We start from the raw sequence: 115,343 nt of genomic DNA, 5'->3' as shown, positions 1-115,343 counted from the left end.
AGCCGTTCTCTTACCGTTATCCGCTGGTTGATGGTCAGGGGAACTGGGGCGCGCCGGACGATCCGAAATCGTTCGCAGCAATGCGTTACACCGAATCCCGGTTGTCGAAATATTCCGAGCTGCTATTGAGCGAGCTGGGGCAGGGGACGGCTGACTGGGTACCAAACTTCGACGGCACTTTGCAGGAGCCGAAAATGCTACCTGCCCGTCTGCCAAACATTTTGCTTAACGGCACCACCGGTATTGCCGTCGGCATGGCGACCGATATCCCACCGCATAACCTGCGTGAAGTGGCTCAGGCGGCAATCGCATTAATCGACCAGCCGAAAACCACGCTCGACCAGCTGCTGGATATCGTGCAGGGGCCGGATTATCCGACTGAAGCGGAAATCATCACTTCGCGCGCCGAGATCCGTAAAATCTACGAGAACGGACGTGGTTCAGTGCGTATGCGCGCGGTTTGGAAGAAAGAAGATGGCGCGGTGGTTATCAGCGCATTGCCGCATCAGGTTTCAGGTGCGCGCGTACTGGAGCAAATTGCTGCGCAAATGCGCAACAAAAAGCTGCCGATGGTTGACGATCTGCGCGATGAATCTGACCACGAGAACCCGACCCGTCTGGTGATTGTGCCGCGTTCCAACCGCGTGGATATGGATCAGGTGATGAACCACCTCTTCGCAACCACCGATCTGGAAAAGAGCTATCGTATTAACCTTAATATGATCGGTCTGGATGGCCGTCCGGCGGTGAAAAACCTGCTGGAAATCCTCTCCGAATGGCTGGTGTTCCGCCGCGATACAGTGCGCCGCCGACTGAACTATCGTCTGGAGAAAGTCCTCAAGCGCCTGCATATCCTCGAAGGTTTGCTGGTGGCGTTTCTCAATATCGACGAAGTGATTGAGATCATTCGTAATGAAGATGAACCGAAACCGGCGCTGATGTCGCGGTTTGGCCTTACGGAAACCCAGGCGGAAGCGATCCTCGAACTGAAACTGCGTCATCTTGCCAAACTGGAAGAGATGAAGATTCGCGGTGAGCAGAGTGAGCTGGAAAAAGAGCGCGACCAGTTGCAGGGCATTTTGGCTTCCGAGCGTAAAATGAATAACCTGCTGAAGAAAGAACTGCAGGCAGACGCGCAAGCCTACGGTGACGAACGTCGTTCGCCGTTGCAGGAACGCGAAGAAGCGAAAGCGATGAGCGAGCACGACATGCTGCCGTCTGAACCTGTCACCATTGTGCTGTCGCAGATGGGCTGGGTACGCAGCGCTAAAGGCCATGATATCGACGCGCCGGGCCTGAATTATAAAGCGGGCGATAGCTTCAAAGCGGCGGTGAAAGGTAAGAGCAACCAACCGGTAGTGTTTGTTGATTCCACCGGTCGTAGTTATGCCATCGACCCGATTACGCTGCCGTCGGCGCGTGGTCAGGGCGAGCCGCTCACCGGCAAATTAACGTTGCCGCCTAGAGCGACCGTTGACCATATGCTGATGGAAAGCGACGATCAGAAACTGCTGATGGCTTCCGATGCGGGTTACGGTTTCGTCTGCACCTTTAACGATCTGGTGGCGCGTAACCGTGCAGGTAAGGCTTTGATCACCTTACCGGAAAATGCCCATGTTATGCCGCCGGTGGTGATTGAAGATGCTTCCGATATGCTGCTGGCAATCACTCAGGCAGGCCGTATGTTGATGTTCCCGGTAAGCGATCTGCCGCAGCTGTCGAAGGGCAAAGGCAACAAGATTATCAACATTCCATCGGCAGAAGCCGCGCGTGGAGAAGATGGTCTGGCGCAACTGTACGTTCTGCCGCCGCAAAGCACGCTGACCATTCATGTTGGGAAACGCAAAATTAAACTGCGTCCGGAAGAGCTACAGAAAGTCACTGGCGAACGTGGACGCCGCGGTACGTTGATGCGCGGTTTGCAGCGTATCGATCGTGTTGAGATCGACTCTCCTCGCCGTGCCAGCAGCGGTGATAGCGAAGAGTAATATGTCGGGGAGGGCGCTGTTTCCTCCCGCTTGCAAGGAACGCCGGATGAAACGTTAAGTCGTCATCCGGCAGCGTATTCAACCCCCGGAAACGATAAAAATTCCCTTGAAACCGTTGTTTATTCATGCGTTGCGATTAACAATACGCTTTTCCAGAGAGCGGCTTTTAACAATGCCCTAACCTGATTTCAGGTGACGTACAATGCCAGTCTCTCAGACCTTCAGAGGGTGTTATGCTATATATCTTTCGTCTTATTATTACCGTGATTTACAGCATCTTAGTCTGTGTATTCGGCTCCATTTACTGCCTTTTCAGCCCGCGTAACCCGAAACATGTGGCCACCTTTGGGCATATGTTTGGCCGTCTTGCGCCGCTGTTCGGCCTGAAAGTGGAGTGCCGCAAACCTGCAGATGCTGAAAGCTACGGCAATGCTATCTATATCGCTAACCACCAGAACAACTATGACATGGTGACAGCATCGAACATTGTGCAACCGCCGACGGTGACGGTAGGTAAAAAGAGCTTGCTGTGGATCCCCTTCTTCGGGCAGTTGTACTGGTTAACCGGCAACTTATTGATCGACAGAAACAATCGCACTAAAGCTCACGGCACTATTGCGGAAGTCGTGAATCATTTCAAAAAACGCCGTATTTCCATCTGGATGTTCCCGGAAGGTACCCGCAGCCGTGGTCGCGGCCTGCTACCGTTCAAGACCGGGGCATTTCACGCGGCAATTGCGGCGGGCGTCCCGATTATTCCCGTGTGCGTCTCTACAACTTCGAATAAGATTAATCTTAATCGACTGCACAACGGTCTGGTGATTGTCGAAATGCTGCCGCCAATTGACGTCAGTCAGTATGGCAAAGATCAGGTTCGCGAGTTGGCTGCCCATTGTCGTTCGATAATGGAACAAAAAATCGCTGAGCTCGATAAAGAAGTCGCAGAGCGCGAAGCCGCCGGAAAAGTTTAAGTCGGCAATCTGTATTTTTGCGGGGAACACTTTCCTGCACGGTATTACTTTAGCCAGTTTTACATGGAGCAAATATGTCACTCAGTCGGCGTCAGTTCATTCAGGCATCGGGGATTGCACTTTGTGCAGGCGCTGTTCCCCTGAAGGCCAGCGCAGCCGGGCAACAGCAACCGCTACCCGTTCCGCCGCTGCTTGAATCTCGCCGTGGGCAACCGCTGTTTATGACTGTACAACGTGCGCACTGGTCATTTACGCCAGGGACACGCGCGTCGGTTTGGGGAATCAATGGTCGTTACCTGGGGCCGACTATCCGCGTCTGGAAGGGCGACGATGTTAAGCTTATTTACAGCAACCGCCTGACAGAAAATGTCTCAATGACGGTGGCCGGGCTACAGGTACCAGGCCCGCTGATGGGCGGTCCGGCACGGATGATGTCGCCAAACGCTGACTGGGCACCCGTACTGCCTATTCGCCAGAACGCAGCTACTCTGTGGTATCACGCCAATACTCCCAACCGCACGGCTCAGCAGGTCTATAACGGCCTTGCCGGAATGTGGCTGGTGGAAGATGAAGTCAGCAAGTCGCTGCCTATCCCCAACCATTATGGTGTGGATGATTTTCCGGTCATTATCCAGGATAAACGGCTGGACAACTTTGGTACGCCAGAATACAACGAACCGGGAAGCGGCGGCTTTGTTGGTGACACACTGCTGGTTAACGGTGTACAAAGCCCGTACGTTGAAGTTTCGCGAGGCTGGGTGCGCTTGCGACTGCTGAACGCGTCGAACTCTCGTCGCTATCAACTGCAGATGAGCGATGGTCGCCCGTTACATGTGATTTCTGGCGATCAGGGATTCCTGCCTGCTCCTGTATCGGTGAAGCAACTTTCGCTGGCACCGGGCGAGCGCCGCGAGATTCTGGTGGATATGAGCAACGGCGATGAAGTGTCGATCACCTGTGGCGAAGCGGCGAGCATTGTTGATCGTATTCGTGGCTTCTTTGAGCCATCCAGCATTCTGGTTTCTACCCTGGTGCTAACGCTGCGCCCAACCGGCCTTCTGCCGCTGGTCACAGACAGTCTTCCGATGCGCTTGCTGCCAACTGAAAGCATGGCCGGTTCGCCGATTCGTAGTCGCGATATCAGTCTGGGTGATGACCCGGGTATTAATGGACAGCTGTGGGACGTTAACCGTATTGATGTCACCGCGCAGCAAGGAACATGGGAACGCTGGACGGTACGCGCGGACGAGCCGCAAGCGTTCCATATTGAAGGCGTGATGTTCCAGATCCGTAACGTGAATGGCGCGATGCCGTTCCCGGAAGACAGAGGCTGGAAAGATACCGTTTGGGTTGACGGACAAGTGGAGCTGCTTGTTTATTTCGGTCAGCCTTCCTGGGCGCACTTCCCGTTCTACTTCAACAGTCAGACGCTGGAAATGGCGGACCGTGGCTCGATTGGGCAACTGTTAGTCAACCCGGTACCGTAATCTTCATACTCGCCCGAGGAGGGCGAGTATGGAATACCTTTCGATTTCTCTTTCGTTCCGGCTTATAATCCCCGGCCTTTGATTATTTTTTTATCATTTCTGGAAGCAAAATGAGCTCTATCTCCCTGATCCAACCGGATCGCGACCTGTTCTCCTGGCCGCAGTACTGGGCCGCCTGTTTTGGACCGGCACCGTTTTTGCCGATGTCTCGTGAAGAGATGGATCAACTTGGCTGGGATAGCTGCGACATCATTTTGGTTACTGGCGACGCGTATGTCGATCACCCAAGCTTCGGGATGGCGATTTGCGGTCGTATGCTGGAAGCGCAGGGCTTTCGCGTCGGGATCATCGCCCAGCCGGACTGGAGCAGCAAAGACGACTTTATGCGTCTGGGTAAACCGAATCTATTTTTCGGTGTTACTGCTGGCAACATGGACTCGATGATCAACCGCTATACCGCCGATCGCCGTTTACGTCATGACGATGCCTACACGCCGGATAACGTCGCGGGTAAGCGACCGGATCGCGCCACACTGGTTTATACCCAGCGTTGTAAAGAGGCGTGGAAAGATGTGCCGGTGATCCTCGGCGGTATTGAGGCTAGTCTGCGCCGTACCGCGCACTATGATTACTGGTCGGATACCGTGCGCCGTTCCGTGCTGGTGGATTCCAAAGCCGACATGCTGATGTTCGGTAACGGTGAGCGTCCGTTGGTGGAGGTGGCGCACCGTCTGGCGATGGGCGAGCCGATTAGTGAAATCCGCGATGTGCGTAATACTGCGATTATCGTGAAAGAGGCGCTGCCTGGCTGGAGCGGCGTGGATTCCACCCGTCTTGATACCCCTGGAAAAATCGACCCAATCCCGCATCCGTATGGTGAAGATTTGCCGTGCGCGGATAACAAACCTGTTGCGCCGAAAAAGCAGGAAGCGAAAGCCGTAACCGTGCAGCCGCCGCGCCCGAAACCGTGGGAAAAAACCTACGTATTGCTGCCTTCTTTCGAGAAAGTGAAGGGCGATAAAGTGCTGTACGCCCATGCTTCGCGTATTCTGCACCACGAAACTAACCCAGGCTGCGCCCGCGCATTGATGCAAAAACATGGCGACCGCTATGTGTGGATCAACCCGCCTGCTATTCCGCTCTCTACCGAAGAGATGGACAGCGTTTTTGCGCTGCCGTACAAGCGCGTGCCGCATCCGGCCTATGGCAATGCTCGTATTCCGGCTTACGAAATGATCCGTTTCTCGGTCAACATTATGCGTGGCTGCTTTGGTGGCTGTTCTTTCTGTTCTATTACCGAGCATGAAGGGCGCATTATTCAAAGCCGTTCGGAAGATTCGATCATCAATGAGATCGAAGCGATCCGCGACACCGTTCCAGGTTTTACGGGCGTAATTTCCGATCTCGGTGGGCCAACTGCCAACATGTATATGTTGCGCTGCAAATCGCCACGCGCTGAACAGACCTGCCGCCGCTTGTCGTGTGTTTACCCGGATATTTGTCCGCATATGGACACTAACCACGAACCGACGATCAACCTCTATCGCCGTGCGCGTGATCTGAAAGGCATTAAAAAGATCCTGATCGCTTCCGGCGTACGTTATGACATCGCCGTGGAAGATCCGCGCTATATCAAAGAGCTGGCGACCCATCACGTCGGCGGTTATCTGAAGATTGCCCCGGAACATACCGAAGAAGGGCCGTTGTCGAAGATGATGAAGCCGGGCATGGGCAGCTATGACCGCTTTAAAGAGTTGTTCGATACCTACTCGAAACAGGCAGGTAAAGAGCAGTATTTGATCCCGTATTTCATCTCGGCACACCCCGGTACGCGCGATGAAGATATGGTGAATCTGGCGCTGTGGCTGAAAAAGCACCGCTTCCGCCTCGACCAGGTACAGAACTTCTACCCGTCGCCGCTGGCTAACTCGACCACTATGTATTACACCGGCAAAAACCCGCTGGCGAAGATTGGTTATAAGAGTGAAGACGTCTTTGTACCGAAGGGCGACAAGCAGCGTCGCCTGCATAAAGCGTTGTTGCGTTACCACGATCCGGCAAACTGGCCGTTAATCCGCCAGGCGCTGGAAGCGATGGGTAAAAAGCATCTGATTGGCAGCCGTCGCGATTGCTTAGTGCCTGCGCCAACCATTGAAGAGATGCGTGAGGCTCGTCGCCAGAACCGCAATACCCGTCCGGCGTTGACTAAACATACGCCGATGGCGACCCAGCGTCAGACGCCTGCTACGGCAAAAAAAGCGTCGTCTACGCAATCTCGTCCGGTGAATGCTGGTGCGAAGAAACGCCCTAAAGCGGCGGTTGGACGTTAAAAAATATCCCCGGTAACAGAATGCTGCCGGGAATTTTTTTATCATTCTGCGTACATACGCAAGCAGCGCAGGCAATCAAAATAGTCCTGTGCATCAAGACGCGTATTGGCTCTGTTAGCGTCGGATTTGGCAGCATAGATTTGTGGGCGTAATGCTTTCATATCCTGCTCAAGCCGGGCGATTTTGGCATTTAATGTTTGCACATTGCTCGCCAGCTGATTGACCTTTTGCTCATTGACGCAGCCACTGAGCAAGCAGGTTGCCAGAACAACAGCTCCCACGGTGAAAATCGTTTTCATATAGTGTTCCCTTTTATTTATTGTTCCGGCTAATTGTTATTTAATTCAGCTCATTGTTTTAATCTGGCGGCGGTTTTTGCCTCAATCTGCTTAAGTAGGCTGCCGCTGTTCGGGCGGATAAAATCAGCGATTTCCCACTTACCTTCGCGCCGCTGTAAAATCAGTTCTTGCTCTTCGTTGTTGCCATTGGTCAGCGTAAAACGAACATGAATGCGGGCGGAATCGGTGGTTTTCTCCAGGACTCGAATTTCATCAACGCGGGAAAATAACGACTCTTCGCCAAAACAGATCGGATTGTCGTAAATAAATTGCCGTTCTATTTGCATATCTTCATCGGGATTGTTGGCAGTCTTGAAGGTGGTTTTATAGAAGGCATTGACCGCCTGGCGGTAAGAGTCGGAAACCACCCACGTCCACGGCCAGCTATAATCAGCAATATGTTCAAAGAGTTCGGCAACAAAGGCTTCCGGCTGTTCTTTTTGCAACGAAGCTATAGCGGCCAGCGTTTTTTCATTCTCGCTATTAACTGCTTGTAAGACGCTGCCATGATTGCTGACAATATCGTCAATGACCCAACGACCATTTTCCGCCACCATTTTCAGTGTCTGCATGGTCTTTTCTTTATCGTCTTTAAAGATACGAAAGCGCACAACGGCATCGGCATGATCGGCGTCAGGTTGGGTTATCGCTACGCTTTCTAACACCAGATCGCCAAAATCCTGACAATCACAAACCGGATCATAATCCAGCCAGCCAATATTGCCCGGTAGTGTAAGATTGTCGTTCAGGGTAAGCGCCTGTTGAATACGCGCTGAAGTTATCGCCCGCTCTCCGGTTTCACCGAAATAAGGCGTACTGGCATCTGATTTATAGTTCTGATAAATCTGCCGGACTGTTTGTTCTACGGTCTGTGAAGGAGGCTGCGCGTGTACGGTAAAACTTGCCAGGGCTGCTAAAAACAGAAGTATTATTTTCATCTGTTTTTCACCTCTCCGTTGCGTTTATCCCGGGTGTAGATGAGTTGTTCCTTTAAGAGCTTCCGGCTCTGCATGATGATGTCCTTATATTTGGCATTCCTGAACAAGGAAGAGTAACAATGGGCAGGACGCGAGGGGAATAAATGATTTCTGAAAAGTCCGGTAGCGGAACATTACCGCCACCGGGAGAATTTGCTCGTTAGCCGCCAAACTGGTCAGGATCGGGACCGAGACGCTTGCCCTGATCGAGTTTTGCAATTTCGCCGAGTTCGTCTTTGTCGAGACGGAAATCCCAGACATCAAAGTTTTCGACAATGCGTGAAGGTGTGACCGATTTCGGGATCACCACCAGGCCGCTATCCAGATGCCAGCGGATAACAATCTGCGCCGGGGTTTTGCCGTATTTATCTGCCAGATCGCGAATGACTTTCTGATCGAAAACGCCTTTCCCTCCTTGCGCTAATGGGCTCCAGGATTCGGTCTGGATTTTGTGTGTCGCGTTCCAGGCATGTAGCTGGCGTTGTTGCATCAGCGGGTGAAGTTCGATCTGATTAATAACAGGCGTCACGCCAGTTTCATCAATCAGGCGTTGCAGGTGATGGATCTGGAAGTTGCACACGCCGATGCTTTTGATTAATCCCTCTTTTTGCAATTCGATCATGCCTTTCCATGCTTCGACATAATGGTCGATAGCGGGAACGGGCCAGTGCATTAAGTAGAGGTCGATATAATCAAGCTGGAGTTTTTTCAGGCTGTCGAGCAGGGCTTCGCGGGGGCGCTTGTGGTCGTCGTTCCACAGCTTAGTGGTGATGAACAGTTCTTCTCTGTTGACTGAGGCATTTTTCAGGGCTTTGCCGACACCTTCTTCGTTCTTATAGGCCGCGGCGGTATCAATCGAGCGATAACCCACTTCTAACGCTTTTTGAATGGCGGTGATTACTTCCTCATTACTTGCTTGCCAGACGCCCAGTCCCAGCTGGGGCATGACATTGCCATCCTGTAGCTTAATAACGGTTGGATTAGCCATACGTTCCTCCTTTATATGAACTCACCGGAGCAGGCTCCGGTGAGGTGTTGTGAACTTAAGTCTGGACGAAATGCCCGAAAACGAAAGTTTGAGGCGTAAAAAGCTTAGCGTGCGGCTTCGTATATACGGCGGCTGACATCCAGCGTAATGTCATGATTTTCGCCCAGTTGGGTCATGCCGTGCTCTTCCAGTTTTTTCAGCAAAGCCGGGATGGAGCTGCCGTCCAGACCGTAGTCGGAGAGGTGGGTCGGCACGCCTAATTGCTCAAAGAAATTGCGGGTTGCGGCAATCGCGGCGTCAATACGCTCATCGTCAGAACCTTCAGTGATGTTCCAGATGCGTTCAGCATATTGCAGCAGCTTAGCGCGCTTGGTATCGCGTTTTTCATTCCACAGTGCAGGCAGGACGATAGCCAGTGTTTGCGCGTGATCCAGACCGTGCATCGCAGTCAGTTCATGGCCCAGCATATGCGTTGCCCAGTCCTGCGGTACGCCAGCGCCAATCAAACCGTTCAGCGCCTGAGTCGCCGCCCACATGACGTTGGCGCGCACATCGTAGTTTTCTGGCTCTTTCAGGGCTTTCGGACCATCTTCGATCAGCGTCAACAAAATGCCTTCTGCGAAACGGTCCTGAATTTTGGCATCAACCGGTTTGGTAACATACTGTTCCACGGTGTGCACAAAGGCATCCACTACACCGTTAGCCACCTGACGCGGCGGCAGAGTGTAGGTATAAACCGGATCGAGCACGGCAAATACGGGTTGAACATGGGCTGAATGGAACGCCTGCTTGTCGCCTGTGGTTTTACGGGAGATCACCGCGCCTGCGTTGGATTCTGAACCGGTTGCTGGCAGCGTCAGCACACAGCCCATCGGGATGGCGCTTTTAATCTCTTTACCGCCCGTTTGCAGAATGTGCCACGGATCGATATTTTCCGGATAGTTAGCCGCTGCGGCGATAAATTTGGTGCCGTCCAGTACAGAACCGCCGCCAACCGCCAGCAGGAAAGTCACTTTTTGTTCGCGAACCAGTTTCACGGCGTTCATCAGCGTTTCATAAGCCGGGTTTGGCTCAATACCGCCAAATTCCAGCACGTCCATGCCTTTCAGGGCATCCAGAACTTGATCGAGAACGCCGGTTTTTTTCACGCTGCCGCCGCCGTAGGTAATCAATACGCGAGCATCGTGAGGAATTTGTTCGCGTAAACCAGCGATTGCGCCTTTACCAAAAAGAATGCGGGTTGGGGTGTGCAGATTAAAGTTGTTCATTACTTGCTCCCTTTGCTGGGTCAATATGAGGGCAGAGAACGATCTGCCTGATGTTTTTCATTGCCGTTTGAGTGCGAAACCTATGCCACGTCAGAGGTGCCGCTGGCAGGGTTGCGTCTCAATGTCGATATTTTGCAGTTACAGGAACTGTTGATGGACATTGGCGAAGATGAGCATTTCCAGCCGTCGATGGCAGCCAGCGGGATTAACTCTGCCACGTTATCAGAAGAGATTTTATGCGCGGCGGAGCGGTTACTCGACGTGATGGAGCGACCACTGGATGCGCGTATTCTCGGCAAACAGATCATCCGCGAAATTCTGTACTACGTGCTGACCGGACCTTGCGGCGGCGCGTTACTGGCGCTGGTCAGTCGCCAGACTCACTTCAGCCTGATTAGCCGCGTGCTGAAACGGATTGAGAATAAATACACCGAAAACCTGAGCGTCGAGCAACTAGCGGCAGAAGCCAACATGAGCGTATCGGCGTTCCACCATAATTTTAAGTCTGTCACCAGCACCTCGCCGTTGCAGTATTTGAAGAATTACCGTCTGCATAAGGCGCGGATGATGATCATCCACGACGGCATGAAAGCCAGTGCGGCAGCGATGCGCGTCGGTTACGAAAGCGCATCGCAATTTAGCCGTGAGTTTAAACGTTACTTTGGTGTGACGCCGGGGGAAGATGCGGCAAGAATGCGGGCGATGCAGGGGAATTAAATACGTTCCCGGTACAGCAACCGGGAACGGGGAAAATCGTCAGGCGTTACAGTATTTTTTTTTAATCACCACAAACAGCGTGCCTAACAAGCCAGCGGTTAACAAGGCAATTGGCAGGATCATCAGGATCGTCATTACCTGATCTTCATGGCGTTTAACGAACGGAATCATACTTAAGGCATAGCCGAAACTGGTTACCACGCTGACCCACAGCAATCCGCTTAACCAGTTGAAAAACTGGAAACGGCGGTTTGGCAAACCGGAAATTCCTGCCATGGTTGGCAGCAGCGTACGGACAAATGCAAGAAAACGTCCAGCCAGCAGCGCCAGCAGACCGTGGCGGTCAAACATGCAGGTGGCGCGCTGGTGATATTTAGCGGGAAGCTGTGCCAGCCAGCCTTTCACCGTTTTGGTATTCCCTAACCAGCGCCCCTGAATATAACTTAACCAGCAGCCCAGACTTGCTGCGGCGGTCAGAATCGCAATCGTAGGCAGAAAATCCATAACCCCCTGGGCAATCAATGCGCCAGCCAATATCAACAAGCTGTCGCCTGGCAAAAATGAGGCGGGCAGCAGGCCGTTTTCTAAAAACAGCGTGGCAAACATGACAAAGTAAACAACGCTAACAATATGAGGATCCGCCAGCGCGGCAAAGTCGTGTTGCCAGAGCGCAGCGATGATATCTTGAATAACAGCCATGGACTTTCCTGTGGAACAGCGTTTAAGCCTTTATCTGCCTATTGTACTCCTGATTCGTCCGGGACGCCTTGATCCCGGACGCAACAATTTAAGACTTTTCACAATAAAATGTCTGCAAAATTGTCCAAAAGTGGCAATGTTATACAATTCGCGCAAAACCGGCATCCAGATCGGCAATCAGATCGTTGACATCTTCCAGACCAATATGCAGGCGAATCAAGGTCCCGCTAAAATCGATCTCGCCTTGTGGGCGAATGGCGGCGATATGTTCTGGTTGATTTGCCAGGATCAACGATTCATAACCGCCCCACGAGTAGGCCATGCTGAATAAACTGAAGTTATCCAGATAGTTCGCCAGCTCTTCATCATTGAGTTTTTTCTTAAGCACAAAGGAAAATAGCCCGCTGCTACCTGTAAAGTCTCGTTTCCAGAATTCGTGGCCTTTACTGCCAGGCAGAGCAGGGTGGTTAACTCGCGCTACTTGCGGATGTTCTGCCAGCCATTCGGCCACTTTCAGACTGCTTTCATGATGTTGACGCAGGCGAACACCCAAAGTGCGCAGGCCACGGCTGGTTATATAGGCGGTATCGGCATCGACCATCTGGCCCATCAGATAGGCGTTTTCCCGTAGCTGCTCCCAGCAACGGGCATTGCACACCGCAGTGCCAATCATCGCATCTGAATGCCCAACCAGATATTTGGTGGCGGCCTGAATAGAAACATCGATGCCAAAATCCAGCGCCTTAAACAGCACACCGGCCGCCCAGGTGTTATCGATCATAATGATGGCATCTGGCACCACATTGCGCACGGCGGCAACAATCGCCGGAACGTCGTGGATTTCCATGGTGATGGAGCCTGGGGATTCCAGAAACACGATTTTAGTGTTTGGCTGCACATGTTTAACGATATCTGCGCCAATCAGCGGATCAAACCATGATGTCGTTACGCCCAGTTTGCTGAGGATTTTGCTACAGAAATCCTGACTCGGTTCATAGGCGGTGTTGGTCATCAACACATGATCGCCCTGTTCGACAAAAGCAAGAATAGAATTAGCAACCGCCGCCGCCCCGCAGGGGAACAGCACGCAGCCTGCGCCACCTTCCAGTTCGCACATCGCCTCTTGTAAGGAGAAATGGGTTAACGTTCCGCGCCGTCCATAAAACAACTCGCCATTGGCGCGATTGCGCGTCGCGTGTTTTTTGGCTTCCACACTGTCAAAGACCAGCGAAGAAGCGCGCTGAATCACGCTATTTACCGCGCCGAGAGTGTATTTTTTGCTGCGTCCTGCATTCACCAGTTGAGTATCAAGCTTTTTGTCCGCCATCTCGGGATTCCTGTTTTTATACGTCTGGATGTCTAAACTAGCATGAATATTCGCGGGCGCATCCTGAAGAATTGGCATAAAGCAGAAAATTTTCGCAAATGGCGTGCTGGTGACTTTTTTACTGCGTAAACGCAAGGAAAAGAAAGCAAAGGTACGGCAGTATGCAAATAGTAATGAGAACGACTATCAATTCGACGTCGTTTTGATATTATTATGCGCAGATTTTGTGACTTGCGTCCTGGAGATACACAGTGGGTAATAATTTAATGCAGACGGATCTTTCCGTCTGGGGTATGTATCAGCACGCCGATATTGTCGTTAAGTGCGTGATGATTGGGCTTATTTTGGCCTCCGTAGTCACCTGGGCAATCTTCTTCAGTAAGAGCGTAGAGTTCTTCACTCAGAAGCGTCGCCTTAAGCGCGAGCAGCAACTGCTGGCTGAAGCGCGTTCCTTAAACCAGGCCAACGATATCGCCGCTGATTTTGGTAGCAAAAGCTTAAGCCTGCATTTGCTCAATGAAGCGCAGAATGAGCTGGAACTGTCAGAAGGCAGCGACGATAACGAAGGTATTAAAGAACGTACCAGCTTCCGTCTGGAGCGTCGGGTCGCCGCAGTAGGTCGTCAAATGGGCCGCGGTAACGGTTATCTGGCAACCATCGGCGCGATTTCGCCGTTCGTTGGTCTGTTTGGTACGGTCTGGGGCATCATGAACAGCTTTATTGGTATCGCGCAAACGCAGACCACTAACCTGGCAGTCGTTGCGCCGGGTATTGCAGAAGCTCTGTTAGCAACGGCAATCGGCCTCGTGGCAGCGATTCCGGCGGTCGTTATCTATAACGTATTTGCACGTCAGATTGGCGGCTTTAAAGCGATGCTGGGTGATGTCGCAGCGCAGGTATTGTTGCTGCAAAGCCGTGACCTGGATCTGGAAGCTAGCGCCGCTGCGCATCCTGTTCGTGTCGCACAAAAATTACGCGCAGGATAATGTCCGATGGCAATGCATCTTAACGAAAACCTCGACGATAACGGCGAAATGCATGATATCAACGTGACGCCGTTTATCGACGTGATGTTGGTTCTGCTGATTATCTTTATGGTGGCGGCACCGTTAGCGACGGTAGATGTGAAGGTGAACTTGCCTGCTTCTACCAGCACGCCGCAGCCGCGCCCGGAAAAACCGGTTTATCTGTCGGTGAAGGCAGACAACTCGATGTTTATCGGTAACGATCCGGTCACCGATGAAACAATGATTACGGCGTTGAATGCGTTAACTGAAGGTAAGAAAGACACCACCATCTTCTTCCGAGCGGATAAAACCGTCGATTACGAGACGTTGATGAAGGTAATGGATACGCTGCATCAGGCGGGTTACCTGAAGATAGGTCTGGTCGGCGAAGAAACTGCCAAAGCGAAATAAAAATGATGCCCGGTTGCTTTTCACAACCGGGCATTTTTTTAGCCTAAATGCTCGCCGCCGCACACGCCATGCACTTCTGCGGTGACGTAGCTAGACTCCTGACTTGCCAGATAAACATATACAGGGGCCAGTTCCGCCGGTTGCCCCGCACGCTTCATCGGCGTTTTCTGACCAAACTGCGGGATCTTATCCTGCGTCTGTCCGCCGGAAATTTGCAGTGCTGTCCAGATCGGGCCTGGCGCAACAATATTCACCCGAATACCTTTCTCTGCGACCTGTTTTGCCAGGCCACGGCTGTAGTTCAGAATCGCCGCCTTTGTAGCCGCATAGTCCAGTAAATGCGGGCTTGGCTGGTATGCCTGGATTGACGAAGTGGTGATGATACTGGCACCTTTCGGTAGCAGGGGGATCGCTTCCTGGGTTAGCCAGAACAGCGCGAAAACGTTAATGGCAAAGGTCTTTTGAAACTGTTCGCTGGTGAGGTCTGCAATATCAGGAATGGCAACCTGTTTCCCGGCGACCAGCGCCATAATATCCAGCCCGCCTAACGCCTTATGCGCTTCGTGAACCAGCGAACGGGCGAATTTCTCATCGCTTAAATCGCCTGGCAGCAGGACGGCTTTGCGTCCGCATTCTTCAATGATCTTTTTCACATCCTGAGCGTCTTGTTCTTCTACGGGAAGATAACTGATCGCCACGTCAGCCCCTTCACGCGCGTAAGCAATGGCGGCAGCGCGACCGATTCCGGAATCGCCCCCTGTCACCAGTGCTTTACGATCTTTCAGGCGACCGCTACCAACATAGGTTTTCTCGCCGCAATCCGGCACCGGTGTCATTTTCGCCTGGATGCCTGGCGTCGGTTGTTTCTGTTTGGGATATTCACCAGTGTAATACTGCGTGGTCGGGTCTTTTAAATGAGACATCGTTTTTCTCCCTTCAGGTTCAACGTCCTTTAAGGGTAGACGCTCTCGATGCGTTGATAAGGGAACCAGGAAGATCCCTAAACCTCGGATTTATGCGACAAAGGTTTAACGGATATGTTGATTTGCTGTTGCGCGCTGTTTACTCAATTGCGATATACTGTTGCCCGTTTTAACTACACGACAGGAATGTATGGAACGTTTTCTTGAAAATGCAATGTATGCTTCTCGCTGGCTGCTTGCCCCCGTGTACTTTGGCCTTTCGCTGGCGTTAGTTGCCCTGGCGCTGAAGTTCTTCCAGGAGATTATTCACGTACTGCCGAATATCTTCTCGATGGCGGAATCAGATTTGATCCTCGTGTTGCTGTCGCTGGTGGATATGACGCTGGTTGGCGGTTTGCTGGTGATGGTGATGTTTTCCGGTTATGAGAATTTCGTCTCGCAGCTGGATATCTCCGAGAACAAAGAGAAGCTGAACTGGCTGGGGAAAATGGACGCAACGTCGCTGAAAAACAAAGTAGCAGCGTCGATTGTGGCAATTTCTTCCATTCACTTACTGCGCGTCTTTATGGATGCGAAAAATGTCCCTGATAACAAACTGATGTGGTACGTCATTATCCATCTGACGTTTGTGCTCTCTGCATTTGTGATGGGCTATCTTGACCGACTGACTCGTCATAATCACTGATCTGATTCGGGCGCGGTTCTCGCGCCCGTTATTAACAGGTCATTTATCGGAAGACGCCTGCCACAGATTCAGCTCGCCATCGGCGATATGCTGATCAATCTGCGCCAGCTCCTCGGCACTGAATGCCAGGTTGTTTAACGCCTGCACGTTCTCTTCCAGTTGTTCCGGTCGGCTGGCACCAATCAACACCGAGGTGACGCGTTCATCTTTCAGCAACCAGCTTAACGCCATTTGCGCCATTGATTGTCCACGCTGCTGTGCCATTTCATTCAATAACCGCAGGCTGTTGAGGTTGGCTTCGGTGAGCATTTTCGGCGTCAGACCACGGACTTTATTCCCTTCACGATGCATCCGTGAATCTTGCGGAATGCCGTTGAGATATTTTCCGGTCAGCAATCCCTGAGCCAGAGGAGTAAAGGCAATGCAGCCCACGCCGTTATTTTGCAGGGTATCCAGCAGGCCGCTTTTATCCACCCAGCGGTTCAGTAAATTGTACGAAGGTTGATGAATTAACAGCGGAATTTTCCACTCGCGCAGTAACTCGACCATTTTTTGCGTCCGCTCTGGCGAGTAAGAGGAGATCCCGACATAAAGCGCCTTACCGCTTTGTACCGCATGAGCCAGCGCAGAGGCGGTTTCTTCCATCGGCGTATTTTCATCGACGCGATGAGAGTAAAAGATATCGACATACTCAAGCCCCATACGCTTCAGGCTTTGGTCGAGGCTGGCGAGCAGGTATTTACGTGAACCGCCAGAGCCGTAAGGGCCGGGCCACATATCGTAGCCAGCCTTGGTAGAGATAATCAGTTCATCGCGATAAGCGGCAAAATCCTCCCGAAGCAGGCGACCAAAGTTCTCTTCTGCGCTTCCTGGAGGCGGCCCGTAATTGTTGGCTAAATCAAAGTGCGTAATGCCCAAATCAAAGGCTTTGCGCAGGATCGCACGTTGTGATTCCAGTGCGTTAACGTGACCGAAATTGTGCCATAAACCGAGCGATAACGCGGGCAGGCGTAAACCACTTTTTCCGCAATAGCGGTATTGCATCTGCCCGTAACGTTCGGGATTCGCTAACCAGACCATGACCTCTCCTTTCCACCATTCAATTTCGAAACAATGTTTCTAGTTTAGCGATTCGCCAGCGCGTATCCCGTAGTCTGGCTCACAGAGTGACGAAAAACTGGGCAAAAACACGCGCTTATGCTTTGATTAAAAAAACACCAGCTGAGGAGTGCAACGATGCCGCGTTTAACCGCCAAAGATTTCCCACAAGAGTTGCTGGATTACTACGACTATTACGCTCACGGGAAAATTTCGAAACGTGAGTTCCTCAATATGGCAGCGAAGTATGCGGTGGGTGGGATGACGGCATTAGCATTGTTTGATTTGCTCAGGCCAAATTACGCATGGGCGACCCAGGTGGAGTTTACCGACCCGGAAATTGTTGCTGAGTACATTACGTATCCTTCGCCAAATGGTCACGGTGACGTACGTGGTTATCTGGTGAAGCCCGCGAAGATGAGCGGCAAAACACCAGCCGTGGTGGTGGTGCATGAGAATCGTGGACTGAATCCGTATATCGAAGATGTGGCACGGCGAGTAGCGAAGGCGGGGTATATCGCCCTGGCACCTGACGGCTTAAGTTCCGTTGGAGGTTATCCGGGTAATGATGATAAAGGTCGTGAGCTGCAACAGCAGGTTGATCCAACCAAACTGATGAATGATTTCTTTGCCGCAATTGAGTTTATGCAACGCTATCCGCAAGCGACAGGCAAAGTGGGTATTACCGGATTTTGCTATGGCGGTGGCGTATCGAACGCGGCGGCTGTCGCGTATCCGGAACTGGCCTGCGCGGTGCCGTTTTATGGTCGACAGGCACCCACCGCCGATGTGGCGAAGATTGAAGCGCCTTTACTACTCCACTACGCGGAACTGGACACCCGAATCAACGAGGGATGGCCTGCTTACGAGGCGGCGTTGAAAGCCAATAATAAGGTCTATGAGGCGTATATCTATCCGGGGGTTAATCACGGATTCCATAATGATTCCACGCCCCGTTATGACAAATCTGCCGCCGATCTTGCCTGGCAAAGGACGCTGAAATGGTTCGATAAATATCTCTCCTGATAGGTTTATCTCTTACGGGATTACGTCTTAAACAAGCATGAAAAAATAGCGTGCGCAAAAGTCGTTCTTTGCCTAAAATATCGCTATATATGACAATATATAGCGAATGAGGTGAACGATGAATAACCATTTTGGTAAAGGCTTAATGGCGGGATTAAAAGCAACGCATGCCGACAGTGCGGTTAATGTGACAAAATACTGTGCCGATTATAAACGCGGTTTTGTATTAGGCTACTCACACCGGATGTACGAAAAGACCGGAGATCGCCAGCTTAGCGCCTGGGAAGCGGGTATTCTGACGCGCCGCTATGGACTGGATAAAGAGATGGTAATGGATTTCTTTCGTGAGAATAATTCCTGTTCTACGTTGCGCTTTTTTATGGCCGGTTATCGCCTCGAAAATTGATCAAACATACGTATTATCTTGCTTTAATTAATTACACTAATGCTTCTTCCCTTCGTTTTAGCGCCCCGCCGCAGTATCATGATATCGATAACCATAATAAATGTGTGGTAAATGGCGCATCGATCGCATTATTGATTTTGCGATTGAGGCAAAATATATGCCAGGTCTTCGCAACGGAATAACTATAAATGACTGGAGATAACACCCTCATCCATTCTCACGGCATTAACCGTCGTGATTTCATGAAGCTTTGTGCAGCATTAGCCGCCACCATGGGGTTAAGTAGCAAAGCCGCTGCAGAGATGGCCGAATCGGTTACTAACCCGCAGCGTCCGCCAGTTATCTGGATTGGCGCGCAGGAGTGTACCGGTTGTACGGAATCTCTGCTTCGTGCAACGCATCCAACGGTAGAAAATCTCGTGCTGGAGACTATCTCTCTGGAGTATCACGAAGTGCTTTCCGCCGCCTTCGGTCATCAGGTCGAAGAGAACAAACATAACGCTCTCGAGAAGTACAAAGGGCAGTATGTGTTAGTGGTGGATGGTTCCATCCCATTAAAAGATAATGGTATTTATTGCATGGTTGCCGGTGAGCCGATTGTGGATCACATCCGCAAAGCGGCGGAAGGCGCAGCAGCCATTATCGCTATCGGTTCCTGCTCTGCGTGGGGCGGTGTTGCCGCAGCTGGAGTTAACCCAACTGGCGCAGTCAGCCTGCAAGAAGTTCTGCCAGGCAAAACCGTTATCAATATTCCGGGCTGCCCGCCGAACCCGCACAACTTCCTCGCGACCGTTGCGCACATCATCACTTACGGCAAACCACCGAAGCTGGATGATAAAAACCGTCCGACTTTCGCCTACGGTCGTCTGATTCATGAACACTGCGAACGTCGCCCGCACTTCGATGCTGGTCGTTTTGCCAAAGAGTTCGGTGATGAAGGCCACCGCGAAGGCTGGTGCCTGTACCACCTCGGCTGTAAAGGGCCAGAAACTTACGGCAACTGCTCAACGCTGCAATTCTGTGACGTTGGCGGTGTGTGGCCGGTGGCGATTGGTCACCCGTGCTATGGCTGTAACGAAGAAGGTATCGGCTTCCATAAAGGCATCCATCAGCTTGCCAACGTCGAAAACCAGACTCCGCGTTCACAGAAACCGGATGTTAACGCTAAAGAAGGCGGCAACGTCTCTGCGGGCGCTATTGGTTTGCTCGGCGGTGTGGTTGGGCTGGTTGCCGGTGTCAGCGTGATGGCGGTGCGTGAACTGGGTCGTCAGCAAAAGAAAGATAACGCTGACTCACGGGGAGAATAACCGTGAACAGACGTAATTTTATTAAAGCAGCCTCCTGCGGGGCATTGCTGACGGGCGCACTGCCGTCTGTTAGCCATGCGGCTGCCGAAAACCGCCCGCCAATTCCGGGATCGCTGGGGATGTTGTACGACTCGACTTTGTGCGTAGGCTGCCAGGCTTGCGTCACCAAGTGTCAGGATATCAACTTCCCTGAACGTAACCCACAAGGGGAACAGACCTGGTCGAACAACGACAAACTGTCGCCGTACACCAATAACATCATTCAGGTGTGGACCAGCGGCTCGGGGGTCAACAAAGACCAGGAGGAGAACGGCTACGCGTACATTAAGAAACAGTGTATGCACTGCGTCGATCCGAATTGTGTCTCTGTGTGCCCGGTCTCTGCGCTGAAAAAAGATCCGAAAACCGGCATTGTCCATTACGACAAAGATGTGTGCACTGGCTGCCGTTACTGCATGGTCGCCTGCCCATACAACGTGCCGAAGTACGACTACAACAACCCATTTGGTGCGCTGCATAAGTGTGAACTGTGCAACCAGAAAGGTGTGGAACGTCTTGATAAAGGCGGTCTGCCTGGCTGCGTAGAAGTGTGCCCGGCGGGCGCGGTGATTTTTGGTACGCGTGAAGAGCTGATGGCTGAGGCGAAAAAACGTCTGGCGCTGAAGCCAGGCAGCGAATACCACTATCCGCGTCAGACGCTGAAATCTGGCGACACTTATCTGCATACGGTGCCGAAATATTATCCGCATCTGTACGGCGAGAAAGAGGGCGGCGGTACTCAGGTTCTGGTACTGACGGGTGTGCCTTATGAAAATCTCGACCTGCCGAAACTGGACGATCTTTCTACCGGTGCGCGTTCCGAAAATATTCAACACACCCTGTATAAAGGCATGATGCTACCACTGGCTGTGCTGGCGGGCTTAACCGTGCTGGTTCGTCGCAACACCAAAAACGACCATCACGACGGAGGAGACGATCATGAGTCATGATCCACAACCGCTGGGCGGCAAAATCATCAGTAAACCGGTCATGATTTTTGGACCGTTAATCGTCATCTGTATGCTCCTGATTGTGAAGCGTCTGGTGTTCGGTCTGGGCTCTGTCTCTGACCTGAACGGCGGCTTCCCGTGGGGCGTGTGGATCGCGTTTGACCTGCTGATTGGCACCGGCTTTGCCTGTGGCGGCTGGGCGCTGGCGTGGGCGGTATACGTCTTTAACCGTGGGCAATACCATCCGCTGGTGCGTCCGGCACTGTTGGCGAGTCTGTTTGGTTACTCACTGGGTGGCTTGTCGATCACTATCGACGTGGGTCGCTACTGGAACCTGCCGTACTTCTACATTCCGGGTCACTTCAACGTGAACTCGGTACTGTTCGAGACGGCGGTCTGTATGACCATCTACATCGGTGTGATGGCACTGGAGTTTGCTCCGGCACTGTTTGAACGTCTGGGCTGGAAGGTTTCTCTCAAGCGTCTGAACAAGGTGATGTTCTTCATCATTGCACTTGGCGCGCTGTTGCCGACCATGCACCAGTCTTCAATGGGGTCGCTGATGATCTCGGCGGGCTACAAGGTGCATCCGTTGTGGCAGAGCTATGAAATGTTGCCGCTGTTCTCGCTGCTGACGGCGTTCATCATGGGCTTCTCGATTGTCATCTTTGAAGGTTCGCTGGTGCAGGCGGGTCTGCGTGGCAACGGTCCAGATGAAAAGAGCCTGTTCGTCAAGCTGACCAACACCATCAGTGTGTTGCTGGCGATTTTCATCGTGCTGCGCTTTGGCGAGCTTATCTATCGCGACAAGCTGTCGTTAGCGTTTGCCGGTGACTTCTATTCCGTGATGTTCTGGATTGAAGTCCTGCTGATGCTCTTCCCGCTGGTCGTTCTGCGTGTGGCGAAGCTGCGTAATGATTCCCGCATGCTGTTCCTGTCAGCACTGAGCGCGCTGTTAGGTTGTGCAACCTGGCGTCTGACCTATTCGCTGGTGGCATTCAACCCGGGCGGCGGTTACGCCTACTTCCCGACCTGGGAAGAACTGTTGATTTCTATTGGTTTTGTGGCTATTGAGATTTGCGCTTACATCGTACTCATTCGTCTACTGCCGATACTTCCTCCTTTAAAACAAAACGATCATAATCGTCATGAGGCGAGCAAAGCATGAGCCAGAGAATTACTATTGATCCGGTAACCCGTATTGAGGGGCATTTACGCATCGATTGCGAAATCGAAAATGGCGTCGTTTCGAAAGCATGGGCTTCCGGTACCATGTGGCGCGGCATGGAAGAGATCGTGAAAAACCGCGATCCGCGCGATGCATGGATGATTGTGCAACGTATCTGTGGCGTATGTACAACCACTCACGCGCTGTCTTCCGTTCGTGCGGCAGAAAGTGCGCTGAATATCGACGTTCCGGTTAACGCGCAATACATCCGTAACATCATTCTGGCTGCGCACACCACGCATGACCATATTGTTCATTTCTATCAGCTTTCGGCGCTGGACTGGGTGGACATCACTTCTGCACTGCAAGCTGATCCAACCAAAGCCTCCGAAATGCTGAAAGGTGTTTCGACCTGGCATCTGAACAGCCCGGAAGAGTTCACCAAAGTTCAGAACAAGATCAAAGATCTGGTTGCCAGCGGTCAGTTGGGCATTTTCGCCAATGGCTACTGGGGTCACCCGGCAATGAAACTGCCGCCGGAAGTGAACCTGATTGCTGTAGCGCACTACCTGCAGGCGCTGGAGTGCCAGCGTGACGCTAACCGCGTTGTGGCGCTGCTGGGCGGTAAAACGCCGCATATTCAGAACCTGGCGGTAGGTGGGGTCGCGAACCCAATCAACCTCGACGGTCTGGGCGTGCTGAACCTTGAGCGCCTGATGTACATCAAGTCCTTCATCGACAAGCTGAGTGACTTTGTTGAGCAGGTTTACAAGGTTGATACCGCGGTTATCGCCGCGTTCTACCCGGAATGGCTGACGCGTGGTAAAGGTGCGGTGAACTACCTGAGCGTGCCGGAATTCCCGACCGACAGCAAAAACGGCAGCTTCCTGTTCCCGGGCGGCTACATTGAGAATGCGGATCTGTCCTCGTATCGCCCGATCACTTCCCACTCCGATGAATACCTGATTAAAGGCATTCAGGAGAGCGCGAAGCACTCCTGGTATAAAGACGAAGCGCCGCAGGCACCGTGGGAAGGTACCACCATTCCGGCTTATGATGGTTGGTCTGACGACGGTAAATATTCCTGGGTGAAATCACCGACTTTCTACGGCAAAACGGTAGAAGTGGGTCCGCTGGCTAACATGCTGGTGAAACTGGCGGCAGGACGCGAGTCTACCCAGAACAAACTGAATGAAATCGTTGCGATTTATCAGAAACTGACTGGCAATACGCTGGAAGTGGCACAGCTGCACTCCACGTTGGGCCGTATTATTGGTCGTACCGTTCACTGCTGCGAATTGCAGGATATCCTGCAAAATCAATACAGTGCACTGATCACCAATATCGGCAAAGGCGATCACACCACCTTCGTGAAACCGAACATTCCGGCAACGGGTGAGTTCAAAGGTGTTGGCTTCCTCGAAGCGCCGCGCGGTATGCTCTCTCACTGGATGGTGATCAAAGACGGTATCATCAGCAACTACCAGGCAGTTGTTCCATCAACCTGGAACTCTGGCCCGCGTAACTTCAATGATGACGTCGGTCCTTACGAGCAGTCGCTGGTGGGTACACCGGTTGCTGATCCGAATAAACCGCTGGAAGTGGTGCGTACCATTCACTCCTTCGACCCGTGCATGGCCTGTGCGGTACACGTAGTGGATGCCGACGGCAACGAAGTGGTTTCAGTGAAGGTTCTGTAATGCGTATTTTAGTCTTAGGGGTTGGCAATATTTTGCTGACCGATGAAGCCATCGGTGTGCGGATTGTCGAAGCGTTAGAGCAACGATACATTCTGCCGGATTATGTTGAGATCCTCGATGGCGGCACGGCGGGAATGGAGCTGCTTGGCGACATGGCAAATCGCGATCATCTGATTATTGCGGATGCCATTGTGTCGAAAAAGAACGCGCCGGGAACGATGATGATCCTGCGGGATGAAGAAGTTCCGGCGTTGTTTACCAACAAAATCTCTCCGCATCAGCTTGGCTTGGCCGACGTATTGTCGGCCCTGCACTTCACCGGTGAGTTTCCGAAAAAGCTGACGCTGGTCGGCGTGATCCCGGAATCGCTGGAGCCACACATCGGCTTAACGCCGACGGTCGAAGCGATGATTGAACCTGCGCTTGAGCAGGTTCTGGCTGCGCTGCGCGAATCAGGCGTGGAAGCCATCCCACGGGAGGCGACTCATGACTGAAGAGATAGCAGGTTTCCAGACCTCCCCGAAGGCGCAAGTACAGGCAGCTTTTGAAGAAATTGCCCGGCGTTCGATGCATGCTCTCTCTTTTCTGCATCCTTCAATGCCGGTGTATGTTTCTGACTTTACGCTGTTCGAAGGTCAGTGGACGGGGTGTGTGATCACCCCGTGGATGCTGAGTGCAGTTATCTTCCCCGGCCCGGATCAACTCTGGCCGCTGCGCAAAGTGAGTGAAAAAATTGGTCTGCAACTGCCGTATGGCACTATGACCTTTACCGTTGGCGAACTGGACGGTGTTTCTCAATATCTCTCCTGTTCGCTGATGTCACCGCTTTCGCACAGCATGTCGATTGAAGAGGGCCAACGCCTGACGGATGACTGCGCACGAATGATCCTTTCGCTGCCAGTCACGAATCCGGATGTACCACACGCAGGGCGTCGCGCCCTGCTGTTTGGCCGCAGGAGTGGCGAAAATGCATGAGTTGTCGCTTTGCCAGAGCGCCGTTGAAATTATCCAACGGCAGGCGGAGCAGCACGATGTTAAGCGCGTCACCGCCGTGTGGCTGGAAATTGGCGCGCTCTCCTGCGTTGAGGAGAGCGCCGTCCGTTTTAGTTTTGAAATTGTCTGCCACGGAACGGTGGCGCAAGGGTGCGATTTACATATCGTCTATAAACCCGCCCAGGCCTGGTGCTGGGATTGCAGCCAGGTGGTGGAGATTCATCAGCACGATGCGCAGTGTCCGATCTGTCATGGCGAGCGGTTGCGTGTCGATACCGGCGATTCGCTGATCGTCAAAAGTATTGAAGTTGAATAACCGGAGTTAACAATGTGTATTGGCGTTCCAGGCCAGGTGCTGGCTGTCGGTGAAGATATTCACCAGCTTGCGCAGGTTGAAGTATGTGGTATCAAGCGCGACGTGAATATCGCCCTGATTTGTGAAGGTAACCCTGCCGATCTGCTGGGCCAGTGGGTACTGGTACACGTCGGATTTGCCATGAGTATCATCGACGAAGATGAAGCCAAAGCCACATTAGACGCACTGCGCCAAATGGATTACGACATTACCAGCGCGTGATGATTAAAGCCGGATGCGGCGTAAATGCTTTATCCGGCTACATAGCGATAAGCCTGCCAATGTTGCGACTTACCCCTGACGCTTATCTTCCGTATTCGTCTCGAAATCACTGGCGTCATGGCGTTCATGCAACTGCTCGTTCAGCGGTCCGTTGATGCGGTTAACAATACGCCCACGCTTCACTGCCGGACGTTCGCCCAATTCTTTCGCCCAGCGTTGTACGTGTTTATAACTTCCCGCATCCAGAAACTCTGCGGCATCATACACGCCGCCTAACACCACGTTGCCAAACCACGGCCAAATCGCCATATCCGCAATGGTGTACTCATCGCCTGCAACAAACTTATGCTGCGCCAGTTGCTTATCCAGCACGTCGAGCAGGCGCTTGGCTTCCATGGTAAAGCGATTGATGGCGTACTCAATTTTCACCGGCGCGTAATGGTAAAAGTGACCAAAACCACCGCCGAGGAACGGTGCAGCCCCCTGTAGCCAGAACAGCCAGTTCATCGTTTCAGTACGCTTTGCCAGATCCTGCGGCAGGAAGTAGCCAAATTTCTCCGCCAGATAAAGCAGAATCGATCCAGACTCAAACACGCGGATCGGTGGATTATGAGTATGATCGCGCAATGCCGGAATCTTCGAATTCGGGTTCACTTCGACAAAGCCGCTGGAGAATTGATCGCCATCGCCTATGCGTATCAGCCAGGCATCGTACTCTGCGCCAGTAACGCCCAGCTCCAGCAGCTCCTCAAGCATAATCGTTACTTTCTGACCGTTCGGCGTTCCCAGCGAATAGAGTTGCAGCGGATGTTTGCCCACCGGCAGCGTTTTTTCATGCGTCGGACCAGAAACCGGGCGATTGATATTGGCGAACGCGCCGCCAGCGGATTTATCCCACGTCCAGACTTTCGCGGGCTGATAAGTATTGTCTGTCATAGTGAGTTGCCTTCTCAGTGGTAGTGTTGAAGCAGTGTAGCAGGTCACTTGCTGTACAGAATGTGAATTTTTTAACCCTTTGCGCCAGCCGCTGCGATGAGGTGTATGATTAGTCTGACCTCTGTCCGGTTAATGTCGCTGAGCAGGTAATCAGAGCACAACAATTACGCCAACTGCTTAGGTTGTATTGTTAAAGGTAAAGTGATGAGCAAAGGAACGACCAGCCAGGATGCCCCGTTCGGGACATTATTGGGCTACGCCCCAGGTGGGGTAGCAATCTACTCTTCAGATTACAGTTCTCTCGATCCGCAGGAATACGAAGATGACGCCGTATTCCGTAGCTATATCGACGACGAATATATGGGCCACAAATGGCAATGCGTTGAATTTGCTCGCCGTTTTCTCTTTCTGAATTACGGTGTGGTCTTTACTGACGTGGGTATGGCGTGGGAGATTTTCTCGCTGCGCTTCCTGCGTGAAGTGGTTAATGACAACATCCTGCCATTGCAGGCATTTCCTAATGGCTCGCCGCGTGCACCGGTCGCGGGTGCGCTTCTTATCTGGGATAAAGGCGGTGAATTTAAAGACACTGGCCATGTCGCCATCATTACCCAATTACATGGCAACAAAGTCCGTATTGCGGAACAGAACGTGATTCATTCCCCGTTGCCGCAAGGGCAACAGTGGACGCGCGAACTGGAGATGGTGGTCGAAAACGGCTGCTATACCCTTAAAGACACTTTTGATGACACCACCATTCTGGGCTGGATGATCCAGACGGAAGATACTGAATACAGCTTACCGCAGCCGGAAATTGCAGGCGAGCTGCTGAAAATCAGCGGAGCGCGTCTGGAAAACAAAGGCCAGTTTGACGGTAAATGGCTGGATGAAAAAGATCCGCTGCAAAACGCCTATGTGCAGGCCAACGGTCAGGTGATCAATCAGGATCCGTATCATTACTACACCATTACCGAGAGCGCCGAGCAGGAGCTGATTAAAGCCACCAACGAGCTGCACCTGATGTATCTTCACGCAACCGACAAGGTGCTGAAAGATGACAACCTGCTGGCGCTGTTCGACATTCCGAAAATCCTCTGGCCACGTTTGCGTCTCTCCTGGCAGCGTCGCCGTCACCATATGATCACCGGTCGTATGGATTTCTGCATGGATGAGCGTGGTCTGAAGGTTTACGAATACAACGCCGACTCCGCCTCCTGTCATACCGAAGCTGGCTTGATCCTCGAACGTTGGGCGGAGCATGGCTATAAAGGCAACGGCTTCAATCCGGCGGAAGGGCTGATTAACGAACTGGCTGGTGCCTGGAAACACAGTCGTGCACGTCCGTTTGTCCATATCATGCAGGACAAAGATATCGAGGAAAACTATCACGCGCAGTTTATGGAGCAGGCGCTGCACCAGGCGGGCTTTGAAACGCGTATCTTGCGCGGGCTGGATGAACTGGGCTGGGATGCTGCCGGGCAACTGATTGATGGGGAAGGGCGACTGGTTAACTGCGTGTGGAAAACCTGGGCGTGGGAAACCGCGTTTGATCAGATTCGTGAAGTTAGCGACCGTGAGTTTGCTGCGGTGCCGATCCGTACCGGTCATCCGCAAAATGAAGTGCGTCTTATCGACGTATTGCTGCGCCCGGAAGTGCTGGTCTTTGAACCTCTGTGGACAGTGATCCCCGGCAACAAAGCGATTCTGCCGATCCTCTGGTCGCTGTTCCCGCACCATCGTTACCTGCTGGATACCGATTTCACTGTTAATGATGAACTGGTAAAAACAGGTTACGCAGTGAAACCGATCGCCGGTCGCTGTGGCAGTAACATCGACCTCGTCAGCCATCATGAAGAGGTGCTGGACAAAACCAGCGGTAAATTTGCCGAGCAGAAAAACATCTATCAGCAACTGTGGTGTTTGCCGAAAGTGGACGGTAAATACATTCAGGTATGTACCTTCACCGTTGGCGGCAACTACGGTGGGACGTGTTTGCGCGGTGATGAATCACTGGTCATTAAAAAAGAGAGTGATATTGAACCGTTAATTGTGGTGAAAGAGTAATACATGTTGTAGCAACCCCGCACTGATTATGAAGAATAATCAGTGCAGGGATTAATCAAAATATTCAATATTTATATATTCCAATATTTATTCATTTCATATGTGAATGTATTAACCAGTGGAATACCTGTGTTTTGATTATTTCTAAAGGTTTTGAATGAATGCTTATTATCTGATACACAAGAAATAACACTCTTTTTATCGTTAAAAAATGATATTTCACTTTGCCCACGCCGTTAAAGTCACTGATAATGCGTCCGTTCGTAAATTCAAAATGGCGTAATCTAATATATGCTAAATTTATTTGTTGGCCTTGATATATACACAGGGCTTTTGTTATTACTTGCTCTGGCATTTGTGTTGTTCTACGAAGCAATCAATGGTTTTCATGACACGGCGAATGCGGTGGCAACCGTTATTTATACTCGTGCCATGCAGCCACAGCTTGCCGTGGTGATGGCGGCATTTTTTAACTTTTTTGGCGTATTGCTAGGCGGACTTAGCGTTGCCTATGCCATTGTCCATATGTTGCCAACCGATTTGTTGCTGAATATGGGGTCAACTCACGGCCTGGCGATGGTCTTTTCCATGCTGCTGGCGGCGATTATCTGGAACCTGGGAACGTGGTTCTTTGGTTTACCGGCCTCCAGTTCGCATACCTTGATTGGTGCGATTATCGGCATCGGTTTAACCAACGCGCTGTTAACCGGCTCATCGGTGATGGATGCGTTAAACCTGCGTGAAGTGACCAAAATTTTCTCCTCGCTGATTGTTTCCCCTATCGTCGGCCTGGTCATTGCGGGAGGCCTGATATTCCTGCTGCGCCGCTACTGGAGCGGGACGAAAAAGCGTGACCGTATTCACCGCATTCCGGAAGATCGCAAAAAGAAAAAAGGCAAACGTAAGCCACCATTCTGGACGCGTATTGCGCTGATTGTTTCCGCTGCGGGCGTGGCGTTTTCGCACGGCGCGAACGACGGGCAGAAAGGGATCGGCCTGGTGATGTTGGTACTGGTGGGGATTGCCCCTGCTGGTTTCGTCGTCAATATGAATGCGTCCGGCTATGAAATTACCCGTACTCGCGATGCCGTCACCAACTTTGAACACTATCTGCAACAGCATCCTGAACTGCCGCAGAAGTTGATTGCGATGGAACCTCCATTGCCTGCGGCATCGACTGATGGCACGCAAGTAACGGAGTTTCATTGTCATCCGGCAAATACCTTTGATGCGATTGCGCGCGTTAAAACGATGTTGCCAGGTAATATGGAAAGCTACGAGCCGTTAAGCGTGAGTCAGCGCAGCCAGCTGCGCCGCATTATGCTGTGCATCTCTGATACCTCTGCGAAGCTGGCGAAACTGCCAGGTGTCAGTAAAGAAGATCAGAACCTGCTGAAAAAATTGCGCAGCGATATGTTAAGCACCATTGAGTACGCTCCGGTGTGGATCATCATGGCGGTAGCACTGGCGCTCGGCATTGGCACCATGATTGGCTGGCGTCGTGTAGCGATGACCATCGGTGAGAAGATTGGTAAGCGCGGCATGACGTATGCGCAAGGGATGGCGGCGCAGATGACGGCGGCGGTATCTATCGGCCTTGCCAGTTATATTGGGATGCCTGTTTCCACAACACACGTCCTCTCATCTGCGGTAGCAGGGACGATGGTGGTGGACGGCGGTGGGTTACAGCGTAAAACGGTAACCAGCATCCTGATGGCGTGGGTGTTTACTTTACCAGCGGCGATTTTTCTGTCTGGTGGGTTGTACTGGATAGCATTGCAGTTGATTTAACCTTCCTGAAAATGCCCGGTCCTGGCGATCGGGCATTTCCATTTTTGGCTAGTGATAACCACGCGCGGTCATAAAATCCGTAATCGCTTTTTCTGCATCAACCAGCACCTTTTCCAGTGGCTGATTGGCATCGATATCAACCAGTTGTGCACCACCAAAGGTTAACTGTGGCGTTATTGCAATCTTCCTCGCCAGCGATTCCCGTTTATGGTCGGGTTTACGCGCGCAGGCAACTTCAAGGTCAACATTGAGTTTGATGACCAGATCAGGCTTATGGCTCGCCATCCAGTGAAATGCTTTACGTTCCTGGCTTGCCAGCCATGAGACAAACCGGCCGCCTTCAACGTTAGGTGGGAACACTGTACCATCGTAAGCGCCAGGAATTTGGTCCTGAGGATAACGGTCGGTTAGAACAATTAACCCGCGACGACGACAGGCAAGCATATGACGAAAGCGCAGTAAGCGACGGGCGACAAACGCTGTAATTACCAGCGCCGGAACAGGGCCAGGCAATTTTTTTGCTGTTTTCACCTGATTTCGTTCAATTGTTTTATGTAAGGATTTTCCCATCAACGGTAATTTTGTCACTGCACGACCGACATTTCCGGCTTGTTTTCCTAAATGAACTCTTTCGGCAGCACCATATTTTTCGACAACGGTAATGAGATGTTCACACACCGTTGACTTGCCTGAACCATCGCTACCAATAACGGCAATTAATGGAGGTGTTATTGACTGCATGAATATATCCTTTAATTTAAATATCCATTAAAAATATTTATTTGGTTAATATGTTTTTATGAAAGCGTAATTCAGGTCAATGTCACAATTAACCATTGTCACAATAAGGTTGAACGGATATTCTGAGCACGGACCACGTAATATTCAATACATTATTTGCTGCCGGGTTTTTCGTGAATCAACGTAATATGTCAATAATTAATTCCACGCCAGTGCGTGTTATTGCCATTGTAGGATGTGATGGTTCAGGTAAATCGACCCTCACGGCAAGCCTGGTAAATGAACTGGCAGCAAGAATGCCAACAGAACACATTTATCTCGGGCAATCGTCCGGGCGAATTGGCGAATGGATTTCACAGCTCCCTGTTATTGGCGCACCTTTTGGGCGTTATCTGCGAAGTAAAGCGGCACATGTGCACGAAAAGCCCTCAACACCGCCTGGCAATATTACTGCGCTGGTTATCTATCTGCTTTCCTGCTGGCGGGCGTATAAGTTTCGCAAAATGTTGTGTAAAAGCCAGCAAGGCTATCTGCTCATCACCGACCGCTACCCGCAGGTTGAAGTGCCGGGTTTTCGCTTTGATGGCCCGCAATTGGCAAAAACCACGGGCGGTAACGGTTGGATAAAAATGTTAAGGCAGCGCGAGCTGAAGCTGTACCAATGGATGGCGTCTTATTTGCCCGTATTGTTGATTCGTCTTGGCATTGATGAACAAACCGCGTTTTCGCGTAAACCTGACCACCAACTGGCAGCGTTACAGGAAAAAATCGCCGTTACGCCGCAACTGACATTCAATGGCGCAAAGATCCTTGAACTGGATGGTCGGCAACCAGCCGATGAAATTATGCAAGCGTCACTACGCGCAATTCACGCCGTGCTTTCCTGATCACCAAAATGGATAGGGGATGATTTAACGAATGGATGCACTACAAACACAAACTGTTAATAGTACAACCGTGCCGCAGCCCAACTACATTCCGGGGCTGATTGCGGTGGTCGGGTGTGATGGCACCGGTAAATCCACACTGACCACCGACCTGGTGAAATCGCTGCAACAACACTGGCAAACCGAGCGGCGCTATCTGGGGCTGCTCTCGGGCGAAGACGGCGACACAATCAAACGATTGCCGTTGGTTGGCGTCTGGCTCGAACGGCGACTGGCGGCCAAATCCTCGAAAACCCAAAGCATGAAAACCAAATCTCCAGCGCTATGGGCGGCGGTGATTATGTACTGCTTCTCGCTGCGAAGAATGGCGAATCTACGCAAGGTTCAGCGACTGGCGCAAAGTGGCGTTCTGGTGGTCAGCGATCGCTTCCCGCAGGCTGAAATTTCGGGCTTTTATTATGACGGACCGGGGATCGGCGTCGAACGTGCGACCGGGAAAATCAGCATGTTTCTGGCGCAGCGCGAACGGCGTTTATACCAAAAAATGGCGCAATACCGTCCTGAATTAATCATTCGTTTGGGGATTGATATTGATACTGCCATCTCCCGCAAGCCTGACCATGACTATGCCGAGCTGCAGGACAAAATCGGCGTCATGTCGACGATTGGCTATAACGGCACAAAAATTCTTGAGATTGATTCCAGAGCGCCCTACAGCGAAGTGCTGGAACAGGCACAGAAGGCGGTTTCTCTGGTTGCCATCGTTTCTGACCGCCGAAGTTTAACTTAAGGCTGGCGGGATACTTTTTACTATCAACGATAAGGTCAGGCTGAATTGGCGGGTTTTAACATCAAACATTGGTTTGCAGATGGCGCGTTTCGCACCATTATTCGCAATAGCGCCTGGTTAGGCTCCAGTAATGTCGTGAGCGCCTTGCTAGGTCTGTTGGCGCTCTCGTGTGCCGGTAAAGGGATGACGCCCGCCATGTTTGGCGTACTGGTGATTGTGCAATCGTACGCCAAGTCGATCAGCGATTTTATTAAGTTTCAGACATGGCAGTTGGTGGTGCAGTACGGAACACCAGCATTAACCAACAATAATCCGCAGCAATTCCGCAATGTCGTCTCATTTTCCTTCTCGCTGGATATCGTCAGCGGCGCGGTGGCGATTGTCGGCGGCATTGCCTTACTCCCTTTTCTTTCCCATTCATTAGGTCTGGATGACCAAAGCTTTTGGCTGGCAGCGCTGTATTGCACGCTCATTCCTTCAATGGCTTCCTCCACGCCGACCGGCATTCTGCGTGCGGTAGATCGCTTCGATTTGATTGCTGTACAGCAGGCGACGAAACCTTTTCTGCGCGCAGCGGGGAGCGTCGTAGCCTGGTATTTTGATTTTGGTTTTGCGGGTTTTGTTATTGCCTGGTACGCATCGAATCTGGTTGGCGGCACCATGTACTGGTGGTTTGCCGCGCGCGAATTACGCCGCAGAAATATCCATAACGCCTTCAAATTGAATCTGTTTGAGTCTGCCCGACACATTAAAGGCGCGTGGAGTTTTGTCTGGTCAACCAACATTGCCCACTCCATCTGGTCGGCGCGTAACTCGTGCAGCACAGTGTTGGTGGGGATCGTGTTAGGACCCGCTGCCGCCGGGTTATTTAAAATCGCCATGACATTCTTCGACGCCGCCGGAACGCCAGCGGGTTTGCTGGGTAAAAGTTTTTACCCAGAGGTGATGCGTTTAGATCCGCGCACCACCAGGCCGTGGTTGTTAGGCGTGAAGTCCGGTTTACTGGCGGGCGGAATCGGTATTCTGGTGGCGCTCGTGGTGTTGATCGTCGGCAAGCCACTCATTTCGCTGGTGTTTGGCGTTAAGTATCTCGAAGCGTATGACCTGATTCAGGTGATGCTAGGCGCAATTGTGATTTCAATGCTGGGCTTCCCACAGGAGTCATTGCTATTGATGGCGGGAAAACAGCGTGCTTTTCTCGTGGCGCAAACCATCGCCTCAATCGGCTACATCGTATTGCTGTTCATGTTCTGTCATCTGTTTGGCGTGCTGGGGGCTGCATTTGCTTACTTCGCTGGGCAATGTCTGGATGTGGTGCTCTCGCTAATTCCAACCTTAAAGGCATTTTTTCAGCGCCATTCCTTGCTTTATAACGCAGCCGGAGAGAAATCCTGATGATGAGAAAATATTTCCCGCTTGAGGCTAGCGAGCGTCTATTTGTTGCGATTGAAGAAGATGATGTCGTTGATGCACAGGTCAGTTTGCCGCCGACTATCGCACTAAGTTGTACCACCGAAATCATCCATGATAATTACGCGTTATGCCTGAAATTCTGGCTGGATGGTGTTAATCGTCAGGAGCTACTGCGTTTAATCCGCAAACAGGCGAAAGGCGATGAACTGACGACAGACGAGCGCAAAAAGTATAAATACATGCGAGCGCGCTACAAGCATCTGCGCTTTGCGCAACGGCTGTATTTAAAGAAGCATCAGGCCGGATTTTTATTCGGCAAAACGACCGTTTTTTTGGGGCGTTTTCAGGACGGCTTTCGTAACGGTAAGAAAAATATTGTGTCGTATTACGGCAACCTGTTACGGGTTTATTTAAGCTCTCCGGTCTGGTCGTTGGTGAACTATTCATTACGCCATAGCCAGTTAGAAAGCGTAAGCGGTTTTATTGCCTATCGGCAAAAGCAAATGCATACCCTGAAAGAGATAATTGCCAAACCGCGACTAACCGGCAGGGAATTTCATGATGTGCGAAAAATCATCAGCCAGCAGGTTTCTTATTACGACACCTTAAGATCGCTTGATCCTGAAAATAAAGAAGCGTTACAGATTTCCCGCTTCCTCGCCGCCATTAATGGCCTGATGGGGGATAAACACGACGACATGGTGGCGGATGATATGGAAAACCGCCAGTCGTATGATGCACCGGTGGCGCTGGATAGCGATATTCGCCAGCGCTTAGAGCTGCTGATTTCGCGTTTTCCGCTATAACCGGAGCAATGATGTCATCTCGTTTGATTATTGCGCTGATTATCATGCTCTTAGCCCCGGGTGTGCAGGCACACAATTTCGTCACTGGCAAAACGGTTACCCCTGTTTATATCCAGGAAGGCGGTGAGTTGCTTCTGAATAGCGACGACGAAATTCACTACCAAAAGTGGAACAGCACACAGCTGGCGGGAAAAGTCCGCATTATTCAGTATATCGCCGGGCGTAAGTCGGCGAAGAAAAAGAACTCACTGTTAATTAAAGCGGTTGAAGCGGCAAACTTTCCGCAGGATCGTTTTCAGCCCACCACCATTGTGAACACCGATGATGCCATCTTTGGTACTGGCTATTTTGTCGTTGGCAAAATCGAAAAAAATAAACGCCGCTATCCGTGGGCGCAATTCGTTATTGACGGCAATGGACTGGGACGCGTTGCCTGGCGGTTGCCGGAGCAGAGTTCAACCATTCTGGTGCTGAATAAAGACGGGCAAATTCAGTGGGCAAAGGACGGCAGCCTGACGCCGGAAGAGGTAGATCATGTCATTGCGCTGGCGCAGAAACTGATCAATGAATAAAAAATTCAAAGGATTTAGGGCGTTAGCGAGATGAAGCTGGTTGAACACTACATCATGCGTGGTACGCGCCGTCTGGTGCTGATTATCGTCGGGTTTCTGATCTTTATTTTCGCCAGCTACTCCGCACAGCGTTATCTGACCGAAGCGGCAAATGGGACATTAGCTCTTGATGTTGTGCTGGATATCGTTTTCTACAAAGTGCTGATTGCACTGGAGATGCTGTTACCTGTTGGACTATATGCTTCAGTTGGCGTGACGCTAGGGCAAATGTATACCGACTCGGAAATTACCGCTATCTCCGCGGCGGGGGGCAGTCCGGGACGCTTGTACAAAGCCGTTCTTTATCTGGCGATACCGCTAAGTATTTTTGTCACCCTTCTGTCGATGTATGGTCGTCCGTGGGCTTATGCGCAGATTTATCAACTGGAGCAACAGTCACAGTCGGAGCTGGATGTTCGCCAGTTGCGGGCAAAGAAATTTAACACTAACGATAACGGACGAATGATCCTTTCGCAGACGGTTGATCAGGATAATAATCGCCTGACTGACGCGCTGATTTATACTTCTACTGCCAATCGAACCCGCATTTTCCGCGCCCGTTCGGTTGATGTGGTTGACCCATCACCTGAGAAACCGACTGTTATGTTGCACAACGGCACTGCCTATCTTCTCGATCATCAGGGGCGTGACGACAACGAACAGATCTACCGTAATCTGCAATTACATCTGAATCCGCTGGATCAAAGCCCTAACGTCAAACGCAAAGCGAAATCGGTCACGGAGCTGGCGCGCTCCGTCTTTCCAGCCGATCATGCCGAACTGCAATGGCGACAAAGCCGTGGCCTGACAGCATTGTTGATGGCGCTGCTGGCCATTTCATTAAGTCGGGTAAAACCGCGGCAAGGGCGATTTTCAACATTATTGCCACTGACGTTGCTGTTTATTGCCATTTTTTATGGCGGCGACGTCTGCCGTACGCTGGTGGCTAACGGCGCGATTCCCCTCATTCCTGGTTTGTGGTTAGTACCCGGACTCATGCTAATGGGCCTGCTGATGCTGGTCGCACGCGACTTCTCTTTGCTGCAGAAATTTTCCCGATGAATGTTTTCAGTCGCTATTTAATCCGTCATCTCTTTCTCGGTTTTGCCGCCGCCGCAGGGCTATTGCTGCCGCTTTTTACCACCTTCAACCTGATTAACGAACTGGATGATGTCAGCCCGGGCGGTTATCGCTGGACTCAGGCGGTGCTGGTGGTGCTGATGACCTTACCGCGTACACTGGTCGAACTTTCGCCGTTTATCGCATTATTGGGAGGGATTGTTGGCCTGGGGCAGTTATCGAAAAACAGTGAGCTTACCGCCATTCGCAGCACTGGGTTTTCTATCTTCCGTATTGCACTGGTGGCGCTGGTTGCCGGGATATTGTGGACTGTTTCGTTAGGCGCGATAGATGAGTGGGTGGCGTCGCCATTGCAGCAACAGGCGCTGCAAATCAAATCGACTGCCACCGCGTTGGGGGAGGACGATGACATTACCGGCAATATGCTTTGGGCCAGGCGCGGTAATGAATTTGTGACGGTGAAATCGCTGAACGAGCAGGGCCAGCCTGTGGGCGTGGAGATATTTCATTATCGCGACGATCTCTCGCTCGAATCCTACATTTTTGCACGCAGTGCCTCCATTGAAGACGACAAAACATGGATCCTGCATGGTGTGAATCATAAAAAATGGTTGAATGGCAAAGAAACGCTGGAAACATCAGATAATCTTGCCTGGCAATCGGCCTTCACCAGTATGAATCTTGAAGAGTTATCGATGCCGGGAAATACTTTTTCTGTCCGTCAACTTAATCATTACATCCATTATTTGCAGGAAACTGGGCAACCCAGCAGCGAATACCGCCTTGCACTGTGGGAAAAACTGGGACAACCCATCCTGACCCTGGCGATGATTTTGCTGGCTGTGCCGTTTACCTTTAGTGCCCCGCGTTCGCCTGGGATGGGTAGCCGTCTCGCTGTAGGCGTCATCGTGGGCTTACTTACCTGGATCAGCTATCAAATCATGGTCAATCTGGGATTGCTATTTGCGTTGAGCGCACCTGTTACCGCGCTCGGTTTACCGGTAGCGTTTGTGCTGGTGGCGTTGAGCCTGGTGTATTGGTATGACAGACAACATTAAACCCGCCGTGGCGCAACACCACAGCGGGCTCACATTACTGCTTCAGAGTAGCGAACGCTTGAATGATGGCATCAATTTGCTCACGACTGTGGGCAGCGTTTACGCTACAGCGCAGCAGCGTGATGCCTGCAGGCGCGGCAGGTGGCAGGATAAGATTCACATAAACGCCCAGCGAAATAAGCTCGCGCCAGATGCGTAAACCTTCCTCTTTCGAACCGATTATTACTGGCACTACCGGGCTAATATGTGAACTTAACTCATAATCCAGTTTTTGCAGACCGTCATACAGATGGTTGGCATTATCCATCAGCTTTTGCCGCAACTCTGGTTGTGAGGCAATGGTTCTTAACGACGAGCGCACGGTCGCAATGCAGGACGGAGAAGGAGAGGCGGTAAAAATATACGGGCGGCTGCCGTAGCGCAACACTTCCATCGCTTCCGAACCGACAGCAAAACCGCCAATCGAGGCCAGACTTTTACTGAAGGTACCAACGATAATATCCACATCATCTTCAACGCCAACGGCTTCAGCCAGTCCGCGCCCCGTTGCGCCTAACACGCCAAACGAATGCGCTTCATCGACAATCAAATAACCACCGAGACGACGTTTGATATCAACAATTTCCGCCAGCGGCGCAACGTCACCGAGCATACTGTAGATGCCTTCAACGATGATAATCGCCTCTTTTGCCCGTTCACCGAGGCGAACCATGCGCCGTTCCAGATCTTTAGCATCGTTATGGCGGAAACGAATAATTTCCGCGCCACCGAGAGAACAGGCGTCATAAATACTGGCGTGGCTGTCGGCATCCAGTAACACCACGGCGTTATGGTCGGCAAGTGCGCTGATGACGCCTAAATTAGCGGTATAACCGGTTGAAAAAACGATAGCGGTAGGGCGATTAAAAAACTCGGCGATCTCTTTCTCTAACGCCAGATGCGGCGCATAACTGCCGTTTGCCATACGAGAACCGGTGGTGCCGGTGCCTTGGGCCGCTAACGCTGCCTGACCTTCGGCGATGGCATCATGATTAAAGGTTAAACCGAGATAATTATTGGTCCCGGCCAGAATCACTTTTTTATTGCCAATCCGACCTTCGGTGGCGGAATACACTTCATCAATACAGGTGCCAAACGGTGTTAACCCGTTGTCACTAAATTGCAGTCGCTCGCCAGCAAGGCGCGCATATTTATCGTATAGCCCCATTATTTATTCTCCAGCCATGGAAGTAGTGTTTCCATTAATTGCGCAGGGGTTTTGACATCCAGCAGAATATTAATAGGAATGGAAATATCGAATCTGTCTTCCAGCATCATTAAGAGATCCATCACTTTGATCGACTCCAGGCCAAGATCGTTGACGAGATCGCTGTCGGGCTTAATTTCCACACCGTTTTCGACCAAATCCTGTAAACAGGAAAGGATGTAATCCATTACTATTTCACGATTTACCATAGAAACGTTAACACACCTTTAAACAAGACAATCAAAATAGCCCGTTGCGTAATGCGTGTTCCAGGCTAATCCCGGGAAACCAATTAATATCTTCAGAAATACGGTTATTATTTGCCGACCAGTCGGCGTGGGTTAATTCACGAATTTTCGAGCGGGTCAGCATAGGTTCTTTACCTGCCAGGCGACTCAACGCAGTACTGATATCCGCAAGGCAGGTGAGTACCGACAGAGGAATACCAACCATTCGAACGGAACCGCAACGGGCGTCGGCGGCAAGCTGTCTTACGCGTTGCCAGTCATAGCCGCCGGCGACGCCATCGCATAATTCATAGGTTTGCGTCTGTACAGTTTCGGCGCTTAACCACTGCCCCACGGCTTGCGCGAAATCGGTGACGTGCAGGAAAGAGAGCTGTGTATCTGGCGCACCAAGTCGTGGCAGTAGGCCGCGCAGCATCCAGTCAAACAGCGGTTTTAACTCTTTATCGCCGGGACCATACACGGCTGTCGGGCGAAAAATGCCCAGCGTAATTTCGTCAGCCATTGCGGTCAGCCGTTGTTCGGCGACGTGTTTGGAATTTGCGTACCAGGAGAGTTCGGGATGGCGCGCCGCCAGCGAAGAGATAAACAGAAAACGTTGGCAAAAGCCGCTCTCTTTTGCCGCTTGCATCAGTCGCAGGCTGCCGTCAACGTTACAGCGGGTAAAAATCTCTTCTTTGTGCCCGCGCACTTGTCCGGCGCAATGGACCACCGCGCTGGCTCCGGCAACCAGTTCGCTAAGTGAATGAGTATCTTCCAGAGAACCGCGCACCCAGATGAGATTGTCATTGACGTGAGCGCGGGCAGTACGCGTCAATGCGCGAACGTGAAAGCCGCGGGCGAGCAGGTTATCGATAATATATTTACCGATAAACCCGGTAGCGCCCGTCACCGCGACAGTTTGATTCATGCCAGGGATTCCTGCACATGAAGGCTTGCAGCATAAGCCTTCTGATAACGTTTTTTCGCTTCCGCACGGGCAGGCTTGCCGGAGGACGTTCGGGGAATACTGTGGGGCGGCAACAGATCGATAGCCGCGGTCACGCCAAATTCGCTTTGGATCCGTGCTGCCAGCGCGTGGATAAGCTGCCCGCGACGTTCTTCATCGCTGATCCGACACTGGATCTGCAAAATGATTTTTTCCTGGGCGGTAACAAAAGCAATCGCATCGCCAGAATGAATTTCCGGTTCCTGTTCCGCAATATATTCAATATCCTGCGGCCAGATATTACGGCCACGAATAATAATCAGATCTTTAATGCGTCCGGTGACATACAGATAACCGTCCAGCAGATAACCGAGGTCGCCGGTGTCTAACCAGCCCGTCGCGGCAATCTCGTCTTGTGAAATCTGGTCGCCAAAGTAACCGCTCATCAGGCTGGGGCCGGAGATGCAAATATGGCCTACCACACGTTCCGCGACCGGCATACCTGCTTCATTGCGGATTTCAATGCCATGTTCCGGCAACGCTTTACCGCAGTTGACGAAAGTCGATACGGCGCGTGTTTCAGCATCCGGCGCGACGGCTTTGCCCTGATATTCGAGGATGTCGCGATCCACTTCGTTAACCACAACCCCGGAAGCTTCATCAGAGAAGCTGACAGCCAGCGCATTTTCTGCCAGTCCGTAGCACGGCATGAAAGTTTTATCGTCAAAGTTGACCTGACGGAAACATTCAGCGAATTGATGGAGTTGTTCTGCGGAGATGGGTTCTGCACCAATACCAGCGACGCGCCAGCAGGAAAGATCCAGTTCAGCGAGATCTTTTTCATTCACGCGGCGCTGGCACAATTCATAGCCAAACGGCGGCGCAACGGAAACGGTGCCGCGATTTTTACTGATCAATTTAAGCCATTGCAGAGGACGCATGGCAAAATCCTGAGTGCGCAAATAATCTACTGAAAGCTGCGTGGCGACGGGGGTCAGGAGAAAGCCGACCAGTCCCATATCATGGTAGAAAGGCAGCCAGGAGACGCAGCGGTCGCCAGGGCGTAATTTAATGCCATCGTGGCTTATAGCACGTAGATTAGCCATCACTTCGCGATGGGTGATAATGACGCCACGGGGAAAACGGGTGCTGCCGGAAGTGTACTGGAGGTAGGCGATATCGTTCGGAACTGGACGCTGGAGCGCAACATCGGCTTCCGGTAATGTCTTAAACCAGGCGTGGCTTAAAACATGTAATTCGGGGTTGTTGTTATGCGTCGCGGCATTGACCAGCGGTAACCACTCATCACCAGTGATAATGGCTGCGGGCTGGCAACTTGCCAGTAAACCCTGCAGTTTGGCGCTCCAGGAATCCCGCTGACCGACGCCCATTGGAATCGCCAACGGGACGGCGACTAAGCCGGCATACTGGCAGGAAAAAAAAGCCTCTACGAACCCGCTACTGGTTTCGGCAATCAGCGCCACGCGATCGCCTTTTTTCAGGTTCAGCGATAACAACCGCTTCGCACCAGCTTCGGCACGCGCTTTTAACGTCTGATATTCCAGTTGATCTTCAAGTTGGCAACGTCTGTCATAAAAATTCATTCCGGCGCTACTCAGAGCGGCGTAGTCCAAAGCATCAACCAGCGTTGGAAAATCGGCATAGCGCATAGGTAGGGAATGCGTAAAGATTTTATTAGACATATACACCACGAAAAAATTGGATATCAAAAATAAAATGACAATAATGCGGTGGATTATATAGGCATAAAAGATAAATGAGATAGTATTTTCATCAGTGTGAAAATGAACATTGATTTAAATAATGAGTTTGAGTTTTTTTGTTTTTATTGTGAATGATATTTAATTTGTGAATATATTAAGAAGAAGCCTTGTCCGGTCGCCTTAAATCGACAAAAGGCATTGTGGCGCTTCTGTGTAGTCTCTAACCTTATCGTAATCATTAATAAATACTATTTATTCGTCGTTTGTATTCATTGGGTTGATTATTAAGGTGCCGTTCGTTGCTGTTGCAATCTGTTTGTCACCGTTAATTATTTGTTATCCACAGAGATATGGAATGCGATCTGCTGATGATTAAAATTGAAAAAGTAATTAATAAAAATGACCTTAAGGCATTTATCGCTTTTCCGTCATCACTTTATCCCGATGATCCAAACTGGATACCCCCTTTATTCATTGAACGCAGCGAGCATTTGTCTACGAAGAATCCGGGGACGGACCATATCATCTGGCAGGCGTGGGTGGCAAAAAAAGCCGGGCAGATAGTTGGGCGAATTACCGCGCAAATCGATACCTTGCACCGTGAGCGTTACGGCGAAGATACCGGTCATTTCGGCATGATTGACGCCATTGATGATCCGCAGGTTTTTGCCGCGTTGTTTGGCGCAGCGGAAGCGTGGTTGAAGTCACAAGGTGCAAGTAAGATCAGCGGGCCTTTCAGCCTGAATATCAATCAGGAAAGCGGATTACTGATTGAAGGTTTTGACACACCACCCTGTGCGATGATGCCACATGGCAAACCGTGGTATGCCGCGCATATTGAACAATTGGGTTATCACAAAGGCATTGATTTACTGGCGTGGTGGATGCAGCGAACCGATCTCACTTTCTCTCCGGCGCTAAAAAAACTGATGGATCAGGTGCGTAAGAAGGTGACCATTCGCTGCATCAATCGCCAGCGGTTTGCCGAAGAGATGCAGATCCTGCGTGAGATTTTCAACTCTGGCTGGCAGCACAACTGGGGATTTGTGCCGTTTACCGAACATGAATTCGCGACCATGGGCGATCAACTTAAATATCTGGTGCCGGACGATATGATCTACATCGCTGAGATTGATTCTGCACCCTGCGCGTTTATTGTCGGCTTGCCAAACATCAACGAGGCGATTGCCGATCTGAACGGATCGCTCTTTCCCTTCGGCTGGGCAAAATTGCTGTGGCGTTTAAAAGTCAGCGGTGTGCGAACTGCGCGAGTACCGCTGATGGGCGTGCGGGACGAGTATCAGTTTAGCCGCATCGGCCCGGTGATTGCGCTGTTATTGATTGAAGCCTTACGCGATCCGTTTGCCCGCCGGAAGATCGATGCGCTGGAAATGTCATGGATCCTCGAAACCAATACAGGCATGAATAACATGCTGGAACGCATTGGGGCGGAGCCGTACAAGCGTTACCGATTGTATGAAAAGCAGATTTAATACCAGCTAACTCTGGTTCATCTCCAGCGGCACCGCCGAGCGAATCAAATGGTGACCTTCCAGCTCGATATCGTGGAGATTCTTTTTCACGGTCCGCACATGATCGCGTGCTGCGCGCTGGGCGACGTGCGGCAGCCGCTGCAACACCGCGTTGTAGATCCGCGCATGCTGGCGATCGATCTGCTTTTTTTGCTGTGGTCGATGGTAGAGATTATTTACGCTGGCAAACACTGAATTAAACATCAAGTCGGTCAATGATTGCAGTGTAAACACCAGCACCTGATTGTGAGAAGCCTGACAAATGGCGAGATGGAAAGCGTGATCCAACTGCGCATGTTCGATCAGCGAAATCTCTTTGTTGTTCTCACTGGCGGCGAGCATTTTTTCATAACAGCGGGTTATCACAACAAAATCAGCCTGGGTTCCCAGCGTTGCCGCCAGCCTTGCCGATTCGCCCTCCAGTAATGCGCGAACGTCGAGCAGATCATACAGCGTTCGCGGCTGCGTACTGAACAGATGGATCAGCGGGCTGGTGTCCTGCACCCGATTAAGCCGTGCGACACGAGAATCGCGACCCTGCGCTGTTTCAATAATCCCGCGCCCGCGCAGCACGGTCAGCCCTTCACGCAGTGCGGAGCGTGAGAAGCCGAGCTTTTCACACAGTCGACGTTCCGAGGGAAGCGGCTGACCGACCTTCAGTACGCCGTCGATAATTAACCGTTCGATACTCTCTGCAACCACTTCGCAAATAGGGCGACGTTCATCTTTCATTCCCGGACCTCGTGCACAGGTAGGACCAATTTTTCTGTTCTTAACTCGCAAAACACGCACATCACGTAAGTGATTATGTTACATCAATTTAACATTAAGTTAACCAAGACAAGGTCACAGAGCTGGAAAAAAAATGGTCTGACCGGTAGCTAAAGAGATAGACGAAAACGAAAAGCCCGCTTAATAACTGTTCACAGAAGCAGCGCGCAAAAATCAGCTGCCACACAACACAACAAAGCGAAGCCTACTCATGAGCATCTTGTACGAAGAGCGTCTTGATGGCGCTTTACCCGATGTCGACCGCACATCGGTACTGATGGCACTGCGTGAGCATGTCCCTGGACTGGAGATCCTGCATACCGATGAGGAGATCATTCCTTACGAGTGTGACGGGTTGAGCGCGTATCGCACGCGTCCATTACTGGTTGTTCTGCCTAAGCAAATGGAACAGGTGACAGCGATTCTGGCTGTTTGTCACCGCCTGCGTGTACCGGTGGTGACCCGTGGTGCAGGCACCGGGCTTTCTGGTGGCGCGCTGCCGCTGGAAAAAGGTGTGTTGTTGGTGATGGCGCGCTTTAAAGAGATCCTCGACATTAACCCCGTTGGTCGCCGCGCGCGCGTGCAGCCGGGCGTGCGTAACCTGGCGATCTCCCAGGCCGTTGCGCCGCATAATCTCTATTACGCGCCGGATCCTTCCTCACAAATCGCCTGTTCGATTGGCGGCAACGTGGCGGAAAATGCCGGTGGCGTTCACTGCCTGAAATATGGTCTGACCGTACATAACCTGCTGAAAATTGAAGTGCAAACGCTGGACGGCGAGGCGCTGACGCTGGGATCGGATGCGCTGGATTCGCCTGGTTTTGACCTGCTGGCGCTGTTCACCGGATCGGAAGGTATGCTCGGCGTGACCACCGAAGTGACGGTAAAACTGCTGCCGAAGCCGCCCGTGGCGCGGGTTCTGTTAGCCAGCTTTGACTCGGTAGAAAAAGCCGGACTTGCGGTTGGTGACATCATCGCCAATGGCATTATCCCCGGCGGGCTGGAGATGATGGATAACCTGTCGATCCGCGCAGCGGAAGATTTTATTCATGCCGGTTATCCCGTCGACGCCGAAGCGATTTTGTTATGCGAGCTGGACGGCGTGGAGTCTGACGTACAGGAGGACTGCGAGCGGGTTAACGACATCTTGCTGAAAGCGGGCGCGACTGACGTCCGTCTGGCACAGGACGAAGCAGAGCGCGTACGTTTCTGGGCCGGTCGCAAAAATGCGTTCCCGGCGGTAGGACGTATCTCCCCGGATTACTACTGCATGGATGGCACCATCCCGCGCCGCGCCCTGCCTGGCGTACTGGAAGGCATTGCCCGTTTATCGCAGCAATATGATTTACGTGTTGCTAACGTCTTTCATGCCGGAGATGGCAACATGCACCCGTTAATCCTTTTCGATGCCAACGAACCCGGTGAATTTGCCCGCGCGGAAGAGCTGGGCGGGAAGATCCTCGAACTCTGCGTTGAAGTTGGCGGCAGCATCAGTGGGGAACATGGCATCGGGCGAGAAAAAATCAATCAAATGTGCGCCCAGTTCAACAGCGATGAAATCACGACCTTCCATGCGGTCAAGGCGGCGTTTGACCCCGATGGTTTGCTGAACCCTGGGAAAAACATTCCCACGCTACACCGCTGTGCTGAATTTGGTGCCATGCATGTGCATCACGGTCATTTACCTTTCCCTGAACTGGAGCGTTTCTGATGCTACGCGAGTGTGATTACAGCCAGGCGCTGCTGGAGCAGGTGAATCAGGCGATTAGCGATAAAACGCCGCTGGTGATTCAGGGCAGCAATAGCAAAGCCTTTTTAGGTCGTCCTGTCACCGGGCAAACGCTGGATGTGCGTTGTCATCGAGGCATTGTTAATTACGACCCGACCGAGCTGGTGATAACCGCGCGTGCCGGAACGCCGCTGGTAGCCATTGAAGCGGCGCTGGAGAGCGCCGGGCAAATGCTCCCCTGCGAGCCGCCGCATTATGGTGAAGAAGCCACCTGGGGCGGGATGGTCGCCTGCGGGCTGGCGGGGCCGCGTCGCCCGTGGAGCGGTTCGGTCCGCGATTTTGTCCTCGGCACGCGCATCATTACCGGCACTGGAAAACATCTGCGTTTTGGTGGCGAGGTGATGAAAAACGTTGCCGGATACGATCTCTCACGGTTAATGGCCGGAAGCTACGGTTGTCTTGGCGTGCTCACTGAAATCTCGATGAAAGTGTTACCGCGACCGCGCGCCTCCCTGAGTCTGCGTCGGGAAATCAGCCTGCAAGAAGCCATGAATGAAATCGCCCAGTGGCAACTCCAGCCATTACCCATTAGTGGCTTATGTTACTTCGACAATGCGTTGTGGATCCGCCTTGAGGGCGGCGAAGGATCGGTAAAAGCAGCGCGTGAACTGCTGGGTGGCGAAGAGGTTGCGGGTCAGTTCTGGCAGCAATTGCGTGAACAACAACTGCCGTTCTTCTCGTTACCAGGTACCTTATGGCGCATTTCCTTACCCAGCGATGCGCCGATGATAGATTTACCCGGCGAGCAACTGATCGACTGGGGCGGGGCGCTACGCTGGCTGAAATCGACAGCCGATGACAATCAAATCCATCGCATCGCCCGCAACGCTGGCGGTCATGCGACCCGCTTTAGTGCCGGAGATGGTGGTTTTGCCCCGCTACCGGCTCCTTTATTCCGCTATCACCAGCAGCTTAAACAGCAGCTCGACCCTTGCGGCGTGTTTAATCCCGGTCGCATGTACGCGGAGCTTTAAGGAGCAGGCTATGCAAACCCAATTAACCGAAGAGATGCGGCAGAACGCGCGGGCGCTGGAAGCCGACAGCATCCTGCGCGCCTGTGTTCACTGCGGATTTTGTACCGCAACCTGCCCAACCTATCAGCTCCTGGGCGATGAACTGGACGGGCCGCGCGGGCGCATCTATCTGATTAAACAGGTGCTGGAAGGCAACGAAGTCACGCTTAAAACACAGGAGCATCTCGATCGCTGTCTCACTTGCCGCAATTGTGAAACCACCTGTCCTTCTGGTGTGCGCTATCACAATTTGCTGGATATCGGGCGTGATATTGTCGAGCAGAAAGTGAAACGCCCACTGCCGGAGCGAATGCTGCGCGAAGGATTGCGCCAGGTAGTGCCGCGTCCGGCGGTCTTCCGTGCGCTGACGCAGGTAGGGCTGGTGCTGCGACCGTTTTTACCGGAACAGGTCAGAGCAAAACTGCCTGCTGAAACCGTGAAAGCTAAACCGCGTCCACCGCTGCGCCATAAGCGTCGGGTTTTAATGCTGGAAGGCTGCGCCCAGCCTACGCTTTCGCCCAACACCAACGCGGCAACTGCGCGAGTGCTGGATCGTCTGGGGATCAGCGTCATGCCAGCTAACGAAGCAGGCTGTTGTGGCGCGGTGGACTATCATCTTAATGCGCAAGAGAAAGGGCTGGCGCGGGCGCGCAATAATATTGATGCCTGGTGGCCCGCGATTGAAGCAGGTGCCGAGGCAATTTTGCAAACCGCCAGCGGTTGTGGCGCGTTTGTCAAAGAGTATGGGCAGATGCTGAAAAACGATGCGTTGTATGCCGATAAAGCGCGTCAGGTCAGTGAGCTGGCGGTCGATTTAGTCGAACTTCTGCGCGAGGAACCGCTGGAAAAACTGGCAATTCGCGGCGATAAAAAACTGGCCTTCCACTGCCCGTGTACCCTGCAACATGCGCAAAAGCTGAACGGCGAAGTGGAAAAAGTGTTACTTCGTCTTGGATTTACCTTAACGGACGTTCCCGACAGCCATCTGTGCTGCGGTTCAGCGGGAACATATGCGTTAACGCATCCCGATCTGGCGCGCCAGCTGCGGGATAACAAAATGAATGCGCTGGAAAGCGGCAAACCGGAAATGATCGTCACCGCCAACATTGGTTGCCAGACGCATCTGGCGAGCGCCGGTCGTACCTCTGTGCGTCACTGGATTGAAATTGTAGAACAAGCCCTTGAAAAGGAATAACAAAATGAAAACTAAAGTCATTCTTAGCCAGCAAATGGCGAGTGCAATTATTGCCGCAGGTCAGGAAGAGGCTCAGAAAAACAACTGGTCAGTTTCCATTGCTGTTGCCGATGACGGCGGTCATCTGCTGGCGTTAAGTCGCATGGACGATTGCGCGCCGATTGCGGCTTACATCTCCCAGGAGAAAGCGCGTACCGCCGCGCTGGGGCGTCGTGAAACTAAGGGCTATGAAGAGATGGTGAACAACGGACGTACCGCGTTCGTGACTGCGCCGTTACTGACGTCGCTGGAAGGCGGCGTACCGGTTGTTGTGGATGGGCAAATTATTGGTGCCGTGGGCGTTTCTGGTTTAACCGGAGCACAGGATGCGCAGGTCGCGAAAGCGGCAGCAGCGGTGTTGGCGAAATAAGCGAAAACGAGGAGAGAAACAATGAGTCAAACCATAACCCAGGGCCGTTTACGCATTGACGCCAATTTTAAACGTTTTGTGGATGAAGAGGTTTTGCCGGGCGTGGAACTGGATGCTGCCGCGTTCTGGCGCAATGTTGATGAGATTGTTCACGATCTGGCACCAGAAAATCGTCAGTTGCTGGCAGAGCGCGATCGCATTCAGGCGGCGCTTGATGAGTGGCATCGCAGCAATCCGGGGCCGGTAAAAGATAAAGCGGCCTATAAATCTTTCCTGCGTGAACTGGGCTACCTGGTGCTGCAACCGGAGCATGTGACGGTGGAAACTACGGGCATCGACAGCGAAATCACCAGCCAGGCGGGGCCACAGCTGGTGGTTCCGGCGATGAATGCCCGCTACGCGCTGAACGCGGCGAACGCGCGCTGGGGCTCACTGTACGATGCGTTATACGGCAGCGACATCATCCCGCAGGAAGGGGCGATGGTCAGCGGCTACGATCCGCAGCGCGGTGAGCAGGTTATCGCCTGGGTTCGGCGTTTCCTCGATGAATCTCTACCGCTGGAAAAAGGCAGCTATCAGGATGTGGTGGCGTTTAAGGTGGTCGATAAACTATTACGCATCCAGTTGAAAAATGGTAAAGAAACCACGTTACGTACTCCAGCACAGTTTGTCGGTTACCGTGGCGATGCCGCTGCGCCGACCTGCATTTTGCTGAAAAATAACGGCCTGCATATTGAGCTGCAAATTGATGCCAACGGACGGATTGGCAAAGACGATCCGGCGCATATCAACGATGTTATCGTCGAAGCGGCCATCAGTACCATTCTCGACTGCGAAGATTCGGTCGCGGCGGTTGATGCGGAAGATAAAATCCTGTTGTACCGCAACCTGCTGGGCCTGATGCAGGGGACTCTGCAAGAGAAAATGGAAAAAAACGGTCGGCAAATCGTGCGTAAACTGAATGACGATCGTCATTACACCGCCGCCGATGGCTCTGAAATTTCTCTGCACGGACGCTCGCTGCTGTTTATCCGCAACGTGGGTCATTTGATGACCATTCCTGTGATTTGGGACAGCGAAGGCAATGAAATCCCGGAAGGCATTCTTGATGGCGTCATGACTGGCGCGATTGCCCTCTATGATTTAAAAGTGCAGAAAAACTCGCGCACTGGCAGCGTCTATATTGTGAAACCGAAAATGCACGGTCCGCAGGAAGTGGCGTTCGCCAACAAACTGTTTACCCGCATTGAGACAATGCTCGGTATGGCACCGAATACCCTGAAAATGGGCATTATGGATGAAGAACGCCGGACCTCGCTGAACTTGCGTAGCTGTATCGCTCAGGCGCGTAACCGCGTGGCGTTCATCAATACCGGTTTCCTCGACCGTACCGGCGATGAAATGCATTCGGTGATGGAAGCTGGCCCGATGCTGCGTAAAAACCAGATGAAATCGACGCCGTGGATCAAAGCCTACGAACGTAATAACGTGCTTTCCGGTCTGTTCTGTGGGCTGCGCGGTAAAGCGCAAATCGGTAAAGGCATGTGGGCAATGCCGGACCTGATGGCAGACATGTACAGCCAGAAGGGCGACCAACTGCGTGCCGGGGCAAACACAGCCTGGGTTCCGTCACCAACCGCTGCTACGCTCCATGCGCTGCACTACCACCAAACCAACGTACAGAGCGTGCAAGCCAACATTGCCCAGACCGAGTTCAATGCTGAATTTGAACCGCTGCTGGACGATCTGCTGACTATTCCGGTGGCTGAAAACGCTAACTGGTCGGTGGAAGAGATCCAACAAGAGCTGGATAACAACGTGCAGGGGATTCTGGGGTACGTGGTGCGTTGGGTGGAGCAGGGGATTGGTTGTTCAAAAGTGCCGGATATTCACAACGTGGCGCTGATGGAAGACCGCGCAACGCTGCGTATCTCCAGCCAGCATATCGCCAACTGGTTACGTCACGGTATTCTGACCAAAGAACAGGTGCAGGCGTCGCTGGAGAATATGGCGAAAGTGGTTGATCAGCAAAACGCTGGCGATCCGGCTTATCGTCCGATGGCGGGAAATTTCGCTAACTCGTGTGCTTTTAAAGCTGCCAGCGATTTAATCTTCCTCGGCGTGAAACAGCCAAACGGCTATACCGAACCGTTATTACACGCCTGGCGTTTACGCGAAAAAGAAAGTCATTAATAGCGTCAAAAAAGCCCCGGCAAGTTTTATTGTCGGGGCTATGATAGTAACTGCGGTAGTACATTTATCCCGGAAATAACCGGAGCGATTATCAGGGTTTAACAATATTAAATACCCGTAGCGCATTACTAGCGGGCCTAAAACAACAATATGGACATCTTAACGATACTCTGCGCCTGCGTGTGCGGAACAGAAACCCTTACCCGATATACTTGTTATGCCAGAGGTAGCAATTGCGTTAGCGGCGTACTGTTGCTGTAAAGTATAACGCCTATATTTTACAGTTCAGTCCTCTTTTGCTTATTACAACCTTAAGTATATCAAGCATATAAAGATAACAAGAGACTGAACAATATGGTTACCTGGACCCAAATGTATATGCCGATGGGAGGACTGGGGCTATCCGCTCTGGTCGCCCTGATCCCGATAATATTCTTCTTCGTTGCACTCGCGGTATTACGTCTGAAAGGACATGTCGCTGGAGCAATAACCCTTATATTATCTATCCTGATTGCAATATTCGCCTTTAAAATGCCGATTGATATGGCATTTGCTGCTGCGGGCTATGGCTTTATTTATGGATTATGGCCTATTGCGTGGATTATTGTTGCGGCGGTGTTCCTCTATAAATTAACCGTTGCCAGCGGTCAGTTCGATATTATCCGCAGCTCGGTTATCTCCATCACTGACGATCAGCGTTTGCAGGTGTTACTGATTGGTTTCTCCTTTGGCGCGCTGCTGGAAGGGGCGGCTGGCTTTGGTGCGCCGGTGGCGATTACCGGTGCGCTGCTGGTGGGCCTGGGCTTCAAACCGTTATACGCGGCGGGGCTGTGTCTGATTGCCAATACTGCGCCGGTGGCGTTTGGTGCGTTGGGCGTGCCGATTCTGGTCGCCGGTCAGGTAACGGGAATCGATCCGTTCCACATTGGCGCAATGGCGGGACGTCAGTTACCGTTCCTGTCGGTTCTTGTACCGTTCTGGCTGGTAGCAATGATGGACGGCTGGAAAGGGGTGAAAGAGACGTGGCCAGCGGCGCTGGTTGCTGGGGGAAGCTTCGCTGTCACGCAGTTCTTTACCTCTAACTATATTGGTCCGGAACTGCCGGATATTACTTCGGCGCTGGTGAGTATCGTCTCACTCGCTTTATTCCTTAAAGTCTGGCGGCCGAAAAATACCGAAACGGCAATCAGCATGGGACAATCCGCAGGAGCGATGGTGGTGAATAAACCATCTTCTGGCGGTCCCGTGCCTTCAGAATATAGTCTGGGGCAAATCATTCGTGCGTGGTCACCGTTTTTAATCTTAACGGTGCTGGTCACCATCTGGACCATGAAGCCGTTTAAAGCGTTATTTGCTCCGGGCGGCGCGTTTTATTCACTGGTGATTAATTTCCAGATCCCTCATTTGCATCAACAAGTGTTGAAAGCGGCACCCATTGTCGCCCAACCAACGCCAATGGATGCGGTGTTTAAATTCGACCCTCTCTCGGCTGGCGGCACCGCTATTTTTATTGCGGCGATTATCTCTATCTTCATCCTCGGCGTGGGCATCAAGAAAGGGATTGGCGTCTTTGCCGAAACGCTAATTAGTCTGAAGTGGCCGATATTGTCGATTGGCATGGTGCTGGCGTTCGCCTTCGTCACCAACTATTCCGGTATGTCCACCACGCTGGCGCTGGTACTGGCAGGTACAGGCGTGATGTTCCCGTTCTTTTCGCCATTCCTCGGCTGGCTGGGGGTATTCCTTACCGGCTCGGACACCTCCTCTAACGCCCTGTTTGGTTCACTGCAATCGACCACGGCGCAGCAAATCAACGTCTCTGACACACTGCTGGTGGCAGCAAATACCAGTGGCGGCGTAACTGGCAAGATGATCTCCCCGCAATCTATCGCCGTGGCCTGCGCCGCGACGGGCATGGTGGGCCGGGAATCTGAACTGTTCCGCTACACCGTGAAGCACAGTCTGATTTTTGCCAGCGTTATCGGCATTATCACGCTGTTGCAGGCGTATGTGTTTACTGGGATGTTAGTCTCGTAAATCAATAATGCCGGATGATCGTTAATATCATCCGGCTTCATTTACATTATTCTGTCTTATTAATTAAAAATTATTTCTCGCTTTATTATCCATGCGGCAATAATGTTTTGTGTTTAGATAACCTGCTAAATAATTAAGATCGTGAGAACATCTATTTTTTATCACGCAAAACAAGTCTGTACTAATTATGTTCGCTTGATGAGCAAACACCGTTCTATCTGTTGCTTTTGCAATCTTAATCGTTAAAACTACCAACGAATTTATATAGTTACGTTGTGAAAAGTTGTTAATTTTTTGTTTAATGAAATTTCGTAACAATCACCAGCCAGACATCGAATAGGGGTTATTCTTATAAATTTCACCTGCTTTGCTATCAATGATGCCGTTTTATTAAGAATGGAGGAAGTTATTAGAGAAGATAAAGCATAAAACTATTTCTCCCAGTTACGAATTTTTTAACATTGTTTTGTCACTTGCGTTATTAATGAATAAGAAATTTAAATATAAGAAATCGCTTTTAGCGGCTATTTTGAGTGCAACCCTGTTAGCCGGTTGTGATGGCGGTGGTTCCGGATCTTCCTCCGATACGCCGCCTGTAGATTCTGGAACAGGGTCTTTGCCGGAAGTGAAACCTGATCCAACACCAAACCCGGAGCCGACGCCTGAGCCAACGCCGGACCCAGAACCTACGCCGGAACCGACACCTGATCCAGAGCCAGAACCGGAGCCAGAACCTGTTCCTACGAAAACGGGTTATCTGACCCTGGGCGGAAGCCAGCGGGTAACTGGTGCTACCTGTAATGGTGAATCCAGCGATGGCTTTACTTTTACACCTGGCAACACCGTGAGTTGTGTCGTTGGCAGTACGACCATTGCAACTTTCAACACCCAGTCAGAAGCTGCGCGTAGCCTGCGTGCGGTTGACAAAGTGTCGTTTAGTCTGGAGGACGCGCAGGAGCTGGCGAATTCTGAAAATAAGAAAACCAACGCCATCTCTCTGGTGACGTCCAGCGACAGTTGCCCCGCAGATGCAGAACAGCTTTGTCTTACTTTCTCGTCAGTGGTTGATCGCGCGCGATTTGAAAAACTGTATAAGCAAATTGATCTGGCAACAGACAATTTCAGCAAGCTGGTCAATGAAGAGGTGGAAAACAATGCTGCGACTGATAAAGCGCCGTCCACCCATACCTCAACGGTAGTGCCAGTCACGACAGAGGGAACAAAACCGGATCTGAACGCGTCCTTCGTGTCGGCTAACGCGGAACAGTTTTATCAGTATCAACCCACTGAAATCATTCTTTCCGAAGGCCAACTGGTGGATAGCCTGGGGAACGGTGTTGCTGGCGTCAACTACTACACCAATTCAGGCCGTGGCGTGACAGGGGAAAATGGTGAATTTTCCTTTAGCTGGGGCGAAACCATCTCCTTTGGTATCGATACCTTTGAACTGGGGTCAGTGCGCGGCAATAAGTCGACCATTGCATTGACTGAACTGGGTGATGAAGTTCGCGGGGCGAATATCGATCAGCTTATTCATCGCTATTCGACGACCGGGCAAAATAATACCCGTGTTGTTCCGGACGATGTACGCAAGGTCTTTGCCGAATATCCCAACGTGATCAACGAGATTATCAATCTCTCGTTATCCAACGGTGCGACGCTGGATGAAGGTGAGCAAGTTGTTAATCTGCCAAACGAATTTATTGAGCAGTTTAAGACGGGTCAAGCCAAAGAGATCGATACCGCGATTTGTGCGAAAACCGACGGTTGTAACGAGGCTCGCTGGTTCTCGCTGACGACGCGCAATGTTAATGACGGCCAGATTCAGAGTGTTATCAACAAGCTGTGGGGCGTGGATACGAACTATCAGTCTGTCAGCAAGTTCCACGTCTTCCATGACTCTACCAACTTCTATGGCAGCACCGGTAACGCGCGCGGTCAGGCGGTGGTGAATATCTCCAACGCGGCATTCCCGATTCTGATGGCGCGTAATGATAAAAACTACTGGCTGGCCTTCGGTGAAAAACGCGCCTGGGATAAAAATGAGCTGGCGTACATTACGGAAGCGCCTTCCATTGTGCAGCCAGAGAACGTTACGCGCGATACCGCGACCTTCAACCTGCCGTTTATTTCGCTGGGGCAAGTCGGCGACGGGAAACTGATGGTTATCGGTAACCCGCACTACAACAGCATTTTGCGTTGCCCTAATGGTTACAGTTGGAACGGGGGCGTTAATAAAGACGGGCAGTGTACGCTCAGCGGTGATTCTGATGACATGAAGCACTTTATGCAGAACGTACTGCGCTATCTGTCCGACGATAAATGGACGCCGGACGCGAAAGCCAGCATGACCGTAGGCACCAACCTGGATACCGTCTATTTCAAACGTCATGGTCAGGTTACAGGAAATAGTGCTGCGTTCGGCTTCCATCCGGATTTTGCGGGTATCTCAGTTAAACATTTGACCAGCTATGGTGATCTAAATCCGGAAGAAGTTCCGTTGCTGATCCTCAACGGCTTTGAATATGTGACTCAGTGGTCTGGCGATCCCTATGCTGTGCCTCTGCGTGCAGATACCAGCAAACCGAAGCTGACTCAGCAGGATGTGACTGATCTGATCGCCTATCTGAACAAAGGCGGTTCGGTGCTGATCATGGAAAACGTGATGAGCAATCTTAAGGAAGAGAGCGCGTCCAGTTTTGTGCGTCTGCTGGATGCCGCGGGTCTGTCAATGGCTCTGAACAAATCGGTGGTGAACAACGATCCGCAGGGTTATCCGAACCGCGTGCGCCAGCGCCGAGCGGATGGCATTTGGGTTTATGAACGTTATCCGGTTGTGGAAGGTGCGCTGCCGTACACCATTAATTCTGAGACAGGCGAAGTTACCTGGAAATATCAGATTGATAACAAACCTGATAAGAAACCGAAGCTGGAAGTTGCCAGTTGGCAAGAAGAGGTTGATGGTGAACAAGTAACTCAATACGCGTTTATTGATGAAGCCGACTACAAAACGCCTGAGTTGCTGGCTGCGGCGAAGAAGAGAATTCTGGATGCGTTCCCTGGGCTGGAAGAGTGTAAGGATCCTGACTATCACTATGAGGTCAACTGCCTCGAATACCGTCCAGGCACGGGGGTTCCTGTAACGCCAGAGAATAATACTGGCATGTTTGTTCCACGCTATACGCAACTGAATCTTGACGCCGACACTGCGAAAGCGATGGTGCAGGCTGCAGATTTAGGCACCAACATTCAGCGTCTGTATCAACATGAGCTTTATTTCCGTACTAAAGGCAGTAAAGGCGAGCGTCTGAGCAGCGTCGATCTGGAACGTCTGTACCAGAACATGTCGGTCTGGCTGTGGAATGAAATTGAATATAGCTATGACAGCAGCAAAAATGACGAGCTGGGCTTTAAAACGTTCACCGAGTTCCTGAACTGCTATACCAACGATGCCTATACCGATGGCACACAGTGCTCCGCAGATCTGAAAAAATCGCTGGTCGATAACAACATGATCTACGGTGACGGTAGCAGCAAAGCGGGCATGATGAACCCGAGCTATCCACTCAACTATATGGAAAAACCGCTGACGCGCCTGATGCTGGGCCGTTCCTGGTGGGATCTGAACATTAAGGTTGATGTGGAGAAGTACCCAGGAGCGGTATCTGTAGGGGGAGAAGAGGTTACTGAAACCATCAGCCTGTACTCGAATCCGACCAAATGGTTTGCAGGTAACATGCAGTCAACTGGCCTGTGGGCACCGGCTCAGAAAGAGGTCACCATTAAGTCCAATGCGAACGTTCCTGTGACCGTCACCGTGGCGCTGGCTGACGACCTGACCGGACGTGAGAAGCATGAAGTTGCGCTGAACCGTCCGCCAAGAGTGACTAAAACGTACTCTCTGGACGCTAGCGGTACGGTGAAGTTCAAGGTGCCTTACGGTGGCCTGATTTATATCAAAGGCAATAGCTCTACCAATGAATCTGCCAGCTTCACCTTTACTGGCGTGGTAAAAGCACCGTTCTATAAAGACGGCGCATGGAAAAACGATCTGAACTCTCCTGCCCCGCTGGGCGAACTGGAGTCTGCGTCGTTCGTCTATACCACACCGAAGAAGAACCTGAATGCCAGCAATTACACTGGCGGACTGGAGCAATTCGCTAAAGATCTGGATACCTTTGCCAGCTCGATGAATGACTTCTACGGTCGTAATGATGAAGACGGTAAGCACCGGATGTTTACCTATAAAAACTTGACGGGCCACAAGCATCGTTTCACCAACGATGTGCAGATCTCCATCGGTGATGCGCACTCTGGTTATCCGGTAATGAACAGCAGCTTCTCGACGAACAGCACCACGCTGCCGACGACGCCGCTGAACGACTGGCTGATCTGGCACGAAGTTGGTCACAACGCCGCCGAAACGCCGCTGACTGTTCCAGGCGCGACCGAAGTGGCGAACAACGTGCTGGCGCTGTACATGCAGGATCGCTATCTCGGCAAGATGAATCGTGTCGCTGACGATATTACCGTCGCACCGGAATATCTGGAGGAGAGCAACAACCAGGCATGGGCACGCGGCGGTGCGGGTGACCGTCTGCTGATGTACGCGCAGCTGAAGGAGTGGGCAGAGAAAAACTTTGATATCAAGAAATGGTATCCAGATGGCACTCCTCTGCCAGAGTTTTACAGCGAGCGTGAAGGGATGAAAGGCTGGAACCTGTTCCAGTTGATGCACCGTAAAGCGCGCGGCGATGAGGTTGGCAATAACAAGTTCGGCAGTAAGAACTACTGTGCTGAATCTAACGGTAACGCTGCCGACACGCTGATGCTGTGTGCCTCCTGGGTCGCCCAGACGGATCTTTCGGAGTTCTTTAAGAAATGGAATCCGGGCGCGAATGCTTACCAGTTGCCGGGAGCGACGGAGATGAGCTTCGAAGGCGGTGTGAGCCAGTCGGCTTACAACACGCTCGCGTCACTCGATCTGCCGAAACCGAAGCAAGGGCCGGAAACCATTAATAAGGTTACCGAATATTCGATGCCTGCTGAATAACCCGGATAAGGCGCTCGCGCCGCATCCGGCATGAAATAAGGCGCATCGGGTCAACACATATGCCCGATGCGCCAGCTTATCGGGCCTGGAGGAAAGCCATATGGCATACACCCGCAGGCCCGCATCCGGCAAATTACAACAAACAACCTTTAACCATGCTTTTTGATGTTTTTCAGCAATACCCCGCGGCGATGCCCGTCCTGGCTACCGTCGGAGGATTGATTATCGGCAGTTTTTTGAATGTGGTGATTTGGCGTTACCCTATCATGCTGCGCCAACAAATGGCGGAGTTTCACGGTGAAATGCCGAGTACGCAGTCAAAAATAAGCCTTGCGCTACCGCGTTCGCACTGCCCACATTGTCAGCAGACCATCCGGATACGTGACAATATACCGCTGCTCTCCTGGCTGATGCTCAAAGGGCGCTGCCGTGATTGTCAGGCGAAAATCAGCAAGCGTTATCCGTTGGTGGAGTTATTGACGGCACTCGCTTTTTTGCTGGCGAGCCTGGTGTGGCCGGAAAGTGGATGGGCGCTGGCGGTGATGATATTATCGGCCTGGCTGATTGCCGCGAGCATCATTGACCTCGATAACCAATGGCTGCCCGATGTTTTTACTCAGGGCGTATTGTGGACGGGACTAATTGCGGCATGGGTGCAGCAGAGCCCGCTCACGCTACAAGATGCAGTCACCGGCGTACTGGTGGGATTTATCACTTTTTACTCCCTGCGCTGGATAGCCGGAATAGTTCTGCGTAAAGAAGCATTAGGCATGGGCGATGTATTACTCTTCGCCGCTTTAGGTGGCTGGGTGGGGGCGTTATCACTGCCCAACGTTGCTTTAATCGCCTCATGCTGCGGCCTGATATATGCCGTTATTACAAAAAGAGGATCAACCACACTGCCTTTTGGACCGTGTTTAAGTCTGGGCGGTATAGCAACACTTTATCTACAGGCATTGTTTTAATGATAACAACGTCATTATCAAAGTGACATTTTAACTCTTATTAATAACCTTAGAGATTATTTACCATGTCGATAAAACAAATGCCAGGGAGGGTATTAATATCGCTATTGTTGAGCGTTACAGGATTATTAAGTGGCTGTGCCAGCCATAATGAAAATGCCAGTTTACTGGCGAAAAAACAGGCGCAAAATATCAGCCAAAACCTGCCGATTAAATCTGCGGGATATACCTTAGTGCTGGCGCAAAGTAGCGGCACGACGGTAAAAATGACCATTATCAGCGAAGCGGGTGCTCAGACCACGCAGACGCCTGATGCCTTTTTAACCAGCTATCAACGACAAATGTGCGCTGACCCGACGGTGAAATTAATGATTACCGAGGGAATTAATTACAGCATAACGATTAATGATACACGTACAGGTAACCAGTATCAGCGGAAACTGGATCGTACCACCTGTGGAATAGTCAAAGCATAACGTCGGGTAGATATAAATTGGCGCGGGTTGTTTTTCGTGACGCACGAATTTATCTCATTCAATGGCTGACAAAAATTCGTCACACTCTTAACCAGAGACAATCTCTTAATACAGACAAAGAGCATCTGCGAAAAATTGTACGCGCGATGTTCTGGCTGATGCTGCTTATTATTTCTGCAAAAGTGGCGCATTCACTCTGGCGCTATTTCTCCTTTTCTGCGGAATATACGGCGGTTTCCCCATCGGCGAATAAACCGCCCCGTGCAGATGCAAAAACGTTCGATAAAAATGACGTGCAATTAATCAGCCAGCAAAACTGGTTTGGCAAATATCAGCCCGTCGCCGCACCGGTAAAACAACCTGAACCTGTGCCTGTGGCAGAAACGCGTCTTAATGTGGTGCTGCGCGGGATCGCCTTTGGTGCCAGACCTGGCGCGGTTATTGAAGAAGGCGGCAAACAGCAGGTCTATTTGCAGGGGGAACGGCTTGGTTCTCACAACGCGGTGATTGAGGAAATCAACCGCGACCATGTGATGCTGCGTTATCAGGGAAAAATAGAGCGCCTGAGCCTGGCTGAAGAGGAGCGTCCCACCGTTGCCGTGACCAACAAAAAAGCTGTCAGTGACGAAGCAAAGCAAGCTGTTGCTGAACCTGCTGTCAGTGCGCCAATTGAGATCCCGACTGCCGTGCGTCAGGCACTGGCGAAAGATCCGCAGAAAATTTTTAACTATATCCAGCTTACGCCTGTGCGTAAGGAGGGGATTGTCGGTTATGCAGTGAAGCCGGGGGCAGATCGTTCTCTGTTCGATGCCAGCGGTTTCAGGGAAGGCGATATCGCCATTGCGCTAAATCAGCAGGATTTCACTGATCCACGAGCAATGATTGCTCTGATGCGGCAGTTACCTTCAATGGATTCCATTCAACTTACGGTTTTACGCAAGGGTGCGCGCCACGACATTTCCATCGCGCTGCGCTAACCGCATTTAATCCAGGAGAATCATTCATCGTGTTTTGGCGTGATATTACGTTGTCGGTCTGGCGTAAGAAGACAACTGGCCTCAAAACAAAAAAGCGTTTACTGCCGCTGGTGCTGGCAGCGGCATTATGCAGTTCACCGGTCTGGGCGGAAGAAGCCACTTTCACCGCCAATTTTAAAGATACCGACCTGAAATCGTTCATCGAAACCGTCGGCGCTAACCTTAATAAAACCATCATTATGGGGCCGGGCGTACAGGGGAAAGTGAGTATTCGTACCATGACTCCGCTCAATGAACGCCAGTATTACCAGCTATTCCTTAACCTGCTGGAAGCACAGGGGTATGCCGTCGTACCGATGGAAAACGACGTGCTGAAGGTGGTGAAATCCAGCGCCGCGAAAGTCGAGCCACTGCCGTTGGTCGGTGAAGGCAGCGACAACTACGCGGGCGATGAAATGGTCACCAAAGTAGTGCCGGTACGTAATGTGTCGGTCCGCGAACTGGCACCGATTTTGCGCCAGATGATCGACAGCGCAGGCTCAGGCAACGTTGTTAATTACGATCCCTCCAACGTAATTATGCTCACCGGACGCGCCTCCGTCGTGGAGCGGCTGACAGAAGTGATCCAGCGCGTGGATCACGCGGGTAATCGCACTGAAGAGGTGATCCCGCTGGATAACGCCTCGGCTTCGGAAATCGCCCGCGTGCTGGAAAGCCTGACCAAAAACAGCGGCGAGAACCAGCCAGCAACGCTAAAATCTCAAATTGTCGCCGATGAACGCACCAACAGTGTGATTGTCAGTGGTGACCCCGCCACGCGGGACAAAATGCGCCGCCTGATCCGTCGGCTGGACTCAGAAATGGAGCGCAGCGGCAACAGCCAGGTTTTCTATCTCAAATACAGCAAAGCCGAAGATCTGGTCGATGTACTGAAGCAGGTCAGCGGCACGCTCACGGCGGCTAAAGAAGAGGCGGAAGGCACGGTCGGTAGCGGGCGTGAGGTTGTCTCCATCGCCGCCAGCAAACACAGTAATGCCCTGATTGTTACTGCGCCACAGGACATCATGCAGTCGCTGCAAAGCGTGATTGAACAACTGGATATTCGCCGTGCTCAGGTGCATGTCGAGGCGTTGATCGTGGAAGTTGCCGAAGGTAGCAATATCAACTTCGGCGTGCAGTGGGCGTCGAAAGATGCCGGATTAATGCAGTTTGCTAACGGTACGCAGATCCCTATTGGCACGCTGGGGGCAGCCATTTCTCAGGCGAAACCGCAGAAAGGCTCGACGGTAATCAGTGAAAACGGCGCTACCACCATAAATCCGGATACTAACGGCGATCTCTCCACGCTTGCTCAGCTACTTTCCGGCTTTAGCGGTACGGCGGTTGGCGTGGTGAAAGGTGACTGGATGGCGCTGGTACAGGCGGTCAAAAACGACTCCAGCTCGAACGTGCTCTCCACGCCGAGCATCACCACGCTGGACAACCAGGAAGCCTTCTTCATGGTGGGCCAGGATGTTCCGGTATTAACCGGCTCTACCGTTGGCTCCAATAACAGCAATCCTTTCAATACAGTAGAGAGGAAAAAAGTCGGCATCATGCTGAAAGTCACGCCGCAGATTAACGAAGGTAACGCGGTACAGATGGTGATTGAGCAGGAAGTGTCGAAGGTGGAAGGACAGACCAGCCTCGACGTGGTGTTTGGTGAGCGCAAACTGAAGACCACCGTGCTGGCTAACGATGGTGAACTGATCGTGCTTGGCGGTCTGATGGACGACCAGGCGGGAGAAAGCGTGGCGAAAGTGCCGCTGCTGGGCGATATCCCGTTGATTGGTAACCTGTTTAAATCGACGGCGGATAAAAAAGAAAAACGTAACCTGATGGTGTTTATCCGCCCGACCATTCTGCGTGACGGTATGGCGGCAGACGGCGTGTCGCAGCGCAAATATAACTACATGCGCGCCGAACAGATCTATCGTGATGAGCAAGGCTTAAGCCTGATGCCGCACACCGCGCAGCCGGTACTGCCAGCGCAAAACCAGGCCTTACCGCCGGAAGTACGTGCGTTCCTTAATGCCGGGAGAACGCGTTAATGGTGCCTGTAGCACAGGAAACCACTGCTAACACCGTGCGTCTGCCCTACAGTTTCAGCCGTCGGTTTAGCCTGGTGGCATGGTGCGAAGCATCGTTGGAGATCCTCCACGTTCATCCGTTGTCGCTCTCTGTTTTGCAGGAGCTGCAGCGGGGGCTGAACGCGCCCTTTACGCTGCGGCAAATCGACGAAGCCGAATTTGAACAGCGGCTGAATGCGGTTTGGCAGCGTGACTCTACCGAGGCTCGCCAGCTGATGGAAGATCTCGGTTCTGCCGAGGACTTTTTTACCCTCGCCGAAGAACTGCCAGAAACGGAAGATCTGCTGGAAAGTGACGACGATGCACCGATCATCAAACTGCTCAACGCCATGCTGGCAGAGGCAATTAAAGAAGGCGCTTCGGATATCCACATCGAGACGTTTGAAAAGAGCCTGGTGATCCGTTTTCGCGTTGACGGCACATTACATGAAATGCTGCGCCCGGGGCGCAAACTGGCCTCGCTACTGGTATCGCGTATCAAGGTGATGGCGCGGCTGGATATCGCCGAAAAGCGCGTACCGCAGGATGGCCGTATTGCGCTGCTGCTGGGCGGTCGGGCGATCGACGTGCGTGTCTCCACCATGCCATCCGCCTGGGGTGAGCGCGTGGTGCTGCGACTGCTGGACAAAAACCAGGCCCGCCTGACGCTGGAGCGTCTGGGTTTAAGTCACGAACTGACCGCGCAGTTGCGCCAGCTACTGCACAAACCGCACGGCATCTTTCTGGTGACGGGGCCGACGGGTTCCGGCAAAAGCACCACGCTGTACGCCGGATTGCAGGAGCTGAACAACCATTCGCGTAACATTCTCACGGTTGAAGACCCCATCGAATACATGATTGAAGGGATCGGTCAGACGCAGGTCAACACCCGCGTCGGCATGACCTTCGCCCGTGGCCTGCGCGCGATTTTGCGTCAGGACCCGGATGTGGTGATGGTCGGTGAAATCCGCGATACCGAAACCGCAGAAATCGCTGTTCAGGCGTCGCTCACGGGGCACCTGGTACTTTCCACGCTGCATACCAACACGGCGGTGGGGGCGATCACGCGTCTGCAGGATATGGGCGTTGAGCCTTTCCTGCTCTCTTCCAGTCTGACGGGTGTGATGGCGCAGCGACTGGTCCGCACGCTGTGCCCCGACTGCCGCCAGCCCGCGCCTGCCACTGACGAAGAAAAACGCCTGCTGGGAATTACCGACGCGCGTACCGTCACGCTGTACCATCCGCAGGGCTGCCCCGCCTGTAATCACAAAGGTTTTCGCGGACGTACCGCTATCCATGAACTGATTGTGGTGGACGCCACATTGCGTGATTTGATCCACCGTCAGGCCGGGGAACTGGAGCTGGAACGTTATGTCCGGCAACACTCTGCGGGTATCCGCAGCAACGGCATTGAGAAAGTGCTCGCCGGAGAAACCTCTCTCGATGAAGTTCTGCGGGTAACCATGGAGGCGTAATGGCACTGTTTTACTATCAGGCGCTGGAGCGTAATGGTCGCAAAACCAAAGGCATGATTGAGGCGGATTCCGCGCGTCATGCCCGCCAGTTGTTGCGCGGTAAAGAGCTTATCCCCGTGCACATTGAAGCCAGGATGAATGCATCGGCAGGGGGAATGTTACAGCGTCGGCGGCACGCACATCGTCGCGTGGCGGCGGCAGATCTGGCGCTGTTCACCCGCCAACTGGCAACGCTGGTGCAGGCAGCAATGCCGCTGGAAACCTGCTTACAGGCGGTCAGTGAGCAAAGTGAAAAACTGCATGTGAAAAGCCTCGGAATGGCGCTGCGCAGCCGGATTCAGGAAGGTTATACCCTGTCGGACAGCCTGCGCGAACATCCCCGCGTCTTTGACTCCCTGTTTTGTTCGATGGTCGCCGCCGGAGAAAAATCCGGGCATCTCGACGTGGTGCTCAATCGCCTTGCGGATTACACCGAACAGCGACAGCGCCTGAAATCACGTCTATTGCAGGCCATGCTCTATCCGCTGGTTCTGCTGGTGGTGGCAACGGGCGTAGTCACTATTTTGCTGACGGCAGTGGTGCCGAAAATCATCGAACAGTTTGATCATCTCGGACACGCGCTACCCGCCTCTACCCGAATGCTCATCGCCATGAGCGACGCGTTACAGGCCAGCGGCGTGTACTGGCTTGCAGGCCTGCTGGGGCTTCTGGTGCTGGGGCAACGGCTACTCAAAAATCCTGCGATGCGCCTGCGCTGGGACAAAACCGTGCTGCGCCTGCCTGTGACGGGGCGTGTTGCGCGCGGGCTGAATACGGCGCGTTTTTCTCGCACATTAAGCATCCTCACCGCCAGCAGTGTTCCGCTACTGGAAGGCATTCAGACCGCTGCCGCCGTGTCGGCAAATCGTTATGTCGAGCAACAACTGCTGCTGGCGGCAGATCGCGTCCGCGAAGGAAGCAGTCTGCGCGCTGCGCTGGCGGAGTTGCGCCTGTTCCCACCGATGATGCTGTACATGATCGCCTCCGGCGAACAGAGCGGTGAACTGGAAACCATGCTTGAACAGGCCGCAGTCAACCAGGAACGGGAATTTGATACCCAGGTGGGGCTGGCGTTGGGGCTGTTTGAGCCTGCGCTGGTGGTGATGATGGCGGGCGTGGTGCTGTTTATTGTCATCGCCATCCTCGAACCGATGCTGCAACTGAACAATATGGTTGGAATGTAATTTACGGAGTTATCACATGAATTCGTTATCCCGCACACAAAAACCACGGGCAGGTTTTACCCTGCTGGAAGTGATGGTGGTGATTGTTATTCTTGGCGTCCTGGCAAGTCTGGTGGTGCCTAACCTGCTGGGCAACAAAGAGAAAGCCGATCGGCAAAAAGCCATCAGCGATATCGTGGCGCTGGAGAATGCGCTGGATATGTACCGACTGGATAACGGGCGTTATCCGACCACAGAACAGGGGCTTGAGGCGCTGATCCAGCAACCGGCCAATATGGCGGATTCCCGTAACTACCGTACCGGTGGGTACATTAAACGACTGCCAAAAGATCCGTGGGGCAATGATTATCAGTATCTCAGTCCGGGTGAAAAAGGACTGTTTGATGTTTACACCCTGGGGGCGGATGGTCAGGAAAACGGGGAAGGCGCTGGCGCAGATATCGGTAACTGGAATTTGCAGGAGTTTCAGTAATCAGTGCCTGGACGCGGATTCACTCTTCTGGAAATCATGCTGGTGATTTTCCTTATCGGCCTTGCCAGTGCGGGCGTGGTACAGACGTTTGCGACCGCTTCAGAGCCGCCCGCGAAAAAAGCGGCGCAGGATTTTCTGACTCGCTTTGCGCAGTTTAAAGACAGGGCAGTGATCGAAGGGCAGACACTCGGTGTACTAATCGACCCGCCGGGATACCAGTTTATGCAGCGTCGTCAGGGGCAGTGGTTGCCCGTTTCTGCGACCCGGTTATCGGCACAGGTTACGGTGCCGAAACAGGTGCAGATGCTGTTACAACCCGGAAGTGATATCTGGCAGAAGGAATATGCGCTGGAGCTGCAGCGTCGTCGCCTGACGCTGCACGATATTGAACTGGAGCTGCAAAAAGAGGCGAAAAAGAAGACGCCGCAGATCCGTTTTTCGCCTTTTGAACCCGCCACGCCGTTTACGCTGCGCTTCTACTCGGCGGCGCAAAACGCATGTTGGGCGGTAAAACTGGCACACGATGGCGCGTTATCCCTCAATCAATGTGATGAGAGGATGCGATGAAGCGCGGATTTACCTTGCTGGAAGTGATGCTCGCGCTGGCGATTTTTGCGCTGGCTGCCACGGCGGTGTTACAGATTGCCAGCGGTGCGCTGAGTAATCAGCAAATCCTTGAGGAGAAAACGGTAGCGGGCTGGGTAGCTGAAAACCAGACTGCGCTGCTTTACCTGATGACCCGCGAGCAGCGGGCGGTCAGCCACCAGGGCGAGAGCGATATGGCAGGAAGCCGCTGGTACTGGCGAACCACACCGCTGAGTACAGGCAACGCGCTGCTCCAGGCAGTGGATATTGAAGTCAGCCGTCACGAAGACTTTTCGTCGGTGATTCAGTCACGACGCGCCTGGTTTAGCGCCGTGGGAGGCCAATAGTGAGAAGGACTTGCGCTGGTTTCACGTTACTGGAAATGCTGGTGGCAATTGCCATTTTTGCCTCGCTGGCACTGATGGCGCAGCAGGTGACTAACGGCGTCACACGCGTGAATAGCGCCGTCGCCGGACACGATCAAAAACTAAACCTCATGCAGCAAACGATGAGTTTTCTGACCCACGATCTGACACAAATGATGCCGCGTCCGGTAAGAGGCGATCAGGGCCAGCGTGAACCAGCGTTACTGGCGGGCGCTGGCGTACTGGCGTCTGAGAGTGAAGGGATGCGTTTTGTACGTGGCGGCGTGGTTAATCCGTTGATGCGTCTGCCGCGCAGTAATCTGCTCACCGTCGGTTACCGCATTCATGGTGGTTATCTCGAACGGTTAGCCTGGCCGCTGACCGATGCCGCAGGCAGCGTGAAGCCGACAATGCAAAAGTTGATTCCGGCGGATTCGCTCCGCTTGCAGTTCTACGACGGCACGCGCTGGCAGGAGAGCTGGTCGTCAGTACAGGCGATCCCTGTGGCAGTGCGCATGACCCTGCATTCGCCGCAATGGGGCGAGATTGAACGCATCTGGTTGTTACGCGGGCCGCAATTATCATGATCACCTCACCACCAAAACGCGGAATGGCACTGGTCGTGGTGCTGGTATTGCTGGCGGTTATGATGCTGGTGACCATCACGCTTTCCGGGCGAATGCAGCAACAACTTGGGCGAACGCGCAGCCAGCAGGAGTACCAGCAGGCGCTGTGGTACAGCGCCAGTGCGGAAAGCCTGGCGTTGAGCGCACTCAGTCTGAGCCTGAAAAATGAAAAGCGCGTGCATCTGGCGCAGCCGTGGGCTTCCGGCCCTCGTTTTTTCCCACTGCCGCAGGGGCAAATCGCCGTCACTCTGCGTGACGCACAGGCCTGCTTTAACCTGAATGCCCTCGCTCAGCCGACGACGGCGTCGCGTCCGCTCGCGGTACAACAACTGATTGCCCTGATCTCGCGCCTTGATGTACCTGCTTATCGGGCCGAACTGATAGCCGAAAGCCTGTGGGAGTTTATTGACGAAGACCGCAGCGTGCAGACGCGTCTGGGTCGTGAAGACAGCGAGTATCTCTCCCGCTCGGTGCCGTTCTACGCCGCTAATCAACCGCTGGCGGATATCAGCGAGATGCGCGTGGTGCAGGGAATGGACGCCGGGCTTTATCAAAAACTGAAACCGTTGGTCTGTGCGCTGCCGATGACCCGCCAGCAAATCAACATTAATACCCTGGACGTCGCGCAAAGTGTGATTCTTGAGGCGCTGTTTGACCCGTGGTTAAGCCCTGTTCAGGCGCGGGCGTTATTACAACAACGTCCGGCGAAGGGCTGGGAAGATGTCGATCAGTTTCTTGCACAGCCGCTACTTGCTGACGTCGATGAGCGTACTAAAAAACAGCTAAAAACCGTCCTGAGCGTGGACAGCAATTACTTCTGGCTGCGTTCAGATATCACCGTGAATGAGATTGAACTGACGATGAATTCGTTAATTGTCCGCATGGGCCCAAAACACTTTTCGGTTCTCTGGCATCAGACAGGAGAAAGTGAGTGAGTTCCATGCTTGAGATTTTTATCCCGCTTTGCGCCTCCGATCCCATCCGTTGGCAGCACCGTACCACCGACGTGGAGCACGGCATCTGGTCTGACGTTGACAACGAACAGCTCCAGCAATGGCTGCAAACTGATGCGATTCGACTCTACATTCCCGGCGAATGGATCAGCGTCTGGCAGGTTGAACTGCCTGATATCCCCCGCAAGCAGATACCGACTATTCTGCCCGCCTTGCTGGAGGAAGAGCTGAACCAGGATATCGATGAACTGCATTTCGCCCCGTTGAAAGTCGACCAGCAACTGGCAACCGTAGCTGTGATTCACCAGCAGCATATGCGCAACATTGCGCAGTGGTTGCAGGCAAACGGCATCACCCGCGCTACCGTCGCGCCGGACTGGATGTCTATTCCTTGTGGGTTTATGGCTGGCGATGCGCAACGGGTTATCTGCCGCATCGATGAATGCCGGGGATGGAGCGCCGGGCGAACGCTGGCTCCGGTCATGTTCCACGCCCAGCTCAATGAGCAGGATTTACCGCTTTCGCTAACCGTGGTCGGCATTGCTCCGGAAGAACTATCAGCATGGGCTGGTGCGGACGCCGAACGCCTGACCGTTACGGCTCTGCCCGCCATTACCATTTATGGCGAACCGGAAGGGAATCTGCTAACAGGGCCGTGGCAGCCTCGGGTCAGCTACCGAAAACAGTGGGCGCGCTGGCGGGTGATGATTCTGCCGATATTGCTGATTCTGGTTGCGCTGGCAGTGGAACGGGGCGTGACGTTATGGAGCGTCAGCGAACAGGTGGCGCAAAGCCGCGCCCAGGCGGAGAAACAGTTCTTAACGCTGTTCCCGGAACAAAAAAGGATTGTGAATTTACGCTCTCAGGTGACGATGGCGCTGAAAAAATATCGCCCACAGGCCGACGATACCCGGCTGCTCGCAGAATTGTCAGCGATAGCCAGCACCCTGAAATCAGCATCACTTTCCGACATCGAAATGCGTGGTTTCACCTTTGATCAAAAACGCCAGACGCTCCACCTTCAGTTGCGGGCCGCGAACTTTGCCAGTTTCGACAAACTGCGTAGCGCACTGGCGGCAGATTATGTTGTGCAACAGGACGCGTTACAGAAAGAGGGTGATGTGGTTTCCGGCGGCGTAACGTTGCGGAGGAAATAACATGTTACGCGATAAATTTATTCACTATTTTCAGCAATGGCGTGAACGCCAGTTAAGCCGTGGCGAACACTGGCTGACACAACACCTGGCGGGGCGTTCTCCGCGTGAAAAGGGCATGTTACTGGCAGCGGTGGTGTTCCTGTTTAGCGCCGGATATTACGTCCTCATCTGGCAGCCTTTGAGCGAACGGATTGAGCAACAGGAGACAATATTGCAGCAGCTGGCGGCGATGAACACCCGACTGAAGAGCGCCGCACCGGATATTATCGCAGCGCGAAAATCTGCCACAACAACGCCTGCGCAGGTATCACGGGTCATCAGTGACAGTGCTTCCGTGCACTCTGTGGTCATCAAGCGAATAGCCGAGCGCGGGGAGAATATTCAGGTCTGGATAGAACCTGTGGTGTTTAATGACCTGCTGAACTGGTTAAAAGCACTGGATGAAAAATATGCGCTGCGGGTGACACAAATTGATGTCAGTGCTGCTGAGAAGCCTGGGATGGTGAATGTGCAGCGACTGGAGTTTGGACGGGGGTAGGTATTGCCATTTCCTTAACCCCACCTGATAACCCTTAGCCCAATGGTGAGTGCGGAACTGTCAAACCCGCTCACCGGGCTGACTTTCGATGTAGCAAGAATTATCTCCCTCCAGACCACCACGGAATATTCGGTAACACTGAAGGAACCTGTTTTTCACCATGTAGCCTTCGTTAATCGACACCTTTCTCAGACTGTAAAGTTGCTTAAGTGTTTTGACACATTATGATTATTAATAGTTGCAATAAATCATTGAGTAACAATTGATAGGCCAAAACATATAGGATAATTCTTGTGTGATCTGTATTTTGTGTAGCTTGGAAATTAGTAAAATTCCTGGAGATAATCAGAAAGGGAATTTCAAATAAGCATAATAATTTCCAGTGAAACTATTCGTCGATTTTAAGAAATGTCTGCTCAGGTATATCTACTGAGGGATGGTGTTGGTTGTAACACTGGTTAAAATAAATACACAAAATAATCAAGATGTATATTTTAATCGACGAAAATAATTACCTTCGGGATTATTGATGCGACTTAAATAACACCATTTAAATGTGATATAAATCACAAATATGGCTGTAAAGAGGGGGCTGTAGATATAAATAAGAAGTACACGAGTGAATTTTAAATAGGGAAATAGTTTCTCAGTGAATAATTTATTGGTGATCAATCGCGTGCGTTCTGGTTTGAAACAGATTGCAGGTATTGTTACGCATAAAATCCATGGGGTATTATAATCAAGTAGTTAACAGTAATAACAAAAAATAATTTCCTGGGAAATTAACTCTACATTCTAAAACGGCCAGTTTTCTGAAATTACCAGAAGACCGAATACATTCATGCCTGAAGAATGGATTAGAAGAAACGAGACGGAAATAGATCTATTTATCCCTGCGGAAATAATTTCTGCTGAAATTGTTTTTGGCTATTAAAAAGGTCAAGCCGTCTGAATGAATTTTATCCAGTTACAAACAAGTCAAGTATTACCTCCAGTGTATTGGTAGCTGTTAAGCCAAGGGCGGTAGCATACCTGAAGATATTAGGATCACATCATCAAATGGCAAGAAGTGGATTTGAAGTCCAGAAAGTCACCGTAGAGGCATTATTTCTACGAGAAATACGAACACGTTTTGGTAAGTTTCGTCTGGGGTATTTGTGGGCGATTCTCGAACCCTCTGCGCATTTGCTGATACTGTTGGGCATTTTTGGTTACATTATGCACCGCACGATGCCAGACATCTCATTCCCGGTGTTTTTACTTAATGGCCTGATTCCCTTTTTTATCTTTAGCAGCATCAGCAATCGTTCTGTAGGCGCTATTGAAGCGAACCAGGGGTTGTTTAATTATCGACCAGTAAAACCCATCGATACGATCATTGCACGCGCACTGCTTGAGACGCTGATTTACGTTGCTGTTTATATATTGCTCATGCTTATCGTCTGGATGGCAGGTGAATATTTCGAGATAACAAACTTTTTACAACTAGTGCTCACCTGGAGTTTGTTAATCATTCTTTCATGTGGCATCGGCTTAATATTCATGGTCGTTGGTAAAACCTTCCCTGAAATGCAAAAGGTCCTGCCGATACTGCTTAAGCCGCTGTATTTCATCTCCTGCATCATGTTCCCTCTACATTCGATTCCGAAGCAATACTGGTCATATCTACTCTGGAATCCATTAGTGCATGTCGTAGAGTTAAGCCGCGAGGCAGTTATGCCTGGCTATATCAGCGAAGGCGTGAGTCTGAACTACCTGGCAATGTTCACTCTGGTCACCCTGTTCATCGGTCTGGCGCTATACCGAACGCGTGAAGAGGCAATGCTGACGTCATGATTAAGATTGAGAATTTGACGAAGTCCTATCGCACGCCAACAGGTCGACACTATGTGTTTAAGGATTTAAACCTCGAAATCCCTTCAGGAAAAAGCGTTGCCTTTATTGGTCGTAATGGTGCAGGTAAATCAACGTTACTGAGAATGATTGGCGGCATTGACCGCCCCGACAGTGGAAAGATCATCACTAATAAAACAATATCATGGCCAGTCGGCCTCGCAGGTGGATTTCAGGGAAGTTTAACCGGACGCGAAAACGTAAAATTTGTTGCGCGGTTATACGCTAAGCAAGAAGAGCTGAAAGAGAAAATTGAGTTTGTCGAAGAATTTGCCGAACTCGGTAAGTACTTCGATATGCCGATTAAAACTTACTCATCAGGTATGCGATCTCGTCTGGGCTTTGGTTTAAGCATGGCATTTAAGTTTGATTATTATATCGTCGATGAAGTAACCGCAGTCGGTGATGCCAGGTTTAAAGAAAAATGCGCTCAATTGTTTAAAGAAAGGCATAAAGAGTCTAGTTTTTTAATGGTTTCACATAGTTTGAATTCATTGAAAGAGTTTTGTGATGTGGCGATTGTGTTTAAGGATGACAATGCGGTTAGTTTTCATGAGGATGTTCAGGAGGGTGTTGCTGAGTATATAACGGAACAAAATAATTACTGATGTTGTTTTCGAGGGTGAAATATGAATATATTAGTTACAGGTGGAGCAGGCTATATTGGCTCGCATACTAGTTTATGTCTTCTGAATAAAGGTTACAATGTTGTAATAATTGACAACTTAAGTAATTCATCTTGCGAGAGCATTCGAAGGATTGAATTACTAGCTAAAAAAAAAGTTGTTTTCTATGAATTAAACATCAATAATGGAAAAAAAGTTGATCAAATATTAAAAAAACACAAAGTTGATTGTGTAATGCATTTTGCCGGTGCAAAGTCTGTTGCTGAATCTTTAATAAAACCTATATTTTATTATGATAATAATGTTGCAGGGACGTTGCAATTAATCAATTGCGCTATAAAAAACGATGTGGCTAATTTTATTTTTAGCTCTTCTGCAACGGTTTATGGCGAAAGCGAAATAATGCCTGTTACAGAAGATTGCCATATAGGCGGAACATTAAACCCATATGGCACATCGAAGTATATATCAGAACTGATGATTAGAGATATTGCAAAAAAATATAGTGACACTAATTTTTTATGTCTGAGATATTTTAACCCAACAGGTGCTCACGAGTCGGGAATAATCGGGGAAAATCCTGCAGATATACCAAGCAATTTAGTTCCATATATATTACAAGTTGCGATGGGTAAGCTAGAAAAACTTATGGTATTTGGGGGGGATTATCCTACAAAGGATGGAACCGGTGTTCGTGATTATATACACGTAATGGATTTAGCAGAAGGGCATGTGGCTGCTTTATCTTACCTTTCCAGTTGCAATAACACTAATTATCATGTTTTTAATTTAGGTACTGGTAAAGGATATTCTGTTTTAGAATTGGTTTCTACCTTTGAAAAAATATCTGGGGTTGGAATTCCGTATGAAATTGTTTCGAGAAGAGAAGGGGATATTGCTGAAAGTTGGTCATCACCCGAAAAAGCAAATAAGTATCTCAATTGGAGTGCTAAAAGGGAGTTGGAAACAATGCTTGAGGATGCCTGGCGCTGGCAATTGAAGAATCCAAATGGTTATAAATCGTAATTTTCAATATATCGGACTTTATAATGCGTAAAATTAGGAAGCTGTTAAAAAATCCTAAAGCCTTTTTTAATGACTCAAAGTTAATAAAAAAAATAACAAAAAAAGAAATAGATAAAATTGCTATATTTATAGGATTTAGCACGTGGAAAAAATACATAAGAAATTATTTCAAAGAGTATGAGATTTTATTTGTCGATAAAAATATAGACGTAAAAACGCTTTCATCCATACTAATCAAATATGGGAAGTATGATATTAGTGTATTTATTTGGGGGTATAAAATAAGTGATGAAAATGTAAGGCTGCTAAAAAATAAAAATATTAAAATAAATTATGTTGAAGATGGTTTTATTCGATCAGTTGAGTTAGGTGCAACAAAATGTCCACCATTATCATTATGCATTGATAATAAAGCTGCTTATTTTGATTCAACAAAAAAAACTGCTTTAGAAGATTTGTTAAATAACTATAATTTTGAAAAAGATCCTTCACTTATTCCTCGGGCATCTTCTATTATAAGTAAAATAATCGAGAATAACATTAGCAAATACAATAGCGCTCCTATTAAAGATGTTTCTAAAATATACGGAAAAAAAGATAGGTATAGAGTCCTTGTTATAGGACAAGTAGAAGATGACGCATCAATTAAATATGGATACAAAGGTCACATTACTAATAATGATCTGGTTAAACTGGCGGCTGCAGAAAACCCAACAGCACAAATAATTTATAAACCACATCCTGATGTTCTCAATGGATACAGAAAATATTATTCTGACCCAAGAGATGTTGCTAATATTTGTTTGGTTCTGAAAGAAAATATATCTTTAGCATCAGCGTTTCAAACAATAGATCATGTTTATACTATAACATCTCTTAGTGGTTTTGAGGCTATTTTACGCGGAATTAAAGTAACTACATTAGGTGATGCATTTTATTCAAATTGGGGGTTGACTGATGACAGGCAAAATAATATTCGGAAAAAAAGGAAGCTAACCAAAGAGCAATTATTTGCTTTAGCGTATATAGTTTACCCAAAATATTATTCAGCTTTAAATGGGGACTTAATTACAATAGAGGAAGCTATTCAGTTATTACTTTGTGATATTTCCGAAAAAAGAAAAAAACAAGCGCAAGAAATACAAAAGAAAAATATAGAATGTAATGTCTACGATAAAATAAAAAAATTGATGTTGGCTGGTGATTTTATTAAAGCTGAGGGAGTTTGTTATCAGCAATGGAATAAAAAACCATGGGATATAGAACTTGTGATTTTAATGTCGCAAATTTATAGAAAAAACCATAGGTATGATAGTGCGATATATATCTGTGAGGCTTTATCATCTAGAGTTAAAAATTATCGGGTCTTGATGGAGTTATTTTATAGTCTTCAGGAGCGAGGTGATAAAAGTGATAAGCTTAAAAAAATTTTGATTAATGCGATAGAGTTAAGTCCTCCTAATGTTTATAAAGCAAGAATTGAATTAATTAAGTACATTTGGGGAATGTATGGTGTTGGGCCAGAGCTATTAGCTCATTGTGGTATTTTAAATAATCAGAATATAACCCCGGTTAATCGGATGCTATTAGCGGCAATATATTGCGAAGCTGGGAGGTATTTATTAGCGGAGAGGCAATATTTAATTGCGAAAGAAAGTGATAAAGATATACTGCTCAAAGTCCAGTATTTTTATTTGTTAGAGCATTTGTATTTTAAGGGCTATATAGATAATAAATTGGGCCTAATAATATCTAAAATCTCTCAAAAACTAAAAGATGGGCAAAGCTATTTTGAATATCTCATAAGAAAATATTACGACAGTTTTGCAATTGTTGGTAATGCTCCTTCTGAAATTGGTTTAAATAATGGAGATGCAATTGACGAAAAAAAATTAATTATACGTTTTAATGCTTATAGTGCTGATTATCCTGAATCTAGAGATTATGGTGTTAAAACAGATATTTGGGTTAAAACTGGTGCATATCTCGATGTTCCTCGAAGGGATTTTAATTATTTTAAGTTAGTAATTATTTCAGGATATAATCCTTCTCATAGAAATGCCATGGGGGTTGATTTATTTTTGGATGTGTTGGATACCAAAGCTCAAATATGTTGTGTTCCAAAGAGAATTTATGAGGAACTATTCCTTGAATTAGGTGCAACCCCATCAGCGGGACTTGCAATTATTTATTGGATATATAAAATAATTGGTCCAGTGAATAAAAAACATGTTTTTGGCTTTTCTTTTGGTCAGCAACAAAAACATAATAGCGAACACTATTTTGTAAACAAGCATAAAGTTGAATATAGTTCCCATCTTTGGAAGTCTGAAGCGGTTTTGCTAAATAAATATATTAAATCTAATTAAGGCAATAAGGATTAAAAATGAAAAGAATAATTGTAAGTCATTTCCCATATAATGGCTCATTCAGTAACGGCGTAATTAATTATACTAAAGCTGTAAACTCTGTTATCGATGCAAATTACAAAATCGTATATAAAGGGCAAAATGAAACACAGGAGGCGTTTAGGAATAGGCTCCTGAGAATGATGAAATTTAATTACAGTCCGGAAGAAGTTATTATCGAAGTCGCTGAGTCTCAGGCGTCAGCACTATTAATTCCTAGAAGTTTTAATGTGCATGTTAGAATGCATTGCCCATTTTATCTTTATAAAAAAATAATAAAAGAAGAACCTGATGAACAACGTTTTTCTGAAGAGGTTAGGGGGATATATAAGGCGAGAGCGGTGTCTTCACCATCACACGGAATGCTAAATTTATTAAAAAATGAATTGGATATAGATGATATACATGTATTTAAGAATCCGATTGATCTTACAAATGTTGATCTAAGTGATATCAATAAAGATATTGATGTTGTATTTTTACTTAGATTTAACAGGTTGAAAGGTGTGGAGTATTTAAATCCAATTTTACGAATGTTACCAGAAAGTTATAATGTGATATTGATAGGAAAACAAGAGGAAAAATTTTATTTAGATAGTAGAGTTAGGTGTAAAGTAACAATTAGAGAACATGTTGAAGGTGATGAAAAATTCGAGATTCTCAAAAGAGCTAAAGTCTCTTTATCGTTGAGTAAGTTCGAAAATTGTTCTATGGTTATTCTTGAAAGTATTGGTGTTGGAACATCGGTTGTATGTTGGGATGTCGGTGGCAATGCTGAAATAGCCTCACCATCAATTATATCAGTAATTGATTATGAAGATGTATTCGCATTTACTGATAAAATAAAAGAAATAGTAGATAATTACAATAATAATAGTTATCCTCCTAAAGAGGCGTTTGAAGAGGCAATCAAGAGGATAAATGAGGATTATATTAATGGAACAAAATTTATTGAGACAAATATATCTAATAAATCTGGTGTTTATAAAGGTCTAGATTATAGCACTGAGCATGCACAAAAGAAACATATACCTTACGAATTGAAAGGGCATTCGTGGAACGATTTAGAATATCGTCCTATAAAATTCTTGGCCTTATTAAATGATTCTGAGTCTGTTAGTACTTTATATCATTTTTTCAAAAGTAATGATTTCGCCATAACAATATTGTCAAGATGTGAAAATAACATTGAATATAATGATGTCTATACATTTAATTGGGTGGCTAGATTACAAATGGTACATGAAAAAATCAAAGATCTTAATCCGGATATAATAATTGTTGAAGATATAGGGTTTACAGATGATGTAAAGAAAAATATTTTCATAAAGAGTTTAAAAAAACCGGTTGTTTTCCTAAGTAAAATAAACTCTAACTTAATATTAGATAGACATGGATGGCATACAGATAGTTATATTGCTAATAGAAAAATAAAAATTGATAATGTTCCTCAATTAAATATATATCCCCGTATTTCGACCAATGTTTTAATCGTTCCCAATCGAAAGCAACCATCCTACATACACGCCATAGAAAAAATAAAGGAGAAATTAATTGCCGAGTATAACATACAAAAAGCTTATGTGATTGGAGAGTTGCCATTTTATGATTCATTTTTTGAAACTTTAGATAATGATGAGATCTCTATACATGAAGGAGATATTACCGATATAATATTTTTAGATGATTTTATGTGTGTTGATTACTTAGATTATCATGCCAATATATATTATTATTCACAAAGTTGTCTTTTAACAAATAAAAATATAGGTTTAGATTTTTCTCGGTGTGGATTAAATAAGGAGATTATAATTGAGCCTGAAAGGGAAGTTTTAAATCAGTTAATTAAGATGAAGACTATAAGCGCCCAGAATAAAATTGAAAACATACAAGATGAAATTATTTCCGTATTAAATCAATCAAGTTATAAAAAACACTATTATTGAAAAATTAAAATATCTTGTATATAACATGTTTCATGTGGTAAATATGATTATCTTGATTTTTTGTCATCGTCCATGCATATGTTAGCTCTTTTTTATTCCCCATAATAAACCCCATTAACCTGTGTCTTCACCAATAAATACCCACGAAACTTCTTAAACAGTTTCATATCTGGTTTAAAATCGGCCTGCCAGAACTGGTGCAAATGCCCTTGATACGTCAAGCCCTTGATGTCGTACAGGGCATTGCCCATCACTTTGAGTGGTTTGTTATGAACCAGCGCAGAGATCCCCGCCGTACTGTTAATCGTAACCACTGCTTTTGCGTGGCGTAATAATTCCGGCATCGGGAGATCGTGCACATAAATGACTCGCTCACCTAAACCATATTCCTTACTTAGCCGCTTAATTAATGGTCGATAGAGTCTGTGACCGCGATCCATCGGATGATGTTTGATCACCAAATAACTTTCTTTCGGCGCTTTACGCGAAAATGAGTACATGACTTCATTAATATAGTCACGCACATCGTTATAATTGCTGTGGTTACGAATCTGGCTATCGTTATATACCTGCAAAACGGCAAGATAATAACGTTGATCCAACTCGTTCATTAACCTCGGTAATACCTTACGCTGTGTTACCTTGTAAAGTTGCTTGCGCCAGTATGCACGAACCCAGCAACGAGCCTCATACCAGGGGGAAAACGATTTGTGGTGGCGGTAGCGAGGAAACTCATGACGGTAATGCCAGCCCATCAGGTAATACCACATCGCATGACCAATACGTTTCATTGTTGAAGGTGTTAAGTTCTCAACATGCGGCGCAGGCATATCTGGTAACTTACGATAAAAATCCGGATCGCGCGGTAGCGATGAATATGCGTTCACTCCGCCTTCTTCAACAGTAATAAATTGCGGGCGTAAATATCCTTCTTCAAATGCCAGGAAGCGGATACCTTTCGACTTTGCCCACCGTTTTGCTTCTTTATGCAATGGGCGGCAGTCGCCAAAGCAGAGGATAGTGTCAAAGTCATATTGTCGGTGGAGATCCCGTAACCATCCGGGAAACTCTTTCGGTGTCTGGTAGTAAGCCAGGTATTGTCGATGACGGCAGTAAAAACGATCCCCGCCGTTGAATACAACATTCACAGCGTTACGTCCTAATGACTCTAACCATTCGGCGACGTCATTGAAAAAAGGTCCCATCGGCCCCTGCAATAGCAGATATTTTTTACCGGATAATAAAACGGTTAGTGCATTACCTTGCATAAATAATTTGCGTAATAGTCAACTATGAAATTGTTTAGCCAAATCTGACCTTGCAGAACATAATTAATTTGCGGTAATAGCGTATTACCCGCCCCGCTTTTTTTCGGGTAATAAACATCGGCTTGCGCGGCGTCTTGATTAAATATTCCGCAGCTTCTTCTACCGTAATAGGTTGTAGCCGTGTTGGGTGGATATAGGTTGGATAAACAATCAACGCCTGATAGATCAAATCTGCTAACGTTAATTTTTGCTCGCGGCGCGGGCAGTGATGTTCATCAACGGTTAAACCCCAACCGGCATAGAAGGGCAGGCCGTAACAATGTACGTGCTTGCCATGTAATAACGCTTCAAACCCGGACAATGATGTCATGGTGTGCACTTCATCTGCGCGCTGAATGCATTGAATAATATCTGCGTCCAGTGCCTGATAATCAGCGAGTTCAGCAATTAGTTCTGCCGGAATATCGCCCTTGCGATTCCCCACCAGTACATCTGGGTGCGGTTTATAAACAATGTAGGCGTGCGGATTACGCTCGCGTACTGTGCGTAATAACTCAAGGTTGCTCTTAATCGAGACAGTGCCTGTTTTAATAGAGGCATCGTCCTCTACCTGACCCGGCACCAGGATAACTTTTTTATCTTTGGCTTCGGCTGGTAGAGAGAAATCGGCTCCCAGGTTGTACTTGCTCAGTTTACTTTCAACCAGTCGCTGGCGTAATTTTTCAGCTCGCATCTGCTGCGCCAGCGTTAGCTGGCTATGATTAAGCAGCACTTCCAGGTCGCTGGGGCGCGTGGCGTCATAGTAGATTCCGCGTTTATCCAGCACCAGCGATAGCGATGGCAGCAGGTCAGAGCCAAGTCCGGATGAACGCAGAAAACCATCTTCCATTCGCCATAATGGCAGTGAGTTTCGCTGCGCTTCGGCTCGCCATTGCTGTTCTCCCTTTACACCCCATACCACGCAGGCGCTTGCCGCAGTACAGCGACGTGAAAAACTCAGCCGGTTTGTCGCCGTTCGTAAGAAAGGTTTCAGGATCGCTGACTTCCACAGCGTTAAGCCTGGCGCCCATAAATAGCCATTACGCTGTTGCTGATGGTTGCGCTGTAATTGCAGCCATTGCAGTACGGTAAACAGATCGCTTGCGGCCCCCGTTAGCGGGTCGATATAGCGACAGTAACGCAGGTATGCTGCGGCAAAAAGTTCTTCCAGCGTGGCAGAACAGCGTCGGGCGGATAACAACGCAGACTGCGGATGGCGATCGTCCGTTAAGCCCCAGCCTGCATACCAGGGCTGGCCGAAGCATGTCACTGGTTTTCCTGCCAGCAAGGCTTCAAAGCCGTATTGGGAGGTCACGACGTAAACCCGGGAAACGTGTCGTAACAGCGACTGCGGGCTGACATTCTCGGCAATCAAACGTACTCGTTGTGTGGCGCGCAGATCAGCGAAATAACCTGTTTTCTTTCCTTCCAGGACATCCGGATGCACCTTCACCCAAATTTCGGCTTGAGGATTTTCCGCCATCGCGGCTTCCAGCATGGCAGCAAACTCATGCGGGCCAGCATTGCCACACGTCACTGACATATCATTAAATGTCTGATCGACAACCAGAACGATGTCTGAACGTTCTGATTCATCCGCCACAAACGCAGGTGCCAGGTTATATTTCGACAAATCCCCGGTCACGATGGTGTGCATCGCTTCTCTGGCCTGGCTTATCAGAGCTGTATTTCCGGCTTTATCCTGTACCAGTTTCTCCAGTGCTGAAGGCTTGCTGGCATCGTAGTAAATGCCACAATCATCCACCACCAGAGAAAGCGGCGGCTCGCCATTGACGCCAAGATCCAGCGAACGCACAAATCCATCTTCCAGACGAATGACGGGTTTTCCCGCTGCTTTGGCGATGGCGACTGGTTTCGCCGCGCTGGGACGATGTCCCCACACGGCGATAGCATCAACTTCTTGCGGAACAGGGCGCAGCAGAGAAAGTTTCTGGCACGGTTGCGCCAGAAATTTCTCCAGATGCGGAATACGCCAGATGCCAGGCGAGTAAATGCCAATCATGCGTTTTCAGCCAGTTCCTGTGCCATCAGGGCGCGCACTTTTTCCAGGCATGCTGGGGTGTCGACGCCCGGACCGGTTGCGGCAACCTCAAATGTGCGGATGTTGATCCCCGCGCTCATCAACCGCAGCTGCTCCAGTGATTCCGCCTGCTCCGGCATGGACTCCGGTAACTGGCTGTAGTTTTGCAGCACATCGCGACGATAAGCGTAAATACCAACGTGTTTCAGGTAGCGCGCTTTTTCAGCATTACGCGGATACGGAATAGGCGAACGGCTGAAATAAAGCGCATCCTGGCGGGTATTTACCACCACTTTTACCGTGCTTGGCTCAGCCGCTTCTTCGGCAGAAATCGCGTGGCATAGCGTTGCCACTGGCAACGCAGGATCATCACGCATTCCTTGTAGCAGCGTTTCTACATCCCGCGGGCGAATCATTGGTTCGTCGCCCTGCAGGTTAATGTAGATATCTGCCTCGACTTTATGCATCACCTCGACCAGCCGATCGGTGCCGGATTCATGATCGTTGCGCGTCATAATGGCTTTCCCGCCAAATGCCTGCACGGCCTTTTCAACACGCTGATCGTCTGTTGCCACCCAAACTTCTGCGACGCCCGCCACCTGTAACGCACGCTCGTAAACATGCTGGATCATCGGTTTGCCGACAATATCGAGTAGCGGCTTACCCGGCAGACGCGATGAGCCATAACGAGCCGGGATGACAATAACAGCTTTGCTCATTTCAACTCCTTACAAAGACAGAATCACTTTTGCACCCACCGCCAGCTGATAGAGGATGGTGGAAATACCACGGGTAACTTCAATATTTTTCGATTCATATTTCGGTAGAACCATAATCTCATCGCCCGGCTTGAGTGAATCCACGTCTTCCGCGTTGACGGCAGCACCGTTCTGACGAATGACGATAATTCTGGCGTTACCCGATTTTTGCGTCAGGCCACCACATTTCTCGATGTAATCCTCGGTGGTCATACCCTTCTGCCAGCTCACCGCGTTCGGGAACAGCACTTCGCCATGAACCATAACCAGCGATGTTTTCTCCGGAATATTGATGACGTCGCCATCTTCAAGCAGAACAGAATCAATATTGGATTCGTTGAGGATCACTTCACCTTTCGGAACCACGGTGCGTGCTTTCGCCACAAAGCGGCTGATCAGTTGTGCTTCCTGCATTCGCAGGCTGGCTTCTTCTTTGGTGGATGACTGGGCAGAAAGTGAGGCTTCCTCCAGCTTTTGCAGCGAGAGATTCAGCATCTCTTTCTGACGCTGAGCCACTGATGGGCGATAAAGCTGAACCGCGTTCATCTGCGACATGCTGTTCGGGCGGACTTTTTCCAGAACCGCACGCATAGTGGAACCATAAGGCAGTACCATGGCATGTTCACCGGAGTGTGCGCCTTCAACCCGCACCTGAATGGTGCCGGCATAGCGGTCAGTGCTCACGATTAAGGTATCGCCATTTTGCAACATACGGCCTGGCGCAGAACTGATCGGATAGTATTCGCTGCGTTTTTGTAGCCCCTGTTTACGCATAATCGTAATGTGAGTCGCGCCAGGCTTAGGGCGCGCCCAGCTCAAAGCTTCCGTTACGGGAATGCTGCTTTCGCGGAACTCAAAGTCGTAGCTGTTAAAGACATCGCCCTGAACGCTGAAAGTATGCTGACGCGGCCCGACGATGATGGTGTCACCATCGGCGAACTGCGAAAGCCCCAGTTTGCCGTTCAGCAGGAAGTCGTACAGGTTGACGTTGGAGCGCACGCGGTTACCGCGCTTGACCACAATATCAACGTAACTTCCGCGCTCTGGATCAACGCCGCCAGCCTTGATCAGATAATTGAGTAACGAATCAGACGTCACACCGCCATACAGACCAGGATTACGCACAAATCCGGTCACGTACACTTTTACTGGCTGCGCCTGTAATAAGGAGGCGTAGACGTTGACGTTGGACTGGTATACTTCCTTCACTTTGGATGTGACCAGGGCATTTAGCTGACTATTACTGACGCCAGCAACTTTCACCGGACCAACGTTCGGCAGGAAAATATTACCTTTGGGATCAACCTGTAACGCACCATCAAAGGTGAACGCACCCCACAAGCGAACCTGAATGCTATCACCCGGATTCAGAATATAGTCAGGGTTGAATCCTACCGTCGCACCGCTATCCGCGCTGGTGCCGTTGAAAAGTTGAGCACCAAACATACGGCTCATTACCACCGGCGGTGCGGGCGGCGGGGTATTGTCGAAGCCGCTCATGTTTTGCGTATCCGACTGTTGCCCGTTCAGAATACCGGTAAGCGGCGCGGCTCCTGTAAGGTTTGGGTCAGCGTTAATATCAATGGCCGCGCTGGCCTGCGCCGCGTGACAGGCGGCAATCAGTAAAATTGATTTAAATAATTTCATCACAAACTCATTCAGCGACAGCGTTAGTCTCGGTGATCTTCAATAACAGCCAGCAACAGTTTCAGGGTGCCGAACAGCAGGCAGCACACCAGTAACCAGCAGGCGATCAAATAAGGGATATTTGGAAAAGACGATTCCTGCGGCAACTGTGGCGAACTGATCACTGACAGCACCTTGAGCTTACGAGCCGCTTCTACACGGGTCTTTTCAATGGAGGTCAGGGTCAGTTTGTACAGCTCGGTGTTGAACTCTACTTTTGATTTGATTTCTTCAAAATCCACCGCCATACGGTTTAGCTTGTCACCCTGCGGCGCTGTGATTTTGCTTTTTTCTTCGTCAATTTGTGCCTGCAATGACTGAATCGCATTACGCGCACTCACAACTTGCGGGGCGTCCTCACGCAGATACGTCAGCAAGTTCCGCAGGTCCGCTTCCATCTGGATCTTCTGGCCCATCAGCGTATTCACTAACGTGCTCGCCGCCTGTGCCTGTGCCTGTGGATCCAGAACGTTGTTGTTGTCTTGATAAGAGAGCAATTCCGCTTTGCTGGCGTCCAGACGCTGGCGTGCCTTTTCCATCTCCGTTTCTGCAAAGGCAAGCTGGTCACGCGCGATGCGATGTGACATCTCATTGATAAAGCGCTCTGACTCTTTCAGCACGGTCTGGTTAAACTTAAGTGCAAACTCCGGGCTAAAGCCCTGCGTCTGAATATTCAGTAATCCGGTTTTATCGTCATACGAGACGTTGATACGGTCCTTGTAGTACTTCAGGAAGCCTTCTGCAGTTTCATCCTTGCTAAGATGATTAAGAAAATCGAGCCCGCTGTGGCTAAACGCTTCACGAAAATTTAGTTGCTTATCCAGCGCCGCCAGCATATCCGGCGAGTTGATGTACTCTTTCAGATACAACGCATCTTCTGCGGAACTGGGGTTAGAGGCACCCAGAAGCAGACCAAAATTCAGGCTGCCGCTGTTTAAATCATCCGAGCGTTTAATGGCGACTTTCGACTCGCTCATATAGCGAGGCTGGCTGAAGATAGCCAGATAGATCAGCAGCACCGCCATCGGTGCCAGAATGATGATTTTCGCCAGGTGTTTTTGGATATCTGCCAGTGAGATGGCAGACAGACGAGCACGCATCCAGGATACGGCAGACTTCACTTTTATCAACATGTAACGATTATCAAAGTTTCAGTGGGGCGCAAACTCAATGAGAGACTAACCTCTCGAACCCCGTTGCTTAATTAGTCGAAAATGCGCACAAGGCCAGTGACTTTATTTGCCTTGTTGGTCACCAATAACGTTGAGACGCGGTGCTTTTGCATTTTTTCTTCCGCTTCAATGATCATGGTGTCTTCCGGTAGCGTCAGCGGTTCACGCGTCATCATCTGCGCAGCCGTGGCGGATGTCAGAGAATCCTCTTTTTCCATAAAGCGACGCAGGTCACCGTCGGTGATAATGCCCGCTAGCCCACCTTCTGCGTCTTCTACCATCACCATTCCCTGGCATCCGCTGGTGATACGTTGAATCACGGTTTTAAATGACGCATCCAGCTGTACCGCAGGAACATCATGCTGCATGACATCAGCAACGCGGGTCAGCAGGCGACGACCTAATGAACCGCCCGGGTGATAGCGCGCAAAATCATTCGGCATAAATTTGCGTTGGTGGATCATGGCAATCGCCAGCGCATCGCCGATCGCCATCGTCAGCGTGGTAGACGTTGTTGGTGCAAGATTATTCGGGCAGGTTTCATTCGCCATGTGGAGTTCCAGCACGGCATCAGCATTTTTCGCCAGCGTGGAATTTCCATTATTGGTAATGGCGATAATTCGGTTGCCGAAATTTTTCAGTGAAGGAACTAGCTTGAGGATTTCATCCGTTTCACCGCTGGCAGAAATAAGGATCAGAAGATCGTAAGGCGTAATCATGCCCAGATCGCCATGGAAAGCTTCTGCAGGATGAATAAAGAAACTAGGCGTACCCGTAGAGGCCAGCGTCGCTGACATTTTACGACCGACATGCCCTGATTTACCCATTCCCGAAAGAATAACGTGCCCTTTACAGTTCATTATCAAATTAAGGACACGCTGGTACTGCCCGGAATCCAGTTGTTTAGACAAGTTTTGTAATGCTGCGCCTTGTTCTGCCAGAGTCTGGCGAACAGAGGTAATTAGATATGGATCGATAGTACTGCTCTGGTCATCAGGTAAATGTCTTTCAGACATATCAGCTCCTTTGCACGGAAATAATGCCACAGTCACAACAAACCCGAACCCACTATAATTTATTTATGCTAAATCAATGGGTTGTAACAAAATTTTTAATGAATATAAAACCATGGTCAGTCCATGCTTATATGCAGGACTTATCACCTTCTTATTAAGTCGCAATGTCTCATGGAGGTGCGAAGATGCTGCAATATTACAGGCGAGAAGGGGAACCAAATTTTGCCCACCTATTTAACACACCCCTACATTATGAACAAGGAATTTAGGATTTTTATCATTTATTAAAATGTTTCCTACTTGACTATTAAGACCAAAAACAATTTATCAATTGATTATTTCCTTGTAAAAAAAGAACGTATGACTATGTTATTAATAAATAAAACACGCAAATAATGGTGATGTTGTTTTGTGATTAACTATTTAAGTGCGGCATAATAAACAGGTTGACAATTTCTATGTAAAGAAGAGGAAAATAATAAAATTTTAGCGGTGACTATTGAATGATATGATAGTTGTGGTGTTGATTATTTCTGGTAATGAATGCGGAATTAAATCTGGCCGGATTGTATTTTTGCTATATCTATTTTTCAGGAGATTATTATTAAATAGAAAAATAACAATGGTGATTATCTCCGGTTGAGCTGGAGTCACGTATGCCAGCGAGTGCTTTCTTCCGGGCCTTCCTTCACTTCAGAGAAAGAGCCTATGGAAAAGAGGCAATCATCAGGCTCTTTTTGAGTCATATGCGCCGATAATCAACTGTCTTGAACGTAAAAATTATGGAGCAACATGATGCTACGATTCATTTCACTCTTCGTTCTTTCTGAGCATTGCGTTCAGGATGGTCAGCAATTTACGCATACAGTCAACCAGCGCCACTTTTTTGGTTTTTCCGGCTGCTGGCAGATGCATGTAAAACGCCTTTATCACCGGATTAAACCAGGTTACCACAAGCGCTGCCATGTGCAGGGCTGCTCTTGCCTCCGTACGCGCACTGGCGTCGTTCGGCCAGCAGATATGTGTGGGATAACAGGGATGTTATGTGAACTGAACTGTGTTTTGTTAGCGGGGGATGTTTATTGATGATTCGGGAGTGTTTAAGACCTGATGGCGTTATGCTCCCAAGTTTATTTTATATAAAGATCCAAAAGCAAAAACCCGCCTTGTGAGCGGGTTCTTAAGAATTAGTGGTGCCCGGACTCGGAATCGAACCAAGGACACGGGGATTTTCAATCCCCTGCTCTACCGACTGAGCTATCCGGGCAACGGGGCGCATTAAACCTGATTCGCCACGTCTCGTCAATCAAATTTCTTCAATTTACTGCAGACTGCACAATCTATCATCACTTTGCCGCTATTGCACGCATTGTCAAGCAAACCAGGCGGTCCAGGCGGCGGAAAGCGGCATTGCCAGAAGGAGTGCTGGAAGCATGTTGACCACCGGGAACATTTTAATGCCACAGATGCGTAATCCGGTTGCCAGCAGCAATAAACCGCCTACGGCGCTGAAGTCTGCCATCATCGACGGTGTGGTCAGCGGTAATATCAGCGCGGCAGCCCACGCCAGCGTTAACTGGATGATCAGTAATGGGATACTAATCACCGATACCGCAATACCCAGCGAGCAGGCGAAGATCATCGCCGTAAAGAAATCAAGAAATGACTTGGCGATTAAAATACTCGGATCGCCGGTCATCCCTTCGTTCATCGCCCCGAAGATCCCGGTGCCGCTGGCGCAAAACAGGACAATAATCGCGACATAATTCTGAATAAAAGATTCATGCGCTGGCTTCTTACGTGAGTGGCGAAACAGATTTTGTGCTTTGGTGACCGCGGTATTGACGCCTTTTTCCAGCAGACAAATTTCGCCGATTAATGCACCGAGTAAGGTTGCTAAAACCATCGCCGGAAGGTTGGCGCATTTCACCACCAGTAAAATACCAATCCCCAGCGATGCCAGACCAAAAATTGATGTCATGGAGACGCGGATACGTTCCGGTAAGCGTTGGCTAAGCAGTGCACCGAGCACGCCACCCAGTAATACTGCACTTGCGTTGATAAAAGGACCGATGACCACAAGAGTTCCTGTTAGCTGCATTGTCTGATTTTCTTATTATGACCGTTTGGTGCCGTCGATGGCTTGTTTGTTCGCAAAGTCCTGGCTTGCACGCTTTAGCGAAAGGTGCCATGATTGCGCGAATTTTCTCCTCTCTGTACGGAGTTTGCCCGATGTACGCCACCTCCTTACATTCTCTCGCTTATCGCCGTTTCGCGCGAAACTCTTCTCTTTTTATGCTACTGCTCATGCGGTGAAGTTAACGCACGCTCACTGCAGGACAACAGTAAAATCAGAGCGTTTCTGCTTTTACTGATGTCTGGCGGTCGGAGCTGGTGACCAGTTTGACCCATATCTCATGGGGCAGGGTTTTCCACCTTGTCCGGTATTCTTACTTCCCCGAAACGGGTTTGCGCTTATGAAATCAATGAATATTGCCGCCAGTAGTGAACTGGTATCCCGACTTTCTACTCATCGCCGCGTGGTGGCGTTGGGAGATACTGATTTTACGGACGTCGCGGCAGTCGTCATTACCGCTGCGGATAGTCGCAGTGGCATTCTTACGTTGCTTAAGCGCACCGGTTTTCATCTACCGGTGTTTTTGTATTCCGAACATGTTGTTGAATTACCTGCGGGCGTTACGGCGGTAATCAACGGCAACGAGCAGCAGTGGCTGGAGCTGGAATCCGCAGCCTGTCAGTATGAAGAGAATTTGCTGCCACCGTTTTATGACACGCTGACGCAGTACGTTGAGATGGGCAACAGCACCTTTGCTTGCCCTGGACATCAACATGGTGCGTTTTTTAAAAAGCATCCTGCCGGACGCCATTTTTACGATTTCTTTGGTGAGAACGTCTTTCGCGCCGATATGTGTAACGCTGACGTAAAATTGGGCGATCTGCTTATTCATGAAGGATCGGCGAAGGATGCGCAGAAATTCGCAGCCAAAGTCTTTCATGCCGATAAAACCTATTTTGTCCTGAACGGCACATCGGCAGCGAATAAAGTGGTGACGAATGCGCTGTTAACGCGTGGCGATCTGGTGCTCTTCGACCGTAACAACCATAAGTCGAATCATCACGGCGCGCTGATTCAGGCGGGGGCGACGCCGGTCTATCTGGAAGCTTCACGTAACCCGTTTGGTTTCATTGGCGGTATTGATGCGCACTGTTTTAATGAAGAGTATCTGCGCCAGCAAATTCGCGACGTTGCGCCAGAAAAAGCTGAGTTGCCGCGCCCGTTTCGCCTGGCGATTATTCAGTTGGGAACCTATGACGGCACTGTCTATAACGCCCGTCAGGTGGTCGATACCGTTGGGCATCTGTGTGATTACATTCTGTTTGATTCCGCGTGGGTCGGTTACGAACAGTTTATCCCGATGATGGCGGATAGCTCGCCGCTGCTGTTAGAACTTAACGAAAACGATCCGGGGATCTTTGTGACCCAGTCAGTGCACAAACAGCAGGCGGGATTCTCACAGACGTCGCAGATCCATAAAAAAGATAACCATATCCGCGGACAGGCGCGTTTTTGCCCGCATAAGCGGTTGAATAATGCCTTTATGCTCCATGCTTCTACCAGCCCGTTCTATCCGTTGTTTGCCGCGCTGGACGTTAACGCCAAAATTCATGAAGGGGAGAGTGGGCGTCGGCTGTGGGCTGAGTGCGTTGTGATAGGGATTGAAGCGCGCAAGGCTATTCTTGCGCACTGTAAGCTGTTCCGCCCGTTTATCCCGCCCGTTGTTGATGGCAAATTGTGGCAGGATTATCCGACATCAGTGTTAGCCAGTGACCGTCGTTTTTTCAGTTTTGAGCCGGGGGCGAAGTGGCACGGCTTTGAAGGATATGCCGTGGATCAGTATTTTGTTGATCCGTGCAAGCTGTTACTCACTACACCAGGTATCAATGCCGAAACTGGCGAATATAGCGACTTTGGCGTTCCGGCGACGATTCTGGCGCACTATCTGCGTGAGAACGGCATTGTGCCGGAGAAGTGCGATCTCAATTCCATTCTGTTCTTATTAACGCCGGCGGAAAGCCACGAGAAGCTGGCGCAACTGGTGGCGATGCTGGCGCAGTTTGAACAGCATATTGAGGATGACTCGCCGCTGGCTGAGGTGTTGCCGAGCGTTTATAACAAATATCCGGTGCGCTATCGCGACTACACCCTGCGCCAGTTGTGTCAGGAGATGCACGATCTGTATGTCAGTTTCGACGTCAAAGACCTACAAAAAGCGATGTTCCGCCAGCAGAGTTTCCCGTCAGTGGTGATGAACCCCCAGGATGCGCATAGTGCTTATATTCGCGGTGAAGTGGAGTTGGTGCGGATTCGTGATGCCGAGGGGCGAATTGCGGCAGAAGGGGCGTTGCCTTATCCACCAGGCGTGCTTTGCGTGGTGCCCGGGGAAGTCTGGGGCGGGGCGGTCCAACGTTATTTCCTTGCGCTGGAAGAAGGGGTGAATTTGTTGCCGGGATTTTCGCCGGAGCTGCAAGGTGTCTATAGCGAAACCGATGCAGATGGCATGAAACGATTGTACGGTTATGTGTTGAAGTAAGAAAAAAACGGGTCACCTTCTGGCGACCCGTTTTTCTTTGCGTAATTAGTGGCTCACCGTCTGTGTGCCTGTCGGGACACGAACGTGTTTATATTTGAACATCGCCATGAACGCGAAGGCCAGAACCACGGAGTAACCAGCGAAAATCAACCATACGGTCTGCCAGTCGGTAATGCCGTTTTGGGTGTACATCTCAACCACTTTACCGCTCACGATGCCGCCAAGGATACAGCCGAAGCCGTTAGTCATCATCAGGAACATCCCCTGCGCACTGGCGCGAATTGCCGGGCTAACTTCTTTTTCGACAAACACCGAACCAGAGATGTTGAAGAAGTCGAATGCGCAACCGTAAACGATCATCGACAGTACCAGCAGTACAGTACCGAACGGAGTCGGGTCGCCGTAAGCAAACAGCGCAAAACGCAGGATCCACGCCACAATACTGATCATCATTACGTTCTTAATACCGTAGCGGCTTAAGAAGAACGGGATGGTCAGAATGAACAGGGTTTCAGAGATCTGCGAAATTGACATGATGATTGACGCATGCTGCACGATGAAGCTGCTGGCAAACATCGGATCTTTGTCGAAGCTGTGCAGGAAGGTGTTACCGAACATGTTGGTAATCTGCAGTTCCGCGCCCAGCAGCATTGAGAAGATGAAGAAGATTGCCATACGCTTGTTTTTAAACAGCGCGAATGCATCGAGGCCCAGCAGGGTTGTCCAGCTCTGATTCGCTTGCTGTTTAGCAACCGGAATATGCGGCAGAGTCAGGGTAAACAGAACCAGAATGGCGGAAAGTGCTGCACCAATATACAGCTGCATGTGGCTTAATTCGAAGCCAGACAGGCTCACCACCCACATTGCCATGATAAAGCCGATGGTGCCCCAGATACGAATTGGCGGGAAGTCAGTAACGATATCCATCCCGGCATTTTGCAGGCGATAGTAAGAGATGGTGTTGATTAACCCAAGCGTTGGCATATAAGCAAACGAGTTAATCAATATCACAAGGAACATCGCCTCCGGCGTCGTGACCTGGGCCGCCATGAACAGCGTGATAGCGCCAATGGTGTGGCAAATGGCATATACCCATTTCGCACTTAACCATTTGTCGGCCACAATCCCCAGCAGCGCAGGCATAAAGACCGCGGCGATACCCAGTGAGCTATAAACTGCGCCGATAGAAGCACCGTCAAACTTCAGGGTAACAAACATATAGGAGCCGAGGGTCGTCAGCCAACTTCCCCACAGACAGAACTGCAGAAAAGAGAGTATTTTCAGCTGCAGCTTAAGATTCATGTTAATTTCCTCACATCGTGATGCGGATGAGTGTTTGAAAAAGCACATTTGACTGTGCGAGATGATGGGATTCTATCAACTTCGCGGACTGGTTTTTTGTTACCTGTGGCAAATAATTGCAAACATTCCCAATTTGCAAAACGAAATTGTGATGTGGATAACATTTTTGCCCCTGAGCATCGTCAGGGGCGGTTAGTGGAATTATCGGCGGCGGTAGGATTTTTGCGCGGTATTCACTTTATAAAGATAACGGCGAGATTCCGCAGAGGGATGGCGGGTCGTCAGCGTTTGATAAACATCGCCCGGCGTCATGGTGTTAATAATATTGGCCGCCTGAATCTTGTCATTCGAAAAGACTCGCAGCACGCTGCCTGCACCGCCGTTATAGGCGGTGATGACGGCATAACGCCGCGACGTTGGGTTATCAATTCCGCCAAGATAAACATTGTTCAGTATCGCCAGATACGCGGTGCCGGTATCAATATTGCTGGCAGGATCAAACAAGAAACTGCGGCTCGGCGTGCCAGATTTCCCCTGCGAGCGGAACACATCTTTCCCGGCAGTATGTTGTACCACCTGCATTAATCCCAGCGCATCGGAACGGCTGACCGCATACGGGTTAAAGGAAGATTCAGTCTGCATAATTGCCAGAATCAGCGACTCATCAATGCCATATTTCCGTGACGCCTGGCGGACCATGCCGAGATATTTGTGCGCACGTTTATCAAGGTGGTTCGGCACCATGTTAATGGTGACACTGTAGATGATACGTAGCCCGTTGCTGCGGCTCTTCAGACGGTTTTTCAGCAGATAATCCGCGAAGTTGCTCGCGCGACCTTCCCAGCGAATCGGCTGCCCGGTGTTGTCCACCACCTGACCGTAAAGGAAAGGTTCTTTCGAAATCGTAATATCATCAACGTCGGAATAGAGATCGACCGAACCCGGATCGTCACCCATCAGCAACGTTTTGATAATTGCCCGGCGCAGATGCGCGGCAGGTTCTGTCCCGGCGATGGTTTCGATAGTAATCGTACCGTCATCGAAGTTGATGTGGCTGCGGGTCTGATATTGATCGGTGTATTTCACGTAGTCCTTAGGACCGGCGATCACTACCTCTTTGAATCCCCAGATGTTCTCAATATTGTGGGCAAATTGCCCCATCAGAATATCAAAACCGTTGGTGTCTTTGACCCAGGCTTCGTTATAGGTATCGCCTTTTTTGGTCGTCGAACAGGAGATGAGCAACGGCGCAATCAAAGCCAGCGCGAGATATTTTTTCATCATTCCGGGTGCGTGTTGTGTTTGTTTTTATGCAAGTTGCCGGAGGCGTGCTCCGGCACTGTTTTTATTTTTTATCTTCCGGCGTATAGCCCTCGATATGCACCTCTTTACCCTCGAACAGGAAGTTGACCATCTCCTGCTCCAGCAGCTTGCGGTGCTCGGCATTCATCATGTTGAGTTTCTTTTCATTAATCAGCATGGTTTGTTTGTGCTGCCACTGCGCCCAGGCTTCTTTGGAGATCTCGTTATAGATGCGTTTTCCCAGTTCGCCGGGGTACAGCTGAAAATCCTGACCTTCTGCTTCACGTTGCAGGAAAGTACAAAAAATCGTTCTGCTCATAAATCATCCTCTTTATCGACTCACGCGCTAAACCGGCGCGCCAGTGCGTAACTGCTGTAACAAACGCTCCACGGGAGCCGCCAGGCCAACTGACGGCGGTTGCGCTAAGTTATACCAGAGCGCATTGCCTTCATCCATGCAGCCGGTGAATGACGACACGGGAAGCCACATAGGCACAATATCTAAGTGGAAATGGCTGAAGGTATGGCGAAACGCGGTCAGCTGCGTCAGGTTATCGGCAGCAATTTGCCGTTGCGCCAGCCAATGCCGCAAACTTTCTTCGTCGGCAAACTGTGGGAAACAGTATAAACCGCCCCACAATCCACTCGGCGGACGCTGCGCCAGCAATACTTCATCTTCGTGCTGTAACAGCAGAAAGTAGCCAGTACGCTCCGGCAGCGTCTGTTTCGGTTTTTTGCCCGGATAAAGCGACCAGCTATTGTTGGCGGTGGCAATACATCCGTTTTGTAGCGGACAGAGCGAACATTTCGGCTTCGAGCGCGTGCAAATCACCGCGCCCAAATCCATCATCGCCTGATTAAACCGTTCCACGCCAACCGCGGGCGTCACCTGCTCGCTTAAACTCCACAGTTTATTCTCGACCTCTTTTTTCCCAGGCCAGCCGCTTACAGCATAGCAGCGCGCCAGCACGCGTTTGACGTTACCGTCGAGAATCGGAAAGTGCTTACCCAGAGAAAGCGAGAGAATCGCGCCTGCGGTGGAACGCCCGACGCCCGGTAACGCCGCGACTTCTTCAAAGGTTTCCGGGAATTTACCGCTGTGTAAGGTCGCCACTTGTTGTGCCGCTTTATGCAGATTGCGCGCGCGGGCGTAATAGCCAAGCCCGGTCCACAAGTGGAGAACTTCATCCAGCGGTGCATTGGCGAGATCGGTCACCGTCGGGAAGCGCGCCATAAAGCGTTCAAAATAGGGGATAACGGTCGCAACCTGAGTTTGTTGCAACATCACTTCTGAGAGCCATACTTTGTAGGGCGTCTTGTCAATTTGCCAGGGCAGCGTTTTCCGCCCGTATTTATCGTACCAGTCCAGAACCTGGGCTGAAAATTGCGACGCTTGCATGGTCACCGAATTCACTGTTGTTGGGGGCAAGATTGCAGCACAGCGACGGCAGGGTGTAAACCGGAACTTTCCGCAGCCACGGCCTTATCATGCTTGCATCCGGCAACTAACTTTGGATAATGCCCGTTTTCAGAACACTTTCACAAGCGACTAAATCTTTATGAAAAACGACGTCATCTCACCGGAATTTGATGAAAACGGCCGCCCACTGCGCCGTATCCGTAGTTTTGTGCGCCGCCAGGGGCGACTGACCAAAGGCCAGGAACATGCGCTGGAAAACTACTGGCCGGTGATGGGCGTTGAGTTCAGCGAAGATATGCTGGATTTCCCCGCGCTTTTTGGCCGAGAAGCGCCGGTGACGCTTGAGATTGGTTTTGGCATGGGGGCGTCGCTGGTGGCAATGGCTAAAGATCGCCCTGAGCAGGACTTCCTCGGCATTGAAGTGCATTCACCGGGCGTTGGTGCGTGCCTGGCTTCTGCGCATGAAGAGGGCTTAAGCAACCTGCGCGTGATGTGTCACGATGCGGTTGAAGTGCTGCATAAAATGATTCCTGACAATTCATTGCGCATGGTGCAGCTCTTTTTCCCTGACCCGTGGCACAAAGCGCGCCATAATAAACGCCGTATCGTTCAGGTGCCGTTTGCCGAACTGGTAAAAAGCAAACTGCAACTGGGGGGCGTATTCCATATGGCGACCGACTGGGAACCTTATGCGGAACATATGCTTGAAGTGATGTCTTCTATTGACGGTTATAAAAACCTGTCAGAGAGCAATGATTACGTACCTCGTCCGGCATCACGTCCGGTGACGAAATTTGAACAACGTGGTCATCGTCTTGGTCACGGAGTATGGGACTTAATGTTCGAGAGGGTGAAATAATGGCAAAGAACCGTAGCCGTCGTCTGCGTAAAAAAATGCACATCGACGAATTCCAGGAATTAGGATTTTCGGTGGCATGGCGATTCCCGGAAGGTACATCGGAAGAACAGATTGATAAAACCGTTGATGACTTTATTAACGAGGTTATCGAACCGAACAAACTGGCCTTTGACGGCAGCGGTTATCTGGCCTGGGAAGGTCTGATCTGCATGCAGGAAATCGGCAAATGCACCGAAGAACATCAGGCGATTGTGCGTAAGTGGCTGGAAGAGCGCAAACTGGATGAGGTACGCACCAGCGAACTTTTCGACGTTTGGTGGGACTAATAAAGCATACGGGCCAGCAAATGCTGGCCTAATTTTTTCTTGAGGGAAGACTATGATGCGCAAAATGCTGCTGGCGGCAGCACTTTCAGTGACGGCAATGACCGCTCACGCCGACTACCAGTGCAGCGTCACGCCGCGTGACGATGTGATTGTCAGCCCGCAAACCGTGCAGGTGAAAGGCGAAAACGGCAATCTGGTGATCACGCCAGACGGCAACGTGATGTATAACGGTAAGCAATATTCCCTGAACGCCGCCCAGCGCGAGCAGGCGAAGGATTATCAGGCTGAACTACGCAGCACGCTGCCGTGGATTGATGAAGGCGCGAAAAGCCGCGTCGAGAAAGCCCGTATTGCGCTGGATAAAATTATCGTTCAGGAGATGGGCGAAAGCAGCAAAATGCGCAGCCGTCTGACCAAACTTGATGCGCAGCTGAAAGAGCAGATGAACCGCATTATCGAAACGCGCAGCGATGGCCTGACGTTTCACTATAAAGCCATTGATCAGGTTCGCGCCGAAGGCCAGCAATTAGTTAATCAGGCAATGGGCGGAATTTTACAGGACAGCATTAATGAAATGGGCGCGAAAGCGGTGCTGAAAAGCGGCGGTAACCCATTACAGAACGTGCTGGGAAGCCTGGGCGGTCTGCAATCCTCAATCCAAACCGAATGGAAAAAGCAGGAAAAAGATTTCCAGCAGTTTGGCAAAGATGTTTGTAGCCGCGTTGTGACTCTGGAAGATAGTCGCAAAGCCCTGGTCGGGAATTTAAAATAATCCTCTATTTTAAGACGGCATAATACTTTTTTATGCCGTTTAATTCTTCGTTTTGTTACCTGCCTCTAACTTTGTAGATCTCCAAAATATATTCACGTTGTAAATTGTTTAACGTCAAATTTCCCATACAAAGCTAAGGGATAATGCGTAGCGTTCACGTAACTGGAGGAATGAAATGGAGTTTTTCAAAAAGACGGCACTTGCCGCACTGGTTATGGGTTTTAGTGGTGCAGCATTGGCATTACCCAATATCACCATTTTAGCAACCGGCGGGACCATTGCCGGTGGTGGTGACTCCGCAACCAAATCTAACTACACAGCGGGTAAAGTTGGCGTAGAAAATCTGGTTAATGCGGTGCCGCAACTGAAGGACATTGCGAACGTTAAAGGCGAGCAGGTAGTGAATATCGGCTCCCAGGACATGAACGATAATGTCTGGCTGACACTGGCGAAAAAAATTAACACCGACTGCGATAAAACCGACGGCTTCGTCATTACCCACGGTACCGACACGATGGAAGAAACCGCTTACTTCCTCGACCTGACGGTGAAATGCGACAAACCGGTGGTGATGGTCGGCGCAATGCGCCCGTCCACGTCCATGAGCGCAGACGGTCCATTCAACCTGTATAACGCGGTAGTGACCGCAGCTGATAAGGCCTCAGCTAATCGTGGCGTGCTGGTGGTGATGAACGACACCGTACTGGACGGTCGCGATGTCACCAAAACCAACACCACCGACGTAGCGACCTTCAAGTCTGTTAACTACGGTCCTCTGGGTTACATTCACAACGGTAAGATTGACTACCAACGTACCCCGGCACGTAAGCACACCAGCGATACGCCATTCGATGTATCTAAGCTGAATGAGCTGCCGAAAGTCGGCATCGTTTATAACTACGCTAACGCATCCGATCTTCCGGCTAAAGCACTGGTAGATGCGGGCTATGATGGTATCGTCAGCGCTGGTGTGGGTAACGGTAACCTGTATAAATCCGTGTTCGACACTCTGGCGACCGCCGCGAAAAACGGCACTGCAGTCGTGCGTTCTTCCCGCGTACCGACGGGCGCTACCACTCAGGATGCCGAAGTGGATGATGCGAAATATGGCTTCGTGGCCTCTGGCACGCTGAACCCGCAAAAAGCGCGCGTTCTGCTGCAACTGGCTCTGACGCAAACCAAAGATCCGCAGCAGATCCAGCAGATCTTCAATCAGTACTAATCACCTCGCCCCGGTATCGTGCCGGGGCTTTTTCACTTCAGACTTACGTCCATTGCCAATTTTCATTACCCTAATGATAATCACCGCAGTAAATTATTCCGCGAGAGGGTTTTCGGGTGAAAAAGCAATGGATTGTTGGCACGGCGCTGCTTATGTTGATGACTGGTAATGTCTGGGCAGATGGCGAACCGCCAACTGAAAATATCTTAAAAGATCAATTCAAAAAGCAGTATCACGGCATTCTCAAGCTTGATGCCATCAGCTTAAAAAATCTTGATGCTAAGGGTAATCAGGCCACCTGGTCAGCGGAAGGCGATGTCTCTTCCAGTGACGATCTCTATACCTGGGTCGGTCAGTTGGCAGATTACGAACTGCTCGAACAGACCTGGACGAAAGATAAACCGGTAAAATTCTCGGCGATGTTAACCAGTAAAGGAACGCCCGCGTCTGGCTGGTCGGTGAACTTTTACTCTTTTCAGGCGGCAGCCAGCGATCGTGGACGGGTGGTCGACGATATCAAAACGAATAATAAATATCTGATCGTGAATAGCGAAGATTTCAATTATCGCTTTAGTCAGCTTGAATCAGCGTTGAATAACCAGAAGAACTCGATTCCTGCGCTGGAAAAGGAAGTGAAAGCGCTTGATAAGCAAATGGTGGCGGCGCAGAAAGCAGCGGATGCATATTGGGGAAAAGATGCAAACGGTAAGCAAATGACCCGCGAAGACGCCTTTAAAAAAATTCACCAACAGCGTGATGAGTTTAATAAACAGAACGATAGCGAGGCTTTCGCGGTTAAATATGACAAAGAGGTTTATCAACCGGCGATTGTGGCATGTCATAAACAGAGTGCAGAGTGTTATGAAGTGCCAATTCAGCAGAAGCGAGATTTCGATATCAACGAACAACGGCGACAGACTTTTCTGCAATCACAAAAACTTAGCCGTAAATTGCAGGATGACTGGATAACGCTCGAGAAAGGGCAATATCCGTTAACGATGAAAGTTTCAGAAATAAACAGTAAAAAAGTCGCGATTTTGATGAAAATTGACGATATCAATCAGGCTAATGAACGCTGGAAAAAAGATACCGAACAACTGCGGCGCAATGGAGTGATTAAGTAACTCATGTTAAGTACCTTTGCCGGATAATATAAAAAGTTATCCGGCAAATTATTTTTTACATTAGCCCTAGTAGCTGTGGAATGAACAAGGATATTTGCGGGATGTAAGTGATCATCATCAACGCGATTAACAATGCGGCATAAAATGGCAGCAATGGTTTGATCAAATGTTGAATCTTCACACCTGAAATAGAACAACCAACAAATAGCGCACTACCCACCGGCGGTGTTAACAGCCCAATACAAAGGTTAGCCACCATCATAATACCGAAATGTACCGGATCCATTCCCAGCTCTTGTGCAATCGGCAAGAAGATTGGTGTGAAGATTAGTACAGCCGGTGTCATGTCCATAAAGATGCCGACAATTAATAAGACGATATTAATCAGCAGCAATATGATCAGTGGGTTATCAGAAATCCCCATCAATGCGTCGCTGATCATATAAGGAATATCAGCATTGGTCATTGCCCAGGACATGCCCACGGAAAAACCGATCAACAGTAATACAATCGAAGTGGTAACAACCGATTCCAGAATCAGTTTGGGTAAATCGCGCCATTTTACTTCCCGGTAAATCAGCACCGAGAGAATAAATGTGTAGACAACGGCAATTGCTGACGCTTCAGTTGCGGTAAAAATGCCGCCCAGAATGCCGCCCATTACAATGAACACCAGAAGCAAACTTGGTAAGGCATCCAGAAAAGCTTTACATGCCTGAGCAAAGGTTGCTCTTTCTGAAAGTGGGTAGCCACGGCGTTTAGCAATAATGCCGCAGACTATCATTACCGCGAGACCCATTAAGATCCCTGGCAAATATCCCGCCATAAATAACGATGCTACAGAAACGCCGCCAGCTGTCAGGGAAAACACAATTAACACGTTTGAGGGCGGTATCAGTAATCCAGTAATACAAGATGAGACGTTTACAGCGGTAGAAAATGCCGGATCATAACCTTCTTTGGTCTGAATGGGATTCAGTGTGCCACCAACGGCAGCAGCTGCCGCAACGGCTGAACCAGAAATGGAACCAAACATCATATTCGCCAGGACGTTCACATGACCAAGCGAACCAGGAACGCGGCCAACCATTACCTGGGCGAGGTTAATCAAACGTATCGCAATACCGCCGCTGTTCATCAGCGTTCCGGCAAAGATGAAAAAGGGGATTGCCAATAGGGCAAAGTTATCCAGTCCATTAGCCAGTCGCTGCGAAACAGTGATTGCCGCGATATCCCAGGGAAACATCAACAGCATTGAAGCTACAGTGGCAATACCGATTGAGAACGAAATGGGCACACCAATAAAGACCAGCACAAAAAAACAGCCAAACAGTGTAAGCGCGATATAACTATCCATTAACTGGCCTCCTGCGCAGGTTGTTTCAGTTGTTGAATGCTTTGATTAATAAAACACAAGGCATAAAACATCATCACCAATCCACTTAATGGCAGAATGATATATACGTATCCCATCGGTATTTGCATCGCGGCAGATACCTGTGATGTTGCCAGTGTTTTATCAATTAATTTCAGGCCACCAGTCACAATGACCGAACCGGCAAAACCTAAAATAAGAACGTTAATGACTATACTAAGAAGTAATTGCTTGCGCTTATTCAGGGCGAGAGCAAATAAATCGATAGAGAGATGTCTCTGCGCGCCGACGGTATATGCAGCACCTAATAATCCTACCCAGATCATCAAAAAGCGTGCCAGTTCATCGGTTAATGTACTTGGCTGGTTAAGTACGTAGCGGCTAAATACTTGCCAGACTACGCATACAACCAGAGCAAGCATTACGGCGACAGAAAACGCGGCAATGACGCGGTCTACCGCAAGTTTCAGGCGGTTAAATATCATTGTAAGCATCCTGGAAAATCAGGGCCAGAGACTGGCCCGAAATATTATTGAGCAGCGTTGTCGAATTTCTCTAACAAAGCAGCTTGTTTTGGATCTTTTTTGAAGTCGTCAAACAGAGGTTGAACTGCGGCACGGAATGGGGCTTTATCAACCTTAACGATTTCACCACCCATAGCTTTCGCCTGAGCACGTGTGTCAGCGTCAATTTTTTCCCACAATTTTTGTTGATAAGCTTCGGATTTCTTCGCCGCTGTTTCGAGGATTTGTTGCTGTTCTGGGGTTAATTTATTCCATGTTTTGGTGGAGATAACCAAAAAGTCAGGAATTGAGGCATGTTCATCTTCAGAAAAGACTTTGGCAATTTCGATATGTCGAGTCTGCACCCAGGAAGGCACGTTATTTTCTGCGCCATCTACTACACCTTGCTGCATCGCAGTATAAACTTCGCCAAATGAAATTGGAGTGGGTGAGCCACCCATCAGTTCAATCATTTTGATGGTGGTCGGGCTTGGCTGAACACGAATTTTCAGCCCTTTAAGATCTTCTGGCTTAGTAATCGGTTTTTTCGCATAGAAACTGCGTGTACCCGCTACATAAGCTGATAAAGCAAAAAAGCCTTTATCTTTTGTTGAATCCATAATTTCTTTACCAACTTCACCAAAAACCACTTTGTTGAAGTGCGCCTGATCTTTAAATAAGAACGGCAAATTATAGATAGCATAAATATTATCAAAAGACTCCAGATCACTGGCGGAACCTTTGGTCATATCCAGTGCACCATTTTGCAACAACTCCATAGTTTCTCGCGCATTACCCATCTGGCTGCTGGGATAAATACGGATCACCATATTACCTTTTGACAGCTGTTTTACCTCTTTCGCCAGCTCTTCAAAACTCTGATGTACAACATGACTTCTTTCCAGGTTGTGTGCTAACTTTAACGTCACTTTTTCTGCGGCGTTTACGCCAGTGCTAACCAGAGCCAGCAAGGATGCGCAGACTAATGAGCGGGTAAATGACCTCATTTTCATAAAAAAACTCCCTGTTGAAGGATGGAAATTGGTTGATATCTAATTGTGCTTATCAGTGCTTTGTGCGACAAATTGGTTAACCTGTCTGACAACTTGTCTATGTTTATCACAACTTGAAATAAAGTCAGAAATTAAATATTAATTTTGTGCGCCAGGTTGTACATGTTTATAATCAATAAATGATGAGTAAATATTCACTAAATATATATAATAAATATCGTCGATATTTATTCAGTAAGAAATATATTTTTGCCGAAGTTAATTAACGGGGGGGTAAAAGAAGTGATTAATGCGCCCGCAGGCGCATTAATGATTACTCAGCGAGGAATAATTCAAGAAGTGAGTTTAAGAATAATTTACCATGTTCCGTTATCTGCCAGTAATCCGCACATTCTGTGAGATAACCCTGAGCGATGGCCTCGTCTAACTGAGAGCGAATAACTTCTTCAGAAAGGCCAGTATACTGGCTAAACTCCACGCGCGGCGCGGCTTCCAGCAGACGGAAGCGATTCATAAAGAACTCAAACGGCTTATCTGCGGCTTCGACATCACGCTGGCTTTCCAGATACCTTCCTTGCATAAAACCACGCGGATGACGCGTTTTGGTGGTACGCAGAATGCGCCCATCCGGGAAGGTCACTTTGCCGTGCGCGCCGCAGCCAATACCGATGTAGTCGCCAAATCGCCAGTAGTTGAGATTGTGCTGGCACTGATAACCTGGTTTGGCGTAAGCGGATGTTTCATACTGCTGATAGCCCGCTGCGGTTAATAACTGATGCCCCTGTTCGAAAATATCCCACAGCGCGTCATCGTCCGGCAGTACAGGAGGGCGCGAGCCAAACAGCGTATTAGGTTCGATGGTCAGTTGATACCAGGAAAGATGCGGCGGATTCAGTTCAATGGCCTGGCGCAGATCGCCAAGCGCCTCTTCCAGTGATTGATCCGGCAGCCCATGCATCAAATCAAGGTTAAAACTACGCAGCCCCAGCCCGCTTGCAAGTTTTGCCGCTCGTTTCGCTTCTTGCGGGCCATGAATGCGCCCAAGTCGTTTCAGCTTTTCTTCGCTAAAACTCTGCACACCAATAGAGATGCGGTTCACACCAGCACGCTGATAATCGACAAAGCGATCGGCTTCAACCGTACCAGGGTTCGCTTCCATAGTAATCTCTGCATCCGCTGCCAGCGGCAAACGCGCACGTACGCCGTCCAGCAGCATTTGCATCGCCGCGCCGGAAAGCAGGCTCGGCGTACCACCGCCAATAAAGATTGTCTGCACTTCACGGCCCTGAGCGTAAGCCACATCGTTGTCCAGATCGTTAAGCAGATGCTGAACATAATCGTCGTGCGGCACTTCTCCTTTCAACGCGTGAGAGTTGAAATCGCAGTACGGGCATTTCTGCACGCACCACGGGATGTGAATGTAGAGACTCAGCGGCGGTAATTTAACCATTACGTAAAGCGTCCAGCAGCAGTTTCAACGCCTGACCACGGTGGGAAATGGCGCTCTTTTCTTCGCGGGTCAGTTCGGCAGCGGTTTTTCCTTCGGAAGGTACGAAGAAGATTGGATCATAACCAAAGCCGCCAGTACCCGCTGGTTCACGAGTAATCACGCCCGGCCAGCTGCCGTGGCATACCAGCGGAGTCGGATCTTCCGCGTGACGCAGATATACCAGCACGCAGTGGAAACGCGCCTGACGTTGGTCGTCCGGTACGTCTTTCATTGTTTCCAGCAGTTTTTGCAGGTTCTTTTGATCGGTCGCGTCTTCACCGGAATAACGCGCGGAGTAAATACCCGGCGCGCCACCCAGCGCATCTACCGCCAGACCGGAGTCGTCGGCAATTGCCGGTAAACCGGTCACTTTTGCCGCATGGCGCGCTTTCAGAATCGCGTTTTCGATAAAGGTCAGGCCGGTTTCTTCAGCGGAATCTACGCCGAGGTCTGTTTGGGCCACGATATCAAGACCGAAGTCGCTAAGCAGCGACGCCAGCTCACGCACTTTACCGGCATTGCCGGTTGCGAGGACAACTTTTTGCATAGGATACCTAATTAATTAACGCCGCGATTTCTGGCGGGATTTGTTGCGGATTAATGATTTTAATTTGTTTGTGGCGGCCAAGTTCGCCTTTTTCAATCACCACCTGGCTTTTGGCAACCCGGAATTGCTTACCGAGAAACTTCACCAGATGGCTGTTGGCCTGGCCGTCAACCGGCGGCGCGGTTATGGCGACTTTTACCTCGTCGCCATGTAAACCGACAATAGAATCACGGCTGGCTTTCGGCTGAATATAGAGCCGTAAAACCAGACCGTCATCATTAACTGTTACGGCACTCATAACGCCATCCACAGCCCCGGCAGCAGCATATTTCCGGTCGCCTGCAAGACTTCTGCGACACCCATATTGATGACATACAGCAGCAGAACGAGGATCATCGGCGAGAAATCAATCCCACCCATTGCCGGTAGCAGGCGGCGAATCGGGCGCAGCAGCGGATCGGCCAGCTGAATCAGCACGTATTCAATCGGACTACGACCCTGGCTTACCCAGCTCATAATCGCCATCACCAGCAGGACCCAGAAAATCAGCAGGCCGATGGTTTTCAGCAGAATCAGTAAACCGGCAATCCAGATGATTGGCAGGAAGGTCACCACTTTAAACAGCACGATGGCTTTGATAAAACTGAGAATATAGGCAACCAGCAGCGAGGCGCTGTCAATGGGACCCATAGCCGGAATAACGCGGCGCAGTGGCCCGATAATTGGCTGCGTTACCTTCACTACAAACTGTGAGAAGGGGTTGTAAAAATCACAATGAGCCCACTGCATCCAGATGCGTAATAACAGCACCATGGTATACAGCTCAATGACCGTTGAAAGCAGGAAAGTCAACGTATTCATGGCGTTCCTTTAATTCCTTATTTTTTAGAGTAATCACGCGCACCAAAAATTGCAGTGCCGATACGAACCATCGTGCTACCTGCCGCAATGGCGGCTTCCATATCGTCCGACATTCCCAGAGAGAGCGTGTCGATATGCGGGTAGCGCGTTTTCAGTCCGGCAAATGCTACAGCCATTTGGCGTGCAACTTCAAACTGCCTTACATATTCTGACTCAGGCGCAGGGATTGCCATCAGCCCGCGCAGACGTAAACGCGGTAGTTCAGCGACCGCAGCTGCCAGCTCGTCCAGTTCTGCCAGTTGAATCCCGGACTTACTGTTTTCGTCACTAATATTAATTTGAATCAGTACGTTAAGAGGGGGAAGTTCTGCCGGGCGCTGATCGTTGAGGCGGGTAGCAATGCGCAAACGGTCGATGGTATGACACCAGTCGAAATGCTCTGCCACCAGGCGGCTTTTATTAGACTGCAACGGGCCAATAAAATGCCATTCTAATCCTGTTACGCCCAGTTCCTGAAAGTGGCGAATTTTATCTACCCCTTCCTGAACGTAGTTTTCACCAAATTGACGCTGCCCGGCATCAATGGCTTCTGCGATGGCGCTCGCAGGTTTTGTTTTACTGACTGCAAGCAGCGTAATTTCTTCTGGAGAACGGCCGCAACGCGTTGCAGCCGCTGAGATTTTGTCCCGGACCTGTGCCAGGTTATGCGCAATATCGTTCATTTTCCGAGGATCTTAGTATGTATATGGAAGAAATTGTGGCCCTTAGTGTAAAGCATAACGTCTCGGATCTACACCTGTGCAGCGCCTGGCCCGCACGATGGCGCATTCGCGGGCGAATGGAAGCTGCGCCATTTGATGCGCCGGACGTCGAAGAGCTACTGCGGGAGTGGCTGGATGACGATCAGCGGACAATATTGCTGGAGAATGGTCAGTTGGATTTTGCTGTGTCGCTGGCGGAAAACCAGCGGTTGCGTGGCAGTGCGTTCGCGCAACGGCAAGGTATTTCTCTGGCATTACGGTTGTTACCTTCGCACTGTCCACAGCTCGAACAGCTTGGTGCGCCACCGGTATTGCCGGAATTACTCAAGAGCGAGAATGGCCTGATTCTGGTGACGGGGGCGACGGGGAGCGGCAAATCTACCACGCTGGCGGCGATGGTTGGCTATCTCAATCAACATGCCGATGCGCATATTCTGACGCTGGAAGATCCTGTTGAATATCTCTATGCCAGCCAGCGATGTTTGATCCAGCAGCGGGAGATTGGTTTGCACTGTATGACGTTCGCATCGGGATTGCGGGCTGCATTGCGGGAAGATCCTGATGTGATTTTGCTGGGAGAGCTGCGTGACAGCGAGACAATCCGTCTGGCGCTGACGGCGGCAGAAACCGGGCATCTGGTGCTGGCGACATTACACACGCGCGGCGCAGCGCAGGCAGTTGAGCGACTGGTGGATTCGTTTCCGGCGCAGGAAAAAGATCCCGTGCGTAATCAACTGGCAGGGAGTTTACGGGCGGTGTTGTCACAAAAGCTGGAAGTGGATAAACAGGAAGGACGCGTGGCGCTGTTTGAATTGCTGATTAACATTCCCGCGGTGGGGAATTTGATTCGCGAAGGGAAAACCCACCAGTTGCCGCATGTTATTCAAACCGGGCAGCAGGTGGGGATGTTAACGTTTCAGCAGAGTTATCAGCAGCGGGTAGGGGAAGGACGTTTGTGAGGCTAAAGTGATTGATTAGTTTAGTAAATATGCCTGATGCGCTACGCTTATCAGGCCTACAAACGTAGTCATTCACGCCGCATCCGGCAATAAGGAGCGATGACGTAAATCGCCTTAATACCCCTGCTCGAAATAACTTTCGAGAATAATAACCGCAGAGGCAGAGTCGACTTTGCCTTTATTAAGCGCCCGGTAGCCACCTTGTTCAAACAGACCGGAGCGCGCTTCTACGGTGCTAAGACGCTCGTCATGGAGCTTTACTTCAACACCGAAACGACCATGAATACGGTTGGCAAATTTACGCGCTCTGGCAGTCAACGGCTGTTCTGTGCCGTCCATATTCAGCGGTAAACCGACGATGATTTCGTCCGGCTGCCACTCTTTCAGTAAACGTTCGATGAGGTTCCAGTCCGGCGTACCGTCCTGCGCTTTAATTGCAGGCAAAGGGCGAGCGGTGCCGGTAATGCGTTGGCCGACCGCTACACCAATGCTTTTGGTACCGAAGTCGAAGGCGAGTAAGGTTCCACTCATCAGGCGTGCCCTGCCACACCAGGCATGGTGAGAATATCCACACCAATCAGTTTTGCCGCCTCGCGCCAGCGGTCGGCAATCGGTGTTTTGAACAGAATATTCAGATCCGCCGGGGCGGTTAGCCACGCGTTATCGAGAATTTCTTGTTCCAGTTGACCTTTCTCCCAGGAGGCATAGCCCAGAGCCACCAATACGTCAGACGGTTGTTTATCGGTGCCGAGCGTTTCCAGCACATCGCGGGAAGTGGTCATCACCGTGTTGTCTGAAATGCGAATGCTGGAAGCAAAATTAGAGGGCGGAGTATGCAAAATAAACCCGCGATCTTCAGCCAGCGGACCGCCGAGCATAACCGGTTTATCCAGACGGATTGATTCATCACGCGGCTCCGGCGTGATCTTCAGCTTTTCCAGAATCCCTTCAATTTTGAGATTTTCCAGCGGCTTGTTGACGATGATCCCCATTGCACCATTGGTATTATGTTCGCAAATGTAGACCACGGAACGACGGAAAATCGGATCCTGGAGAGCAGGCATGGCAATAAGAAAGTGATGCTGTAAATTCATTGTCAGAGGTTCTGTTTCCTGGTTCAAAAAAGCAACAGCGCCCAGTATGCGTGGAAAGAAGGGCGCTGTCACTCAGAGTCTCAACGAGATCCTTCTCGCTAAGGTGGGTTACTGCTGCTGTAAACGTGCTTCGATGGCATCCATTAACATTCCGGTGATCGACACCGGAAACTCTGCTTCAATCTCACGAATACAGGTTGGGCTGGTGACGTTAATTTCAGTCAGACGGTCGCCGATGATATCCAGACCAACAAAAATCAGCCCTTTTTCTTTCAGCGTCGGCCCGATCTGACGGGCGATTTTCCAGTCACTTTCCGTCAGCGGACGAGGTTCACCGCGACCACCGGCAGCCAGATTGCCACGGGTTTCGCCCCCCTGCGGAATACGCGCCAGGCAGTACGGCACCGGCTCGCCATCCACCACCAACACGCGTTTGTCGCCATCTTTAATGGCTGGCAGGTAATTTTGCGCCATGCAGTAGCGAGTGCCATGCTCAGTCAGGGTTTCGGCAATCACGCCGAGGTTTGGATCGCCTTCTTTCACGCGGAAAATCGACGCGCCGCCCATACCGTCCAGCGGCTTAAGAATGATGTCGCTGTGTTTCTCCCAGAACGCTTTTAGCTGCGCTTTATTGCGCGTAACCAGCGTTTCTGGCGTTAAGTCAGAGAACCAGGCAGTAAACAGTTTTTCGTTACAGTCGCGCAGGCTCTGCGGCTTGTTAACGATCAGCGTCCCTTTCTCTTCGGCACGTTCCAGAATATAGGTCGCGTAGATAAACTCGGTATCAAACGGCGGGTCTTTACGCATCAGGATCACATCGAGATCGGCCAGCGGCAGATCCTGTTCACCGACGAACGAAAACCACTCTTCGTAGTTCTGCTTCACGTTCAGCGTGCGGGTATGGGCGCGGGCTTCGCCATTGATCAGATACAGATCGCCCATCTCCATATAGTGAAGTTCGTAACCACGACGCTGTGCTTCCAGCAACATAGCGAAACTGGAATCTTTCTTGATGTTGATGTTTGCGATGGGGTCCATCACGATGCCGAGCTTGATCATTATTCTTCTCCGTTAGCCCAAATCGCCAAATCGTACTTGTAGCGCGGTAATGGCGGTGAGCGCAGTTGTCTCTGTACGCAAAACGCGAGGTCCCAACAGGATATCAGTAAATTGATAGCGGGCAGTCATGGCAATTTCATCTGCCGATAAACCGCCTTCCGGGCCAATCAGCAGGCGGACGCGTTCAACCGGTAACGGCAACGTATTGATGCTGTTACTCGCGCGCGGGTGAAGATTCAGTTTCAGTCCTTCATCCTGCTCTGCACACCAGGCTTCCAGATCCATCGCTGGACGGATTTCCGGCACCCGGTTACGACCACACTGCTCACAGGCAGCAATTGCAATCTTCTGCCACTGCTGGAGCTTCTTGTTCAGACGTTCACTATCCAGTTTAACGCCGCAGCGTTCAGAAAAAAGTGGCGTAATGAGGCTTACACCGAGTTCGATCGATTTCTGGATCGTAAATTCCATTTTTTCACCACGCGACATCACCTGACCGAGGTGAATATGCAGCGGAGATTCACGATCGTCGATCTGGCCTTCCAGCACTTTCACTTCCACGCTTTTTTTGCTGGCGCTGGTAATTTCGGCGTCAAAGACCTGGTTGCTGCCGTCAAATAATTGCAACGCCTGCCCCGGCCCCATACGCAGTACGCGCCCGATATGGTTGGCGGCATCTTCGCAAAGCGCGATGTGAGAATGGCTGGTCAGTGGTTCAGGATGATAAATGCGGGGGATACGCATAGTTAAAAATCCGCGTCGTCTCCCCACGCGGTTGTACGCGTGGGGTAGGGGTTAACAAAAAGAATCCCGCTAGTGTAGGTTAGCTCTTTCGCGCCTGGCAAGCGCGTTGCACATACGGGTTATGATTGCCCTGCACCTTCGCGATGCGTTCATCGCGCTCGCACTCCCAGTCGGTAACCGGATACATCTTGTCCCATGCGTTGAACAGTTGCGTTTGCTGGCGAGAGAGTGTCAGGTTGTATTGGTCACGCATATAGAAGTAGGTGCGCGCAATGGCACCGCGTGCACGCGCTGGTGGTTCGGCAGCTTTTTCTTTGAAATCGACCTTCATGGCGCATTGACCGTACTGGCCTTCACCGCCATTCCACTGGCTGTACATAAAGTTGCCGCGATCGCCATTCACCTCACCGACTGACGGCTGCAGGTTATGCATATCGCTTTCCATCTTGCGATAGACCGGATCTTTGGCGCAATTTTTACGTCCACCGTCCTGCCAGCACTGGCGCTGGTGACCGAATTGCCAGGCGGGAACGACGTGTTCCCATTCTACGCGGCTGGCGCGGTTTTCATTTTTGCGCACCTGATAGCCGCACGATTGCAGATCGACAACGCCTTTTTTGCCCTGCCAGTTAATTTTACATCCGCAATAAAACGTACCTGGCGCGTCAGCGTGGACTTTTACCGCCGCGGCTTTCGCCTGAGAAAAACTATTGATACCTTCGGCCAACGCCGGGCCGGAAAATGCTGCGCTCAGTACCACCGCAGCAATAGACAAATAACGGTACATCACTTACTCCGTGTTAAAACGAGCCAGCAACGTAGCGAAAGTTGTTTTGGTATGCAATCAGCCAGATCAGGAAAGTTCCTGATAGTTCAGATGGTTATTTTGCAATCAGCTGTTCGCCGCAGTGAACACAGCGATAGACGGCTTCGCCACGAACTACGCGATTATGGCGGCGTACGGTAAGCTGATGCTCCTGGCACTTGCAGCGGTAGGGGAAGGTGTTGCGACGCACGGATTGCAGTTCAAATTGATGCGTACGACGGGCGGGAACGCCCAGCACGCTTTCCATCATCCACTTCCACTCTTTGCCATGTGGCGCTACGCGGCCGAAATGTTTCCATACCAGCAAATGTGCCAGTTCGTGCGGCACCACTTCTTCAATAAAGGCTTCACTGTTTTCCAACAGCAAAACGGGATTGAGGCGGATTTCATAGCTTTCCAGCCAGGCTGTTCCGGCGGAGGTTCCGCGCTGGGTGTAAGAGAGTTTTGGCTCCGGGTAGTTACGCCCTAGCTTCAGGTTGGCCTGGGCGAGTTTTTCCCGCAGGCGACGCATAACGGCCTGTTGGATGGCGATAGGGAGACGGGATGTTTTCATAGCGGCAGAGGATAGAGCGAAGAAAAGATGACTGCAAGAGGCGGCTTCCTCCGCGACGGGAGGAAGCCTGAGGAGATTAATCGTGAGCGCCGATTTCGCGCAGTTTACGACCTTTCATCAGATTACGTTCAATATGTTCCAGCGAAACGTGTTTGGTTTCCGGTACCAGCCACAATGTCAGCAGGATAAACAGTACGTTCAGAGCCGCATACACCCAGAAGGTGTTGGCGTTACCCAGCGTGTTGAGCATGGTCAGGAACGTTGCGCCAACGATCATGTTGGCAATCCAGTTGGTGGCGGTGGAGCAGGTGATGCCAAAATCGCGGCCTTTCAGCGGCTGAATTTCGGAGCACAGTACCCAAATCAGCGGACCGGCACTCATGGCAAAGCCAACAATAAACATCAGCAGCATGGCGATGGCGAAATACTGCGCCGACGGAGAGTGGATACCGATATGCATCATTGTACCGAGTACGCCCATGCCAGCAGCCATCACCAGGAAGCCCAGCGTTAGCGTTGGTTTACGTCCCCAGCGGTCAACAAGGCCGATTGCGATAAAGGTGGCAAGTACGTTGGTCAGGCCGACAATCACTGTCCCCCACATTTGCTCGGTAGTGTTGGTATAACCCGCCAGTTCGAAGATTTTCGGCGCGTAATACATGATGACGTTCATCCCGGTGAATTGCTGCATTACCTGCAACAGTACGCCAAGGAACACCGCGCGGCGGAAGTTGCTGTTCTCTTTAAACAGCGCCCAGCCACTCTGTTTAACCTGCAAACTTTCACGGATTTCATCCAGTTCGCGTTTCGCTTCCGCGCTGGTGTCACGCAGGCGCAGCAGCACGCGTTCGGCATCAACAAAACGGCGTTTGGCGGCAAACCAACGAGGGCTGTCTGGCAAGAAGAAGACACCAATCAGCAGCAAAATTGCCGGGATGATAATCACACCCAGCATCCAGCGCCATGCACCGGTGTAGCTGAAGGCGGTATCAGAAAGATAAGCGCCGAGGATCCCGATAGTGATCATCAACTGATACATCGAGATCATACTGCCGCGAATTTTTTCCGGCGCAATTTCAGAGAGGTACAGCGGTGCGGTATAAGAGGCCACACCCACCGCCAGCCCCAGCAGAACGCGGGAAAGAATCAGTACTTCAACGTTTGGCGCAGCCGCAGAGAACAGTGAACCGGCAACAAACAGGATTGCGCCGATCATCAGGCTCTTTTTGCGCCCGAGTTTAAAGGAGAGCCAGCCGCTGCCCACCGCACCGACTGCCGCACCGAACATCATGGAGCTTACGACCCATTCTTGCGTGTGCGAAGTAATCTGGAATTCATCTGCAATAAACGGCAGTGCGCCAGCAATTACACCGATATCCAGGCCAAAGAGTAATCCCGCCAGAGCGGCAAGGAAGCAGACGAAAAACGTCATTGCCTTGTTTGACCGCCCCTGTTTTTTAGCGTCAGGCATGATGCCCTCCAATATGGTTATTTTTTATTGTGAATTAAGATAGGTGAGTACGACGTAAAAAGATGTGAAGCAAATCACATCAGTGTAATCGCTTACACTAACATTTATCTTGTTTATGATTTAAGTGCATGAAAATAATTGAGTTATATCATCATAGATTAAACGCTGTTATCTGCAATTAAGACTTTACTGAAAAGAAATGTAACAACTATGAAATCCAAATAATAATATGAAAATATTACAAATATTTGTCTGGCGTGGTTGGTGTAATCGGTTTCAGTAGCGATGATAATTTGCGGTAAAACGTGTTCAGGAAGAATGATGTTATTGTGCGGGCAGCTTTTTGCCGGATGCGGCGTGAACGCCTATCCACCGCGGTGAGGTAAAAGAAAAAGGCCAGCGCGAGGCTGGCCTTTGAAAGCAGGTGAAGAAAAATTACTTCAGACCGGCAGCATCGCGCAGCAGCTGCGCTTTGTCGGTTTTTTCCCACGGGAAATGTTCACGACCAAAGTGACCGTATGCTGCGGTTTCTTTGTAGATCGGGTGCAGCAGATCCAGCATCTGAATCAGACCGTATGGGCGCAGGTCGAAGAACTCACGTACCAGCAGAGTCAGTTGTTCAGAAGGCACTTTCTCAGTACCGAAAGTTTCCACCATGATAGAGGTCGGTTCAGCCACGCCGATTGCGTAGGAAACCTGAATTTCACAACGATCGGCCAGGCCAGCAGCAACGATGTTTTTCGCGACATAACGTGCAGCGTAGGCTGCGGAACGGTCCACTTTTGATGGATCTTTACCAGAGAATGCACCGCCACCGTGACGCGCCATGCCGCCGTAGGTATCAACGATAATTTTACGACCAGTCAGACCGCAGTCACCCATCGGGCCACCGATAACGAAACGACCGGTCGGGTTGATGAAGAATTTGGTGGCAGAAGTCAGCCATTCAGCGGGCAGAATCGGCTTGATGATCTCTTCCATTACCGCTTCTTGCAGCGATTTCTGGTCGATCTCTTCAGAGTGCTGAGTGGAAAGCACGACAGCATCAATGCCAACGATTTTGCCGTCGTCATACTGGAAAGTCACCTGGCTTTTCGCGTCCGGGCGCAGCCACGGCAGAGTGCCGTTTTTACGCACTTCAGCCTGACGCTGTACCAGACGGTGTGCATAGGTGATAGGTGCTGGCATCAGCACGTCGGTTTCATTGGTTGCGTAGCCAAACATCAGACCCTGGTCACCCGCGCCCTGTTCCAGCGGATCGGCACGGTCAACGCCCTGGTTGATGTCAGGAGACTGTTTGCCGATAGCGCTCAGAACCGCACAGGAATTAGCGTCAAAGCCCATGTCGGAATGCACATAGCCAATTTCGCGAACGGTGTTACGGGTGATCTCTTCGATGTCTACCCAGGCGCTGGTGGTGATTTCGCCGCCAACTAAAACCATGCCGGTTTTTACGTAGGTTTCGCAAGCAACGCGTGCTTTCGGATCCTGTTCGAGGATCGCGTCTAAAACGGCATCAGAAATTTGGTCAGCAATTTTGTCAGGATGCCCTTCAGAGACGGACTCGGACGTAAAAAGGTGTTTTGCCATATTTAATATCACCTAAAGAGAATTTGGTTAGCTCAAACTGTTGTGTGGATTTTCTGTGGTAGCGGATCCTACCACGACTCTGCAGGTTAAAAACACTGGCAGTCTGAGTGTTAATCGGTATGGATGGATTAACATCTGGATGGCTATTTTAGGTCAATTCTTCACCCGATTTCCACTTTTTTTTGAATCGTGTCTCATTCTGTTAAAAACGTGGCTGGAAATTTTTCCTGACAATGCTGGCATTCTGCGTATTTATCTTTTGCAATTTTCTGCCATTGTGGGGTATAAAACGCGGCGCGCGGCTTAAATAAAAAGCACACGACGTTTCTTTCGTGTTGCCACTTCCAGCCGGGTTGAAATCAGAGTTTTGGCTTGTGGGTTCGTCTTAACAGGCGGCCGTGGAGGTGATACGAAATAATGAACCGTTGTCTGCTGCTTAACCTGTCTCACCGTTCTGGTGAAGATTCGTTCCCCGCACTCTGCATCTCTGCTTTGCATACCTGCCGATGTTATACCCATCTCGGCGCTTCTCAGGATTCAAGAGCTGGTTACAGTTACTGAGGACTGAACAAGGGCGCTCTTGTAAAAACAAGAGTTTTCTCGTGGTTTCGCCGAACTGTCACACTTACGTTCGGTTATGTGCTTAATAATGTTATGAAAAAGAAACCGGTTGCGCAGTTGGAGCGTCAGCATTCACTGCTGGAAAATCCATGTGCTTATGGGTTGTTATCGCAGTTCCAGGCTGCGATAGTCGTTAACTGTTTTACACTTAATAAAATAATTTGAGGTTCGCTATGTCTGACGACATGTCTATGGGTTTGCCTTCGTCAGCGGGCGAACACGGTGTACTACGCTCCATGCAGGAGGTTGCAATGAGCTCCCAGGAAGCCAGCAAGATGCTGCGTACTTACAATATTGCCTGGTGGGGCAATAACTACTATGACGTTAACGAGCTGGGCCACATTAGCGTGTGCCCGGACCCGGACGTCCCGGAAGCTCGCGTCGATCTCGCGCAGTTAGTGAAAACTCGTGAAGCACAGGGCCAGCGTCTGCCTGCACTGTTCTGTTTCCCACAGATCCTGCAGCACCGTTTGCGTTCTATTAACGCCGCGTTCAAACGTGCGCGGGAATCCTACGGCTATAACGGCGATTACTTCCTCGTTTATCCGATCAAAGTTAACCAGCACCGCCGCGTGATTGAGTCCCTGATTCATTCGGGCGAACCGCTGGGCCTGGAAGCCGGTTCCAAAGCGGAGTTGATGGCGGTGCTGGCACATGCTGGCATGACCCGTAGCGTCATCGTCTGCAACGGTTATAAGGACCGCGAATATATCCGCCTGGCATTAATTGGCGAGAAGATGGGCCACAAGGTCTATCTGGTCATTGAGAAGATGTCAGAAATTGCCATTGTGCTGGATGAAGCAGAACGTCTGAATGTCGTTCCTCGTCTGGGCGTGCGTGCGCGTCTGGCTTCGCAGGGCTCCGGTAAATGGCAGTCCTCCGGCGGGGAAAAATCGAAGTTCGGCCTGGCGGCGACTCAGGTACTGCAACTGGTTGAAACCCTGCGTGAAGCCGGGCGTCTCGACAGCCTGCAACTACTGCACTTCCACCTCGGTTCGCAGATGGCGAATATTCGCGATATCGCGACAGGCGTTCGTGAATCCGCGCGTTTCTATGTTGAGCTGCACAAGCTGGGCGTCAATATTCAGTGCTTCGACGTCGGCGGCGGTCTGGGCGTGGACTATGAAGGCACCCGTTCGCAGTCCGACTGTTCGGTGAACTACGGCCTCAATGAATACGCTAACAACATCATCTGGGCGATTGGTGATGCGTGTGAAGAAAATGGTCTGCCACATCCGACAGTAATCACCGAGTCGGGTCGTGCGGTGACTGCACATCACACCGTACTGGTGTCGAATATCATCGGCGTGGAACGTAACGAATACACGGTGCCGACTGCGCCTGCAGAAGACGCACCGCGCGCCCTGCAAAGCATGTGGGAAACCTGGCAGGAGATGCACGAACCGGGAACTCGCCGTTCTCTGCGTGAATGGTTACACGATAGCC

General features: G+C 50.3%; 106 protein-coding genes, 1 tRNA gene and 2 pseudogenes (2 of these 109 only partly in view). 65 read left to right on the top strand and 44 right to left on the bottom strand.

What is annotated here, in order from left to right:
• The 4 genes from parC to ACJHXB_RS02210 form a co-directional block, all read left to right on the top strand.
• Window positions 1-1,988: the 3' portion of a DNA topoisomerase IV subunit A gene (parC, locus tag ACJHXB_RS02225; RefSeq protein ID WP_410233456.1), read on the top strand. It extends 271 nt beyond the left edge of the window; 1,988 of the gene's 2,259 nt are visible here — the last part of the coding sequence; its start codon lies beyond the left edge, outside the window; its stop codon occupies window positions 1,986-1,988.
• A gap of 233 nt (window positions 1,989-2,221) precedes the next feature.
• Window positions 2,222-2,959, top strand: coding sequence for a 1-acylglycerol-3-phosphate O-acyltransferase (plsC, locus tag ACJHXB_RS02220; protein ID WP_000965712.1), 738 nt, complete (start codon window positions 2,222-2,224; stop codon window positions 2,957-2,959).
• 74 nt (window positions 2,960-3,033) lie between these two features.
• Entirely contained in the window at window positions 3,034-4,446 is a 1,413-nt protein-coding gene (gene ftsP, locus ACJHXB_RS02215; protein WP_000059397.1) for a cell division protein FtsP, read from the top strand.
• A gap of 110 nt (window positions 4,447-4,556) precedes the next feature.
• Complete coding sequence (locus ACJHXB_RS02210) at window positions 4,557-6,776, top strand: YgiQ family radical SAM protein (protein WP_000095187.1); 2,220 nt, start codon at window positions 4,557-4,559, stop codon at window positions 6,774-6,776.
• Window positions 6,777-6,817: 41 nt separating this feature from the next.
• Here ACJHXB_RS02210 and yqhH read toward each other — a convergent pair whose 3' ends face one another.
• From yqhH to yqhD, 4 genes are all read right to left on the bottom strand, one after another.
• Window positions 6,818-7,075 (bottom strand): lipoprotein YqhH, encoded by a 258-nt coding sequence (yqhH, locus tag ACJHXB_RS02205; protein WP_000848523.1) that lies wholly within the window; start codon window positions 7,073-7,075, stop codon window positions 6,818-6,820.
• A gap of 50 nt (window positions 7,076-7,125) precedes the next feature.
• Window positions 7,126-8,052 (bottom strand): YbjP/YqhG family protein, encoded by a 927-nt coding sequence (locus ACJHXB_RS02200; protein ID WP_000691631.1) that lies wholly within the window; start codon window positions 8,050-8,052, stop codon window positions 7,126-7,128.
• 199 nt (window positions 8,053-8,251) lie between these two features.
• Window positions 8,252-9,079 (bottom strand): 2,5-didehydrogluconate reductase DkgA, encoded by an 828-nt coding sequence (gene dkgA, locus ACJHXB_RS02195; protein WP_000013152.1) that lies wholly within the window; start codon window positions 9,077-9,079, stop codon window positions 8,252-8,254.
• 104 nt (window positions 9,080-9,183) lie between these two features.
• Window positions 9,184-10,347 carry an alcohol dehydrogenase gene (gene yqhD, locus ACJHXB_RS02190; RefSeq protein ID WP_001058800.1) on the bottom strand — a complete coding sequence of 388 codons (1,164 nt, stop codon included), beginning with the start codon at window positions 10,345-10,347 and terminating at the stop codon, window positions 9,184-9,186.
• A 60-nt stretch (window positions 10,348-10,407) separates the two neighbouring features.
• Between yqhD and yqhC the strand changes: the two are divergent.
• Window positions 10,408-11,064, top strand: a pseudogene (yqhC, locus tag ACJHXB_RS02185) (DNA-binding transcriptional regulator YqhC); the annotation flags it as partial.
• A gap of 39 nt (window positions 11,065-11,103) precedes the next feature.
• On the opposite strand, the gene yghB reads toward yqhC, so the two are convergent.
• On the bottom strand, window positions 11,104-11,763 hold the full coding sequence (yghB, locus tag ACJHXB_RS02180; protein ID WP_000268426.1) for a DedA family general envelope maintenance protein YghB: 660 nt from the start codon (window positions 11,761-11,763) through the stop codon (window positions 11,104-11,106).
• Between the two features lie 139 nt (window positions 11,764-11,902).
• A complete protein-coding gene (gene metC / locus ACJHXB_RS02175; protein WP_001469249.1) occupies window positions 11,903-13,090 on the bottom strand; it encodes a cystathionine beta-lyase in 1,188 nt (395 codons plus the stop codon).
• A gap of 251 nt (window positions 13,091-13,341) precedes the next feature.
• Here metC and exbB point away from each other — a divergent pair, with 251 nt between their 5' ends.
• Both exbB and exbD read left to right on the top strand, forming a co-directional pair.
• Window positions 13,342-14,076: a tol-pal system-associated acyl-CoA thioesterase gene (gene exbB, locus ACJHXB_RS02170; RefSeq protein ID WP_000527864.1), complete on the top strand. Its 735-nt coding sequence runs from the start codon at window positions 13,342-13,344 to the stop codon at window positions 14,074-14,076.
• 6 nt (window positions 14,077-14,082) lie between these two features.
• Entirely contained in the window at window positions 14,083-14,508 is a 426-nt protein-coding gene (exbD, locus tag ACJHXB_RS02165; RefSeq protein WP_001240712.1) for a TonB system transport protein ExbD, read from the top strand.
• A 38-nt stretch (window positions 14,509-14,546) separates the two neighbouring features.
• Here exbD and yghA read toward each other — a convergent pair whose 3' ends face one another.
• Complete coding sequence (gene yghA, locus ACJHXB_RS02160; protein ID WP_000018775.1) at window positions 14,547-15,431, bottom strand: NADP(+)-dependent aldehyde reductase; 885 nt, start codon at window positions 15,429-15,431, stop codon at window positions 14,547-14,549.
• A 190-nt stretch (window positions 15,432-15,621) separates the two neighbouring features.
• Between yghA and ACJHXB_RS02155 the strand changes: the two genes are divergently transcribed.
• Window positions 15,622-16,116: a TIGR00645 family protein gene (locus ACJHXB_RS02155; RefSeq protein ID WP_000439331.1), complete on the top strand. Its 495-nt coding sequence runs from the start codon at window positions 15,622-15,624 to the stop codon at window positions 16,114-16,116.
• 39 nt (window positions 16,117-16,155) lie between these two features.
• Here ACJHXB_RS02155 and gpr read toward each other — a convergent pair whose 3' ends face one another.
• Entirely contained in the window at window positions 16,156-17,196 is a 1,041-nt protein-coding gene (gene gpr, locus ACJHXB_RS02150; protein ID WP_000262175.1) for an L-glyceraldehyde 3-phosphate reductase, read from the bottom strand.
• 156 nt (window positions 17,197-17,352) lie between these two features.
• On the opposite strand from gpr, the gene yghX reads away from it, so the two are divergent.
• The 10 genes from yghX (at window position 17,353) to hybG (ending at window position 25,380) form a co-directional block, all read left to right on the top strand.
• Complete coding sequence (yghX, locus tag ACJHXB_RS02145) at window positions 17,353-18,240, top strand: YghX family hydrolase (RefSeq protein ID WP_001137771.1); 888 nt, start codon at window positions 17,353-17,355, stop codon at window positions 18,238-18,240.
• A gap of 118 nt (window positions 18,241-18,358) precedes the next feature.
• Window positions 18,359-18,646: a DUF2623 family protein YghW gene (gene yghW, locus ACJHXB_RS02140; protein WP_001059139.1), complete on the top strand. Its 288-nt coding sequence runs from the start codon at window positions 18,359-18,361 to the stop codon at window positions 18,644-18,646.
• Between the two features lie 188 nt (window positions 18,647-18,834).
• Window positions 18,835-19,953: a hydrogenase 2 small subunit gene (gene hybO, locus ACJHXB_RS02135; RefSeq protein WP_000145410.1), complete on the top strand. Its 1,119-nt coding sequence runs from the start codon at window positions 18,835-18,837 to the stop codon at window positions 19,951-19,953.
• 2 nt (window positions 19,954-19,955) lie between these two features.
• Window positions 19,956-20,942 carry a hydrogenase 2 operon protein HybA gene (hybA, locus tag ACJHXB_RS02130; protein WP_001081860.1) on the top strand — a complete coding sequence of 329 codons (987 nt, stop codon included), beginning with the start codon at window positions 19,956-19,958 and terminating at the stop codon, window positions 20,940-20,942.
• Window positions 20,932-22,110, top strand: coding sequence for a Ni/Fe-hydrogenase cytochrome b subunit (gene hybB, locus ACJHXB_RS02125; RefSeq protein ID WP_000017694.1), 1,179 nt, complete (start codon window positions 20,932-20,934; stop codon window positions 22,108-22,110). The genes hybA and hybB overlap by 11 nt, the downstream gene beginning before the upstream one ends.
• Entirely contained in the window at window positions 22,107-23,810 is a 1,704-nt protein-coding gene (gene hybC / locus ACJHXB_RS02120) for a hydrogenase 2 large subunit (protein ID WP_000083065.1), read from the top strand. Before hybB ends, hybC begins: the two co-directional genes overlap by 4 nt.
• Window positions 23,810-24,304 carry a HyaD/HybD family hydrogenase maturation endopeptidase gene (locus tag ACJHXB_RS02115; protein ID WP_001221936.1) on the top strand — a complete coding sequence of 165 codons (495 nt, stop codon included), beginning with the start codon at window positions 23,810-23,812 and terminating at the stop codon, window positions 24,302-24,304. Before hybC ends, ACJHXB_RS02115 begins: the two co-directional genes overlap by 1 nt.
• Window positions 24,297-24,785 carry a hydrogenase-2 assembly chaperone gene (gene hybE / locus ACJHXB_RS02110; RefSeq protein ID WP_000134002.1) on the top strand — a complete coding sequence of 163 codons (489 nt, stop codon included), beginning with the start codon at window positions 24,297-24,299 and terminating at the stop codon, window positions 24,783-24,785. The genes ACJHXB_RS02115 and hybE overlap by 8 nt, the downstream gene beginning before the upstream one ends.
• Window positions 24,778-25,119, top strand: coding sequence for a hydrogenase maturation nickel metallochaperone HypA (hypA, locus tag ACJHXB_RS02105; RefSeq protein ID WP_000544952.1), 342 nt, complete (start codon window positions 24,778-24,780; stop codon window positions 25,117-25,119). Before hybE ends, hypA begins: the two co-directional genes overlap by 8 nt.
• A 12-nt stretch (window positions 25,120-25,131) precedes the next feature.
• Window positions 25,132-25,380, top strand: coding sequence for a hydrogenase maturation factor HybG (hybG, locus tag ACJHXB_RS02100; protein WP_000334896.1), 249 nt, complete (start codon window positions 25,132-25,134; stop codon window positions 25,378-25,380).
• 69 nt (window positions 25,381-25,449) lie between these two features.
• Here the strand turns inward: hybG and yghU are convergent, their stop codons facing one another.
• Entirely contained in the window at window positions 25,450-26,316 is an 867-nt protein-coding gene (gene yghU, locus ACJHXB_RS02095) for a glutathione-dependent disulfide-bond oxidoreductase (RefSeq protein ID WP_001376043.1), read from the bottom strand.
• 204 nt (window positions 26,317-26,520) lie between these two features.
• Here yghU and gss point away from each other — a divergent pair, with 204 nt between their 5' ends.
• Together gss and pitB are read left to right on the top strand one after the other, a co-directional pair.
• Window positions 26,521-28,380 (top strand): bifunctional glutathionylspermidine amidase/synthase, encoded by a 1,860-nt coding sequence (gss, locus tag ACJHXB_RS02090; RefSeq protein ID WP_001376042.1) that lies wholly within the window; start codon window positions 26,521-26,523, stop codon window positions 28,378-28,380.
• A 291-nt stretch (window positions 28,381-28,671) separates the two neighbouring features.
• Complete coding sequence (gene pitB, locus ACJHXB_RS02085; RefSeq protein WP_000933296.1) at window positions 28,672-30,171, top strand: inorganic phosphate transporter PitB; 1,500 nt, start codon at window positions 28,672-28,674, stop codon at window positions 30,169-30,171.
• A gap of 48 nt (window positions 30,172-30,219) precedes the next feature.
• On the opposite strand, the gene ACJHXB_RS02080 is transcribed toward pitB, so the two are convergent.
• Window positions 30,220-30,912: a dTMP kinase gene (locus tag ACJHXB_RS02080; protein ID WP_001190777.1), complete on the bottom strand. Its 693-nt coding sequence runs from the start codon at window positions 30,910-30,912 to the stop codon at window positions 30,220-30,222.
• A gap of 173 nt (window positions 30,913-31,085) precedes the next feature.
• On the opposite strand from ACJHXB_RS02080, the gene ACJHXB_RS02075 reads away from it, so the two are divergent.
• Genes ACJHXB_RS02075 through lptG form a run of 7 tightly spaced genes read left to right on the top strand, consistent with a single transcriptional unit; the run spans window position 31,086 to window position 37,557 of the window.
• Window positions 31,086-31,799: a dTMP kinase gene (locus tag ACJHXB_RS02075; protein ID WP_001076251.1), complete on the top strand. Its 714-nt coding sequence runs from the start codon at window positions 31,086-31,088 to the stop codon at window positions 31,797-31,799.
• A 31-nt stretch (window positions 31,800-31,830) separates the two neighbouring features.
• The gene (locus ACJHXB_RS02070) at window positions 31,831-32,589 is read left to right on the top strand and encodes a hypothetical protein (protein WP_000339549.1); all 759 of its coding nucleotides are present in this window, start codon (window positions 31,831-31,833) and stop codon (window positions 32,587-32,589) included.
• A gap of 45 nt (window positions 32,590-32,634) precedes the next feature.
• On the top strand, window positions 32,635-33,984 hold the full coding sequence (locus ACJHXB_RS02065) for a lipopolysaccharide biosynthesis protein (protein ID WP_000896873.1): 1,350 nt from the start codon (window positions 32,635-32,637) through the stop codon (window positions 33,982-33,984).
• The gene (locus ACJHXB_RS02060) at window positions 33,984-34,808 is read left to right on the top strand and encodes a hypothetical protein (RefSeq protein ID WP_000984965.1); all 825 of its coding nucleotides are present in this window, start codon (window positions 33,984-33,986) and stop codon (window positions 34,806-34,808) included. The genes ACJHXB_RS02065 and ACJHXB_RS02060 overlap by 1 nt, the downstream gene beginning before the upstream one ends.
• Before the next feature lie 11 nt (window positions 34,809-34,819).
• Window positions 34,820-35,380 carry a YtfJ family protein gene (locus tag ACJHXB_RS02055; RefSeq protein ID WP_001301067.1) on the top strand — a complete coding sequence of 187 codons (561 nt, stop codon included), beginning with the start codon at window positions 34,820-34,822 and terminating at the stop codon, window positions 35,378-35,380.
• A gap of 30 nt (window positions 35,381-35,410) precedes the next feature.
• Window positions 35,411-36,481: an LPS export ABC transporter permease LptF gene (lptF, locus tag ACJHXB_RS02050; RefSeq protein WP_000779627.1), complete on the top strand. Its 1,071-nt coding sequence runs from the start codon at window positions 35,411-35,413 to the stop codon at window positions 36,479-36,481.
• Entirely contained in the window at window positions 36,478-37,557 is a 1,080-nt protein-coding gene (gene lptG / locus ACJHXB_RS02045) for an LPS export ABC transporter permease LptG (protein ID WP_001315007.1), read from the top strand. Before lptF ends, lptG begins: the two co-directional genes overlap by 4 nt.
• Before the next feature lie 34 nt (window positions 37,558-37,591).
• Here lptG and spt read toward each other — a convergent pair whose 3' ends face one another.
• Genes spt through ACJHXB_RS02025 form a run of 4 tightly spaced genes read right to left on the bottom strand, consistent with a single transcriptional unit; the run spans window position 37,592 to window position 41,679 of the window.
• Complete coding sequence (gene spt / locus ACJHXB_RS02040) at window positions 37,592-38,764, bottom strand: serine palmitoyltransferase (protein ID WP_000524936.1); 1,173 nt, start codon at window positions 38,762-38,764, stop codon at window positions 37,592-37,594.
• The gene (locus ACJHXB_RS02035; protein WP_000248097.1) at window positions 38,764-39,012 is read right to left on the bottom strand and encodes an acyl carrier protein; all 249 of its coding nucleotides are present in this window, start codon (window positions 39,010-39,012) and stop codon (window positions 38,764-38,766) included. The genes spt and ACJHXB_RS02035 overlap by 1 nt, the downstream gene beginning before the upstream one ends.
• A gap of 31 nt (window positions 39,013-39,043) precedes the next feature.
• Window positions 39,044-39,958 carry an NAD-dependent epimerase/dehydratase family protein gene (locus ACJHXB_RS02030; RefSeq protein ID WP_001077121.1) on the bottom strand — a complete coding sequence of 305 codons (915 nt, stop codon included), beginning with the start codon at window positions 39,956-39,958 and terminating at the stop codon, window positions 39,044-39,046.
• A complete protein-coding gene (locus tag ACJHXB_RS02025) occupies window positions 39,955-41,679 on the bottom strand; it encodes a fatty acyl-AMP ligase (protein WP_020240221.1) in 1,725 nt (574 codons plus the stop codon). Before ACJHXB_RS02025 ends, ACJHXB_RS02030 begins: the two co-directional genes overlap by 4 nt.
• 371 nt (window positions 41,680-42,050) lie before the next feature.
• On the opposite strand from ACJHXB_RS02025, the gene yghO reads away from it, so the two are divergent.
• A complete protein-coding gene (gene yghO, locus ACJHXB_RS02020; protein WP_001469246.1) occupies window positions 42,051-43,193 on the top strand; it encodes a protein YghO in 1,143 nt (380 codons plus the stop codon).
• Between the two features lie 6 nt (window positions 43,194-43,199).
• On the opposite strand, the gene glcC is transcribed toward yghO, so the two are convergent.
• Window positions 43,200-43,964, bottom strand: coding sequence for a transcriptional regulator GlcC (gene glcC, locus ACJHXB_RS02015; RefSeq protein ID WP_001308066.1), 765 nt, complete (start codon window positions 43,962-43,964; stop codon window positions 43,200-43,202).
• 250 nt (window positions 43,965-44,214) lie between these two features.
• Here glcC and glcD point away from each other — a divergent pair, with 250 nt between their 5' ends.
• From glcD to ACJHXB_RS01890, 25 genes are all read left to right on the top strand, one after another.
• Window positions 44,215-45,714, top strand: coding sequence for a glycolate oxidase subunit GlcD (glcD, locus tag ACJHXB_RS02010; RefSeq protein ID WP_000026117.1), 1,500 nt, complete (start codon window positions 44,215-44,217; stop codon window positions 45,712-45,714).
• Window positions 45,714-46,766 (top strand): glycolate oxidase subunit GlcE, encoded by a 1,053-nt coding sequence (gene glcE / locus ACJHXB_RS02005; protein WP_023308320.1) that lies wholly within the window; start codon window positions 45,714-45,716, stop codon window positions 46,764-46,766. Before glcD ends, glcE begins: the two co-directional genes overlap by 1 nt.
• A gap of 10 nt (window positions 46,767-46,776) precedes the next feature.
• Window positions 46,777-48,000 carry a glycolate oxidase subunit GlcF gene (gene glcF, locus ACJHXB_RS02000; RefSeq protein WP_001194675.1) on the top strand — a complete coding sequence of 408 codons (1,224 nt, stop codon included), beginning with the start codon at window positions 46,777-46,779 and terminating at the stop codon, window positions 47,998-48,000.
• A gap of 4 nt (window positions 48,001-48,004) precedes the next feature.
• Entirely contained in the window at window positions 48,005-48,409 is a 405-nt protein-coding gene (locus tag ACJHXB_RS01995; protein WP_000853256.1) for a GlcG family protein, read from the top strand.
• 21 nt (window positions 48,410-48,430) lie between these two features.
• Entirely contained in the window at window positions 48,431-50,602 is a 2,172-nt protein-coding gene (glcB, locus tag ACJHXB_RS01990) for a malate synthase G (protein WP_000084113.1), read from the top strand.
• A gap of 354 nt (window positions 50,603-50,956) precedes the next feature.
• Entirely contained in the window at window positions 50,957-52,639 is a 1,683-nt protein-coding gene (gene glcA, locus ACJHXB_RS01985) for a glycolate permease GlcA (protein ID WP_000259302.1), read from the top strand.
• A 484-nt stretch (window positions 52,640-53,123) separates the two neighbouring features.
• Window positions 53,124-57,692 carry a lipoprotein metalloprotease SslE gene (gene sslE, locus ACJHXB_RS01980; protein ID WP_001034485.1) on the top strand — a complete coding sequence of 1,523 codons (4,569 nt, stop codon included), beginning with the start codon at window positions 53,124-53,126 and terminating at the stop codon, window positions 57,690-57,692.
• 155 nt (window positions 57,693-57,847) lie between these two features.
• Complete coding sequence (gene pppA, locus ACJHXB_RS01975) at window positions 57,848-58,657, top strand: prepilin peptidase PppA (protein ID WP_000895877.1); 810 nt, start codon at window positions 57,848-57,850, stop codon at window positions 58,655-58,657.
• Window positions 58,658-58,722: 65 nt separating this feature from the next.
• Window positions 58,723-59,133 (top strand): type II secretion system pilot lipoprotein GspS-beta, encoded by a 411-nt coding sequence (gene gspS2, locus ACJHXB_RS01970; RefSeq protein ID WP_001309757.1) that lies wholly within the window; start codon window positions 58,723-58,725, stop codon window positions 59,131-59,133.
• A 17-nt stretch (window positions 59,134-59,150) separates the two neighbouring features.
• Window positions 59,151-60,110, top strand: a complete 960-nt coding sequence (gene gspC / locus ACJHXB_RS01965) for a type II secretion system protein GspC (protein ID WP_024185228.1) — start codon at window positions 59,151-59,153, stop codon at window positions 60,108-60,110.
• Window positions 60,111-60,139: 29 nt separating this feature from the next.
• Window positions 60,140-62,200: a type II secretion system secretin GspD gene (gene gspD, locus ACJHXB_RS01960; RefSeq protein WP_000498829.1), complete on the top strand. Its 2,061-nt coding sequence runs from the start codon at window positions 60,140-60,142 to the stop codon at window positions 62,198-62,200.
• Window positions 62,200-63,693, top strand: a complete 1,494-nt coding sequence (gene gspE, locus ACJHXB_RS01955; protein WP_001604854.1) for a type II secretion system ATPase GspE — start codon at window positions 62,200-62,202, stop codon at window positions 63,691-63,693. Before gspD ends, gspE begins: the two co-directional genes overlap by 1 nt.
• Window positions 63,693-64,916 carry a type II secretion system inner membrane protein GspF gene (gene gspF / locus ACJHXB_RS01950; protein ID WP_001173435.1) on the top strand — a complete coding sequence of 408 codons (1,224 nt, stop codon included), beginning with the start codon at window positions 63,693-63,695 and terminating at the stop codon, window positions 64,914-64,916. The genes gspE and gspF overlap by 1 nt, the downstream gene beginning before the upstream one ends.
• Window positions 64,917-64,932: 16 nt before the next feature.
• Window positions 64,933-65,388: a type II secretion system major pseudopilin GspG gene (gspG, locus tag ACJHXB_RS01945; protein ID WP_001087296.1), complete on the top strand. Its 456-nt coding sequence runs from the start codon at window positions 64,933-64,935 to the stop codon at window positions 65,386-65,388.
• Between the two features lie 3 nt (window positions 65,389-65,391).
• Window positions 65,392-65,955 (top strand): type II secretion system minor pseudopilin GspH, encoded by a 564-nt coding sequence (gene gspH, locus ACJHXB_RS01940; protein ID WP_001604852.1) that lies wholly within the window; start codon window positions 65,392-65,394, stop codon window positions 65,953-65,955.
• On the top strand, window positions 65,952-66,320 hold the full coding sequence (gspI, locus tag ACJHXB_RS01935) for a type II secretion system minor pseudopilin GspI (RefSeq protein WP_000820128.1): 369 nt from the start codon (window positions 65,952-65,954) through the stop codon (window positions 66,318-66,320). Before gspH ends, gspI begins: the two co-directional genes overlap by 4 nt.
• Entirely contained in the window at window positions 66,320-66,925 is a 606-nt protein-coding gene (gspJ, locus tag ACJHXB_RS01930) for a type II secretion system minor pseudopilin GspJ (protein WP_001604851.1), read from the top strand. Before gspI ends, gspJ begins: the two co-directional genes overlap by 1 nt.
• The gene (gene gspK / locus ACJHXB_RS01925) at window positions 66,922-67,899 is read left to right on the top strand and encodes a type II secretion system minor pseudopilin GspK (protein WP_000633215.1); all 978 of its coding nucleotides are present in this window, start codon (window positions 66,922-66,924) and stop codon (window positions 67,897-67,899) included. Before gspJ ends, gspK begins: the two co-directional genes overlap by 4 nt.
• The gene (gene gspL / locus ACJHXB_RS01920) at window positions 67,896-69,074 is read left to right on the top strand and encodes a type II secretion system protein GspL (RefSeq protein ID WP_001604850.1); all 1,179 of its coding nucleotides are present in this window, start codon (window positions 67,896-67,898) and stop codon (window positions 69,072-69,074) included. The genes gspK and gspL overlap by 4 nt, the downstream gene beginning before the upstream one ends.
• 1 nt (window position 69,075) lies before the next feature.
• The gene (gene yghD, locus ACJHXB_RS01915) at window positions 69,076-69,612 is read left to right on the top strand and encodes a GspM family type II secretion system protein YghD (RefSeq protein ID WP_001604849.1); all 537 of its coding nucleotides are present in this window, start codon (window positions 69,076-69,078) and stop codon (window positions 69,610-69,612) included.
• A 1,059-nt stretch (window positions 69,613-70,671) separates the two neighbouring features.
• The gene (locus tag ACJHXB_RS01910; protein WP_000124291.1) at window positions 70,672-71,448 is read left to right on the top strand and encodes an ABC transporter permease; all 777 of its coding nucleotides are present in this window, start codon (window positions 70,672-70,674) and stop codon (window positions 71,446-71,448) included.
• A complete protein-coding gene (locus tag ACJHXB_RS01905) occupies window positions 71,445-72,113 on the top strand; it encodes an ABC transporter ATP-binding protein (RefSeq protein ID WP_001604847.1) in 669 nt (222 codons plus the stop codon). The genes ACJHXB_RS01910 and ACJHXB_RS01905 overlap by 4 nt, the downstream gene beginning before the upstream one ends.
• 21 nt (window positions 72,114-72,134) lie before the next feature.
• A complete protein-coding gene (gene galE, locus ACJHXB_RS01900; protein WP_001604845.1) occupies window positions 72,135-73,157 on the top strand; it encodes a UDP-glucose 4-epimerase GalE in 1,023 nt (340 codons plus the stop codon).
• Between the two features lie 23 nt (window positions 73,158-73,180).
• A complete protein-coding gene (locus tag ACJHXB_RS01895; RefSeq protein WP_001604844.1) occupies window positions 73,181-75,526 on the top strand; it encodes a beta-3-deoxy-D-manno-oct-2-ulosonic acid transferase in 2,346 nt (781 codons plus the stop codon).
• A 17-nt stretch (window positions 75,527-75,543) separates the two neighbouring features.
• Entirely contained in the window at window positions 75,544-77,511 is a 1,968-nt protein-coding gene (locus ACJHXB_RS01890; protein WP_410233455.1) for a glycosyltransferase, read from the top strand.
• A 92-nt stretch (window positions 77,512-77,603) separates the two neighbouring features.
• Here ACJHXB_RS01890 and ACJHXB_RS01885 read toward each other — a convergent pair whose 3' ends face one another.
• The 9 genes and pseudogenes from ACJHXB_RS01885 to ACJHXB_RS01845 all read right to left on the bottom strand — a co-directional run bounded on the left by ACJHXB_RS01885 (window position 77,604) and on the right by ACJHXB_RS01845 (window position 87,571).
• Complete coding sequence (locus ACJHXB_RS01885) at window positions 77,604-78,779, bottom strand: capsule biosynthesis protein (RefSeq protein WP_001604842.1); 1,176 nt, start codon at window positions 78,777-78,779, stop codon at window positions 77,604-77,606.
• Between the two features lie 34 nt (window positions 78,780-78,813).
• Window positions 78,814-80,841: a capsular polysaccharide biosynthesis protein gene (locus ACJHXB_RS01880; RefSeq protein WP_001604841.1), complete on the bottom strand. Its 2,028-nt coding sequence runs from the start codon at window positions 80,839-80,841 to the stop codon at window positions 78,814-78,816.
• Window positions 80,838-81,578, bottom strand: coding sequence for a 3-deoxy-manno-octulosonate cytidylyltransferase (kdsB, locus tag ACJHXB_RS01875; protein ID WP_001604840.1), 741 nt, complete (start codon window positions 81,576-81,578; stop codon window positions 80,838-80,840). Before kdsB ends, ACJHXB_RS01880 begins: the two co-directional genes overlap by 4 nt.
• A 9-nt stretch (window positions 81,579-81,587) precedes the next feature.
• Entirely contained in the window at window positions 81,588-83,264 is a 1,677-nt protein-coding gene (locus tag ACJHXB_RS01870) for a polysaccharide biosynthesis/export family protein (protein ID WP_001298258.1), read from the bottom strand.
• Between the two features lie 23 nt (window positions 83,265-83,287).
• Window positions 83,288-84,436, bottom strand: a complete 1,149-nt coding sequence (locus ACJHXB_RS01865; RefSeq protein WP_000905920.1) for a capsule polysaccharide export inner-membrane protein KpsE — start codon at window positions 84,434-84,436, stop codon at window positions 83,288-83,290.
• Window positions 84,437-84,507: 71 nt separating this feature from the next.
• Complete coding sequence (locus ACJHXB_RS01860; RefSeq protein ID WP_001298261.1) at window positions 84,508-85,491, bottom strand: SIS domain-containing protein; 984 nt, start codon at window positions 85,489-85,491, stop codon at window positions 84,508-84,510.
• A gap of 810 nt (window positions 85,492-86,301) precedes the next feature.
• Window positions 86,302-86,484 (bottom strand): annotated as a pseudogene (locus tag ACJHXB_RS01855) (IS110 family transposase); the annotation flags it as partial.
• 198 nt (window positions 86,485-86,682) lie between these two features.
• Window positions 86,683-86,758 (bottom strand) — tRNA-Phe (locus ACJHXB_RS01850).
• A gap of 105 nt (window positions 86,759-86,863) precedes the next feature.
• On the bottom strand, window positions 86,864-87,571 hold the full coding sequence (locus ACJHXB_RS01845) for a DUF554 domain-containing protein (protein ID WP_000234526.1): 708 nt from the start codon (window positions 87,569-87,571) through the stop codon (window positions 86,864-86,866).
• Window positions 87,572-87,723: 152 nt separating this feature from the next.
• Here ACJHXB_RS01845 and ACJHXB_RS01840 point away from each other — a divergent pair, with 152 nt between their 5' ends.
• Together ACJHXB_RS01840 and speC are read left to right on the top strand one after the other, a co-directional pair.
• Window positions 87,724-87,807 carry a hypothetical protein gene (locus ACJHXB_RS01840; protein ID WP_212736801.1) on the top strand — a complete coding sequence of 28 codons (84 nt, stop codon included), beginning with the start codon at window positions 87,724-87,726 and terminating at the stop codon, window positions 87,805-87,807.
• 161 nt (window positions 87,808-87,968) lie between these two features.
• Window positions 87,969-90,104: an ornithine decarboxylase gene (gene speC, locus ACJHXB_RS01835; RefSeq protein WP_001542346.1), complete on the top strand. Its 2,136-nt coding sequence runs from the start codon at window positions 87,969-87,971 to the stop codon at window positions 90,102-90,104.
• 45 nt (window positions 90,105-90,149) lie between these two features.
• Here speC and nupG read toward each other — a convergent pair whose 3' ends face one another.
• The 4 genes from nupG to mutY all read right to left on the bottom strand — a co-directional run bounded on the left by nupG (window position 90,150) and on the right by mutY (window position 94,107).
• A complete protein-coding gene (nupG, locus tag ACJHXB_RS01830; protein ID WP_001049791.1) occupies window positions 90,150-91,406 on the bottom strand; it encodes a nucleoside permease NupG in 1,257 nt (418 codons plus the stop codon).
• A gap of 201 nt (window positions 91,407-91,607) precedes the next feature.
• Entirely contained in the window at window positions 91,608-92,687 is a 1,080-nt protein-coding gene (gene mltC / locus ACJHXB_RS01825; RefSeq protein ID WP_001542345.1) for a membrane-bound lytic murein transglycosylase MltC, read from the bottom strand.
• Between the two features lie 64 nt (window positions 92,688-92,751).
• Entirely contained in the window at window positions 92,752-93,027 is a 276-nt protein-coding gene (locus ACJHXB_RS01820; protein ID WP_000091700.1) for an oxidative damage protection protein, read from the bottom strand.
• A 27-nt stretch (window positions 93,028-93,054) separates the two neighbouring features.
• The gene (gene mutY / locus ACJHXB_RS01815) at window positions 93,055-94,107 is read right to left on the bottom strand and encodes an A/G-specific adenine glycosylase (protein ID WP_001542344.1); all 1,053 of its coding nucleotides are present in this window, start codon (window positions 94,105-94,107) and stop codon (window positions 93,055-93,057) included.
• A gap of 160 nt (window positions 94,108-94,267) precedes the next feature.
• On the opposite strand from mutY, the gene trmB reads away from it, so the two are divergent.
• The 5 genes from trmB to ACJHXB_RS01790 all read left to right on the top strand — a co-directional run bounded on the left by trmB (window position 94,268) and on the right by ACJHXB_RS01790 (window position 98,431).
• Complete coding sequence (gene trmB / locus ACJHXB_RS01810) at window positions 94,268-94,987, top strand: tRNA (guanosine(46)-N7)-methyltransferase TrmB (protein WP_000786911.1); 720 nt, start codon at window positions 94,268-94,270, stop codon at window positions 94,985-94,987.
• Window positions 94,987-95,313, top strand: a complete 327-nt coding sequence (locus tag ACJHXB_RS01805; RefSeq protein WP_001107564.1) for a YggL family protein — start codon at window positions 94,987-94,989, stop codon at window positions 95,311-95,313. Before trmB ends, ACJHXB_RS01805 begins: the two co-directional genes overlap by 1 nt.
• 52 nt (window positions 95,314-95,365) lie before the next feature.
• Entirely contained in the window at window positions 95,366-96,085 is a 720-nt protein-coding gene (locus ACJHXB_RS01800) for a DUF2884 domain-containing protein (RefSeq protein WP_000984796.1), read from the top strand.
• 175 nt (window positions 96,086-96,260) lie between these two features.
• Window positions 96,261-97,307: an L-asparaginase 2 gene (gene ansB / locus ACJHXB_RS01795; protein ID WP_000394125.1), complete on the top strand. Its 1,047-nt coding sequence runs from the start codon at window positions 96,261-96,263 to the stop codon at window positions 97,305-97,307.
• Window positions 97,308-97,423: 116 nt separating this feature from the next.
• Window positions 97,424-98,431, top strand: coding sequence for a DUF1202 family protein (locus ACJHXB_RS01790; RefSeq protein WP_001604838.1), 1,008 nt, complete (start codon window positions 97,424-97,426; stop codon window positions 98,429-98,431).
• Window positions 98,432-98,486: 55 nt separating this feature from the next.
• Here the strand turns inward: ACJHXB_RS01790 and ACJHXB_RS01785 are convergent, their stop codons facing one another.
• The 8 genes from ACJHXB_RS01785 to yggS all read right to left on the bottom strand — a co-directional run bounded on the left by ACJHXB_RS01785 (window position 98,487) and on the right by yggS (window position 104,941).
• Window positions 98,487-99,788, bottom strand: a complete 1,302-nt coding sequence (locus ACJHXB_RS01785; protein WP_000378953.1) for a TRAP transporter large permease — start codon at window positions 99,786-99,788, stop codon at window positions 98,487-98,489.
• Window positions 99,788-100,291 carry a TRAP transporter small permease gene (locus ACJHXB_RS01780; RefSeq protein ID WP_000577034.1) on the bottom strand — a complete coding sequence of 168 codons (504 nt, stop codon included), beginning with the start codon at window positions 100,289-100,291 and terminating at the stop codon, window positions 99,788-99,790. The genes ACJHXB_RS01785 and ACJHXB_RS01780 overlap by 1 nt, the downstream gene beginning before the upstream one ends.
• Before the next feature lie 44 nt (window positions 100,292-100,335).
• Entirely contained in the window at window positions 100,336-101,322 is a 987-nt protein-coding gene (locus ACJHXB_RS01775; protein ID WP_000784004.1) for a TRAP transporter substrate-binding protein, read from the bottom strand.
• A gap of 313 nt (window positions 101,323-101,635) precedes the next feature.
• Window positions 101,636-102,772, bottom strand: coding sequence for a radical SAM family heme chaperone HemW (hemW, locus tag ACJHXB_RS01770; RefSeq protein WP_000239961.1), 1,137 nt, complete (start codon window positions 102,770-102,772; stop codon window positions 101,636-101,638).
• Window positions 102,765-103,358, bottom strand: coding sequence for an XTP/dITP diphosphatase (locus ACJHXB_RS01765; RefSeq protein WP_001174738.1), 594 nt, complete (start codon window positions 103,356-103,358; stop codon window positions 102,765-102,767). Before ACJHXB_RS01765 ends, hemW begins: the two co-directional genes overlap by 8 nt.
• A gap of 7 nt (window positions 103,359-103,365) precedes the next feature.
• Window positions 103,366-103,656 carry a DUF167 family protein YggU gene (gene yggU, locus ACJHXB_RS01760; protein ID WP_001277222.1) on the bottom strand — a complete coding sequence of 97 codons (291 nt, stop codon included), beginning with the start codon at window positions 103,654-103,656 and terminating at the stop codon, window positions 103,366-103,368.
• Complete coding sequence (gene yggT, locus ACJHXB_RS01755) at window positions 103,653-104,219, bottom strand: osmotic shock tolerance protein YggT (RefSeq protein WP_001094831.1); 567 nt, start codon at window positions 104,217-104,219, stop codon at window positions 103,653-103,655. The genes yggU and yggT overlap by 4 nt, the downstream gene beginning before the upstream one ends.
• A gap of 17 nt (window positions 104,220-104,236) precedes the next feature.
• A complete protein-coding gene (yggS, locus tag ACJHXB_RS01750; RefSeq protein ID WP_000997795.1) occupies window positions 104,237-104,941 on the bottom strand; it encodes a pyridoxal phosphate homeostasis protein in 705 nt (234 codons plus the stop codon).
• 17 nt (window positions 104,942-104,958) lie between these two features.
• Here yggS and ACJHXB_RS01745 point away from each other — a divergent pair, with 17 nt between their 5' ends.
• Window positions 104,959-105,939, top strand: a complete 981-nt coding sequence (locus tag ACJHXB_RS01745) for a PilT/PilU family type 4a pilus ATPase (RefSeq protein ID WP_001604836.1) — start codon at window positions 104,959-104,961, stop codon at window positions 105,937-105,939.
• A 114-nt stretch (window positions 105,940-106,053) separates the two neighbouring features.
• On the opposite strand, the gene ruvX is transcribed toward ACJHXB_RS01745, so the two are convergent.
• From ruvX to metK, 8 genes are all read right to left on the bottom strand, one after another.
• Window positions 106,054-106,470 carry a Holliday junction resolvase RuvX gene (gene ruvX, locus ACJHXB_RS01740; protein WP_000017111.1) on the bottom strand — a complete coding sequence of 139 codons (417 nt, stop codon included), beginning with the start codon at window positions 106,468-106,470 and terminating at the stop codon, window positions 106,054-106,056.
• Complete coding sequence (locus ACJHXB_RS01735) at window positions 106,470-107,033, bottom strand: YqgE/AlgH family protein (RefSeq protein WP_001053178.1); 564 nt, start codon at window positions 107,031-107,033, stop codon at window positions 106,470-106,472. Before ACJHXB_RS01735 ends, ruvX begins: the two co-directional genes overlap by 1 nt.
• A 108-nt stretch (window positions 107,034-107,141) precedes the next feature.
• The gene (gshB, locus tag ACJHXB_RS01730; protein WP_000593273.1) at window positions 107,142-108,092 is read right to left on the bottom strand and encodes a glutathione synthase; all 951 of its coding nucleotides are present in this window, start codon (window positions 108,090-108,092) and stop codon (window positions 107,142-107,144) included.
• Window positions 108,093-108,104: 12 nt separating this feature from the next.
• Window positions 108,105-108,836, bottom strand: a complete 732-nt coding sequence (gene rsmE, locus ACJHXB_RS01725) for a 16S rRNA (uracil(1498)-N(3))-methyltransferase (RefSeq protein ID WP_001222509.1) — start codon at window positions 108,834-108,836, stop codon at window positions 108,105-108,107.
• 79 nt (window positions 108,837-108,915) lie between these two features.
• Window positions 108,916-109,623 (bottom strand): deoxyribonuclease I, encoded by a 708-nt coding sequence (endA, locus tag ACJHXB_RS01720; protein ID WP_000286497.1) that lies wholly within the window; start codon window positions 109,621-109,623, stop codon window positions 108,916-108,918.
• 94 nt (window positions 109,624-109,717) lie between these two features.
• Window positions 109,718-110,215, bottom strand: a complete 498-nt coding sequence (locus ACJHXB_RS01715) for a SprT family zinc-dependent metalloprotease (protein ID WP_001296359.1) — start codon at window positions 110,213-110,215, stop codon at window positions 109,718-109,720.
• Window positions 110,216-110,291: 76 nt separating this feature from the next.
• On the bottom strand, window positions 110,292-111,686 hold the full coding sequence (gene galP / locus ACJHXB_RS01710; RefSeq protein ID WP_001112301.1) for a galactose/proton symporter: 1,395 nt from the start codon (window positions 111,684-111,686) through the stop codon (window positions 110,292-110,294).
• 435 nt (window positions 111,687-112,121) lie between these two features.
• A complete protein-coding gene (gene metK / locus ACJHXB_RS01705) occupies window positions 112,122-113,276 on the bottom strand; it encodes a methionine adenosyltransferase (RefSeq protein WP_001062128.1) in 1,155 nt (384 codons plus the stop codon).
• A gap of 55 nt (window positions 113,277-113,331) precedes the next feature.
• Here metK and yqgD point away from each other — a divergent pair, with 55 nt between their 5' ends.
• The 4 genes from yqgD to speA form a co-directional block, all read left to right on the top strand.
• Window positions 113,332-113,583, top strand: coding sequence for a protein YqgD (gene yqgD / locus ACJHXB_RS01700; protein ID WP_001303651.1), 252 nt, complete (start codon window positions 113,332-113,334; stop codon window positions 113,581-113,583).
• Window positions 113,584-113,693: 110 nt separating this feature from the next.
• Window positions 113,694-113,837 (top strand): protein YqgG, encoded by a 144-nt coding sequence (gene yqgG, locus ACJHXB_RS01695; RefSeq protein ID WP_001297404.1) that lies wholly within the window; start codon window positions 113,694-113,696, stop codon window positions 113,835-113,837.
• A 93-nt stretch (window positions 113,838-113,930) separates the two neighbouring features.
• Window positions 113,931-114,062 (top strand): acid stress response protein YqgB, encoded by a 132-nt coding sequence (gene yqgB / locus ACJHXB_RS01690; protein WP_001297406.1) that lies wholly within the window; start codon window positions 113,931-113,933, stop codon window positions 114,060-114,062.
• 8 nt (window positions 114,063-114,070) lie between these two features.
• Window positions 114,071-115,343, top strand: partial view of a biosynthetic arginine decarboxylase gene (speA, locus tag ACJHXB_RS01685; protein WP_001604835.1) — the 5' portion only. The gene runs 704 nt beyond the window's last position; 1,273 of the gene's 1,977 nt are visible here — the first part of the coding sequence; it begins with the start codon at window positions 114,071-114,073; its stop codon lies off the right edge, out of view.

Source organism: Escherichia sp. WS3227_2 (assembly GCF_046486495.1).
Classification (GTDB): domain Bacteria; phylum Pseudomonadota; class Gammaproteobacteria; order Enterobacterales; family Enterobacteriaceae; genus Escherichia; species Escherichia coli.
Note: the sequence above shows the minus strand (reverse complement) of the source record. Positions and strands in the feature narration are given on the sequence as shown.

Coding starts and splice junctions, on each gene's coding strand:
- ACJHXB_RS01780 (WP_000577034.1), bottom strand. CDS start 100,291: ATGATATTTAACCGCCTGAAACTTGCGGTAGACCGCGTCATTGCCGCG.
- ACJHXB_RS01905 (WP_001604847.1), top strand. CDS start 71,445: ATGATTAAGATTGAGAATTTGACGAAGTCCTATCGCACGCCAACAGGT.
- yqhH (WP_000848523.1), bottom strand. CDS start 7,075: ATGAAAACGATTTTCACCGTGGGAGCTGTTGTTCTGGCAACCTGCTTG.
- spt (WP_000524936.1), bottom strand. CDS start 38,764: ATGGGGCTATACGATAAATATGCGCGCCTTGCTGGCGAGCGACTGCAA.
- ansB (WP_000394125.1), top strand. CDS start 96,261: ATGGAGTTTTTCAAAAAGACGGCACTTGCCGCACTGGTTATGGGTTTT.
- ACJHXB_RS01860 (WP_001298261.1), bottom strand. CDS start 85,491: ATGTCTGAAAGACATTTACCTGATGACCAGAGCAGTACTATCGATCCA.
- ACJHXB_RS01895 (WP_001604844.1), top strand. CDS start 73,181: ATGCGTAAAATTAGGAAGCTGTTAAAAAATCCTAAAGCCTTTTTTAAT.
- ACJHXB_RS02115 (WP_001221936.1), top strand. CDS start 23,810: ATGCGTATTTTAGTCTTAGGGGTTGGCAATATTTTGCTGACCGATGAA.
- sslE (WP_001034485.1), top strand. CDS start 53,124: ATGAATAAGAAATTTAAATATAAGAAATCGCTTTTAGCGGCTATTTTG.
- yghW (WP_001059139.1), top strand. CDS start 18,359: ATGAATAACCATTTTGGTAAAGGCTTAATGGCGGGATTAAAAGCAACG.
- gspE (WP_001604854.1), top strand. CDS start 62,200: ATGGTGCCTGTAGCACAGGAAACCACTGCTAACACCGTGCGTCTGCCC.
- yggU (WP_001277222.1), bottom strand. CDS start 103,656: ATGAGTGCCGTAACAGTTAATGATGACGGTCTGGTTTTACGGCTCTAT.
- ACJHXB_RS02030 (WP_001077121.1), bottom strand. CDS start 39,958: ATGAATCAAACTGTCGCGGTGACGGGCGCTACCGGGTTTATCGGTAAA.
- pitB (WP_000933296.1), top strand. CDS start 28,672: ATGCTAAATTTATTTGTTGGCCTTGATATATACACAGGGCTTTTGTTA.
- gpr (WP_000262175.1), bottom strand. CDS start 17,196: ATGGTCTGGTTAGCGAATCCCGAACGTTACGGGCAGATGCAATACCGC.
- exbD (WP_001240712.1), top strand. CDS start 14,083: ATGGCAATGCATCTTAACGAAAACCTCGACGATAACGGCGAAATGCAT.
- ACJHXB_RS01885 (WP_001604842.1), bottom strand. CDS start 78,779: ATGCAAGGTAATGCACTAACCGTTTTATTATCCGGTAAAAAATATCTG.
- ACJHXB_RS01870 (WP_001298258.1), bottom strand. CDS start 83,264: ATGAAATTATTTAAATCAATTTTACTGATTGCCGCCTGTCACGCGGCG.
- ACJHXB_RS01805 (WP_001107564.1), top strand. CDS start 94,987: ATGGCAAAGAACCGTAGCCGTCGTCTGCGTAAAAAAATGCACATCGAC.
- ACJHXB_RS01715 (WP_001296359.1), bottom strand. CDS start 110,215: ATGAAAACATCCCGTCTCCCTATCGCCATCCAACAGGCCGTTATGCGT.
- ACJHXB_RS02035 (WP_000248097.1), bottom strand. CDS start 39,012: ATGGTAAATCGTGAAATAGTAATGGATTACATCCTTTCCTGTTTACAG.
- ACJHXB_RS01800 (WP_000984796.1), top strand. CDS start 95,366: ATGATGCGCAAAATGCTGCTGGCGGCAGCACTTTCAGTGACGGCAATG.
- ACJHXB_RS01820 (WP_000091700.1), bottom strand. CDS start 93,027: ATGAGCAGAACGATTTTTTGTACTTTCCTGCAACGTGAAGCAGAAGGT.
- gspG (WP_001087296.1), top strand. CDS start 64,933: ATGAATTCGTTATCCCGCACACAAAAACCACGGGCAGGTTTTACCCTG.
- ACJHXB_RS01785 (WP_000378953.1), bottom strand. CDS start 99,788: ATGGATAGTTATATCGCGCTTACACTGTTTGGCTGTTTTTTTGTGCTG.
- rsmE (WP_001222509.1), bottom strand. CDS start 108,836: ATGCGTATCCCCCGCATTTATCATCCTGAACCACTGACCAGCCATTCT.
- hemW (WP_000239961.1), bottom strand. CDS start 102,772: ATGGTTAAATTACCGCCGCTGAGTCTCTACATTCACATCCCGTGGTGC.
- hybE (WP_000134002.1), top strand. CDS start 24,297: ATGACTGAAGAGATAGCAGGTTTCCAGACCTCCCCGAAGGCGCAAGTA.
- ACJHXB_RS01880 (WP_001604841.1), bottom strand. CDS start 80,841: ATGATTGGCATTTACTCGCCTGGCATCTGGCGTATTCCGCATCTGGAG.
- ACJHXB_RS01865 (WP_000905920.1), bottom strand. CDS start 84,436: ATGTTGATAAAAGTGAAGTCTGCCGTATCCTGGATGCGTGCTCGTCTG.
- hybC (WP_000083065.1), top strand. CDS start 22,107: ATGAGCCAGAGAATTACTATTGATCCGGTAACCCGTATTGAGGGGCAT.
- ACJHXB_RS02080 (WP_001190777.1), bottom strand. CDS start 30,912: ATGCAGTCAATAACACCTCCATTAATTGCCGTTATTGGTAGCGATGGT.
- ftsP (WP_000059397.1), top strand. CDS start 3,034: ATGTCACTCAGTCGGCGTCAGTTCATTCAGGCATCGGGGATTGCACTT.
- hybG (WP_000334896.1), top strand. CDS start 25,132: ATGTGTATTGGCGTTCCAGGCCAGGTGCTGGCTGTCGGTGAAGATATT.
- galE (WP_001604845.1), top strand. CDS start 72,135: ATGAATATATTAGTTACAGGTGGAGCAGGCTATATTGGCTCGCATACT.
- yghB (WP_000268426.1), bottom strand. CDS start 11,763: ATGGCTGTTATTCAAGATATCATCGCTGCGCTCTGGCAACACGACTTT.
- dkgA (WP_000013152.1), bottom strand. CDS start 9,079: ATGGCTAATCCAACCGTTATTAAGCTACAGGATGGCAATGTCATGCCC.
- ACJHXB_RS01765 (WP_001174738.1), bottom strand. CDS start 103,358: ATGCAAAAAGTTGTCCTCGCAACCGGCAATGCCGGTAAAGTGCGTGAG.
- yggT (WP_001094831.1), bottom strand. CDS start 104,219: ATGAATACGTTGACTTTCCTGCTTTCAACGGTCATTGAGCTGTATACC.
- glcD (WP_000026117.1), top strand. CDS start 44,215: ATGAGCATCTTGTACGAAGAGCGTCTTGATGGCGCTTTACCCGATGTC.
- glcA (WP_000259302.1), top strand. CDS start 50,957: ATGGTTACCTGGACCCAAATGTATATGCCGATGGGAGGACTGGGGCTA.
- yggS (WP_000997795.1), bottom strand. CDS start 104,941: ATGAACGATATTGCGCATAACCTGGCACAGGTCCGGGACAAAATCTCA.
- glcF (WP_001194675.1), top strand. CDS start 46,777: ATGCAAACCCAATTAACCGAAGAGATGCGGCAGAACGCGCGGGCGCTG.
- metK (WP_001062128.1), bottom strand. CDS start 113,276: ATGGCAAAACACCTTTTTACGTCCGAGTCCGTCTCTGAAGGGCATCCT.
- yqgB (WP_001297406.1), top strand. CDS start 113,931: ATGAAAAAGAAACCGGTTGCGCAGTTGGAGCGTCAGCATTCACTGCTG.
- ACJHXB_RS01995 (WP_000853256.1), top strand. CDS start 48,005: ATGAAAACTAAAGTCATTCTTAGCCAGCAAATGGCGAGTGCAATTATT.
- ACJHXB_RS01735 (WP_001053178.1), bottom strand. CDS start 107,033: ATGAATTTACAGCATCACTTTCTTATTGCCATGCCTGCTCTCCAGGAT.
- ACJHXB_RS02200 (WP_000691631.1), bottom strand. CDS start 8,052: ATGAAAATAATACTTCTGTTTTTAGCAGCCCTGGCAAGTTTTACCGTA.
- glcB (WP_000084113.1), top strand. CDS start 48,431: ATGAGTCAAACCATAACCCAGGGCCGTTTACGCATTGACGCCAATTTT.
- ACJHXB_RS01840 (WP_212736801.1), top strand. CDS start 87,724: ATGTACGCCACCTCCTTACATTCTCTCGCTTATCGCCGTTTCGCGCGA.
- endA (WP_000286497.1), bottom strand. CDS start 109,623: ATGTACCGTTATTTGTCTATTGCTGCGGTGGTACTGAGCGCAGCATTT.
- gspF (WP_001173435.1), top strand. CDS start 63,693: ATGGCACTGTTTTACTATCAGGCGCTGGAGCGTAATGGTCGCAAAACC.
- yqgG (WP_001297404.1), top strand. CDS start 113,694: ATGAACCGTTGTCTGCTGCTTAACCTGTCTCACCGTTCTGGTGAAGAT.
- ACJHXB_RS02060 (WP_000984965.1), top strand. CDS start 33,984: ATGATGAGAAAATATTTCCCGCTTGAGGCTAGCGAGCGTCTATTTGTT.
- yqhD (WP_001058800.1), bottom strand. CDS start 10,347: ATGAACAACTTTAATCTGCACACCCCAACCCGCATTCTTTTTGGTAAA.
- yghA (WP_000018775.1), bottom strand. CDS start 15,431: ATGTCTCATTTAAAAGACCCGACCACGCAGTATTACACTGGTGAATAT.
- lptF (WP_000779627.1), top strand. CDS start 35,411: ATGAAGCTGGTTGAACACTACATCATGCGTGGTACGCGCCGTCTGGTG.
- kdsB (WP_001604840.1), bottom strand. CDS start 81,578: ATGAGCAAAGCTGTTATTGTCATCCCGGCTCGTTATGGCTCATCGCGT.
- ACJHXB_RS02155 (WP_000439331.1), top strand. CDS start 15,622: ATGGAACGTTTTCTTGAAAATGCAATGTATGCTTCTCGCTGGCTGCTT.
- plsC (WP_000965712.1), top strand. CDS start 2,222: ATGCTATATATCTTTCGTCTTATTATTACCGTGATTTACAGCATCTTA.
- ACJHXB_RS02070 (WP_000339549.1), top strand. CDS start 31,831: ATGGATGCACTACAAACACAAACTGTTAATAGTACAACCGTGCCGCAG.
- gspI (WP_000820128.1), top strand. CDS start 65,952: ATGAAGCGCGGATTTACCTTGCTGGAAGTGATGCTCGCGCTGGCGATT.
- yghO (WP_001469246.1), top strand. CDS start 42,051: ATGGAATGCGATCTGCTGATGATTAAAATTGAAAAAGTAATTAATAAA.
- hypA (WP_000544952.1), top strand. CDS start 24,778: ATGCATGAGTTGTCGCTTTGCCAGAGCGCCGTTGAAATTATCCAACGG.
- pppA (WP_000895877.1), top strand. CDS start 57,848: ATGCTTTTTGATGTTTTTCAGCAATACCCCGCGGCGATGCCCGTCCTG.
- mltC (WP_001542345.1), bottom strand. CDS start 92,687: ATGAAAAAATATCTCGCGCTGGCTTTGATTGCGCCGTTGCTCATCTCC.
- yghD (WP_001604849.1), top strand. CDS start 69,076: ATGTTACGCGATAAATTTATTCACTATTTTCAGCAATGGCGTGAACGC.
- ACJHXB_RS02210 (WP_000095187.1), top strand. CDS start 4,557: ATGAGCTCTATCTCCCTGATCCAACCGGATCGCGACCTGTTCTCCTGG.
- ACJHXB_RS02055 (WP_001301067.1), top strand. CDS start 34,820: ATGTCATCTCGTTTGATTATTGCGCTGATTATCATGCTCTTAGCCCCG.
- gspK (WP_000633215.1), top strand. CDS start 66,922: ATGATCACCTCACCACCAAAACGCGGAATGGCACTGGTCGTGGTGCTG.
- hybB (WP_000017694.1), top strand. CDS start 20,932: ATGAGTCATGATCCACAACCGCTGGGCGGCAAAATCATCAGTAAACCG.
- gshB (WP_000593273.1), bottom strand. CDS start 108,092: ATGATCAAGCTCGGCATCGTGATGGACCCCATCGCAAACATCAACATC.
- galP (WP_001112301.1), bottom strand. CDS start 111,686: ATGCCTGACGCTAAAAAACAGGGGCGGTCAAACAAGGCAATGACGTTT.
- trmB (WP_000786911.1), top strand. CDS start 94,268: ATGAAAAACGACGTCATCTCACCGGAATTTGATGAAAACGGCCGCCCA.
- gss (WP_001376042.1), top strand. CDS start 26,521: ATGAGCAAAGGAACGACCAGCCAGGATGCCCCGTTCGGGACATTATTG.
- nupG (WP_001049791.1), bottom strand. CDS start 91,406: ATGAATCTTAAGCTGCAGCTGAAAATACTCTCTTTTCTGCAGTTCTGT.
- ACJHXB_RS01745 (WP_001604836.1), top strand. CDS start 104,959: ATGTATATGGAAGAAATTGTGGCCCTTAGTGTAAAGCATAACGTCTCG.
- ruvX (WP_000017111.1), bottom strand. CDS start 106,470: ATGAGTGGAACCTTACTCGCCTTCGACTTCGGTACCAAAAGCATTGGT.
- yghU (WP_001376043.1), bottom strand. CDS start 26,316: ATGACAGACAATACTTATCAGCCCGCGAAAGTCTGGACGTGGGATAAA.
- ACJHXB_RS01890 (WP_410233455.1), top strand. CDS start 75,544: ATGAAAAGAATAATTGTAAGTCATTTCCCATATAATGGCTCATTCAGT.
- lptG (WP_001315007.1), top strand. CDS start 36,478: ATGAATGTTTTCAGTCGCTATTTAATCCGTCATCTCTTTCTCGGTTTT.
- hybO (WP_000145410.1), top strand. CDS start 18,835: ATGACTGGAGATAACACCCTCATCCATTCTCACGGCATTAACCGTCGT.
- gspS2 (WP_001309757.1), top strand. CDS start 58,723: ATGTCGATAAAACAAATGCCAGGGAGGGTATTAATATCGCTATTGTTG.
- ACJHXB_RS01775 (WP_000784004.1), bottom strand. CDS start 101,322: ATGAAAATGAGGTCATTTACCCGCTCATTAGTCTGCGCATCCTTGCTG.
- yghX (WP_001137771.1), top strand. CDS start 17,353: ATGCCGCGTTTAACCGCCAAAGATTTCCCACAAGAGTTGCTGGATTAC.
- speC (WP_001542346.1), top strand. CDS start 87,969: ATGAAATCAATGAATATTGCCGCCAGTAGTGAACTGGTATCCCGACTT.
- ACJHXB_RS02025 (WP_020240221.1), bottom strand. CDS start 41,679: ATGTCTAATAAAATCTTTACGCATTCCCTACCTATGCGCTATGCCGAT.
- glcC (WP_001308066.1), bottom strand. CDS start 43,964: ATGAAAGATGAACGTCGCCCTATTTGCGAAGTGGTTGCAGAGAGTATC.
- ACJHXB_RS01910 (WP_000124291.1), top strand. CDS start 70,672: ATGGCAAGAAGTGGATTTGAAGTCCAGAAAGTCACCGTAGAGGCATTA.
- metC (WP_001469249.1), bottom strand. CDS start 13,090: ATGGCGGACAAAAAGCTTGATACTCAACTGGTGAATGCAGGACGCAGC.
- glcE (WP_023308320.1), top strand. CDS start 45,714: ATGCTACGCGAGTGTGATTACAGCCAGGCGCTGCTGGAGCAGGTGAAT.
- mutY (WP_001542344.1), bottom strand. CDS start 94,107: ATGCAAGCGTCGCAATTTTCAGCCCAGGTTCTGGACTGGTACGATAAA.